The sequence below is a fragment of the Pseudomonas sp. H1_G08 genome, assembly GCF_054681355.1.
Genome location: NZ_CP162822.1, coordinates 567,640 through 682,704 on the forward strand (window position 1 = coordinate 567,640; position 115,065 = coordinate 682,704).

The following is a 115,065-nucleotide window of genomic DNA, read 5'->3' on the forward strand; positions in this document are numbered from 1 at the left end:
TCCTCGACATCCCCGTGGCGGAAATCACCCGCCAGTACATGGGCTACGTCGAGTTGATGCAATCGGTGCGTCTGGAGCTGGCCGCCGAATACCTGGTGATGGCGGCGATGCTCGCCGAGATCAAATCGCGCATGCTTCTGCCGCGCGCCGAAACCGTCGAAGATGAAGAAGACGATCCACGCGCCGAACTGATCCGCCGCTTGCAGGAATACGAGCGTTTCAAGGCTGCTGCCGAAGGTATCGATGGGCTGAGTCGGGTCGGCCGCGATGTGATCGTGCCCAAGCTCGACGCCCCGGAAGCGCGGGCGCGCAAGCTGTTGCCCGACGTCGCGCTGGAAGAGATTCTGATGTGCATGGCCGAAGTGCTGCGCCGTGGCGACATGTTCGAAAGCCACCAGGTCAGCCGTGAAGCGCTGTCCACCCGCGAACGCATGAGCGATGTGCTGGAACGGCTCAAGGGCGGCGGCTTCGTGCCGTTTGTCGAGCTGTTCACCGCTGAAGAAGGCCGCCTGGGTGTGGTGGTGACCTTCATGGCGATCCTTGAACTGGTCAAGGAATCCTTGGTCGAGCTGGTGCAGAATGAGCCGTTCGCCGCGATCCACGTGCGAGCCCGAGCCGAATAACGAGTCCCTGTATGAACCTGACTGAACCCCGCGAGCTGGCGTCCCTGCTTGAAGCCTTTCTGTTGGCCTCGGGAAAGCCGCAATCCCTTGAGCGCCTGTATGAACTGTTTGAAGAAGGCGAGCGGCCCGAGCCGGCGGTCTTCAAGAAAGCCCTGACCCTGCTCGGCAAGTCCTGCGAGGGTCGCGCCTTTGAACTAAAGGAAGTCTCGTCGGGCTATCGTTTGCAGATCCGCGAGAAGTTTTCACCGTGGGTCGGCCGTCTCTGGGAAGAACGCCCGCAGCGCTATTCCCGTGCGTTGCTGGAGACCATCGCGCTGATCGCCTATCGCCAGCCGATCACCCGGGGCGAAATCGAAGACGTGCGTGGCGTGGCGGTCAACAGCAACATCGTCAAGACCTTGCTCGAGCGTGAGTGGATCCGCGTCGTCGGCTATCGGGACGTGCCGGGCAAACCGGCTATGTTCGCCACGACCAAGGCGTTTCTCGACCACTTCAACCTGAAAAACCTTGAAGATCTGCCGCCGCTGGCCGAGCTGCGCGAGATGGAAGCCGAACCGGTGCTCGACTTCGACGACGCGCCGGTGCCGCAGAGTCTGCAGGAACTGGCCGACGCCAGCGCCGAGCCGGAGGAGGAGAAGGAAGAAACCAGTTTCCATTCCCTGCTGCTGGAGCTGGACAGCATGGAAGAAGGCATCAAAACCGACTTTGACGACTTGCTGCGTGATGCGGTGGATGGCGAAGCGCCGGTGTCTGAGCCTGAGATCATCGAGCCGGTTGTTGAAGCTGAAGTTGAACTTGAAGCGGCGCCTGACGCCGAACCGGAAGAAGACATTCTCGGTGTCGCCGAGGCCCGCGAGAAGCTCCTGGCCGCCGTTGCCGCCCTCGAACAGCCTGAACCGGAACTCAGCGAAGAAGAAGCCGAAGCCCGCGCACTGGCCGAAGCGATCGAAGCCGAACGGCGCGAGTTCGACGATTGATCCGGATCCTTGTGGGAGCGGGCTTGATGTGTTTCTGGAGAGGATGATGAGCTCAACCAAAGACCCCTGCATCAGCCTCTGCAAATTCTCCGACGACATCTGCCTGGGTTGCGGTCGCAGCAAGCGCGAGATCAAGGCCTGGAAGAAACTCGACAAGGACGACAAGCGCACCGTGCTGGCCGAAGCCGCGCTGCGCCTGATCAAACTCGGTGGTGCCGGTCGGCGGAAAAAGAAATAACCGGCAATCGATCAGCTAGTCTCTGATGCGCGACGGCGCACATCCGCGTATGATTCGCGACCCTTCGCCGATCCCTTCGGCCTGGACCCAGTTTTCAATACTTCAGGCGCCGCCTGAACAGACCACACCGGGAGGTGCCCAGATGAGTGACATCAATCAGAAAGACGACCAGGAAATCGGCCCAGCAGGCGAAAAGCTGCAGAAAGTCCTCGCCCGTATCGGCGTCGGCTCGCGCCGTGACGTGGAATCCTGGATCAGCCAGGGCCGGATCAAGGTCAATGGCAAAGACGCCACCCTCGGCCTGCGCGTCGACATGCACGACGCCATCACCATCGATGGCAAAGTGATCAAACGCGAAGAGGCCGCCGAGTCGGTGCGCCGCGTGATCATGTACAACAAGCCCGACGGCGAAATCTGCACCCGTGACGACCCGGAAGGCCGTCCGACCGTGTTCGACAAGCTGCCGCGCCCCAAAGAAGGCCGCTGGATCAACATCGGCCGTCTCGACATCAACACCACCGGTCTGCTGATGTTCACCACTGACGGTGAGCTGGCCAACCGTCTGATGCACCCGTCCTACGAGATGGACCGCGAGTACGCCGTGCGTGTACGCGGTGAAGTCGACGATGAGATGATCGAACGCCTGAAGGCCGGCGTGGTGCTGGAAGACGGTCCGGCGCGTTTCACCGACATTCAACAGGCGCCGGGCGGTGAAGGCTTCAACCATTGGTACCACTGCGTGGTCATGGAAGGGCGCAACCGTGAAGTGCGTCGTCTGTGGGAATCGCAGGGTCTGGTGGTCAGCCGTCTGAAGCGCGTGCGTTTCGGTCCGGTGTTCCTCAACTCCGACCTGCCGATGGGCCGCTGGCGCGAAATGAGCCAGTACGAAGTCGACGTGCTCAGCGCCGAAGTCGGCCTGACGCCGGTGGCAATGCCGCAGCTGAACGCCAAGAGCAAGGACAAGCTCGAACGCATGCAGCGCAAATCGTCGCGGCCGATGGCCAAGACCGAGCGTGTACGCACCCTGCGTCCAGCCGCCGGCGCACCGACCGCGCCGCGCCCGAGCCGTGAGCCGCAGATCGAAGGCGAGCGTCCAGGTCGCAAGCCGGTTGCCCGTGACGGCGAGCGCGCACCGCGTCCGGCCAGCGGTCGTACTGAGCGTGGCGAACGCGGCGCTCCTGCCGGTCGCGGTACGCCAGTGGCGGATCGTCCAGCCGACACCACCAACAAGCGCCCGGCCAAACCGGCGCCGAAGCGTCCGGGGATCAAACTGGTCGACGGCGACAAGCCCGCGGGCAAACGTCGCGGCGCACCGGCTGGTTCCGGTCAGCGTCCGGGTTTCGGTCGCAAAAAGCCGGAATAAGGCAGCTGTGAGTTACTAGCTGCAAGCTGCAAGTTGAAGCAAAAACGCCAACCTTAGGGTTGGCGTTTTTTTTCGTCTGGCGAAACTCATGTAGCGTCTGATTGGGCCTCTTCGCGAGCAGGCTCGCTCCCACATTGGAGTTGCGTCGAACATAAATCCCTGTGGGAGCGAGCCTGCTCGCGAAGGCGTCAGTCGCCTAAAACACAAATCGGCCATCGAAAACCGGCTTGTCATCCAGCGCCAACACCCCGCCAGAAAAGATCAGGTCCAGGTGATGACTGCCCTTGGCGCCACCGCCTAATCCGAGATGCAACCCACAATGCCGCTCCTCAAACCCGGCATTGCGCGCATACAGATCCTTCACGCCTTCGTTGGTGCCAATCCCCAACTCCTCAATCCGCCGGTTCGACGGGTTGGCATCCAGGTACTTGTTGAAGTCATGTTCCAGCCCCGGCACGTCGGTGGCGATGCGGCTGATGGTCGAATTCTCGATCCACAGCTCGAGCGGCGATTCCAGCACGCCGTACTTGCGCGCGAACGGGATGGTGCTGAGGAAGGTGCCCTTGAACTTCACATGGCCGTTGATAGCTTCGCTGTGGGTGGCGATTTCGCCGGGGGCGAGGTCGAAGTTGCCGACGCCGTTGATGTCGGTCCACTTCTTGATGCTGCTCATCGGCGTTTCGAACCATGAGCCTTGGTCATCCTTGAAACTCAGCGTGGTCGCTTGGGACATGCGCTGGATCAGGTGACTGTTGAGCCCGGCGATGCGTTGCGGGGTGATGCTGAAGGTGTCGTAGAAATAGTCGCCGTAATCCTTGAACAGCAGCGACTTCTTCCAGTTTTCCGCCATCACCGCTTGCAGTGCGCGGACGAACTCCGGGCCGTCTGGGCGCGGGTTGGGCAGGGTGGAAGAGTCGTAGAAGAAAATGTACAGATCGCTGTCGGCAATTGCCTCGGACAGCGCTGTGGTGCTTTCCAGGTCCAGACGCCGGGCGCTGAACTCAAAGCGCGGATGCTCGCCGGCCTGTTCGGCAATGGCGCCGGTCAGGGCTTCGTAATCGGCGGTGTGGCCCAGCATGACCTTCGCCGAGTCGAGGCCGGCGAGGGCAGGGTGATGTTCGAGGTAGTAAAGGAAATGCGAGATGGCGCGGGGCTTGTCCATGAATCCTCCCTGACTGACCGGGGAATGAAGCGGCAGGCACGACCGGCCGGACCGTGCCTGCCCGGGATGTCTTACAGAGGCCACATCGCCGTGCCGAACGGAACCACCGCGTCGGCTTGCATCATTTCCACAGCGGCCTCATGGGTTGGCGCTTCAAACCATTCGTCCAGTTGCAGTTCGGTATCCAAGTCTTTTTCCAGTGCTTGCATGGTCGATCTCCTAGAGAATTTCACGGTTTATGACTGACCGGTCGAGGTGGCCGGTGAGACGTGAAAAACCTAGTTGAGGCTTTTTCGTAATGCAAAATTTTATCCATTTAATTTTTAAATAGACTTTTTGTTCTGTTTTTCAGGATCGGTTTTCTTATTTGAAAACAAAAAACTAGGCAGGCGAAATTGATAGCAAGCTAGCTACCGTCAATATGCAGACGTCCTTCGGAAATTTCTGATTCGGAAAATATTCGTTACGCGTTGTAAACAAAACGTGACGAAAAGACCCCGCCGGAGCGGTGATTTCCCGCCTCCGCATCGGTTGTAAGGAAAAGCTTCCGTAAGCCGGGAGAACAGCTGCCGCGCAAGGCTCTGGCGCGCTTGTTTCCAGCCTTCAGGCAGGGTGTGATGCGCCCCATGCCTGTCGTGCAGGCGAATAACAAGAAGGAGGCGCAATGAACGCCGCGACTGATTTCCACTTCTCCCCGTGGGACGGTTTTTTCCTCGTCCCCGTCGATGGCCTGCAAAGGCCTGACTCATATTTTGCAGCCGCTCGGCACTGTCGAGGCGGACACGTGCAATCCCGGCAACCGACACGCTGATCAGGCGGGTCTGGCAGCAGGGGGTTAGCGGTGTACAATGCGCCGCGTTTTAACTGTGACCCTCTGCGTAATCGCAAAAATCTCGAGGCTATCCGCCTTGTTCACTCCGCCGCGCCACAAGCGTGCCGGGTTCGATTTCGTCACAGATAAAAACAAACAGGTGACGCATGACCGTTGTAAATGAGCTGAACTCCTGGTGCCTGCGCTGGGGTTTGATCGGGGCTGCCTGAAATCGCAACCTTGCAGCAACGTCTACTGAACATCATCAAACCTTGCGTGAGACCTTTTTCATGAGTGGACAACCCTCGCAATCAGGCGAGCTAAAGCGCGGCCTGAAAAATCGCCATATTCAACTGATCGCCCTCGGTGGCGCGATCGGTACCGGATTGTTCCTCGGCTCTGCCGGGGTACTGAAATCCGCCGGCCCGTCGATGATCCTCGGCTACGCCATTTGCGGCTTCATCGCCTTCATGATCATGCGCCAGCTCGGCGAAATGATCGTCGAAGAGCCGGTGGCCGGTTCCTTCAGCCACTTCGCCCACAAATACTGGGGCGGTTTCGCCGGTTTCCTCTCGGGCTGGAACTGCTGGATTCTGTACATTCTGGTGGGCATGTCCGAGCTGACAGCGGTCGGCAAGTACATCCATTACTGGGCGCCGGACATCCCGACCTGGGTCTCCGCTGCTGCATTCTTCGTGCTGATCAACGCGATCAACCTGGCCAACGTCAAAGTCTTCGGTGAAGCCGAATTCTGGTTTGCGATCATCAAGGTCGTGGCCATCGTCGGCATGATCGCCCTGGGCAGCTACTTGCTGGTCAGCGGCCACGGCGGCCCGCAAGCCTCGGTGAGCAACCTGTGGTCCCACGGCGGTTTCTTTCCCAACGGGTTGAGCGGTCTGGTGATGGCCATGGCGATCATCATGTTCTCCTTCGGCGGTCTGGAAATGCTCGGCTTCACCGCTGCTGAAGCCGATAAACCGAAAACCGTGATCCCGAAAGCGATCAACCAGGTGATCTACCGCATCCTGATTTTCTACATCGGCGCGCTGGTGATCCTGCTGTCGCTGACTCCTTGGGACAGCCTGCTGGAAACGCTCAACGCCTCGGGCGATTCCTACAGCGGCAGCCCGTTCGTACAAGTGTTCTCGATGCTCGGCAGCAACACCGCCGCGCACATCCTCAACTTCGTCGTGCTGACCGCCGCGCTGTCGGTATACAACAGCGGCACCTACTGCAACAGCCGTATGCTGCTGGGCATGGCCGAGCAGGGTGATGCGCCGAAAGGTCTGGCGAAGATCGATAAACGCGGTGTGCCGGTGCGTTCGATTCTGGCTTCGGCGGCAGTGACACTGGTTGCCGTGTTGCTCAACTACCTGATCCCGCAGCACGCGCTGGAACTGCTGATGTCGCTGGTGGTTGCGACGCTGGTGATCAACTGGGCGATGATCAGCTACTCGCACTTCAAGTTCCGCCAGCACATGAACCAGACCAAGCAGACGCCGCTGTTCAAGGCGCTGTGGTACCCGTACGGCAACTTCGTCTGCCTGGCGTTCGTGGTGTTCATCCTCGGCGTGATGCTGCTGATCCCGGGGATTCAGATATCGGTATACGCGATTCCGGTGTGGGTGGTGTTCATGTGGGTCTGCTACCTGATCAAGAACAAGCGCAGTGCCCAGCAGGCGCTGCCAGTGATCGCCAAGTAACCGCTCAAGCAGAAACAGCAAACCCGGCCAGAGTGCCGGGTTTGTTGTTTTGAAATGGAAAAATCTGACATCACACCGAACCCTGTGGGAGCGAGCCTGCTCGCGAAAGCGGTCCATCAGAAACATCTGCATCGACTGACACACCGCCTTCGCGAGCAGGCTCGCTCCCACAGAGGTTGAGTGAATCGGGTTATCCTGCACGCTCTGATTACGGACGCTTTTCCATGCTGGTGATTTCCAACAATGTGCATCTGCCGGATGCCGAGATCGAATTGACCGCCATCCGCGCGCAAGGCGCCGGTGGGCAGAATGTCAACAAGGTCTCCAGCGCCATGCACTTGCGCTTCGACATTCCCAACTCGTCATTGCCGGAGTTCTACAAGGAACGCCTGCTGGCACTGCGTGACAGCCGTATCACCAGCGATGGCGTGCTGATCATCAAGGCGCAGCAATACCGAACCCAGGAAGCCAACCGCGCCGATGCGCTGGAGCGGCTGGTCGAGCTGATTCTCAGCGCCACCAAAGTGGAAAAGAAACGCCGCCCGACCAAGCCGACCCTTGGCTCGAAGAAGCGTCGGCTGGAGTCGAAAACCAAGCGCGGCAGTATCAAGGCCGGGCGCGGCAAGGTGGACTTCTAAACCTCGCGATACTTCGCCGTGTGCTTGTACAGATAGACACTCAAGCCAAGGCCGCTCAACGCTGCAAATGCGGCGAACAGGAAGATCGAAGCAAAACCGAATCCTGCTGCGATCGCCCCGGCCAGCGGCCCGGTGATCCCCAGCGACAAATCAATGAACAGTGAATAGGCACCGACCGCCGCGCCACGGCTCGAGGCCGGCACCAGATTCACCGCCTCCACGCCCAGCGCCGGGAACACCAGCGAGAAGCCGAAACCGCTCAGCGCCGCACCGGCCAGTGCCCAATGCGCATCCGGAGCAATCCACAGCAACAACAGCCCCAACGTTTCCACCGACAGGCAGGCAATCGCCACGCGAAATCCGCCGAGGCGGTTGATCAGGTTGCCGAACAGCAGCCGCGCGCCGATGAAGCTGGCGCCGAACAGGCTCAGGCACAGCACGGCGTTGTCCCAGTGCTGGGTCGCGTAATACAGGGTGATGAAAGTGGCGATGGTGCCAAAACCGATCGAACCCAGCGCGAGCCCGCAGCCGTGGGGGAAGACTTTGCCCAGCACATGCATGAACGGCAGGCGTTCGCCGGCGACGATCGGCGCGGCGGTCTTCGGCCATGCCAGCGCCAGACCGAGCAGGGCGAGGAGGATGATGCTCACGCCCATGCTCCACAGCCCCAACCTGCTTACCAGCCACACACCGAACGGCGCGCCGATCGCCAGGGCGCCGTAACTGGCGATGCCGTTCCAGGAAATCACTTTCGCCGTATTCGCCGCGCCGACCCGGCCGATGCCCCAGCCAATCGAACCGGAACCGACCAGGCTTTCCGCGCTGCCCAGCACCAGACGGCCAATTAAGAGGCTGATCAGACTGAGCAGCGGCAGGTTCGGCGTCCACGCGGAAATCAGCATGAACACACCGCTCAAGCCGCAACCAGCGAGGCCAATCATCACTGCGCGTTTACTGCCCTGGTTGTCGATGATCTTGCCGGCATATGGACGGCTGAGCAGGGTGGCGAGGTATTGCACGCTGATCACCAGCCCGGCGATCACGGCGCCGAAACCAAGGTCACTGTGGACATAGCCCGGCAACACGGCGAGCGGGATGCCGATGTTCAGGTAACCGATGAAGGTGAAGAGGACGATGGAGACTACTTGCAGCGTAACCGCCAGCGGACGCTGGGGCTCGGATATAGACGACATGGGTAACGATCCACGGGAGCAGCAGATTAGATAGGCTGCTCATGATACCGGCGTGAACCGTTCAAGGGCGGGGAAAAGTAAAACTATTTGCCGGGCGGCGCTTTCAGGATTTCGCCGGGGCGACCAGTTGCGTGGTGACGAGGGCGGCGAGGGCGTTTTCTTCGCTGCCGAAACGTTCGAGCAGGGCAGCTTGCTTCTCGGGCGAGAGGCGATTCCAGATCTCGATCATCTTCTCGGTGGCGCCGATCAGCACGGCAGCTTGGCTTTCGGAGAATTCGTCGGTCATGGCGGGCTCGGGTTTCAGGCAGTGTGGAAAGCGCATGTTAGCGCTTTCCACACGGTCTGTACGGCGGGTCTTACTCTTCGCTGTCGGCTTTGCGGCTGTCAGCGGCTTCTTGCGGCTCGGGCTTTTCAGCGCCGGCGTGTTGCGGGGTCGTCTGCTCAGGTACGTGCAGGCTTGGGAAGGGGAGATTGGGAATCTCGTGCATGGGTGCGCTCCTCGCTAAGTCTGTTGATAGATCAGGTGCTCCGCGCTTTACAAAGCCTGCGCAGGATACAGCAGGAAAAATGACAATCAGACTTTTAATTCAAATTAATGCGACAGATGGCCGCAGGGGAGGAAGCCAGAAGGTCACCGCAGAAACAAATGTAGGAGCTGCCGAAGGCTGCGATCTTTTGATCTTCGATCGTTCCCACGCTCCGCGTGGGAATGCAGCCGGGGACGCTCTGCGTCCCAAAGCGGACGCAGAGCGTCCGAAGAGGCATTCCCACGCAGAGCGTGGGAACGATCAGTCGGGCGGGGGGGCTATTTGCAGGCGTCGGCGATGGCGTCGGCGAGCGATGCGAGGCGGGTGGCGTCGATGCCGGCGACGTTCGCGCGGCCGGAGCGGACCATGTACACGCTGTGCCGCTCGCGCAGGGTTTTCACCTGTTCCGGCGACAGGCCGGTGTAGGAGAACATCCCGCGTTGCACACCGATGTGTGCGAAACGCTCGCGCAAACCGTGGGGTTCCAGCGCTTCGACCAGACCGCTGCGCAGCTGGGCGATCCGCAGACGCATCGCTTCCACTTCATCGGCCCAGCGCGCTTTCAGCTCTGGATCGGCGAGGATGGTCGCGACCACCGCCGCGCCGTGATCCGGCGGCGTCGACCACAGATTGCGGGCGATGTTGGCCAGTTGGCTGCGGATGTCGATGAGCTTGTCGGCGCTGGTCGCGCAGACGATCAGTGCCCCGGTGCGGTCGCGATACAGGCCGAAGTTCTTCGAGCAGGAACTGGTGATCAGCAGCTCCGGCACTTGCGCCGCGAACAACCGGGTCGACCACGCGTCCTGCTCCAGGCCATCGCCAAAACCCTGATAAGCAAAGTCGATCAGCGGCAGCAGATCGCGGCTGCGCACCACTTCAAGCACGCGCTTCCAGTCGTCATGGCTCAGGTCGAAACCGGTCGGGTTGTGGCAGCACGCATGCAGCAGCACCACGTCGCCCTTCGGCACTTCCTTGAGCACGGCGAGCATCGCTTCGACGTCGAGGCGGTTGTCACTACCCACGTACGGGTAGTGGCTGACCTTGACCTTGGCGGCGGCGAAAATGGTTTCGTGGATCGGCCAGGTCGGGTTGCTCAACCACACGCCTTTGCCCGGCAGGCATTGCGCGATGAAGTCGGCCGCCAGACGCAGGGCACCGGTGCCTCCCGGGGTCTGGGTGGCGCCGGCGCGTTGTTCGGCGATCAATGCCGAGTCGCTACCGAGCACAAGCTCATTGATGACCTTGCCGAACAGCGGATTGCCGTGGCCACCGATGTAGGTCTTGGTGTCCTGGCTTTCGACCAGTCGCGCCTCGGCGATTTTCACCGCTTCCGGGATCGGCGTCAGGCCCTGGGCATCCTTGTAGACGCCAACGCCGAGGTCGAACTTGCGCGGATTGGCATCCTGCGCATAGGCCTCCATCAAACCGAGAATCGGGTCGCCGGGGACCCGGCCGATGGCGTCGAAGTGCATTACTTGCGTCCTTCTGCGGTCTTGGCCACTTCGTCAGTGCGCGCAGCCATGATGAAGTCGTTGCGGTGCAGGCCTTTGATCGAATGGCTCCACCAGGTCACGGTGACTTTGCCCCACTCGGTCAGCAGGCCCGGGTGGTGACCTTCGGCCTCGGAGATCTCGCCCACGGCGTTGGTGAAGGCCAGCGCATGCTTGAAGTTCTTGAACAGGAAAACTTTCTCCAGCTGCATGATGCCGTCGCGTACTTCGATGTTCCAGTCAGGGATCTGCTTGATCAGGATCGGCAGTTCTTCGTCGCTGACTTGTGGCGCATCGGCGCGGCAGGCTTCGCAGTGGGCTTGGTTCAAAGTCGACATGGTGTATTCCTGAAAACGAGTGTGTTTTTTATTAAAGCGCGTGTGCCGCCAATGCCGTCACGCTAAAGCAAAGTGGCGGCGACGGACAGACGCAATTGTCAGCAAAAGTCGCGGTTCAGGCGGCTTTGGGTTTCGGCGGAAATTTCGGCGCGTGCAAGCCCAACTGCATGCCCTGACGAACCATGGCCATGATGTCTTCATGGGCCACGTCGAACAGGCGCTTGAGATTGGGCAGGACGAAGTACAGCGGCTGCAGGATGTCGATGCGATACGGCGTGCGCATGGCTTCCAGGGGATCGAAAACCTGATGCTCGGGCTCGTCCGACAGGCAGTAAACGGTTTCTTTGGGCGAGGACAGAATCCCGCCACCGTAGATGCGCTTGCCTTGCGGGGTGTCGACCAGACCGAATTCGATGGTCATCCAGTACAGCCGCGCCAGATACACGCGCTCTTCCTTGGTCGCTTGCAGGCCGAGCTTGCCGTAGGTGTGGGTGAATTCAGCGAAGTACGGGTTGGTCAGCAACGGGCAATGACCAAAGATCTCGTGAAAGATGTCCGGCTCTTGCAGGTAGTCGAGTTCTTCGCGGGTACGTATGAAGGTGGCGACGGGGAATTGCTTGCTGGCAAGCAACTCGAAAAACGTCTGGAAAGGAATCAGCGCCGGCACCCGGGCAACTTGCCAGCCGGTGGTCTCGCCGAGGACTTTATTGATCTCGGCCAGTTGCGGGATGCGGTCGTGGGGCAGACCGAGTTTTTCGATACCGTCCAGGTATTCCTGGCACGCGCGACCTTCAATCACCTTCAACTGGCGAGTGATCAGCGTGTTCCACACCGCATGTTCTTCGGCGGGGTAGTCGATAAAACCTTGCGCATCGGGCTCGCGAGCCACGTATTGCGTCTGCTTCATGCTGCTCTCCTGCTAGGAAATTCGTTTTTGTTATGTCCAGCGATGGCTAAAGGAATACCCGAGAGTGACAGGGCGTGCAGCATGTTGACCGGTGTGTGCGTAGGAAAATTCTGCGTATTTCGTAAAGTTATCGTTACGCTTTGTCGGGTAATGCGCATTTACGGTGATTGGCGGGTTTGAAAAAGGTCGGGGCTGTCACATAATCTTGACAACTATCTGCGTGCCTCGACAGAAACATCTGCCCCGGGCGCGCCAGAGAACCCTGTGGGAGCGAGCCTGCTCGCGAAAGCGGTCTGTCTGACACATCGATACTGAATGTGCTGGCGCCTTCGCGAGCAGGCTCGCTCCCACAAGGACATGTGTTTATCTTTCAAACCTGTCGGGCCTTTTTCTATGCGCATCAAAGTCCACTGCCAGAACCGCATCGGCATCCTGCGCGACATTCTCAATCTGCTGGTGGCGTACGGGATCAACGTCGCACGCGGCGAGGTGGGTGGTGAGCATGGCAATGCGATCTACCTGCACTGCCCGAACCTGATCAACATCCAGTTCCAGGCGTTGCGCCCCAAGTTCGAGGCGATCGGCGGGGTGTTTGGGGTCAAGCGCGTCGGGCTGATGCCCAGCGAACGCCGACACATGGAATTGAACGCACTGCTCGGCGCACTGGAGTTTCCGGTGCTGTCGATCGACATGGGCGGCTCAATCGTTGCGGCCAACCGCGCGGCGGCGCAGTTGCTCGGGGTGCGCGTCGATGAAGTGCCGGGGATTCCGCTGTCGCGCTACGCCGAGGATTTCGACCTGCCGGAACTGGTGCGCGCCAACAAGTCGCGGATCAACGGCATGCGGGTCAAGGTCAAGGGCGACATCTTTCTCGCCGACATCGCGCCGCTGCAATCGGAGCACGATGACAGCGAGGCCATGGCCGGCGCCGTATTGACTCTGCACCGCGCCGATCGGGTCGGCGAGCGCATCTACAACGTGCGCAAACAGGAGCTGCGCGGCTTCGACAGTATCTTCCAGAGCTCGAAAGTCATGGCCGCTGTGGTCCGCGAAGCGCGACGCATGGCGCCGCTGGATGCACCGCTATTAATAGAAGGCGAAACCGGCACCGGCAAGGAACTGCTCGCGCGCGCCTGTCACCTCGCCAGCCCGCGTGGACAGTCACCGTTGATGGCGCTCAACTGCGCCGGGTTGCCGGAGTCGATGGCCGAGACCGAACTGTTCGGCTACGGCCCCGGCGCTTTCGAAGGCGCTCGCGCTGAGGGCAAGCTTGGCCTGCTGGAGTTGACCGCTGGCGGCACGCTGTTTCTCGATGGCGTCGGCGAGATGAGCCCGCGCTTGCAGGTCAAATTGCTGCGCTTTCTTCAGGACGGTTGCTTCCGTCGCGTCGGCAGTGATGAAGAGGTGTATCTGGACGTGCGGGTGATCTGCGCGACCCAGGTGGACTTGTCCGAATTGTGCGCGCGCGGCGAGTTTCGCCAGGATCTCTATCACCGCTTGAACGTGCTGTCGCTGCACATCCCGCCGCTGCGCGAGTGCCTCGACGGTCTGACGCCGCTGGTTGAACACTTTCTCGACCAGGCCAGTCGGCAGATCGGCTGTCCGCTGCCGAAACTGGCCCCGGCGGCGATGGATCGCCTCAGCCATTACCACTGGCCGGGCAATGTGCGGCAACTGGAGAACGTGCTGTTCCAGGCGGTTTCCCTGTGCGACGGCGGCACGGTCAAGGCCGAACATATTCGCCTGCCGGATTACGGCGTGCGTCAGCCGCTTGGCGATTTTTCCCTCGACGGCAGTCTGGACGAGATCGTCGGGCGCTTCGAGAAAGCGGTGCTGGAACGGCTGTATTCCGAGCATCCAAGCAGTCGGCAGTTGGGCAAGCGACTCGGTGTTTCGCACACCACCATTGCCAACAAGCTGCGTGAGTATGAGGTTGGCAAAACCTCCGAAAGCTAAATAGAGCCTTTGTGGCGAGGGGATTTATCCCCGATGGGCGGCGAAGCCGCCCCGCTTTTTCTTCCCAGCGACCTCATTTGCAGGCTTGGCGACTGCTGCGCAGCCGAACGGGGATAAATCCCCTCGCCACAGGATCTCCATCCCCCGCCGAACTCAGGATTGCCACTAACCGGCATGACACCGCCGGTTTTTCGTCTTCAAACCATTTCAGATTCTCCCTCCAATCCCCTCAAGTCCCCTGTTTACCGGGCCTTCGCCCGCCAATAAAAAGTTGGTCTGCAAATTGCTTATGGCTGAGCAGTACAGCGGTGGGCGGCAAACGTCCGGCATGCAGAGGAAACACTGTGGACAAGTACCTTTATGTGGCAATGACCGGCGCCAGCCAGAACGCACTGGCGCAACGGGCGCATGCCAACAACCTGGCGAACATTTCCACCAACGGCTTTCAGCGCGACCTCGAGCAGGCGCGTTCGATGCCGGTATTCGGTGACAGCTTTCCGGCGCGCGCGTTTGCCATGAGCGAACGTCCTGCCACCGACTTCACGCCGGGCTCGCTGGTGCAGACCGGTCGTGAACTCGACGTCGCGGTATCCGGCAACGGTTTCATCGCCGTGCAAAACCCCAGCGGTGGTGAAAGCTACGTGCGTACCGGCAGCCTCAACATCGATGCCCTCGGAGTACTGCGCGCCGGCAACGGCATGCCGGTGATCGGTAATGGCGGCCCGATCGCTGTGCCGCCCGAGCAGCAGGTCGAAGTCGGTGAAGACGGCACCATCAGCATTCGCGCAATGGGCGAAGGTCCGCGCGTCATGGCCGAAGTCGACCGGATCAAGCTGGTCAACCCGGACATCAAGAACATGAACAAAGGCCTCGACGGTTCGATTTACACCAAGGACGGCCAGCCGGCGCAAGCCGACGCCAACGTCAAACTGGTCTCGGGTTTCCTTGAGTCGAGCAACGTCAATGCCGTGGAAGAAATGACTTCGGTGCTGGCCCTGGCCAAGCAATTCGAGTTGCACGTCAAGATGATGAACACCGCCAAAGACGACGACCAGGCCATGGCTCGGGTCTTGCAGATCAGCTAATTATCAGAACGTCGCGCCGTAAAACAGGCGCACGAGGAGAATCGAATGCTTCCGGCTCTATGGGTTGCCAAAACCGGTCTGTCCGCCCAGGACACCAACCTGACCACCATTTCCAACAACCTGGCGAACGTTTCGACCACGGGTTTCAAACGTGACCGTGCCGAGTTCCAGGACTTGCTCTATCAGATCAAGCGTCAGCCAGGCGCCCAGTCGACCCAGGACAGCGAACTGCCGTCGGGTCTGCAAGTGGGTACCGGTGTGCGCATTGTCGGTACCCAGAAAAACTTCACCGCCGGCAGCCTGCAAACCACCGAGCAGCCGCTGGACATGGCCATCGACGGTCGCGGTTTCTTCCAGATCCTGCAGCCGGACGGCACCACGTCCTACACCCGTGACGGTACTTTCCACCTCGACTCCAATGGCCAGATCGTCAACGCCAGCGGTTTCGCGCTGGAACCGGCGATCATCATCCCGAACGATGCGCAGACCTTCACTGTCGGCCGTGACGGCACCGTGTCGATCACCATCGCCGGCAACCCGGCCTCGCAAGTGATCGGCAACCTGCAGACCGCCGACTTCATCAACCCGGCCGGTCTGCAAGCAGTGGGCAACAACCTGTTCCTGGAAACCGCTGCTTCCGGCGCGCCGCAGATCGGCACCCCGGGCCTGAACGGTTTCGGTACCACGCTGCAGAACACCCTGGAAACCTCGAACGTCAGCACCGTTGAAGAGATGGTCAACATGATCACCACTCAACGCGCCTACGAGATGAACTCCAAGGTGATCTCCACCGCCGACCAGATGCTCTCGTTCGTAACGCAGAATCTGTAATCCAGTCTTTGGGGCGGCCTGAGGTCGCCAGCAACACCGTGAGGTAGGGTCATGAAGCGCTTTGTATCTGTTCTGGCATTGAGTGGGGTCGTCTCGCTCGCGGGCTGCGTCGCCCCGACGCCCAAGCCCAATGACCCTTACTACGCCCCGGTGTTGCCGCGCACACCGTTGCCGGCGGCTGCCAATAACGGCTCGATCTATCAGGCCGGCTTCGAGCAGAACCTGTACAGCGACCGCAAGGCGTTCCGGGTCGGTGACATCATCACCATCACCCTGAACGAGCGCACCCAGGCGAGCAAGAACGCCAACTCGCAGATGGACAAGAACAGCGATAACTCGATCGGTCTGACCTCGTTGTTCGGCTCCAGCCTGACCACCAACAACCCGATTGGTGGCGGTGACCTGAGCCTCAACGCCGGCTACAGCGCCGACCGTTCGACCAAGGGCGACGCCAAGTCCGGGCAGAGCAACAGCCTGACCGGTTCGATCACCGTGACCGTGGCCGACGTGCTGCCCAACGGCATCATCGCCGTGCGTGGCGAGAAGTGGCTGACGCTCAACACCGGTGACGAACTTGTGCGCATCGCCGGTATGGTCCGCGCCGATGACATCGCGACCGACAACACCGTGTCGTCGACCCGTGTCGCCGATGCGCGCATCACCTACTCGGGTACCGGCGCGTTTGCCGATACGAGTCAGCCAGGCTGGTTCGACCGTTTCTTCCTCAGCCCGCTGTTCCCTTTCTAGGTGGCGACTTTGAATTTCAAGAGCCTTATGGTGGCCGCGTTGTTGATGTCTGCGGCGTTCACCGCACACGCCGAGCGGCTGAAAGACATCGCCAGCATTTCCGGCGTGCGCTCCAACCAGTTGATCGGTTACGGCCTGGTGGTCGGGCTTAACGGCACCGGTGACCAGACGACGCAGACTCCGTTCACCCTGCAGACCTTCAACAACATGCTCTCGCAGTTCGGCATCAAGGTGCCGCCGGGATCGGGCAACGTGCAGTTGAAGAACGTTGCGGCGGTGTCGGTGAGTGCCGATCTGCCAGCGTTTGCCAAGCCAGGTCAGCAGGTCGACATCACCGTGTCCTCGATCGGTAACTCCAAGAGCCTGCGCGGCGGCACCTTGCTGCTGACGCCGCTCAAGGGTATCGACGGCAACGTCTATGCGATCGCTCAGGGCAACCTCGTGGTTGGCGGTTTCGACGCTGAAGGCCGCGATGGTTCGAAGATCACCGTCAACGTTCCGTCGGCCGGTCGCATCCCTGGCGGTGCCTCGGTGGAACGTGCGGTGCCGAGCGGTTTCAACCAGGGCAACAGCCTGACGCTGAACCTCAACCGTTCCGACTTCACCACCGCCAAGCGCATCGTCGACAAGGTCAACGACATGCTCGGCCCTGGCGTCGCCCAAGCCATCGACGGCGGATCGGTGCGCGTCACTGCGCCACTGGATCCGAGCCAGCGCGTCGACTACCTGTCGATTCTGGAAAACCTCGAAATCGATCCGGGTCAGGCGGTGGCGAAAGTCATCATCAACTCGCGCACCGGCACCATCGTCATCGGCCAGAACGTGAAAGTGTCGCCAGCCGCCGTGACCCACGGCAGCCTGACCGTGACCATCACCGAAGACCCGATCGTCAGCCAGCCGGGCCCGCTGTCCAACGGCCAGACCGCCGTCGTACCGCGCTCGCGGGTGAATGCCGAACAGGAAGCCAAACCGATGTTCAAGTTCGGCCCGGGCACCACCCTCGACGAGATCGTCCGTGCGGTAAACCAGGTCGGCGCAGCACCGGGTGACTTGATGGCGATTCTTGAAGCTTTGAAGCAGGCCGGCGCATTGCAAGCCGACCTGATCGTGATCTGAGGCCGGCCACCATGGATATGCGCAAAAGCGGTCTGGTCAGCAGCAGCGATTCGGGTTCCTACTCCGACCTCAATCGTCTGAACCAGCTCAAGGTCGGCGACAAGAACAGCGACGAAAACATGCGCAAGGTTGCGCAGGAGTTCGAGTCGCTGTTCCTCGGCGAAATGCTCAAGTCGATGCGCTCGGCCACCGAAGCGCTTGGTCAGGACAACCCGCTGAACACGCCGGCGGCCAAGCAGTATCAGGAAATGTACGACCAGCAGTTGGCGGTTTCGATGTCCCGCGAGGGCGGTGGTATCGGCCTGGCCGACGTGCTGATCCGCCAGATGTCGAAGAACAAGCCGATGGCGCCGGGCGAGGCTGCCGCCGCGTCCGCCGCCAAGCAGCAGGAAGCGCTGGCCAAGGCCGCCGCCGTGCCGACGCCGATTGCCGCTGGCACCGTCGCCACCGGTCCGCTGTCCCGCGTCAACGGCGAGCGTCCGTTGTGGGCATCGCGCTCGGTGCATGCGCCGAACAACACCGATATTTCCCATCGCAACGACATGGCGCTGATCAACCAGCGGCGTCTGGCATTGCCGCCGAAACTGGCCGATCGCTTGCTCGCAGGCTTGGTGCCGTCGGCGCCGAGCGTGGCCACTGCCAGCACTGCGGCCGCAGCGACCAACGCCTTGCCGCAACGGGCCACGACTACCGCCGTCACAGGCTCCGGCGCGTTGTACAACGGTGACTGGCTGGCCCGTGCTGAAGAGCAGAAAGCCGCTGGCGGGCAGATGCAGGTCTACGGCCGCGCCATGGCGCAGATTCCGCTGGCACCGGCGACGAAGGCCTTCAGTTCCGCCGACGAATTCGTCAACACCATGTTGCCGATGGCCAAGGAAGCCGCTGACCGCATCGGCGTCGATCCGCGTTATCTGGTGGCGCAAGCGGCACTGGAAACCGGCTGGGGCAAATCGGTCATGCGCGCCCAGGATGGCAGCAGCAGCCACAACCTGTTCGGCATCAAGGCGAGCAGCAACTGGAAGGGCGATTCGGCCCGCGCGATCACCAGCGAGTTCCGCAATGGCGCGATGGTCAAGGAGACGGCCGAGTTCCGTTCCTATGCCTCGTACAAGGACAGCTTCCACGATCTGGTGACGTTGCTGCAGAGCAACAATCGCTATCAAGAAGTGCTGAAGTCGGCCGATAACCCAGAACAGTTTGTACGCGAGTTGCAGAAGGCCGGTTACGCCACCGACCCGAACTACGCGACGAAGATTTCGCAAATTGCCAAGCAGATGAACAGTTTTGAAAACTACGCTGCGGCGGGTGTCTCCACCACGCCTTTATAAGGCACCAGGTAATAAGGTCTGAACCATGAGTTTGCTCAATATCGGGATGTCGGGACTGTCGGCCAGCCAGTCCTCTCTGGCTACGACAGGCAACAACATTGCCAACGTCGACACCGCCGGTTATTCACGTCAGCAAACCGTGCAGGGCACCAAGTCCTCGCAGCAGTACGGCAGCGTTTTCATCGGCACGGGCACGACCCTGGCCGACGTGCGCCGGGTGTACAACTCGTATCTGGAATCGCAGCTGCACACCGCGACGTCGCTGGACAGCGAATCGGCTGCCTTCCTCAAGCAGGCGACGCCGCTGGACGCGATGCTGTCGGACACCAACACTGGCCTGACCGGTGTACTGCAGAAATTCTTCACCTCGATGCAGGGCGTATCGACGTCGGCCACCGATGACACTTCGCGTCAGTCGGTGCTGACCGGCGCGCAGGCGCTGACCAGCCGTTTCAATACCCTGGCCAAGCAGCTCAACGATCAGAACACCACGATCAACGGCAGCCTCGGCGACATGACTGCCCAGGTGAACAAGCTCGCCACGGCGATTGCCAATCTCAATCAGAAGATCGGCGAAATCTCCACCAGCGGCGGGGCGCCGAACGACCTGCTCGACAGCCGTAACGAAGCCGTGCGTCAACTCTCCGAGCTTACCGGTGCGCAAGTCGTCGAGCGCGGCACCAGCTTCGACATTTATGTCGGCAGCGGCCAGCCGCTGGTCATCGGCAACACCACCAACAGCCTGAGCATGGTCGCGAGCAAGACCGACCCGTCGCGCATGTCGATCCAGATGGATCGCGGTTCGAGCACCATCGACATCACTTCGGTGATCAGCGGCGGCGAAATCGGCGGTCTGCTGACCTATCGCAAGGAAGTCCTCGACCCATCGCTCAACGAGCTCGGTCGCGTGGCCCTGGTGATTGCCGATCAGATCAACAGCCAGCAAGCCCAGGGCATCGACAAGAACGGTGACTTCGGCGCGGCGATTTTCAACAACATCAACAGTGCCGCCCTGATCAGTCAGCGCAGCATTGCGAAGGATGGCAACAGCGCCGGTTCGGGCAACCTCGATGTGACCATCAAGGACACCGGCAAGCTGACCACCAGCGATTATCAGGTGACCTTCACCAGCGCTACCGATTACACCGTCAAACGTTCCGACGGTACTGATCTGGGCGCATTCAGCACCACGACCAATCCGCCGCCAGTGATCGACGGTTTCACCCTGGCCTTGAATGGCGGCGCGCTGAGCGCGGGTGACTCGTTCAAGATCACGCCGACCCGCAACGCGGCGGCGAGCATTCAGACGGTCCTGACCGATCCGAAGAAAATCGCTGCGGCAGGTCCGCTGACCGGCGTCGCCAGCGCCAACGGTCTGGGCACGTACACCCAGCCGACGCTCAGCGACAAGATCGATATCTACAACCCGACCGCCCAGGCTGACATGCAGGCGGCGCTGAAGAATTCAACGCCGGTCAAACTGGTATTCGGTGCAGCCAGCGGTGGCAGCCAGTCGTACAACCTGGTCGACGCCAAGGGCGCGACCATCGGCACCGGCACCATCGTGCCTGGCCAGTCGAACACGCTGAACCTGAAAGTCGGCATCGTCGATGCCAGCGGCAACCCGGTGATGGACACTACCGTCACGCCGAACGTACAGAAGACCTTCACCGTGCAGACCACCGTGGGCGGCACGCCGAAAACCGGCGAGACCTTCACCATGAACCTGACCGGCGCGGCGTCTTCGGACAACCGCAACGCCCAGGCACTGGTCGCATTGCAAACCAAACAGACCGTGGACACCGGTTCGGCGAGCAAGGGCATCAGCCTGACTGACGCCTATAACACCCTGGTGACCAACGTCGGTACCAAGACCGCCCAAGGCAAGTCCGACAGCGCCGCAACCACGGCGATTCTGGAGAACGCCAAGGGTGCCCGCGATTCGTTGTCCGGGGTCAACCTGGACGAAGAAACCGGCAACCTGGTCAAGTACCAGCAGTACTACACAGCGTCTTCGCAGATCATCAAAGCTGCGCAGGAAACTTTCGCCACGCTGATCAACAGCCTTTAAGGAGTCGTAATTCATGCGCATTTCCACCGCCCAGTATTACGGAACGCAAGCCTCGGATTATCAGCGTAACTTCAACAAGGCTGTCGCTACCGCGAGCGAGGCGAGCAGCCTGCAGCGTATCAACACCGCCGCCGATGATCCGATCGGTGCCGGGCGCTTGCTGCAATTGGGCCAGCAGGCGGCGATGCTCGATCAGTACAAGACCAACGTCAACACCACCAAAAGCGCCTTGACCGTGCAGGAGTCCACTCTGGATTCGATTACCACGGCGCTTGCGCGAGCCAAAGAGCTGGCGCTGGCCGCGAACAACGGCACCATCACCGACAAGGACCGCCAGGCATATGCCTCGGAACTGGGTGAGATCCAACAGCAAGTGCTGGGCCTGATGAACGCCAAGGATGCCAACGGCAACTACCTGTTCTCCGGTTCGAAAACCGATACCGCGCCGTATTCGAAGAATTCTGACGGCACGTTCAGCTACAACGGCGACCAGACCACCATCGATCTGGGCATCGGCGACGGCATGACCGTGGGTACCAACACCACCGGTTGGGACGCGTTCCAGCAGACCATCAACACCGGCCGCACCAACACCAAAATGACTGCGCCAGCTGTGGATGACGGCCGTGTCGTGCTGTCCAACGGCACCGTCGGCACTGCCGCCACCTACGACGCCAAGTTCACCGCCGGGCAGCCGTATACCATCGATTTCGTCAGCAGCACCCAGCTGAAAATCACCGATGCCTTGGGTAACGATGTGACTGCCGAGGCCAGCCAGAATGGCCTGATCAGCAACAGCACCGGCGCCAACCAGACTGTCAGCTTCCGTGGTGTCGACCTCAAGCTGAACGTCAACCTGAAGGCTGGCGATACCAATCCGGACGCCGTTATCGCAGGGCACAGTTTTCAGCTGTCGGCCTCGCCGGACTCGTTCACCACCACGCGTAATCCGGGTAACCCGTCGACCAGCGTGATCACCGGTTCGACCATCACCGATCAGGCAGCCTACACCGCAGCGTTCCCGCAGGGCGGCGCGGTGCTCAAGTTCACCAGCGCCACCGATTTCGATCTGTATGCCGCGCCAGTGACCGCCGACAGCAAGCCGGTTTCCTCGGGCACGGTCGCCGGCGGTAACGCCACCGCTGCCGGTGTGACTTTCGCCCTGGGCAGCGCGCCGGCCGCTGGTGATCAGTTCTCGATCCAGCCGAACAATCATCAGACCCAGAACGTGCTCGACACTCTGGGCCAGATGATCACCGCGCTGAATACGCCAGTCGACGGTGACCCGGTTGCCAAGCAGAAATTGCAGGGCGCGATGGAGGCAGGCCTCGGCAACATCGATGCAGCTTCCAACCAGATCGGCACCGCAGTCACCACCATTGGTGCGCGCGGCCAGGCGCTGGACATGCAGACCATTACCAACGACAGCCTGACCACGGCGAACAGCACGACCCAGGGTTCGATTCGTGATTCCGATCCGGCTGAAGTCATGACCCGTCTGACCCTGCAACAGACCATGCTGCAAGCCGCGCAACTGGCGTTCAGCAAGATCAGTCAGTTGGGGCTGTTCAACAAGATCTGATGATTGGCGGGCGCGTGCGCGCCCGCCAACGTTGTCCCTCTGTTAATGATTTTTTGCGGTATCAAGGGCTCGTTTTTGCGAGCGGGCTCGTACCGCCTGTGAGCCCGCCGTGAATTCACTCCCCCTCGTCAGCATTGCCATCCCTGCGTTCAATCCGCGCTTTTTCGAGCGGGCATTGAACAGCGCCGTCAGCCAGACATACGCGCCTCTTGAGATCATTGTCTGCGACGACAGTCGTGGTCATGAGATCGAAGGGATTGTCAGCGCTGTGGCCGAGCGCTCGGGTGTTGCCGTGCGCTATGTGCGCAACCCGCGCACATTGGGCATGGTCGGCAATCTCAAGGCGTGCCTTGATCAGGCGCAGGGTGAATTCGTCAAGTTCATGTGTGACGACGATCATCTCTATGCCGCCTGCATCGAGCAGCAGGCGCACGAGATGTTGCGTGAGGAAGTCAGCCTGGTGCTGGCTCAGCGGTTATTCTGGGACGCCGACGACATCATTCTGCCGGCGCGCCTGGAAAACACTTCGTTGTCACCGGCCAGCGGTCTGTTCAAGGGTGACGACCTGCTGGGCATTTTTGAAAAATTTCCGGTCAATGTGCTGGGCGGTTTCTCCAGCGCCTTGTTCCGTCGTTCGGACCTCGTCGACTTGTTGCCGGCGCTGACTCAGGACGGCCACTGCTTTGTCGCCACCCTGGATTTCGCCTTGTACGTATGCCTGCTGCGGCGCGGCAATCTGGCGATGTCGAACACCGTGCTCAGTGCCGAGCGGCTGTATCCGGAGCGCTTGAGTGCTCAGCAGCCGATGAAAGACGCGGTCGAGGTCGAGCGCGAGTGGATTCTGCAAATGCTCAAGGCGCGCAGCGGCGAGTCGGCGCCAGCGCCGGGTTGGGTGCGCTATGTCCCGCTGACCAAGGCTGACGCAATGCCGCGTGTCTGGGAAGAGCTGCCCCTGAGTCGTACGCTGGGTACCAAGCAGAGTCGCCAGGAGTGGTGCGTCGGCATCGATAGCTGGAGCTTCGCCGAACTCTACGCGCACTGGCTGCAATGCCGCAGTCTCACTGAAGGGCAGCGCAAGTTACTGCCGGAAACTCTGGCCGCCTGGCCACAACAGCCGCGAATAGTGCCGATCGTCATTGATGCCCAGGGCAGTCGCGATGGAGTCGAGCGCACGCTTGAGGCGCTTGCTCGGCAGGACTATGCCCCTGAACTGATTCTGGTGCTGTCCGCTTCCTGTAACGAGGCGACGCTGGATGGCCGCGTGTTCCACATGCCACTGGAAGGTGACGGGCTGGGTCAGATCAACGCGTTGTTGCCCCAACTGGAGGGCGCCGACTGGTTTTACCTGTTGCAGGCCGGTGACCGGCTGATGGCGCCGGCCTTGCTGGTCATGGCTGACCGGATCGCGCACTCGCCGTCGCTCGGTTGCGTGTACAGCGATGAAGGCGGTCTGCGCGATGGTGAGTCCGTGGAACCCGCCTTCAAACCCGATTTCAACCTTGATCTGATGCGCAGCTACCCGTATGTCGGGCGCGCCTTGGCGTTCAAGCGCGAACGCTTTCTGGCGCTGGGTGGTTTTGACACGACGTTCACCGAACTGGCTCCTCACGACATGCTGTGGCGCATGGTCGAAAGCGACGGCACCCAAGTGATCGGGCATGTCGCCGAAGTTCTGCTGGAGTCGCCATTCGATCTGTCGCGGTGGTTGGCCGAGCCAGGCGTCATCGAACAGAACCCTCGTGTGCTCGAAGCGCATCTGCAACGCATTGGCGTTGCCCATGAAATCCGCCGTGGCAGTTGCCAATTGCTCAATCGTGTCGATTATCGGCACGCGCGCCGTCCGCTTGTGTCGATCATCATCGTGACCCGGGATCAGACCGCTGCCTTGCAGCGGTGTGTCGAGACCGTGCTGGAAAAAAGCGCCTACGCCGAATACGAACTGCTGCTGGTCGACAACGGCAGCGAAACCGCTGAGGCCAGAGCATGGCTGGACGGCATCGCGCAATTGGGTGGTGACCGAATCCGCGTGCTGACGTACCCGCAGCCGGACAACATGGCTGCCCTGCACAATTTTGCCGTGACCAAGGCTCGTGGCGAATATGTGCTGCTGCTCAATACCTTTGCGGTGATTACCCACGCCGACTGGCTGGACGAGCTACTCAATCATGCGCAGCGCCCGGAAGTCGGCGTGGTCGGCGCCAAGTTGTTCAACCCGGATGGTTATGTGCTGCATGCCGGCATGATTCTGGGGATGCAGGGCGCGGTCGGGTTGCCATTTTATGGACAGTCGCTGCAGTCGGACGGTTATATGTTCCGGCTCCAGGCCGCCCACGATCTGAGTGCGGTCGGCGGTGATTGCCTGATGGTGCGCAAGGCGGTTTTCGAGGCGGTGGCAGGGCTTGATGAAGAGGATCTGAAGCAGGCGCTGAACGTGGTGGATCTGTGCCTGCGCATCGGCCAGGAAGGCTACCTGGTAGTGTGGACGCCTTATGCCTTGCTGGCTCAGGGCGTGCGCCCGACTGTCGAGTCGACAGCTGAGCAAGGCGAGCAACATTTGCACGAGCAGGAAATCTTCTACAAGCGCTGGCTGCCGCGCATTGCCCGCGATCCGGCCTTCAATGTCAACCTGTCCTTGCAGGGCGTCGGCGCGACGAGTTTCAGCCTTGAGCCGGGCCTGCGTACGGGGTGGACTGCTTTTTCCAGGCCGCAATTGCCCAACGTACTCGCCGTGCCGATCAATGCCTCAGCGATTGGCCATTACCGCATGAGTCAGCCGCTGATAGAGCTGGAAGCGGCGAACCGGGCCGAAGGGTGTATTCGTTACGGTTTGCCGTCGATCATTGAAATCGAGCGTCAGTCGCCGGATGTCATCGTCCTGCAAGGGCGCTATTCCCAGGGCGCGATCGATGAAATCCCGCCGCTGAAAAAGTTCTGCCATGCCCGGCGCATCTTCGAGCTGGATGACTATGTGATTGATGTTCCGCATCGCAATGCGCATATCCGCAACATGCCCAGCAAGCAGGAAATGGAACGGATGGTGCGCCAGGCGATCAGCCTGTGCGACCGCGTGGTGGTGTCGACTCAACCACTGGCCAATGCGCTGTCGGACATGCACCACGACATTCGCGTAGTCCCCAACATGCTCGCGCAAAACCTCTGGACCGGTTTGCGGGGTCAGCGCCGCACCTCGAAAAAACCTCGCGTGGGTTGGGGCGGAGGCACCAGCCACCATGGCGATCTGGCGGTGATTGCCGATGTCGTGCGTGAGCTGGCCAACGAAGTCGACTGGGTATTCTTTGGCATGTGCCCGGATGACCTGCGTCCGTACATGCACGAGTTCCACGGTGTGATTCCTCTGGACGTCTATCCGGCCAAGCTGGCCAGTCTGAACCTCGACCTGGCCCTGGCACCGCTGGAGTTTCACATTTTCAATGACTGCAAGAGCAATCTGCGTTTGCTGGAATACGGCGCCTGCGGTTACCCGGTCATCTGCACTGATACCGAAGCCTATCAGGGCTATCTGCCGTGCACGCGGGTGAAGACCAACAGCACTGATGAGTGGCTGCAGGCGATTCGCATGCATCTGGCCGACCCTGACGCCAGTTATCGCATGGGTGACGAGCTGCACGAGGTGGTCATGCGCGATTATGTGTTGCGTGGTGACAATCTGCGGTATTGGGAGAATGGCTGGCTGGCGGATTGATCGTTTATACAGGCGGCTTTTTGGGGTTGCCTTTTTTTTGGGGCCTTGGCGGCCTTTGGGCCGACCAGGCTGTTGGGGGTTTTGGGTGTAGATCCGTTTCTGCGGGTGTTGCTGATTACGGTTCCGCCCTTACGGCGGGTCACCTTTTTCAAACGCCAAAAAGGTAACCCAAAAGGCTTGCTCCTACGTTCGGCCCTCGCAGGCTCGGGTTCCTTCGCTGCGGGACTGATCCGGGCGCAGCGGCTCCGGTTTGCTTCGCTGCACCTCCTTCCGCTGTGTTCGACTTCGTCGAACGGTCGCTACGCTCCCACGCCCGGATCAATCCCTCCACTCAGCCTTCCGACGTCGCCGGTGGATCAAGATCAAAAGCGGTACTCGAGCTTGCGCTCATTGTTGAGTGGGGCGGCTTTGCCGCGGGCAGCTGCGCTGCTTTGATTTGCTTTGCTTTGCTTTGCTTTGCTTTGCTTTTGCTTTTGTGGGAGCGAGCCTGCTCGCGAAGGCGGCCTGCCGAGCAACCCGTTTCTCCCAAATGCCCACGATCCAACTGTAGGAGCTGCCGAAGGCTGCGATCTTTTGCTCTTGCTCTTGCTCTTGCTCTTGCTCTTGCTCTTGCTCTTGCTGTTCTGTGGGAGCGAGCCTGCTCGCGAAGGCGGCCTGACCGCCGACCCATTTCTTGCTGGATGCCCACGATCCAACTGTAGGAGCTGCCGAAGGCTGCGATCTTTTGCTCTTGCTCTTGCTCTTGCTGTTCTGTGGGAGCGAGCCTGCTCGCGAAGGCGGCCTGACAGCCGACCCATTTCTTGCTGGATGCACGCGATCCAACTGGAGCTGCCGAAGGCTCGGGCCGCGATCGGACGATCTTTGCTCTGGCTTTTGATCTCTTGCCCCTCCACGCCCTCAGCCCGTCCGTCATTCTGTTGCCACTTCCACCGACGCCTCTATCAGCCATCTCCGAAAACCCGAGTCTGAGCTGGCGCGTTTCCTGCAAGTGCCCCGCAAATCGCCATAAAACGAGCGCTCGCGGTGTTTCCTCCTGCGCCCGTAGCGGCAGAAGGTTTGGCCAGAAGGCCTGCGACGCTCAAAAAAGCAGTGCGCAGCCCGGTGACGTACGAGAGGGGAGACGATGAAGGCAGTAATTTTGGCGGGTGGCCTCGGCACGCGCATCAGTGAAGAGTCGCACCTCAAGCCCAAGCCGATGATCGAGATCGGCGGCAAGCCAATTCTCTGGCACATCATGAAGCAGTATTCCGCCCACGGGATCCACGACTTCGTCATCTGCCTGGGCTACAAGGGCTACGCGATCAAGGACTTCTTCGCCAACTACTTCCTGCATACATCCGACGTCACTTTCGACATGCGCAACAACCGCATGGACGTCCATCAGAACTACAGCGAGCCGTGGAGTGTGACCCTCATCGACACCGGCGAGGAAACCATGACCGGTGGCCGCCTGTTGCGTGCCGCGCGTTATCTCAAGGATGAAGAGGCGTTCTGCTTCACCTATGGCGATGGCGTTTCCGACATCAATATTGCTGAGCTGGTCGACTATCACAAGGCTCACGGCCGCTTGGCGACCGTCACTGCGGTGCAGCCGCCAGGTCGTTACGGCGCGCTTGAACGCCAAGGTGACCAGGTGCTGGGTTTCACTGAAAAACCCCGTGGTGACGGTGGCTGGATCAATGGCGGTTTCTTCGTGCTGTCGCCAAAAGTGCTGCCCTACATCAGCGATGACAGCACCACCTGGGAAGCCGAGCCGTTGGCCCGTCTGGCTCAGGACGAACAACTGAAAGCCTTCGAGCACGAAGGTTTCTGGCATCCGATGGACACCCTGCGCGACAAGAACCATCTCGAAGCGCTGTGGCAGAGCGGGGAGGCCCCATGGAAGCAATGGGCTTGAGTGCGGAGTTCTGGCGTGGCAAGCGCGTTCTCGTCACCGGACACACTGGTTTCAAAGGCAGTTGGCTGACCCTTTGGCTGCAAAGCCTCGGCGCGCAGGTCAGCGGTTTTTCGCTGGATCCGTCGACTGAGCCAAGCCTGTTCGCACTGGCGCGCGTACACGAAGGCATCAACGACCAGCGCGGCGATTTGCGTGACCTCGGCGCCTTGCTGGAAATCATCGCCGAGACCGAACCGGAGATCGTCCTGCATCTGGCGGCGCAGCCCTTGGTGCGCGAGGGCTATCGCGATCCGCTCGGCACCTATTCAAGCAATGTCATGGGCACGCTGAACCTGCTCGAAGCGATTCGTCAGGTCGGCGGCGTGCGCGCCTGCGTGCTGGTCACTACCGACAAGGTCTACGCCAACAAGGAATGGCTGTGGCCGTACCGCGAAGACGAAGCCCTCGGTGGCCACGATCCTTACAGCAGCAGCAAGGCCTGCTGCGAGTTGCTCGCGCAGTCGTATGCCGCGTCGTTCTTCCCGGCGGACAAACATGCCGAGCATGGTTTGGCCCTGGCGACCGCACGCGCCGGCAATGTGCTGGGCGGCGGTGACTTTGCCCCGGAGCGACTGATTCCCGACGTATTGAAAGCATGGACCGCCGACGAGCCGGTGACCCTGCGTTACCCGCAAGCCGTGCGCCCATGGCAGCACGCCCTTGAACCGCTGGCGGGTTACCTGCAATTGGCCGCAGGCCTTTATGCGCGAGGTCCGGAGTATGCCGGCGCGTGGAACTTCGGCCCCGGTGAGGCGGACATGTGCAGCGTCGGCGAAGTCGTCGAATTGCTCGCCAGCCGCTGGCCGCAGGCACCTGGTTTGCGTATCGAAAAAAGCGAACTGCATGAAGCCGGCCTGCTGCGCCTGGACAGCAGCCGTGCGCGGCAGTTGCTGGGTTGGCAAGCGCGCTGGACCTTGCAGCAATGCCTGGCGCAGACCCTCGATTGGCACTTGGCGTGGCAGAACGGCGATGACATGCGCGCCGTAACTCTGGGCCAGTTGAATCTGTACCGAGGCGCGCTGTGAGCGAGTTTTCCCTGAAAGCGTTGCCATTGGCCGGTCTGTTCAGCATTCAGCACAAACGTTTCGAAGATCAGCGCGGGCACTTCGCCCGGTTGTTCTGCGAGGGCAGCCTGATTGCGTTCGGCAATGAATTTCATATCCGCCAGATCAACCACTCCTGCACCCGCGAGAAGGGGAGTGTGCGTGGCCTGCATTATCAGAATGCCAACGCCCCGGAAGCCAAACTGATCACGTGCCTGCGCGGTGAAGTCTGGGATGTCGCGGTGGATCTGCGTCCTGACTCGGAAACCTTTTTGCACTGGCATGCCGAGCACTTGAAGGCGGGCGATGGCCGCAGCCTGTTGATTCCGGCCGGTTTCGCTCATGGCTTTCAGACGCTCACCGACGACGCCGAATTGCTCTATCTGCACAGCGCCGATTACGCGCCGGAGCACGAGGGCGGCTTGTCGGTGACTGATCCGCGGCTGGCGATTGCCTGGCCGTTGCCTGTCAATAATTTGTCAGCGCGTGACTCCAGCCATCCCGCGCTTGATCAACACTTTGCTGGAGTGCGTCTATGAATTGCCGTGGGTGCGCCGCACCGCTGAGCCTGCCGCTGATCGACCTCGGCACTTCGCCGCCGTCCAACGCCTACGTGCATGCCGATCGCCTGGAGCAGGCCGAGCAATGGGTCCCGCTCAAAGTCGCGGTGTGCGAGCAATGCTGGCTGGTGCAGACCGAGGATTACACCAGTGCCGACAGCCTGTTTGATGCCGAGTACGCCTACTTCAGTTCGTTCTCCAGTACTTGGCTGAATCACGCCGAGCGCTATGTCGCCGAGATGAGCGAGCGCTTCGGGCTGAACGCCGACAGCCGTGTCGTCGAGGTCGCCGCCAACGACGGTTACCTGCTGCAATACGTCGCCGCGCGCGGGATCCCATGCCTGGGCGTCGAGCCGACTCGCAGCACCGCACAGGCTGCACGCGAGAAAGGCCTGGAAATTCGCGAGCTGTTCTTCGGCTGCGACACCGCCACGCAATTGCGCAACGAAGGCTGGAGCGCCGACCTGATGGCGGCCAACAACGTGCTCGCGCACGTGCCGGACATCAACGATTTCCTCGCCGGCTTCGCGACGTTGCTCAAGCCGACCGGCGTCGCCACTTTCGAGTTTCCGCAACTGCTGACGCTGATGGCTGGCGCGCAGTTCGACACGCTGTATCACGAACATTATTCCTACCTGTCGCTGACCGCCGTGCAGACCCTGTGCGAGCGCAATGGCCTGGAAGTGTTCGACGTCAGCCAGTTGAGCACTCACGGCGGCTCGCTGCGCGTATTCGTGCAGCGCAAGGACGGCCAGCGCCGCGCTGTTCTCCCGGCAGTTCAGCAACAATTGCAGGCCGAACTCGCTGCCGGGGTAAAAACCCCTGAGTACTACGCGACCCTCGCGCCTGCTGCCGAACGCATCAAACATGACCTGCTGCGCTTCCTGTTGCAGGCCAAAGCCGACGGCAAACGTGTGGTCGGTTACGGCGCGGCGGCCAAGGGCAATACCTTGCTCAACTACGCCGGAGTCAAAGCGGATCTGCTGTCCTGGGTGGCCGATGCCAACCCGCACAAACAGGGCAAGTTCTTGCCGGGCAGTCGCATCCCGATTGTTGCGCCAGCGCAGATCGACATTGAGCAACCGGACTACGTGCTGGTGCTGCCCTGGAACCTGCTGCACGAAGTCAGTCAGCAACTGGCGCAGGTGCGTCAGTGGGACGGGCGCTTCGTCATCGCCGTGCCTGAGTTGAAAGTGCTGTGAAAGTTCTGGTCACTGGCGCCACGGGCTTTGTCGGTCGGCATCTGGTTGCTGCATTGCTTGAGCGCGGCTGTGAAGTCCGCGCGGTGGCGCGCAACGCAGAAACGGCGCAGGGCATGCCATGGATCAACCACGTCGAATTCGTCGCGGCAGACATTCACGCTGCCGACCTGAATGTCGTCGCGCTGACCGAAGGCATCGACGCGCTGGCGCATCTGGCCTGGCCGGGGTTGCCGAACTATCGGGCGCTGTTTCATTTCGAGCACAACCTGATGGCCGATTACCGCTTTATCAAGAGCGTGGTCGCGGCAGGCGTGCCGCAGGTGCTGGTGACCGGCACCTGCTTCGAATACGGCATGCAGAGCGGCCCGCTCAGCGAGTCAACCGAGCCACGGCCGAGCAATCCCTACGGTCTGGCCAAACATACGCTCCACCTGTTTCTGCAGAATCTGCAGCAGGAGCAACCGTTCACATTGCAGTGGGCGCGGTTGTTCTATTTGCACGGCGAAGGGCAGAACCCCAACAGCCTGTTGGCCGCGCTGGACCGGGCAATCGATAGCGGCGAGGCGTCGTTCAACATGTCGGCCGGTGAGCAGTTGCGCGATTTCCTCGCGATTGAAACCGCCGCGAGTCATCTCGCCGCGATCCTCCATCAGCGCGACTTTGGTGGCGTGATCAACTGCGCCAGCGGCCATCCGGTGTCGGTGCGTGCGCTGGTCGAACAGCGCTTGCGTGAGCGTGGCGCAACCCTGGCTCTGAACCTCGGCCATTACCCGTATCCGACCCACGAACCGCTGGCGTTCTGGGCCGTCACCGAGCGCTTGCAACAGTTATTGGGAGAGTCGCCATGAGGCACGAGTTGTACCGGGCCACCGGCCTGCCGGTATTGCAGAACCGCACTTTCGCCGATGCCGAATCGGCGCGGGCCTCGGCCAGCGCCGACATGCTGCTGGTTCAGGACGAGCGCAGCGGTCTGGTCTTCAACGCCGCGTTCGATGCCGACAAGCTCAGTTATGACGCCGACTATCAGAACGAGCAGGCGCACTCCGGCCAGTTCCAGCAACACCTGCGCGATGTCGAAGGCATCATCGGCAAGCACTTCAAGGGCCGCGAGCTGATCGAGGTCGGCTGCGGCAAGGGCTACTTTCTCGAGCTGCTCAAAGGCCTCGGCTATTCGATCACCGGCATCGACCCGGCTTATGAAGGCGAAAACCCCGAGGTGATCAAGGCGCCGTTTACGCGCGGCCTCGGCCTGGCGGCAGATGCCATTGTGCTGCGTCATGTGCTGGAGCACATCGAAGACCCGGTGAGCTTTCTGGCCGTGATCGCCGAGGCCAATCAGGGCGGGCAGATCTATATCGAAGTGCCGTGCCTGGACTGGATCCTCGAGCACAAGGCCTGGTTCGACCTGTTCTACGAACACGTCAATTATTTCCGCCTCGATGACCTGCGCCGGATGTTCGGCACGGTGCACGAGGCCGGGCATCTGTTCGGCGGTCAATATCTGTACATCGTCGCTGATCTGTCGACGTTGCGCCTGATACCCGAACAACCGGTGCCGCGCCTGACTCTGCCGGAAGATTTCAGCGCCAGTCTCGACCGTGCCGTGCAGATCATCCGCTCGGCGCCTGCGCAGGGTTCAGCGATCTGGGGCGCTTCGTCCAAAGGCGTGATCTATTCGCTGTACCTGCAACGCGCCGGCGTTGCGGTCGATCGCGTAGTCGATATCAACCCGGCCAAGCAGGGGCGTTATCTGCCGCTGAGCGGCGCGCGCGTGTCCTCGCCGCAAGAGGCCATGGATGCGCTGCCGGAAGGCGCGCACCTGTTTGTGATGAATTCCAATTACCTCGAAGAGATCAAGCGGATGACCGGTGGACGCTACGTCTATCACGCCGTCGACAGCGCTTCGTTTCAGTGACCCTTGAGATGACCAACATGACCGACAACAGCATCAACCAAGCCTTCGAAGCCGAGTGCCGCGAGCAGATCGCCCAGCAAGGTGACGACCCGAAACTGACCGGCCTGGCCCGGGATTTCTTCAACGAATCGGCCAAGCACAAATACAGCTACCACTTCTCGTGGATGGGCCGCCCGATCATCCAGCTGCCGCAAGACATGATGGCCATGCAGGAGATCATCTGGCAGGTCAAGCCGGACCTGGTTATCGAGTGCGGCATTGCCCACGGCGGTTCGATCATCTACTACGCCTCGCTGCTCGAGCTGCAAGGCCACGGCGAAGTGCTCGGCATCGACCTCGACATTCGTCCGCACAACCGTGAAGCCATCGAAAGCCATCCGATGGCCAAGCGCATCAAAATGATCGAAGGTTCGAGCATCGACCCGGCCATTGCCGCTCAGGTGCAGGCCGCCGCCAAAGGCAAGAAAGTCATTCTGGTCCTCGACTCCAACCACACCCACGATCACGTGCTCGAAGAGCTGCGTCTCTACGCGCCGCTGGTATCGGTCGACAGCTATTGCGTGGTCATGGACACCGTGGTTGAAGACATGCCGGCCGATTTCTTCCCGGATCGTCCATGGGGCCCGGGCGACAACCCGAAAACCGCCGTGTGGAAGTACCTGGAAGAGAACCAGGACTTCGAAATCGACCAGCAATTGCAGAACAAACTGCTGATCACCGTGGCGCCGGACGGCTACCTGCGTCGCGTTCGTTAATTCGCAACATTTACCCAGAGTTGTTTCGGCGAGTCGCCGGTTGTGGAGAGAAGTTATGCAAGGCAAGTACAGTTCTGAACTGACGCTACCGCTCGATGAGCTGTTGACGGTGGTGCTCATTACCCACAACCGACCGGCGTTCCTGCGTCGGGCTGTGAAGTATTACAGCGACTTGCCCTGCAAGATCATGGTGCTCGACTCCTCGCCGGAACGTCCGGAAGGCGATTTTTCCGCCGTCGATTACCATCATGTGCCGCAATTCGCGTACTGGGGGATGCAGGCCAAACTGGCCTATGGTGTCGAGCAACTGACCACGCCGTACATGGTGCTGGCGGCCGATGACGACTTCATCCTGCATGATTCATTGGCCGAATCCGTGGGTTTCCTGCGGGCCAATCCGGATTACGGCATGTGCCACGGCTACTGCCTGATGTACCTGACGCTGGCCGGTGGCGTCAGCTACTACCGCCGCGACAAAAAGGTCCAGGAAGACTACTGCTCTGAACAGGCTCAGGAGCGGGTCATCGATTACATGAGCCAGTACATCCCGCCGTTCTATGCGGTGACCCGTACTGATCTGATGAAGACCTGGCACTCGGCATTGCCACCCGGCACCAGCTTCCAGTGGCAGGAAATCGGCCATGTCTATTTCCTGCTGGCCAGTGCCAAAGCACGAATTCTGCCGATCCCTTATGTGGTTCGGGAGATCAACTACGGTGCCTCCGAGCACAGCACCGAGGTGTATCACTCGCTGACCTACGTCGATGCCAAATCGGTCGCCGAGCGTGAAGCCTTTGCCGAGTTCCTTGCCGCGCTGCCAACCCAGATCAAAGGGCTGAACGCCGAGCAGGGCAAAGCGCTTGCCCTGCAAAGCTTCGAGGCAATGGTCGACAGCCTGCAATCGAATCGAGCGCTGACTGCGGAGCTGATCATCCAGTCCACCTGGAATCAGGAGCTCAAGTACCCGGATCGTCGTTTCGGGCCTTTGCAGTACGTGGAAATGCCGTTCTACAACGAGGCATTTTTCGACCGCCTGGCGCAGTTCGAATTCATGCTGCACGCCATGCCGGCGGGGCGCATCCAGCTTGAAGGCCTGGAGGGCGTCTGGACCCGTCAGGCGCACTTGCTGCAAGCACGCAACAACGACACGCCGGAAAGCGTTCTCGACCGTTTGTGGCAGGCTCACGATCTCAATGCGTTCAATCGCACCGTGGTCAAGCGGCTGGCGGCTCAACTGACATCGATGGGCCAAGCCGAAGAGGCGCAAGCGATGCAGGCCTGGATCGAGCGTCTCGAAGCGTTGACCGTCGATGACCATCATGCGGTCATGGACAAGATGCAGTCCGGTCGCCTGCTCAACTGGCTGGCCGCACGTGCGCCCGGCGCTCACCTCGAGGCAATCGGCCAACATCTGGCGGTGAATGGCGGCGGGCCGCAGTTCGGCATTTTTCTGCTGGATCTGGACGACGACATCGACAAGCTTCAGGTGTCTCTCGACAGCTTGCTGGAAGGGCAGTGCAAGGCCTTCCGCATTGTCGTGTTCACCACCGGCGAAGCGCCCGCCGCGACCACGGCGCAGAACACCCTGCATTTTGTCCGAGTGACCGCGGGCAATCTGATCGACAAGCTCAATCAAAGCGCTCGTCAATCGCCGTGTGACTGGCTGCTGTTGGCTGAAGCCGGTGATGAGTTCACTGCCAGCGGATTGTTGCGCGCCAGCCTGGAGTTGATGAACGCCGGCGATTGCCGCGCGGTATCCACCGACGAAATCCAGCGTCAGGAAAACGGTGCACTGACCGACGTGTTCCGGCCGGGCTTCAACCTTGATCTGCTGCTGAGCCTGCCAACGCTGATGGCGCGGCACTGGCTGGTACGGCGCGATGCGCTGGTCGAAATCGGCGGCTATCGCGCTGATTTCAGTCAGGCACTGGAGCTCGATGTGCTGCTGCGTCTTATCGAAGAACACGGCCTCAACAGCCTGGCTCACCTCGACGAGCCGCTATTGATCAGCCAGGCACCAGAGCTGGTCGAGAATGCTGACGAGCGCCTGGCGCTGCTGCGCCATTTGGGCAATCGCGGTTACAAGGGCAAAGTGACGTCAGCGGTCCCGGGGGTTTACCAGATCGACTACCACCACAGTGATCGTCCGCTGGTGTCGATCATTATTCCGGCGGGCAGCGATTTGGCGGTGCTGCAACGTTGCCTTGAAGGTGTGTTGCTGCGTACCCGTTACCATCACTATGAAGTGCTGATCGCCGCGACTGCGGATCAGACGGCTGAGATCAATGACTGGCTCGGCACTTACAAGCACTCCAGAGTGCAGGTGCTGCGTACTGATCGGACGTTGAGCGCAGCAGGATTATTCAACGCGGGCAGTCGTCAGGCGCGTGGCGAGTACCTGGTGCTGCTCGCCGCCGATGCGGAAGTGGTCAATCCGAACTGGCTCGACTCTTTGCTCAACCATGCTCTGCGTCCGGAGGTCGGCGTGGTCGGGCCAAAACTGATCGACCGTGATCGCAAGATCAGCCAGGCGGGATTGATCCTGGGCATGAATGGCGGGGTCGATTCGCCCTTCGTCGGTGAAGATCACGATGCCGACGGTTACCTGCACCGCTTGGCGGTGGAACAGAACTACTCGGCGGTATCGAGCGTGTGCCTGATGGTCCGCAAAGAGTTGTACGAGGCGCTCGGCGGTCTGGACGAAAGCACATTTGCCGAAGGCTTCAGCGATGTCGATCTGTGCCTGAGCGCCGGGCAAGCCGGTTATCTGACGGTATGGACTCCGGCGGTGCAAGTCATCCATCAGGGCGGTATGCCTGACGCCCCGCAAGCGCTGCTGGCCCTGCGCGAAAAATGGCCGGCGGCATTCGTTCAGGATCAGGCCTACAACGCGAACCTGAGCCTGAAGGGCAAAGGCTTCGTGCTCGATGACAATGCTTCACTGGACTGGGCACAGTTGCTCGCTTAAGCCTGGCGACAGGGACGGAATTGAAAAAATGTTCAACGGTAAATCGATCTTCATCTCCGGCGGCACCGGCTCGTTCGGGCGCAACTTCATCCGTCGCTTGCTGGAGCAATACCAGCCCAAGCGTGTGGTGGTGTTCTCCCGCGACGAGCTGAAACAGTACGAGATGCAGCAGACCTTCAATGCGCCGTGCATGCGTTATTTCATCGGTGACGTGCGTGACGCCGACCGCTTGCGTCAGGCCATGCGCGGCATCGATTACGTGGTGCATGCCGCCGCGCTAAAGCAGGTGCCGGCGGCGGAATACAACCCGACCGAATGCATCCGCACCAACGTCAACGGCGCGGAAAACATCATCGCCGCTGCGATCGATAACGGCGTAAAGAAAGTCGTCGCGCTGTCCACCGACAAGGCGGCCAGCCCGATCAATCTGTACGGCGCGACCAAGTTGCTTTCGGACAAATTGTTCGTCGCCGCCAACAACATTGCCGGCGAGCAGCAGACCCGATTCGCGGTAGTGCGCTACGGCAATGTCGCCGGTTCGCGCGGCTCGGTAGTGCCGTTTTTCAGCAAGCTGATCGCTGACGGCGCGCAGGAGTTGCCGATCACCGACGAGCGCATGACGCGGTTCTGGATCACCCTCGACCACGGCGTGCAGTTCGTGCTCGACAGTTTTGCGCGGATGCACGGCGGCGAAGTGTTCGTGCCGAAGATCCCGTCGATCCGCATCGTCGATCTGGCGCGCGGCATGGCTGAACATCTGCCGCACAAGAACGTCGGCATCCGTCCCGGCGAGAAGCTGCATGAGTTGATGGTGCCGCTGGACGATGCGCGCATGACCCTGGAGTTCGAGGATCACTACACGATTCAGCCGTCGATTCGTTTTACCAGCGTCGACGTCGATTTTGCCGTCGATAAACTTGGCGAACGTGGGCGTGCGGTGGGCGAGGATTTCGAGTATCGCTCGGACACCAACCCGCATTTCCTTTCAGTGGGGCAGATCGCCGATCTGCACGCGAAGCTGTCGGTATGATTCCTTACGGTCGGCAGAGCCTTGATCAGGCGGACATCGATGCGGTGGTCGAGGTGCTGCAATCGGACTGGCTGACCCAGGGGCCGACTATCGAGCGCTTCGAGCAGGCCATGGCCGCGCGCTGTCAGGCGGATTTCGCCGTGGCGGTGTGCAATGCCACGGCGGCGCTGCACATCGCCTGTCTGGCCGCTGACCTGGGGCCGGGCGATCGCTTGTGGACCTCGCCGAATACGTTTCTGGCTTCGGCCAATTGCGGGCGCTATTGCGGCGCCGAGGTTGATTTCGTCGACATCGATCCGCTGACCTGGAACCTCGATGCCTTTGCCCTTGAAGCGAAGCTGGAACAGGCCGAGCGCGACGGCACGTTGCCGAAAGTCCTCGTCGCCGTCGCGTTCTCCGGGCAGAGCTGCGATATGCGCAAGATTGCCGACCTGGCGGTGCGCTACAACTTCACCGTGATCGAAGACGCCTCGCACGCGGTGGGCGCCAGCTACGCCGGGCGTCCAGTCGGTTGTGGCGACTTCGCGGCGATGACGGTGTTCAGTTTTCACCCGGTGAAAATCATTACCAGCGCCGAAGGCGGCATGGTCCTGACCAATCGCCCGGTGCTGGCCGAACGTCTGCGACGCCTGCGCAGCCACGGCATGACCCGCGATCCCGAGCACATGACCGAGCCGAGCCACGGGGCGTGGTATTACCAGCAAGTCGAGCTGGGCTTCAATTACCGGATCACCGATCTGCAAGCGGCGCTGGGACTGTCGCAACTACGCAAACTTGATGAGTTTGTCGCACGTCGCCGGGAACTGGCCGCGCGTTACGATCAGTTGCTCGCCTACCTGCCGCTGACCTTGCCGAGCGCGCAGCCAGAAGCCGATTCGGCGTGGCACCTGTATGTGGTGCGCTTGCAGACCGAGCGCTGCAACCTCAGTCATCGCCAAGTGTTCGAAGGTTTGCGCAACGCTGGCATCGGCGTCAATCTGCACTACATTCCCGTGCACTTGCAGCCTTACTATCGAGAGCTGGGCTTTGCCGAGGGCGATTTTCCCGAGGCCGAGCGCTATTACGCCGAGGCGCTCAGCTTGCCGCTGTTCCCTTTGCTCAGTGAGGCACAACAGGATCAGGTGGTCGAGCAACTGCGTCGGCTGCTGCTTGAGGAGTAAGGCACCGTGAGCTGCGTCGCGATCATCCCCGCCCGTGGTGGCAGCAAGCGCATTCCGCGCAAGAATCTCAAACCGTTCGACGGCGTACCGATGATCGTCCGCTCGATTCGCACGGCGCTGGAGTCAGGGCTGTTCGAGAGCGTTGTGGTCAGCACCGACGATGACGAAATCGCCGACGTCGCACGAGCACATGACGCTGAAGTGCCGTTCATGCGACCGGCCGATCTGGCCGATGATTTCACCGGTACCGCTGCGGTGATCGTGCATGCCTTGCAGCAATTGCCGACGTTCGATTACGCCTGCTGCGTGTACGCGACCGCGCCGTTGTTGCAGGCGCGTTATCTGCGTCAGGGTCTGGATTTGCTCAAGCAGCATCCGCACAAGTCATTTGCCTTTTCGGTGTGCGGTTTCGGTTTCCCGGTGCAGCGCGCACTGACCCTCGACGAGGAGGGCGCTTTGATGTCCATGTACCCCGAATTTCGTACCACCCGTTCGCAGGATCTGCCCGAAGCGTTTCAGGATGCCGGGCAATTTTACTGGGGGCGCAGCGAAGCGTGGCTGCGTGGCGAGACGCTGTTCTCGCCAGCGAGCCTGCCGGTGATCCTGCCGCGTCATTTGGTCCAGGACATCGACACGCCCGAAGACTGGCAACGCGCCGAATATCTGTACGCCGCACTCAGAGCCGGCGGAGAACTGCAATGAGAGTGCTGATCCGCGCCGACGCCTCGCCAACCATCGGCAGCGGCCACATTGCCCGCTGCCTGACCCTGGCGCGGATGCTGCGCGGGCAGGGCAGTCATGTTGCGTTTGCCTGTCGGCGTTTGCCGGGGCATCGACTCGAAGCCTTGAATGCCGAAGGCTTCGAGACCTTTGCACTGCCCGAGCGCTATCGCGACGAAGACCCGCTGCAGGCCATCGAATCGATGTTGCCGTGGCAGTTCGATATTGATGCACTGGGCCTGCTGCTGGATGGGCAGGCACCGTTCGACTGGATCATCGTCGACCATTACGGCCTCGATCATCACTGGCAAACCGCGGCCCGGCGCTGGGCGCATCGAATCGCTGCCGTGGATGATCTGGCCACGCGGCGTTACAGCGTCGATCTGCTGCTCAATCAGAACCTCTCGGGCTTGAGTGAAAACTATGCGGCGCTGCTGCCGCCAGGCTGTCGCACCTTGCTCGGCCCGCGCTACGCCATGCTGCGCGAAGAATTCAACTGCGATGCCATCGAGATCAAACCGAAGGCCCGGCGTGTGCTGGTGAATTTCGGCGGTTTCGACGCGGCGAGGCAGACTCATCATGCGATGCTGGCGCTGGCTGATTTCACTGAGTTGCAGGTGGACTTCGTCGCTGGCGCCGACAACCCGGCGTGGACGCAGATGCAAGCGTTGGCCGAGACGCGGCCGAACTGGCGCCTGCACAGTTTCGTCAGCGATTTCCATCAGCGCATGACTGAAGCGGATCTGTTTATCGGCGCTGGCGGTGGCACCAGTTGGGAGCGCGCGGCGTTGGGTTTGCCGACCATCTGCATCGCCGTGGCGAACAATCAGCAGGCCAACGGCGAAGTCATGGCCGCTGCCGGTGCGCATGTGTTCATGGGCGCCCGCGAGCAGGTCAGCGTCGAGCAGTTGCGTGATGCGGTCGGCTTCGTCGTAAACAATCATTTTCTACGCCGCAGCCTCGCCGAGCGTTCGCGGCAACTGGTCGACGGACGCGGTGCCGAACGCGTGGTGGCGGCGCTGGCCGGGGCGGTGCTGAAACTGCGCCCGGCAACCCAGGACGATGCGCAGTTGCTGTTCGATGGACGCAATGCCGAAGCAGTGCGGCGCTGGTCGCTGGAAACCGGCGTCATCGATTGGGCGCAACACCTGAACTGGCTGACGGCGAGTCTGCGCAATCCGCAGCGGCTGCTGCTGATTGCCGAGGCGGACGACGGCCCGGTCGGGGTGCTGCGTTACGACTTGCGCGGGTTTGAAGCCGAAGTCTCGATTTATCTGCTGGAGGGGCGCTTCGGCCTCGGTTGGGGCAGGGCAGTGCTCAGCCGTGGCGAAGTGTTTGTCGCTGCGCACTGGCCGCAATTGACGCGCATTACTGCGCGAGTCATGCCCGCCAATCAGTCCTCATTGAAAGTCTTCCGCGACGCCGGGTTCATCCAGGAAACCTGTGCGTTCAGCCGTGTTTTGAAGGATCACCCGCATGTCTAGTTTCAAGATTGGCCACCACACCATCGGTGCCGATGCGCCGCCGTTCATCATTGCCGAGATGAGCGGCAACCATAACCAGTCTCTCGACGTCGCTCTGCAAATCGTCGAGGCGGCGGCCAAGGCGGGAGCGCATGCCTTGAAGCTGCAAACCTACACCGCCGAAACCATGACCCTGGATTTGGCTGAAGGTGAATTCTTCATCAAGGATCCGGGCAGTCTGTGGGCCGGCACGTCGCTCTACGATCTCTACGAAAAAGCTCACACACCGTGGGAGTGGCACGCGCCGATTTTTGCTCGGGCCAAGGAGTTGGGGATGCTCGCGTTCTCGACGCCGTTCGATGACAGCGCGGTGGATTTTCTCGAAGGCCTCGAGGTGCCGGCGTACAAGATCGCCAGTTTTGAAAACACCGATCTGCCGTTAATCCGTCGAGTGGCAGCGACCGGCAAACCACTGATCATCTCCACCGGCATGGCGAGTATTGCTGAGCTGGATGAAACCGTGCGTGCCGCACGCGAGGCCGGGTGCAAGAATCTGGTGTTGCTCAAGTGCACCAGCACTTATCCGGCCACGCCACTCAACAGCAATGTGCGCACGATCCCGCATCTGCGTGAGTTGTTTGGATGCGAGGTCGGACTGTCGGACCACTCGATGGGCGTTGGCGTGTCGGTGGCGGCGGTGGCGCTGGGAGCGACGGTGGTGGAGAAACACTTCACCCTTGATCGTTCCGCCGGTGGCGTGGACGCGAGTTTTTCCCTGGAGCCTGCGGAGCTGGCCAGTCTGGTGGTCGAGACCGAGCGCGCCTGGCAAGCCATGGGCCAGGTGCATTACGGCGTGACCGAGGCCGAGCGCAAGTCGCTGGTCTATCGCCGCTCGCTGTATGTCACCGCTGACATGGCCGCCGGTGAAGCTTTTACCGGCGACAATCTGCGTGCCATTCGTCCCGGTCTCGGTCTGCCGCCCAAGCACACCGATGCCGTCCTCGGACGCCGCGCGCGCACCGCGATCAAGCGCGGTACGCCGCTGGACTGGTCGCTGGTCGAATAGGCCAATCTGCCATCGATTCGGCAAAATAGCGTGACCTGCGAGTCATAACGCGCATCTTCACTGTATTGTATTGACCGGGGAGATGGCGCCTGGCCCGTTTTGCGGTTCCAGTGATAGCCCTTTGCGCTTCCCGTGGCTGCCCGTCGTGGCGGCCGTTTTCTGTTTGTCGGCGCCCCTCGAATCCTTGCGAGCGGTGGTTTTGGGCTGTTTTTTATTGGGAAGCCGTAATGATTGGCATAAAAAGCATTGCGAGCTACGTTCCTGTAGCCGGCGTGGACAATTACGCACAAGGTGCAAAATTCGAAAAGGATGAAGAGTTCATCCTTGGCAAGATCGGTTCGGCGTTCCTGCCGCGCAAAGACGCTGAACAGGAAACTTCCGATCTGTGCGTGGAAGCGGCCAATGCGCTGTTTGCCAGCAACCCTGAACTGAAGCGTGAATCGATCGACGCGTTGATTGTCGTCACCCAGAACGGTGATGAAGAAGGCCTGCCGCACACAGCAGCAATCGTCCAGGACAAGCTCGGCCTGCCGACCAATGTCGCAGCGTTCGATATTTCCTTGGGCTGCTCCGGTTACGTCTACGGCATCTACGCGATCAAGGGCTTCATGGAAGCCGCCGGCCTGAAGAATGGCCTGCTGATCACCGCTGACCCGTACTCGAAAATCGTTGACCCGGAAGACCGCAACACCACCATGCTGTTTGGCGATGCCGCCACCGCCACCTGGATGGGCGAAAACCCGACCTGGGCGCTGGGCAAGGCCAAGTTCGGCACCGACGGTTCCGGCGCACCGCATTTGAAAGTCAGCAACGGCGTGTTCTTCATGAATGGTCGTCAGGTCTTCAACTTCGCTCTGCTGAAAGTGCCGGCGCACTTGCACGAGTTGCTCGACGATTCCAATCTCAAGGCCGATGACATCGACGCATTCTGCATTCACCAGGGCAGCGCGGCGATTGTCGACGCCGTGGCGCGACGCTTTGAAGGCGAACCGGAGAAGTTCATCAAGGACATGGTCGAAACCGGCAACACCGTGTCGTCGAGCATTCCGCTACTGCTGGAAAAACACGTGCTCGATTCCGACTGGCAGCGCGTTGCGCTGAGCGGTTTTGGTGTCGGTCTGTCGTGGGGCTCGGCGATCATCTATCGTCCGTAAACTGCAGAAAAACCACTGATACAAAAATAGCGTTCAAGGGTAACCTTGAACGCTATTTTTTTGCCCGAGAAGGAGCGCGAGGCGCCATGAGCGAGTTTTTCCAAGCCAATGCCGAGGTGTTGCAACGGCGCTGGCCGGCGCTGTTTGAGCGATTGATGGCTGAAGACAGCGCGTCCGTGCAGGCCGAACTCGTGCAAGGACTGGGCTCGACGCTGAGCGTCGATGGCATTCAGCTCACCAGTCGCCATGATCGTCTGCATGAGGCGCAAATCCAGGCGGCGAGCCTGCCGGAAAAACCGCATGTTCACGTCTATGGCACTGGCCTCGGCGATTTGCCCGGTGTGCTGCTTGAGCGCGCAGGGCTGGAGCGTCTGTACGTGCACATTCTCAACGGCGCGCTGTTCGCGCTGGTACTGCAACTGCTCGATCAGCGCCAGTGGCTGCAGGATCCCCGGGTCGAACTGTTTTACGCGGGTGATCACCCGGACTTTTTCACCCCGTTCTTTGCCCTGCCGGCCGAGATGTTATTGGCCGATGACTTCAACGCGAAGATCCGCGACCGGCTGATCAATGAAGTACACCTGACATTCAACAATCGCGATTTCGATCCGCAGTCGCCAGAAATCCAGCAGCGCTTGCAGGAATGTCTGCCGGTGTTGCTTGGCGATGACGATGTCGCGCAGTTATTCGGTAGCTGCGCCGGGCGCGAAGTCTACGTGATCGCCACCGGGCCGACACTGGAGCAGCATTTCGAACGTCTGGCGGCCATCCGTCAGCTTGCTGAGCGGCCGTTGTTCATCTGCGTTGATACGGCCTATCGGCCATTGCGTGAGCACGGCATCGAGCCTGATCTGGTGGTGAGCATCGATCAGCGCATCGGCTTTCGGCATCTGCCGTGCGAGGCGTCCGAGAACATTGCGCTGGTGTACTTGCCGATGAGCGATCCGCAGGTATTGAAGGCATGGAAGGGCAAGCATTATGGCGGCTATTCGGCCAGCCCGATCTACAGCGACCTGCGAGAACAGTATCCACGCGGTGAGCTGCATGTCGGCGGTAGCGTGATCCATCCGGCGGTGGATCTCGCGGTAAAAATGGGCGCGAGTCGAATCACTCTGTTCGGCGCCGACTTCGCCTTCCCGATGAACAAGACCCACGCCGGTTGGGACGACGGCGATTTAGGCCCGCCGCTGGCCCAGGCGCGGCACTGGGTGCGCGATGGTCATGGTCAGCGCGTCAGCACTCAGCTGAATTTTCGCGGCTATCTATGTGTGCTTGAGCGTTATATCGCTGCGCATCCGCAGGTCGAGTTTCTCAACAGCAGCCGCGCCGGTGCATCGATTGCCGGGACCGCTTTCAATCCGGAGTTCGTGCAATGAGTGCGCTGAACCAGAGTCAGCATCAGTGCCGCCAGTGCGCGGCTTTGTTTCGCTTGGGGCGTGATGTCGAGGCGGCGTTGACCATGGTCGATGTGTTCGAACAGGCCCATCAATCTCTGTCGTCTGCCTCAGTGGATATCCAGCAGGCGTGGGCACAGGTGCTCATGCAAATGCTCGATTGCCAGGAGCGCCAGGACTGGTTGGGACTGGCCGACTATATGGAATACGAACTGGTTGAATTGCTGGAAAGTGCCAGGCGCTGAACTGCTGCGCAGCACTGGCCCGCGGCTTTGCGTGACAGGCAGTTTTATGGCGTCATTTTTATGCGGTTGAAGTACAGCTAAGTCATTGTTTTATCGGGGGTGGCGTGGTGATGGCAAAATTTTTTCAAAAAGCCCTCAAGCAACCTGCAAACCCGACGATAACTATTACGAAGGTTCTCTAGGCCATACCCGGCGGTTGCCAGGGCCGGAAGCCGCAGTACCCAACCAACGAGGAATTCGTCATGGCTTTAACAGTAAACACCAACACCACATCGTTGAACGTTCAGAAAAACCTGAACCGCGCTTCCGACGCTCTGTCCACCTCGATGCAGCGCCTGTCTTCCGGCCTGAAAATCAACAGCGCCAAAGACGACGCCGCTGGCCTGCAGATCTCCAACCGTATGTCCTCGCAGATCCGCGGTAACACCCAGGCCATCCAGAACGCCAACGACGGTATCTCCGTTGCCCAGACCGCTGAAGGCGCTCTGCAAGCTTCGACCGACATCCTGCAGCGTATGCGTGAACTGGCTGTTAAAGCTCGTAACGGTACCAACGGCACCGCTGACCAGACCGCTACCAACGCTGAATTCGCTCAGATGTCTGACGAAATCACCCGTATCTCGGCTGCTACCAACCTGAACGGCAAAAACCTGCTGGACGGTTCGGCTGGTACTGTGACCCTGCAAGTTGGCGCAAACACCGGTTCGGCTAACCACATCGACCTGGTACTGAGCTCCAAGTTCGACGCCGTCAGCCTGTCGGTAGGTAGCGGTACTGTAGTTCTGACCGGTACTTCGGGTACTGGTGCTGGTTCTGCTTCGCAGAACATCGACAACGCGATCACTGCAATCGACGCCGCTATCGCTGCAATCGGTGCAACCCGTGCCAGCCTGGGTGCTTCGCAAAACCGTCTGACCAGCACCATCTCCAACCTGCAGAACATCACTGAAAACACCACCGCTGCTCAGGGTCGTGTACAGGACACCGACTTCGCCGCAGAAACTGCTAACCTGACCAAGCAGCAGACTCTGCAGCAAGCTTCGACCTCCGTACTGGCTCAAGCCAACCAACTGCCTTCCGCTGTACTGAAGCTGCTTCAGTAATCCGGAACAAGTTTAGGCGGGGGAGTGCGCTTGTCGTGCTCTCTCGCTTTTTTACGTTAAGAGGTGATGGGCATGGACATGAGCGTAAAGCTTAACGTGTCTTATCCGGCTCCCAAGCCAGTGACACCGGTTGCTGACAAACCGTCAGAGCTGCCTAAAGTCCAAAAGACTGAAGCACCGGTCGCTGCCAAGGATCAGGATTCGGACGGCGCCAAGTTGAAGCTGGCGGTGCAAGAGATCGAAAAGTTCGTCCAGTCGATCAAGCGTAATCTGGAGTTCTCGATTGACGAGCATTCCGGCAAGGTCATCGTCAAGGTGATCGCGAGCGAGACGGGTGAAGTCGTTCGACAGATTCCTTCCGCCGAAGCCCTCAAACTGGCCGACAGCCTCGCCAATGCAAGTCATGTATTGTTCGACGCCAAGGTCTGATAAATGGCATGAATAGTGTTTGTTCGTTCTCAGGACGCGTGTAACGGTCAAAAGAATGGCAGCAATCTGAAGGGAGATGCACATGGCAAGTCCAATTTTACCGGGTTCCGGACTGGGTTCCGGCCTGGACATCGGCGCGATCGTGACCGCGCTGGTCAACGCCGACAAGTCTGCCAAGCAGACGCAGATCGATACTGCTACCAAGACCAACAGTCTGAAGATTTCCGGTGTCGGTTCGTTGAAGAGTGCGCTGACCGCATTCCAGACGGCGATGACCAACCTGAGCAGCAAGACCAACCCTGCGTTTGCCGGCTTTGCGGCGACGTCGGGCAATACCGATATTCTCAGTGCCACCTCCGATAGCACCGCCGTTGCGGGCAAATACAATGTGGTGGTGAACAAGCTGGCCACGGGCTCGAAAATCGCCAGTGCTTCCTTTGCCGGCGGCGCCGCCAGTGCCATTCCGAGTGGTACCCTGAAAATCAGTCAGAATGGCACTGATTACAACGTCGACATCCCCGCCAATGCCACCTTGCAAACTACCCGTGACGCCATCAACAAGGCTCAGGGCGCCAACGGCATTTCCGCCAACATCGTCACCGACAGCTCCGGTTCCTCGCGCCTCGTTATCAGCTCAAGCAAGACCGGCGCAGGTTCCGATCTGACCGTTAGCGGTATTGCCGGTCTGGAAATCGATGGTACCCAGCTGATGGGTACCAGCCCGGCCGCTGGTGCTTCGGGCGCGGTCAACGGCGTTGCGCAAAATGCCGAGCTGACCATCGACGGTCTGACGGTAACCAGCAAGAGCAACACGGTAAGCGGCGCGATCAGTGGCCTGACCTTGAATCTGACCACGGCAACCCCGCTCAATGGCACGCCGACCGTCATCAGCGTCGATGCCAATACCAAGGGGCTGCAGACTTCGATTCAGACGTTTGTCGACGCTTACAATGCGCTGAAGAATACCGTTGACACGCTGTCCAAGGCGACGCCGGACGCAGACGGCAAACTGACTGTGCAGGCAGCCTTCACCGGCGACTCGCTGCCACGTTCGTTGATTGCCGATATCCGTGAGCAGTTGACGGCAGTCGGCGCTGGCGGACCGCTGGCGGTGTTGTCGCAGTTGGGTGTGATGACCGACCGCAACACCGGTAACCTGACGTTTGATACCGCTGCGTTCAACAAGACCATGGATCAGCCGGGCATGACTGGCCAGGTTCAGCAGCTGTTCACCGGGACCGACGATACCAACGGTCTGTTGGCGCGCATGAAGGCGGCAGTTGATCCGTACCTCAAAGCTCCAGCGGGTAGCAAGGTTACCAGCGGTTTGCTCGATCAGCGTCTGACCATTCTGAACAACAACACGCGCAACCTCACCAACCAGCAACTGGCGCTGGACCTGAGGGTCGCCAACCTGACCAAGACGTTGACCGCCAAGTACAACGCCATGGACTTGCTGGTAGGGCAGATGAAGGCAACGGCGAGCAACATCACGTCGTTCTTCAGCTCGCTGAACGCTCAGCAGTCAGCGAAGTAACAGTCAGTAACGACAAAAACCCGGCTACGCTTTATCGGCGTGCGCCGGGTTTTTGTCTTTTGATCTAAAGTTTTCGGGCCGGTTGGCGATACACTGGTTATACGAGTCAACGTGGCAATGAGGTAGAACATGAACCCGATGTTAGCCCTTCGGCAGTACCAGAAAGTCGGCGCCCATGCGCAGACGTCCGAAGCGAGCCCGCACCGCCTGGTGCAAATGTTGATGGAAGGTGGCCTGGCCCGGATTGCGCAGGCCAAGGGCGCCATTGAGCGCAAGGATATTCCCGGCAAGTGCACGGCGATCAGCAAGGCCATCGGCATTGTCAGTGGCCTGCGTGAAGGTCTCGACCTTGAAAACAATGCAGAGGCACTGGCCGATCTGGATGGCCTGTACATCTACATGATGAAGCGCCTCGCCGAGGCGAACATCAGCAGCGATCCCCGTGTACTCGACGAAGTCGCCGGCCTGCTGACCACGGTCAAAGAAGGTTGGGACGCCATCGCGCCCGTGCCGGCTCCGCAGTTCTGAAGGAGATCACCATGAGTCTTGTATTGCAGCGAATTGCCGATACCCGTGAAGCGTTGGTCGGAGCATTGGCCGAACGAAACTGGGAAGCCATCGGCGAGCTGGATCTGGCTTGCCGTTCCTGCATGGAAGACGTCATGGCGGAAGCTTCGCTGGACGAAGTTGCGTTACGCGATAACCTTGAAGAGCTGCTATTCGTCTACAAAGAGCTTCTCGAGGTGGCAATGGGCGAGCGGCAGGCGATAGCCAACGAGATGTCGCAGATCACCCAAGCGCAAAAGGCTGCAAAGGTTTACCATCTGTTTGGTTGATTAACCGTCAGTTGAACCATAGATGTGCGCCATAAATTTGACTGTGCACGGTTTTTTGACTTAACTAGTGGCTATTATCAGGTTTAGGGCGTCTACAGGCACATGGTGTCCTGCAAGCGTCTCGCTTGCCTTATTTTTCGGGCATTGAGTTGACTAGGGAAGTTGCTATTGCATGTGGCGTGAAACCAAAATTCTGCTGATCGATGACGATAGCGTCCGCCGCCGCGACCTGGCGGTGATTCTAAATTTTCTTGGCGAAGAAAATTTACCCTGCGGCAGCCATGACTGGCAGCAGGCAGTCGGCTCTTTGTCGTCTAGTCGTGAAGTCATTTGCGTACTGATCGGGACCGTTAATGCTCCTGGCGCGCTTTTGGGCTTGCTAAAGACACTCGCAACCTGGGATGAGTTCCTTCCGGTTTTGTTAATGGGCGATAATTCTTCCGTTGACCTGCCTGAAGACCAGCGTCGCCGCGTGCTGTCGACCCTGGAAATGCCGCCCAGCTACAGCAAATTGCTCGATTCGCTGCATCGCGCCCAGGTCTATCGCGAAATGTACGACCAGGCCCGCGAACGCGGCCGTCATCGCGAACCCAATCTTTTCCGCAGTCTTGTCGGCACCAGCCGTGCGATTCAGCACGTCCGGCAGATGATGCAGCAAGTGGCCGACACCGACGCCAGCGTGCTGATCCTCGGCGAGTCCGGCACCGGCAAGGAAGTGGTCGCGCGCAACCTGCACTATCACTCCAAACGCCGCGACGCGCCATTCGTGCCGGTCAACTGCGGGGCGATCCCGGCAGAGCTGCTCGAAAGCGAACTGTTCGGCCACGAGAAGGGCGCCTTCACTGGCGCGATCACCAGCCGTGCCGGGCGCTTTGAGCTGGCCAATGGCGGCACGCTGTTTCTCGACGAAATCGGCGACATGCCGCTGCCGATGCAGGTCAAGCTGCTGCGCGTGTTGCAAGAGCGCACCTTCGAACGCGTGGGCAGCAACAAGACCCAAAGCGTCGACGTGCGCATCATTGCCGCAACGCACAAGAATCTCGAAAGCATGATCGAGATCGGCTCGTTCCGCGAAGACCTCTACTATCGCCTGAACGTGTTCCCGATCGAGATGGCGCCACTGCGTGAGCGCGTCGAAGACATCCCGTTGTTGATGAACGAACTGATCTCGCGCATGGAGCACGAGAAGCGCGGTTCGATCCGTTTCAACTCGGCGGCGATCATGTCGCTGTGCCGTCACGGCTGGCCGGGCAACGTCCGCGAACTCGCCAACCTGGTCGAGCGCATGGCGATCATGCACCCGTACGGGGTGATCGGCGTGGTCGAGTTGCCGAAGAAATTCCGCTACGTCGACGACGAAGACGAGCAGATGGTCGACAGCCTGCGCAGCGATCTGGAAGAACGCGTGGCCATCAACGGCCATACGCCGGACTTCAGCGCCAACGCGTTGCTGCCGCCGGAAGGTCTCGACCTCAAAGACTACCTCGGTGGCCTGGAGCAGGGCCTGATTCAGCAAGCGCTGGACGATGCCAATGGCATTGTTGCCCGCGCCGCTGAGCGTCTGCGCATCCGTCGCACCACCCTGGTCGAGAAGATGCGCAAGTACGGCATGAGCCGGGCCGGAGGAGATGAACAGGCGGATGATTGACGCCTGTTTTTCAAGCGCTTCATTTATAAGCGGTTTTTTTTAGGCACGGGTATTGCTACAGCCCTCGCAACGTTCCGTTTCACTGACGGTCAGCCAAGCGAGAGAGCCCAATGCCCCAAGCCGCCCAGATCTCTTCTGCCTCCAATATCGTGGGGCAACCCTCGTCCGTAGAGCAGGCAAGTCGTCAGGGACTTGAGCAGGCCTTCCAGCTGTTCAACCAGATGTCGAGCCAGCTGACCGACTCCTACAGCCTGCTCGAAGCGCGGGTCACCGAACTCAAGGGTGAGCTGGCCGTGGTCAGCGCCCAGCGCATGCAGGAGCTGGCGGAAAAAGAACGCCTGGCCAATCGCCTGCAAAACCTCCTCGACCTGTTGCCCGGCGGTGTGATCGTCATTGACGGCCACGGTCTGGTGCGCGAAGCCAATCCTGCCGCCATCGATCTGCTCGGCTCGCCACTCGAGGGCGAACTCTGGCGCCATGTGATCGCGCGCTGCTTCGCTCCCCGTGAAGACGACGGTCATGAAATCTCCTTGAAAAACGGTCGACGCCTGTCGATTTCCACCCGCTCGCTGGATGCCGAGCCGGGGCAGTTGGTGCTGCTCAACGACTTGACGGAAACACGTCATCTGCAAGACCAGTTGGCGCGCCACGAACGTTTGTCATCGCTGGGGCGCATGGTCGCCTCGCTGGCCCACCAGATTCGCACGCCGCTGTCCGCCGCTTTGCTCTACGCCAGTCATTTGACTGAACAGCAACTGCCAGTGGAAACCCAACAACGCTTTGCCGGCCGCCTGAAAGAGCGTCTGCACGAGCTCGAACATCAAGTGCGCGACATGCTGGTGTTCGCTCGCGGTGAATTGCCGCTGACCGACCGCCTCACGCCCGGTGCCTTGATGCAGTCGCTGCAGGCTGCGGCGCTGACCCATGTGCAGGACCTGCCGATCCGCTGGCAGTGCGACAGCCATGCCGGTGAGTTGCTGTGCAACCGCGACACACTGGTCGGCGCATTACTGAATCTGATTGAAAACGCCATTCAGGCCAGCGCTGGCGAAGCGCGCCTGAAAGTGCATTGCTACACCAGAGGCAACACCCTGCGTCTGTGTGTCAGCGACAGCGGCAGCGGCATTGAGCCGACAGTTTTGGCGCGCCTCGGCGAGCCTTTTTTACTACCAAGGTCACCGGCACCGGCCTCGGCCTGACCGTGGTCAAAGCGGTGGCCCGTGCGCATCAGGGAGAATTGACCCTGCGTTCGCGAGTCGGGCGCGGCACTTGCGCGCAGGTCAGTCTGCCGCTGTTTTCCGCTGCACAAGGAGTTGAATAAACGTCATGGGCATCAAGGTGTTGCTGGTCGAGGATGACCGTTCGTTGCGCGAGGCGCTGGCCGATACGCTGCTGCTCGCCGGCCACGACTATCACGCCGTCGGCAGCGCCGAAGAAGCGCTGACGGCCGTCGCGCAGCAAGCTTTCAGCCTGGTGGTCAGCGACGTCAACATGCCGGGCATGGACGGTCATCAATTGCTTGCGTTGCTGCGCGCACGCCAGCCGCAATTGCCGGTGCTATTGATGACCGCCCACGGCGCCGTCGAGCGTGCGGTCGATGCGATGCGCCAAGGCGCGGCGGATTATCTGGTCAAGCCGTTTGAGCCCAAGGCATTGCTCGATCTGGTGGCGCGACATGCGCTGGGCTGCATTGATGCTGGCGAAGCGGAAGGCCCCGTCGCCGTTGAACCGGCCAGTGCGCAGTTGCTTGAGTTGGCGGCGCGGGTTGCGCGCAGTGATTCGACTGTGTTGATCTCCGGCGAGTCCGGCACCGGTAAAGAAGTGCTGGCGCGCTATATCCACCAGCAATCGCGGCGGGCCAGCCAGCCGTTTATCGCAATCAACTGCGCGGCGATCCCCGACAACATGCTCGAAGCAACACTGTTCGGCCATGAGAAGGGCTCGTTCACCGGCGCTATCGCCTCGCAGGCCGGCAAGTTCGAGCAGGCGGACGGCGGCACCATTCTGCTCGATGAAATTTCCGAAATGCCCCTGGGCCTGCAAGCCAAGTTGCTGCGCGTCCTGCAAGAGCGGGAAGTGGAGCGAGTGGGCGCGCGCAAGCCAATCAGTCTGGACATTCGCGTGGTCGCCACGACCAACCGTGATCTGGCCGGCGAAGTGGCGGCGGGGCGTTTTCGCGAAGACCTGTTTTACCGCTTGTCGGTTTTTCCCTTGGCCTGGCGTCCACTTCGCGAACGCACTGCCGATATCCTGCCGCTGGCGGAAAAGTTGCTGGCCAAACACGTCAATAAAATGAAGCACGCAGCAGCGAAGCTGTCCCCCGAAGCTCAAGCTTGCCTGACCGCGTACCCGTGGCCGGGCAACGTGCGGGAGCTGGACAACGCCATTCAGCGCGCGTTGATTCTGCAGCAGGGCGGTTTGATTCAGCCGCAGGATTTCTGCCTGAGCGGTGCGGTGACATTTGCGCCGTTGCCGATCACGGCACCGGTGATCCGCGAGGTGGAAATCGAGGCGGATTCTTCCGGCGCGCTGGGCGATGACCTGCGCCGCCGGGAGTTTCAGATGATCATCGACACCCTGCGCGCCGAGCGTGGCCGGCGCAAGGAAGCTGCCGAAAAGCTCGGCATCAGCCCGCGCACCCTGCGCTACAAACTGGCGCAAATGCGTGATGCCGGGATGGATGTCGAAGGTTATCTGTTCGCCACCTGATCGATGCTGCAAAACATTCCAGATGCTTTTCTCAGAAGGGTGCCCACTAGCTGGCACCCTTGTTGCTAATACCTGTGTACCCGCCGAGTGAGTGTCAAAAAATTGCGGGCCGCCCAAGAGAGTAGACCATGAGCCAAGGTATTGAATTTAATCGGTTGATGATGGACATGCAGGCCATGAAAGTGGATGCCATGTCTGCGCGTAAATCGACTGCCGCTGTCCCTGAAATCGCGGGCAGCAGCTTTTCCGACATGCTCGGTCAGGCGATCAATAAAGTCAGCGATACCCAGCAGGCGTCGACTCAACTGGCCAACGCGTTCGAGATCGGCAAGAGCGGTGTCGACCTGACTGACGTCATGATTGCGTCGCAAAAAGCCAGCGTGTCGTTCCAGGCTCTGACCCAGGTGCGCAACAAGCTGGTCCAGGCTTACCAAGACATCATGCAGATGCCGGTTTAAGGGCGAAATAAGTCATGGCAGAAGCAGTCGCTGATAACGTTCCGGCCAAGGCCACCCCGATCGACGGCAAACCGCCGCTGTTCGGCCTGTCCTTTCTGGAAAACCTTTCCCAGATGACCGTGCTGCGTCAGGTCGGCCTGTTGGTCGGTCTGGCGGCGAGCGTGGCGATTGGCTTTGCCGTGGTGCTGTGGTCGCAGCAGCCGGATTACCGTCCACTGTACGGCAGCCTTGCCGGCATGGACGCCAAGCAGGTCATGGAAACCCTGGCCGCCGCTGACATTCCCTATAACGTAGAACCCAATTCCGGCGCCTTGCTGGTCAAGGCCGACGACCTGTCCCGTGCGCGGATGAAACTCGCTGCCGCTGGTGTCACTCCCAGCGACGGCAATATCGGTTTCGAAATCCTCGACAAGGAACAGGGTCTGGGCACCAGCCAGTTCATGGAAGCGACCCGTTATCGTCGCGGCCTCGAAGGCGAACTGGCGCGGACCATCTCCAGCCTGAACAACGTCAAGGGTGCCCGCGTGCATCTGGCCATTCCGAAGAGTTCGGTGTTCGTCCGTGACGAGCGCAAGCCTAGCGCTTCGGTACTGGTCGAGCTGTACAGCGGGCGTTCGCTTGAGCCGGGTCAGGTGGTGGCGATCATCAATCTGGTCGCGACTTCCGTGCCCGAGTTGAGCAAATCGCAGATCACCGTCGTCGATCAGAAGGGCAACCTGCTCTCCGATCAGGCGGAGAACTCGGAAATGACCATGGCCGGCAAGCAGTTCGATTACAGCCGCCGCATGGAAAGCATGCTCACCCAGCGCGTGCACAACATTCTGCAACCGGTACTGGGCAACGATCGCTACAAGGCTGAAGTCTCCGCCGACGTCGATTTCAGTGCCGTCGAATCGACCGCCGAGCAGTTCAACCCGGACCAACCGGCGTTGCGCAGCGAGCAGTCGGTCAACGAACAACGCACCGCCAGCAATGGCCCGCAAGGTGTGCCGGGTGCCCTGAGCAACCAGCCGCCGTCGCCAGCCTCGGCGCCGCAGACCACCGGTGGCACCGCCGCACCGGCCGGAATGATTCAGCCAGGTCAGCCTTTGGTTGATGCCAACGGTCAGCAGATCATGGACCCGGCCACCGGCCAGCCGATGCTCGCACCGTACCCGGCGGACAAGCGTCAACAATCCACCAAGAACTTCGAGCTCGACCGTTCGATCAGCCACACCAAGCAGCAGCAGGGCCGTCTCAATCGCCTGTCGGTGTCGGTCGTGGTCGACGATCAGGTCAAGGTCAACCCGGCCAACGGTGAAACCAGCCGTGCGCCGTGGAGCGCCGACGAATTGGCGCGCTTTACCCGCCTGGTGCAGGACGCGGTCGGTTTCGACGCCAGCCGTGGCGACAGCGTCAGCGTGATCAACATGCCGTTCTCCGCCGAGCGCGGCGAAGTGATTGCCGATATTCCGTTCTACTCCCAGCCATGGTTCTGGGACATCGTCAAACAAGTGCTGGGTGTGCTGTTCATCCTCGTACTGGTGTTTGGTGTGCTGCGTCCGGTGCTCAACAACATCACCGGCGGTGGCAAAGGCAAGGAGCTGGCCGGTCTGGGCAGCGACGTGGAACTTGGTGGCATGGGCGGCCTGGACGGCGAACTGGCCAACGACCGCGTGAGCCTCGGTGGTCCGCAGAGCATTCTGTTGCCGAGCCCGAGCGAGGGTTATGACGCGCAGCTGAATGCAATCAAGAGTCTGGTAGCTGAAGACCCGGGTCGCGTGGCTCAGGTCGTGAAAGAGTGGATTAACGCAGATGAGTGATAACCGAGCCGCCACCGTCAAACTGACCAAGGTCGACAAAGCCGCGATTCTGCTGCTGTCCCTGGGTTCGACCGATGCTGCGCAAGTGCTGCGCCACATGGGCCCCAAAGAGGTCCAGCGCGTCGGCGTGGCCATGGCGCAGATGGGCAACGTCCATCGCGAGCAGGTCGAGCAGGTGATGAGCGAATTCGTCGACATCGTCGGCGATCAGACCAGCCTCGGCGTCGGTTCCGACGACTACGTGCGCAAGATGCTCACCCAGGCCCTGGGCGAAGACAAGGCCAACGGCCTGATCGACCGCATCCTGCTCGGTGGCAACACCAGCGGCCTCGACAGCCTGAAATGGATGGAGCCGCGCGCAGTCGCTGACGTGATCCGTTACGAACATCCGCAGATCCAGGCAATCGTGGTCGCGTACCTCGACCCGGATCAGGCCGGTGAAGTGCTCGGCAACTTCGACCATAAAGTGCGTCTGGACATCATCCTGCGCGTCTCGTCGTTGAACACCGTGCAACCGGCCGCCTTGAAAGAACTCAACCAGATTCTCGAGAAACAGTTCTCCGGCAACTCGAACGCCTCGCGCACCACCCTGGGTGGCATCAAGCGTGCGGCCGACATCATGAACTTCCTCGACAGCTCGATCGAAGGCCAGCTCATGGACTCGATCCGCGAAGTCGACGAAGACCTGTCCGGTCAGATCGAAGACCTCATGTTCGTCTTCAACAACCTTGCCGACGTCGACGACCGTGGCATTCAGGCGCTGTTGCGCGAAGTCTCTTCCGATGTGCTGGTGCTGGCCCTCAAGGGCTCGGACGAGGGCGTCAAGGAAAAGATCTTCAAGAACATGTCCAAGCGTGCCGCCGAACTGTTGCGCGACGACCTCGAGGCGAAAGGCCCGGTGCGCGTCAGCGATGTCGAAACCGCGCAGAAGGAAATTCTCACCATTGCCCGTCGCATGGCCGAAGCCGGCGAGATCGTGCTCGGTGGCAAGGGCGGCGAGGAAATGATCTAAGCCCATGGATAAGCCTGACGAGTCTGTGACGGATCTGATCCGCGCCCGCGATGTTCGTGGTTTCGAATCCTGGGCGCTGCCCAGCTTCGACCCGCCGAAACCGGAACCCGAGCCGGAGCCGGAGCCCGAACCGCCGGAAATGGAAGAAGTGCCGCTGGAAGAAGTCCAGCCACTGACCCTGGAAGAACTCGAAAGCATCCGTCAGGAGGCTTACAACGAGGGCTTCGCCATTGGTGAAAAGGAAGGTTTTCACAGCACCACGCTGAAGGTGCGTCAGGAGGCTGAAACAGCGCTGGCGGCGAAAATCGCCAGCCTTGAGCTGCTGATGGCCAATCTGTTCGAACCGATCGCCGAGCAAGACACCCAGATTGAAAAGTCGCTGGTCGACCTCGTGCAGCACATCACCAAACAAGTGATCAAGCGCGAACTGGCCATCGACTCGACACAGATCGAACACGTCATGCGCGATGCCCTCAAGCTGTTGCCGCTGGGCGTGGAAAACGTGCGCCTGTACGTTAATCCGCAGGATTTCGCCCAGGTCAAAGCCCTGCGCGAACGCCACGAAGAAACCTGGCGCATCGTCGAGGACGAGTCGCTGTTGCCGGGCGGTTGCCGGGTTGAAACCGAGCACAGCCGCATCGACGCCAGCGTCGAATCGCGGGTGACCCAGGTTATGGCCAAGCTGTTCGACCAATTGCATGAGCAGGCTCTGCATCCGGCAGCGCCTGACTTGAGTCTGGACATTCCCGAAGACACCCCAGTGGCTGTCGACTCTGACGAGCCGCGCGCGGACGCCAGCGATGCGCCTTGAACGCACCAGTTTCGCCAAGCGCCTGAGCACCTACGCCGAGGCCACCGAGATTGCCGGCGCGCCGATCCTTGAAGGTCGGCTGCTGCGCATGGTTGGCCTGACTCTCGAAGCCGAAGGCCTGCGCGCCGCCATGGGCACCCGCTGCATGGTGATCAATGACGACAGCTACCATCCGTCTCAGGTGGAAGCGGAAGTCATGGGTTTTTCCGGCAGCAAAGTCTTTCTGATGCCGGTCGGCAGCGTCGCCGGGATTGCCCCGGGCGCGCGCGTGGTGCCGCTGGCCGATACCGGTCGTTTGCCGATGGGCATGAGCATGCTTGGCCGTGTTCTTGACGGTGCTGGCCGCGCGCTGGACGGCAAGGGCGGCATGAAGGCCGAAGACTGGGTGCCGATGGACGGCCCGACCATCAACCCGCTCAACCGTGACCCGATCAGCGTACCGCTGGATGTCGGCATCCGTTGCATCAACGGTTTGCTGACGGTCGGCCGTGGCCAGCGTCTGGGTCTGTTCGCCGGTACCGGTGTCGGTAAATCGGTGCTGTTGGGCATGATGACCCGCTTCACCGAAGCCGACATCATCGTCGTCGGCCTGATCGGTGAGCGTGGTCGCGAAGTTAAGGAATTCATCGAGCACATCCTCGGTGAAGAAGGCCTCAAACGCTCGGTAGTGGTTGCCTCGCCAGCGGACGATGCACCGCTGATGCGTATGCGCGCGGCGATGTATTGCACGCGCATCGCCGAGTATTTCCGCGACAAGGGCAAGAACGTTCTGCTGCTGATGGACTCGCTGACCCGTTTCGCCCAGGCCCAGCGTGAAATCGCGCTGGCCATCGGCGAACCGCCAGCAACCAAGGGCTATCCGCCCTCGGTGTTCGCCAAACTGCCGAAACTGGTGGAGCGCGCCGGTAATGCGGAGAAGGGCGGCGGTTCGATCACGGCGTTCTACACCGTACTGTCCGAAGGCGATGACCAGCAGGACCCGATTGCCGACTCGGCGCGGGGCGTGCTCGACGGCCACATCGTCCTGTCGCGGCGCCTCGCCGAGGAAGGCCACTATCCGGCGATCGACATCGAAGCGTCGATCAGCCGGGTGATGCCGGCGGTGGTTTCGCCGGATCACATGCAGCGCGCGCAGTATTTCAAACAGCTCTGGTCACGCTATCAGCAGAGCCGCGATCTGATCAGCGTCGGTGCCTATGTGGCCGGTGGCGATCGCGAGACCGATCTGGCGATTTCCCTGCAACCGCAGTTGGTCAGGTATCAGCGCCAGGGCCTCAACGACAAAATCAATCTGGGTGAAAGCCAGGCCTATCTGGAAACCCTGTTCGCCCCTGCGGCGGGCGGGTAACCGGCCATGGCCGTCAGCCGCGCTGCGCGCCTGGCACCGGTGGTGGACATGGCCGAGAAGGCCGAGAAAGCCGCCGTGCAGCGCCTCGCCTACTTTCAGGGCCAGGTCAAAGTTGCCGAAAGCAAACTGGCCGACCTCAATGCCTTTCGTCTGGATTACTCGCAGCAGTGGATCGTCCGTGGCAGCACCGGCGTCACCGGGCAATGGCTGCTGGGTTTTCAGGGTTTCCTGGCGCAACTCGATACTGCCGTCGACCAGCAACGGCAGAGCCTGGTCTGGCACCAGAACAAGCTCGACAAGGCGCGTGAGGAATGGCAACAGGCGTTTGCCCGCGTCGAGGGTTTGCGCAAACTGGTGCAGCGCTATCGTGATGAAGCGCAACGCCTGGAAGACAAGCGGGAGCAGAAGCTGCTCGATGAACTGTCGCAGCGGTTGCCAAGGCGTGATGCCTTCTAAACCTCACCGCCAAACCCTGTGGGAGCGAGCCTGCTCGCGAAAGCGCCGTGTCAGTCAATCCTGTAGTCAACTGACAGAATGCCTTCGCGAGCAGGCTCGCTCCCACACTTGTTCCACTGTTGCGCCTTGCCCCAAGCCTATCCAGGTGCTAAACCTTGTACAGGTTCGTCAATGACAAGGAAGCCAGTCAATGTCAGTCGTTACAGAAGTCTCTCCAGACCAGAAAAAGCTTACGATCGCCGTCAAAGGCCGGTTCGATTTCGGTCGCCATCAGGAATTTCGCGAGTCGTATGAACGGCTCCCACACAAACCCGAATCCATCGTGGTCGATCTCAAAGAGGCCACTTACCTCGACAGCTCAGCGCTGGGCATGCTGCTTCTGCTGCGTGATCACGCCGGTGGCGACAATTCGGATATCCGCGTCGTCAACAGCAGCTCCGATGTGAAGAAAATCCTCGCGATTTCCAACTTCGACAAACTCTTCGACATCAGTTGACGCCCATGCAGGCGCAAGAGCCGCTGACTATTCTTATCGCCGAAGACAGTGCCGCCGACCGGCTGCTGCTGTCCACCATTGTCCGCCGTCAAGGTCATCAAGTGCTGACGGCGGCCAATGGTGCGGAGGCGGTCGAATGCTTCCAGCAGCAAGAACCCGATCTGGTGTTGATGGACGCGCTGATGCCGGTAATGGACGGCTTCGAAGCGGCGCGGCAGATCAAGGCGCTGGCGGGTGAAGCGTTGGTGCCGATCATCTTCCTCACCTCGCTGACCGAGAGTGAAGCGCTGGCCCGTTGTCTGGAGGCTGGCGGTGACGATTTTCTGGCGAAGCCGTACAACCAGGTGATCCTTGCCGCCAAAATCAAGGCGATGGATCGCTTGCGTCGCCTTCAGGCCACGGTCCTGCAGCAGCGCGATCTGATCGCGAAACATCATGGCTATCTGCTCAACGAACAACGCGTGGCCAAAGCGGTGTTCGACAAGGTCGCGCATTCAGGGTGCCTGAGTGCGCCGAACATTCGGTACCTGCAATCGCCTTACGCCCTGTTCAATGGCGATCTGTTGCTCGCTGCGTATACGCCGGCCGGTGACATGCACGTGATGCTCGGCGATTTCACCGGGCATGGCTTGCCGGCAGCGGTGGGGGCGATGCCGCTGGCCGAAGTGTTTTATGGGATGACCGCCAAGGGCTATGGCCTGGCCGAAACCCTGCGCGAGATGAACGCCAAGCTCAAGCGCATCCTGCCGGTGGACATGTTCTGCTGTGCCACCTTGCTCAGTCTGAGTTTCCAGAGCCGTTCGGTGGAGGTGTGGAACGGCGGCATGCCCGACGGTTACTTGCATCGCATGGCCAGTGGCGAGCGCGTGCCTTTGCCGGCGCGGCATTTGCCCCTGGGGATTCTCAGCGCGCAAGCCTTCGATGACCGTACGGATGTGTATCCGATGGCCGTCGATGATCGAGTGTTTCTGTTATCGGACGGGGTGATCGATACCTGCGATGCCAATGACCAGTTGTTCGGCGTCGAACGCTTGCAGCAGGTGTTTGCGGCGAACCGTGAGCCGGATCGGTTATTCGAGGATATCGAACAGGCGTTGCGCGATTTTCGCGGACAGGCCCGTGATGACGTAAGCATGGTCGAGGTCAGTCTGCTCGAGTCGGCGCAGGCCCACGGCGCCGCGCCGGTGTATTCCGACAGCGGCCAGTCGTGCCCGCTGGACTGGTCGGCCAGTTTCGAGTTTCGCGGCGCCACGCTCAGGCGCTTCAATCCATTGCCGTTCCTCTTGCAGTTGCTGCTTGAGGTGCATGGCCTGCGCGCGCAAAGCGGGGCGCTGTACAGCGTGCTCGCCGAGTTGTATTCCAATGGGCTGGAGCATGGCGTGCTCGGGCTGGACTCGAGCCTCAAACGCGATGCGGCAGGTTTCGCCCGCTACTATGAAATGCGCGCGGCGCGGTTGGAGGCGCTGCAAGACGGTTTCGTGCGAGTGCATTTGCAGGTCCAGCCGCAAGGCGAGGGTGGGCGGCTGGTCATCCGCGTCGAGGATAGCGGCAAGGGGTTTGATGTGGCGCGGGTCATGGAAAGGCCCGTGGATAACGTCCGCTTGTCGGGACGCGGCATCGGTCTGGTCCGGCAGCTGGGGCGCAACGCCAGTTGGTCGGACCAAGGTCGTAGTGCCAGCGTGGAGTTTTTCTGGGAGATTGAGGCATAATCCGCCCATTCTTGATCAAGGAGTGAGCAAGTGACAGACCCACATGTAAATCGCGAAGTCCTCGATACTTTGCGCGAGGTGATGGAGGACGGCTATACGGAATTGCTGGAGACTTTTCTGGCAGATTCGCAAAGCCGCCTGCACGAGTTGCAGGACAGCACCAGCGCCAAAGCGCTTTCCGATGTAGCGCATAGCTTCAAGGGCAGCGCCAGCAACATGGGCGCGGTTCGACTGGCCGAGTTGTGCCAGGACCTGGAGTCGAATGCGAAGGACAAAAGCCCGGAAGCGCTCGCTCAGCTAGTCGCCGATATCCATTCTGAATTCGCCGAAGTACGTCCGGTGTACGAAAGCGAAAAGCACCACGCCCACATCCACTGAAGCTGCCGTCCGGCGCTTTTCGCAAGTGTCTGGCCAAACTGGCCCGGCACTTGCAGTCAACTTGCTCAACTGTACCTACGATCCCAGTGCAGCGGAGACCGTGTCATGCCTGCGACCCCCAACATTCTTCTTCAGACCGCCGCCCAGGCCAAGGCGCAAGCCGCCTCTGCCAAATCGTCGGCAATGGCCGCAGACGCCGGGGACAAGGCTTCCAGCTTCGCCAGAGTGTTTGCCGATCAGGCGCCGGCCAAGCCTGCCGTGAGCGCCGACAACTCAGTCAAGCCGGCACGCGATAAGGTCGCAGACAGCAGCGGCAAAAAGGATATCGGCAAAGATCAGTCTGCCGCGCCCGAGCCAGCTGTTGCCGATAGCGGCAAAGCGTTGCCTGCCGACAAAGCGGCGACGAGCGACGACGCGACTGCCACTGCCGATGACACCGCTGAAACGGTACAAATCCCTGTGGCCGATGCCGCGCCAGTAGACCCGACGCTGGATCCGGCCCTGGCGCAAGTCGTTCAGCCATTGGCGGCGCCTGTCGTGCCGACTCCAACAGTCGCAACGCCAGCCCAGCCGGAAACCGAAGCGCCTGCATTGGCGGTCGTGTCGGGCATGGTCAAAGATCCGGCGGCCACCGATAGCGATTTCGATCCATCGGCCGACCCGCTCGACTCGATGCCGGCCGTACGCATGGCGATGGAGCAGGGTGGGCATATTTCCGCCGCCAGTCAGGCGCAACCGAAAGCCACGCCTGCTCAAGCTCAGGCTGACGGCGAATTGACCGCCGCGCAGAACTTTGCCGCCGGCATGGCCAGCATGCTCGACGTGCAGGCCGACAAGGACAGCACCAGTCAGGGCGGCGAACAAGCTTTCAGCGGGCTGATCGACGATGGTCTGAAGGATCTGAAATCGGCTACCAGCGACACCCGCGTCGATGACTTCGCCAACCGTCTGGCGGCACTGACCCAGGCCGCTACGCCGAAAACCGCCAATGCGCTGCCGGTGAATCAGCCGATCGCCATGCACCAGAGCGGCTGGACCGAAGAAGTGGTCAACCGCGTCATGTACCTGTCCAGCGTCAATCTGAAGGCCGCCGACATTCAGTTGCAACCGGCGGAGCTGGGGCGTCTGGATATCCGCGTGAACATGGTTCCCGATCAGCAGACCCAGGTCACCTTCATGAGCGCGCACCCGAGCGTGCGTGAAGCGCTCGACAGCCAGATGCACCGCCTGCGCGACATGTTCAACCAGCAGGGTATGGGCCAGGTGGATGTCAATGTCGCCGACCAGAACCGTGGCTGGCAGGGGCAGCAAGGTCAGGAACAGGCGCAGCATGGGCAGAGTGGCCGGACCAGTGCTGCGGGTGGGCGTCTTGACTCGGTGGATGAGGAATTGCCACCGGCTACTGTCGCTGAAGTGGCGGCGCAGACTACCAGCGTAATTGGCAGCAGCGCGGTCGACTATTACGCCTGAGCAAATCAAGAGCCCCCTCACCCTAGCCCTCTCCCAGAGGGAGAGGGGACCGATTGGGGAATCTTGAAGAACTACGCCGACCTGAACGAGCATCGCTGAATCCGTTCGACATTAGGCGACCTGTTGATTCCCGCCCTGAACTTGCAATCACCTCGGTTGTGCAGGTCGATGTCCAGCCCCATTACATCTCGGTCGGCCCCCTCTCCCTCCGGGAGAGGGCTGGGGTGAGGGTGCTTTTGACTTTAGCGTCGTTCTCGACCTCCGACACTTCTGGCATAACACTTGCTCTTGCCTTGCCGTGCGACTGTGAAACCCCCGATTAGTGACGGATTATTGGCATGGCGAAGAGCGAAGCTGCAGCAGTAAAAGACCCCGCAACCAAAGGCAAACTCAAGCTGATCATCGTGATCGTGCTGGCGTTGCTGGTGGCCATTGGTGCATCCGTCGGGGCGACCTGGTTCTTCATGCACGGCGCGCAGAGCAAGCCTGCCGAGGCCGCTGAAGCAGCGCCGGTCGGCAAGCAGGCGGCGATTTTCGAGCCGATGGCGCCGGCCTTCGTTGCCAACTACAACCAGAACGGCCGTCAGCGCTACATGCAGGTGAGCATCACCATGCTGGCGCGTAATCAGGCCGATCTGGACGCGCTCAAAGTGCACATGCCGGTTATCCGCAACAACCTGGTAATGCTCTTCTCCGGTCAGGATTTCGCCACACTGGCGACCCCGGTCGGCCAGGAGATGTTGCGCCAGAAGGCCACCGCCAGCGTCCAGGAAGTGGCGCAGAAAGAACTGGGCAAAGTGGTCATCGAACAGTTGCTTTTCACTAATTTCGTACTTCAGTAGGAACACGACATGGCCGTGCAGGATCTGCTGTCCCAGGATGAAATCGATGCGCTGCTGCATGGCGTCGATGATGGTCTGGTACAGACCGATAATGCTGCCGAACCCGGCAGTGTCAAAAGCTACGACCTGACCAGCCAGGATCGCATCGTCCGTGGACGCATGCCAACGCTGGAAATGATCAACGAGCGCTTTGCCCGCTACACCCGCATCAGCATGTTCAACATGCTGCGCCGCTCGGCGGACGTGGCTGTCGGTGGCGTGCAGGTGATGAAGTTCGGCGAATACGTGCACTCGCTGTACGTGCCGACCAGCCTCAACCTGGTCAAGATCAAACCGCTGCGCGGCACCGCGCTGTTCATCCTCGACGCCAAACTGGTGTTCAAGCTGGTGGACAACTTCTTCGGTGGTGACGGCCGTCACGCCAAGATCGAAGGGCGGGAATTCACTCCGACCGAACTGCGCGTAGTGCGCATGGTGCTCGAGCAGGCTTTCGTCGATCTGAAGGAAGCCTGGCAGGCGATCATGGAAGTCAATTTCGAGTACATCAACTCGGAAGTGAACCCGGCCATGGCCAACATCGTCGGCCCGAGCGAAGCGATTGTGGTCTCCACCTTCCACATCGAACTCGATGGCGGTGGCGGCGATCTGCACGTGACCATGCCGTACTCGATGATCGAGCCGGTGCGCGAGATGCTCGACGCCGGTTTCCAGTCCGACCTCGACGATCAGGACGAGCGCTGGGTCAACGCCCTGCGCCAGGACGTACTCGATGTCGACGTGCCGATCGGTGCCACCGTAGCCCGCCGCCAGTTGAAGCTGCGCGACATCCTGCACATGCAACCGGGAGATGTGATCCCGGTCGAGATGCCGGAAGACATGATCATGCGCGCCAACGGCGTGCCGGCCTTCAAGGTCAAGATGGGCTCGCACAAAGGCAACCTCGCGTTGCAGGTGATCGAGCCGATCGAGCGTCGCTGAGGCGGCGCTTTTCACCCCCGTATTTAACCGAATTGTTGCCCGCCGAGGACACATGATGAACGACGATATGAACGCGCAGGACGACCAGGCACTGGCCGATGAATGGGCTGCGGCCCTGGAAGAAACCGGTGATGCCGGCCAGGCTGACATCGATGCACTGCTGGCCGCCGACGCCGGCACTTCCAGCTCCAACCGTCTGCCGATGGAAGAGTTCGGCAGCGTGCCGAAGAACAACGATCCGGTGACCCTCGACGGTCCGAACCTGGACGTGATCCTCGACATTCCGGTGTCGATCTCGATGGAAGTCGGCAGTACCGACATCAACATCCGCAACCTGCTGCAACTCAACCAGGGTTCGGTGATCGAGCTTGATCGTCTGGCCGGTGAGCCGCTCGACGTGCTGGTCAACGGCACCTTGATCGCCCACGGCGAAGTAGTGGTGGTCAACGAGAAGTTCGGCATCCGCCTGACCGACGTGATCAGCCCAAGCGAACGCATCAAGAAGCTGCGCTGAGTGAAAAGGTTTCTCTGGGTGCTGCTGGCATGGCCGTTGGGCGTGCTGGCTGCCGAACCGGGCGCAACCACTGCCGGGCCTGCCGCCACCGCGCCAATGGTCAATAGCGGCGTGGCCGGTCAGTTGACGCAACTGGTGTTCGGTTTGCTGCTGGTGCTGGGTTTGATCTTCTTCCTCGCCTGGCTGTTGCGCCGCGTGCAGCAGGCGGGGCCAGCGGGCAAGGGCCAGGTAATCGAGCTGATCGGCTCACGCGCGCTCGGTCCGCGTGACCGCTTGATGCTGGTGCAGGTCGGCAACGAGCAGATTCTGCTCGGCCTCAGCCCCGGCACCATCACCGCGCTGCACGTGCTCAAAGAGCCGGTCGAAGTCCCCACCGCCAGTGAAAAAGCGACGCCGGAATTTGCTCAGCATCTGCTGAAGATTCTTGGCAAGGACCAAAAGGATACGAAGTAATGGGTGCGCTCCGCATCGTCTTGACGCTGGTCCTGTTGCTGGCCGCGCCGCTGGCGTTCGCCGCCGATCCGTTGTCGATCCCGGCGATCACGCTGGGCACCAATGCCGACGGCGCGCAGGAATATTCGGTCAGTCTGCAGATCCTGCTGATCATGACCGCGCTGAGCTTTATTCCGGCGGCGGTCATCCTGATGACCAGCTTCACGCGGATCATCATCGTCTTCTCGATCCTGCGTCAGGCCCTCGGCCTGCAACAGACGCCGTCGAACCAGATCCTCACCGGCATGGCGCTGTTCCTGACGCTGTTCATCATGGCGCCGGTGTTCGACCGGGTGAACAACGACGCGCTGCAACCGTATCTGGCGGAAACCCTCACCGCCCAGCAAGCGGTGGAAAAGGCTCAGGTGCCGATCAAGGACTTCATGCTCGCGCAGACCCGCACCAGCGATCTGGAGCTGTTCATGCGCCTGTCCAAGCGCACCGACATTGCCAGCCCGGATCAGGCGCCGTTGACCATTCTGGTGCCGGCGTTCGTGACTTCCGAGCTTAAAACCGCCTTCCAGATCGGCTTCATGATCTTCATTCCGTTCCTGATCATCGACCTCGTCGTGGCGAGCGTGCTGATGGCCATGGGTATGATGATGCTCTCGCCGCTGATCATCTCGCTGCCGTTCAAGATCATGCTGTTCGTGCTGGTCGATGGCTGGGCGCTGATCATCGGTACTCTGGCCAGCAGTTTTGGAGGTGTTTCGCCATGACGCCGGAAGTCGCGGTCGATATCTTTCGTGAAGCCCTGTGGCTGACCACCATGATGGTCGCCATCCTGGTGGTGCCGAGCCTTCTGGTCGGCCTGCTGGTGTCGATGTTCCAGGCCGCCACGCAGATCAACGAACAGACCCTGAGCTTCCTGCCGCGTCTTCTGGTGATGCTGGTGACCCTGATCATCGGCGGTCCGTGGATCGTGCAGACATTCATGGAATACATCATCCAGCTGTACAAAAACATTCCGATGGTCATCGGCTAAGCCATGCAATCGCTGCTTCAGCTGACCGACACCCAGATCAGCACCTGGGTGGCGTCGTTCATGTTGCCGCTGTTTCGCGTGGCGTCGATGCTGATGGTCATGCCGGTGTTCGGCACCACCCTGATCCCGCGTCGCGTGCGCCTGTATTTCGCCGTGGCGATCACCGTGGTCATCACCCCGGCGCTGCCGCCGATGCCCGCCGTCAGCCCACTCGATCTCAGCGGCCTGTTGCTGATCGGCGAGCAGATTCTGGTGGGCGCCGTACTCGGCTTTTCCCTGCAACTGTTCTTCCAGGCTTTCGCCGTCGCCGGGCAGATTGTTGCGATCCAGATGGGCATGGGCTTCGCCTCGATGATCGACCCTACCAACGGCGTTTCGGTGGCGGTGATCGGGCAGTTCTTCACCATGCTGGTGACGTTGCTGTTCCTGTCGATGAACGGCCATCTGGTGGTGTTCGAAGTCCTCACTGAAAGTTTCACCACGCTGCCGGTCGGCGGCGGTTTGATGGTTGCGCATTACTGGGAACTGGCCGGCAAACTCGGCTGGGTCCTCGGCGCCGCATTGCTGCTGGTGTTGCCGGCCGTCACCGCACTGTTGGTGGTCAACATCGCCTTCGGCGTGATGACCCGCGCCGCGCCGCAACTGAACATCTTCTCGATCGGTTTTCCGCTGACCCTGGTGCTCGGCCTGTTCATCGTCTGGGTCGGCCTTGCGGATATTCTCAACCAGTATCAACCGCTGGCCAGCGAGGCCTTGCAGTTGCTACGCGAACTGGCACGGGCGCGCTGAGTCATGGCAGAGAGCGAAAGCGGTCAGGACAAAACGGAAGACCCCACGGAGAAGCGCAAAAAGGACTCCCGTGAGAAGGGTGAAATCGCCCGTTCCAAAGAGCTCAACACCCTGGCCGTGATGATGGCCGGCGCCTCTGCGCTGCTGATTTTCGGCGGCATGCTTGCGCAAGAAATGATGGACGTGATGCGCCTGAACTTCACCCTGTCCCGCGAAGTGGTCATGGATCAGGGCGCCATGGGCCGATTTTTGCTGGAGTCGGGCCTGATCGCGTTGCTGGCGATTCAGCCGGTGATGATCACCCTGTTGCTCGCCGCCATCATCGGGCCAATCTCCCTGGGTGGCTGGCTGTTCGCGGCAAGTTCGCTGGCACCCAAATTCAGCCGGATGAACCCGGCCGCCGGCCTCAAACGGATGTTCTCGTTCAAGGCTGTGGTTGAACTGCTCAAGGCATTGGCGAAGTTTCTGATTACCTTGGGCGTGGCGCTGTTGGTATTGTCCGCCGACGTCGACGACTTGCTGCGCATCGCCCACGAACCACTGGACATGGCGATCATCCACAGCGTCTTGCTGGTGGGCTGGAGCACGCTGTGGCTGGCCTGCGGTCTGATCATCATCGCCGCCGTCGACGTGCCGGTGCAGATCTGGGAGAGCATGAAGAAGCTCAAGATGACCAAGCAGGAAGTGCGCGACGAACACAAGGACCAGGAAGGCCGCCCCGAGGTCAAACAACGCATTCGCCAGACCCAGCGCGAAATGTCCCAGCGACGGATGATGGCGGCGATTCCCGAAGCCGACGTGGTCATCACCAACCCGACCCACTACGCGGTCGCGCTCAAGTACGACTCGGAGAAGGGCGGCGCACCGGTGCTGCTGGCCAAGGGCAGCGACTTCATCGCCCTGAAAATCCGCGAAATCGCAGTGGCCAACAACGTCATGCTGCTCGAGTCGCCTGCGCTGGCGCGCTCGATCTATTACTCAACTGAGCTTGAGCAGGAAATTCCCGGTGGACTGTATCTGGCGGTGGCGCAGGTATTAGCCTACGTCTATCAGATTCGCCAACACCAGGCGGGCAAGGGCAAGCGGCCGGACCCGCTCAAGGATGATCTGCCGATTCCGCCGGACTTGCGTCGGGATTCCTGACGTTGCTGCGCAGCCTTTTGTCTGAGATTCCCCTTTACTGTCAACTCTGACAGGTGCAGTCGCCGTGATTTTGCAGTTTGATGCAAGATGCAGCTGCGTACTGGCGCGGTCAGGCGAGCGAGTGCAAGGGAGCACGACGATGAAAGGTATTTTCAGCAGCTACGATGAAAAAACCGGCAAAGGCACCATCACGCCGAAGCCGACGGGACGATGCCTTTCCTTTGCCGAAGCCACGAATTTTTTCTGACTGCCAAAGAGTACCGATTCAGCGTTCCATTGGCTGAGGCCTTGCAGGCGAAGATCAAAGTGGGCGGCGAAGTCGAGTTCGAATTGCCCAGGACCAAAAATGGGAAAGTGAAAATCCTTCGGTATTGACCGGCAGTTTGCCCTCATCGCCAAACACCTGAAAAAGAAAACCGCCGTCCCGATGATGCGCAACGGCGGTTTTTTTGGGCGATTATTGCCTGTCAGTAGCCTTCGCGAGCAAACTTGATTCCACTTGTAATGCGATCAACCGTCGAAAGTGAGCCTGCTCGCTAAGGGGTCATCCCGGTCAGGAAAACAACCAAGTTCAAGCCCCGCTGTTCTAGATCACTGGTTAAATAAATCCGTTCCCTTTACTCCTGTCCCCTTTTCTCTCAATTCTGATGAGGCGAAGCGTCGACTCACTACCGCAAACACAAGACAGTGTGTCCAGGGCTAGAATGATAAGCATGCTCTCTCCACCCGTGTCCTTCGTTGTACAACCCCCAATACAAACTAACGTCTGAGCGAATTCCATAGGCAGCGGGCTGAGTCACAAAAAATTTAGTTCGGAACAAAACCAGGTCTGACGTTTTTACAGCACGGCCATTCGCATTGACCCACTGATCAATCTTTGAATCAGCTATAAGTGATGGTGAGACAATGCATTGTTCGACGTTGCTTACAGAAACAGAAATTGAGGCATGTTGGCCTGAGCTATCTCTTACATTGATGGTGGTGCTGCCATTACCTTCACTCCAGATTAACCCGACGTCATTGACGTTTGCGATTTTTGGATTATCCGATTGATAAGTAATTTGACCCACTCCTCCTGACGCTTGACGATTTGCTGAGGCTCCAGACGGATGAACACCCGTAAGGCGCCATCTATCGATGTACTGACCACTGGTATTCACGATTGACACTGTCCTGCCTGACAACTCTAAAGGTGAATCATCTATGATGAGTTTTGCACGTACCTTGAGGCCTACATTTAGACTAGGGAACAGAGTAGCGTCGTTTTTGTCCCCGTTGGTGCTGAATCCAACACTAATGTCCACGCGAAGAGATCCATCAACAAGGCGGTCTAGTTCCGAACGCAAAAGCGTTCTGCTCAATTTACCTGGCATTTCAATTTCAATTCCATTAGCCAACGAAATTTCGTAGTCCGATCCATCATCTTTTTTTCCTACGCAAAGCAGCCAGAACTTTTGTCCCTTTGCCATGGCTGTCCAGGTATCGACTGTCACAGTCGCATCGCCATCAAAAGTCGATAAATCAAGTACTTTTCCTTCGTCCGGCCCAATTGCTTGGAGAATTACGGGTGTCGGCAAACGCGGGTCTCCATCAGCGATTGTCATGACATCAAACCTGACTGTTGGTGATTCTCCAGCCGGAACTCCGGTACGAATCAAATCCCACCGCAACTCAATCGCCTTGCCATGCCAAGCCGCCAGAAACGCAGCGCTCAATGAAATCTCTGCAATCCCACCAACAAAATCCACCACCGGAAACGGCGGCGCACCGGCCGGCGCGTTCACCTGGACGAATTGAGCTTTATCGTCTTTCTCTGCTGCGAAGCCTGTTATCTGAAGCTTCACTCCATCCGGATTAGCCAAAACGTCAATCGGCACTGTGGGCGGGTTCAAGGTCGGGGGTGGCAGGTCAAGTTGCAGGCCAATGACGGTATACACCTGATCCGGAAACCGCGTGGCGCTAGCGAAGTCATTGCTCTTGTCCTCCGATACCCAGAATTCCAGTTTCAACAGCGATCCTTCTTTCAATTCTTTCAGAAAAGCTATGAGCAGCGGTTTATCCCAGAACCCCTGACTGACCCAGGTCGCATTCACCTTGTGGGTGTCACCATTCCAGAATTGCAGGACGTGCGCCGAGCCGTCGGGTTTCTGGCCGGTGAGCTTCAGCCACACCTGCTGACCGACCTGGATCCCCGTCCAGTTGCGTGCTCGTAGCGTGGCGTCCTGGCCCCTCAGTGCGGCCACGTCGAGCATGCCGTCCACGGCCTCAGCGATTATCGGCGAGTTGTACACCTTCTGATTGGCGGTGATAGTGATCGGGGTCGTCGCCGACTCATTGTTGTTGGTCAATTGATCGCGCACCCTGGCGAAGACCGAATGGGTGCCGTCGCCTATCAACTGCAATTCTGCAGCCGTCAGGGTGTGGTTGATCGGGCTTGTGGGGTTGGGAAATGTGATGCTCCAGGTGCCTATGGTGAGCGTCACCGTGTCGTGAGGCCGTGGGTAACCGACGGTGATCGTGATGACCGCCGTCTGCCCCGGTACGACGCTGGGTGGATGGCTGACGGTGACGGTAGGCGCCGGGTTGTTGTAGAGCAGCTTGAGTGTGGGTGAGTCGGCGTCGTTACCGCTGGCTCGGGTCACTCTGTAGTGGACATCGTTGACACCGTTTGTGAACCAACTCGCCGGCACGCGCAAAAGAATGCGTTCCTGCTCCTCACCGGGATAGATGGTTTTGCTGATGCCGGTGCTGACTTCGTTGACAAAAATAGTCACGACGTCATAAGCCGCCATGACCCAGTTCCGCAAGCCGGTTATGGGGTCGATGACAAGTTCTACGCCAGAAGGAGTGAATGCCGAGAGAGGAAGGCCGCCATCGGCAGTACCTGGAGGCAGCACCGGTGTTATCCATTGCGGGGGGTACACGGGATACAAGGCCAGGGCAGCGTTGGCTTCGGTTGAATGGACTTGAACGCTCATTCTGTTCTCCTCGAACACTGGTGATGAACAATGGCAGGCAAGGTTCATCACAACGCAGAACGAGGCGTCCGTCACCTGTCAGATCTGACAGGTGGGGACGGTTTTCCGACCAATGGTATCGCTGAAGGGGTGGGCGCTCCTGCGCCGCCGAGAGGCCTAGCTCGCGCAAGCTGCACTCGACAGGATCTTCAGCCGCTGCAAGATTTGCATCCAAGAAGATCAAAATGTGGGAGCGAGCTTGCTCGCCAAAAGGCCGGCTCTCTCACTCGAATCACTCAGCCGAACCGCATCATCCAGGCAACTCCAGATTATCCAGCACCCGATTTACCGCCAGTTCCCCGAGCATGATCAGTTGCGCAATCCCCATCAGCGTTCGGCGCTGCGATGGTTTGACCAGCCCGGCGAATTCCTGGGCGATGGTTTTGGCCGAGGCGAGGGTTTCGCAGGCGTTGGCCAGGAGGTCTTCGTTTTTGGTGTCGGCGGTGACGGCGTACATGGCGCGGGGGCTGAAGGGTGGTGGGGTCGAGCCGGGTGGGCAGAGGTAGTGGTCGAGGGCGCGATCGGCGGCTTCGTGGAGTTTTTTTGAATCGAGGGATTCGTAGGGGGAGGTGGGGGCGGATTCGGGCGGGTTGGGTGTTGGTTTGATCATGGTGAAGCTCCTTTGAAATGGAGCCGCGACAACCTGTCGCTAAACAGGGAGGGTGGCGGCTGTACGCGGGTTAGCGAACCGGTCAAAGGCACCCGGCAGACCCGAAGGTCTCCCGCATACAGCCACCATGACGAAATCGCGAAAATACAGATCCGCAACGAAGCCTGGAACGCTGATGCACCTTTGACTTGAGTTCGAGTCGCTAAACCCGATCGCTGATTCGTCAGCGACCGGACCACAATAGAATCCGACCCCAAAGCGCACAAGCCGGCGGATTCTGGCTTGGCTGTAGGCAATGGCGCAAGGATTTGTAGCCTTGAGACCGTGTCTGCTGGTGTCTTGTAAACAGCTTCGTTTAAATCGAAAAAAATGCGCCGCATTCGAAGGCCTCTTCGCGAGCAGGCTCGCTCCCACAGGGGCCGTATTCCAAATGTCCGATTGGGAATGCATGTCAAACTGTGGGAGCGAGCCTGCTCGCGAAGGGGCCAGCCCAATCAGCCGATAAATCCCAAGTAAAACCGCTCTATTTCATTCCCCGGCAAAAGTTGGAAAGCTTCTTGCAGTAGCCGCCCTGCGCCCGTTCGGGGCGTCAAAAGTTTGCTTTAAAGGAACGGGGAAAACCGGTGGATCGCACTCAGTTATTCAATACAGCACGCACCAACGTTGCCGACCTCAGTCGAGGCAATCTGGGCGTGCCGTTGTTGCTGCTGGTCATGCTGGCGATGATGATGTTGCCGGTGCCGCCGTTCCTGCTCGACGTCTTCTTTACCTTCAACATTGCCCTGTCCATCGTCGTCCTGCTGGTCTGCGTGTATGCGCTGCGGCCGCTGGATTTTGCCGTGTTCCCGACGATTCTGCTGGTGGCGACGTTGCTGCGACTGGCGCTGAACGTGGCCTCGACGCGGGTGGTAATGCTCCACGGTCAGGACGGCCACGCCGCCGCCGGTAAGGTGATTCAGGCCTTCGGTGAGGTGGTGATCGGCGGTAACTACGTGGTCGGTATCGTGGTCTTCGCGATCCTCATGATCATCAACTTCGTCGTGGTGACCAAGGGTGCCGGGCGGATTTCCGAGGTGAGCGCGCGCTTCACCCTCGATGCGATGCCCGGCAAACAAATGGCGATCGACGCCGACCTCAACGCCGGCCTGATCGACCAGAATCAAGCCAAGTCGCGCCGTCAGGAAGTCGCCCAGGAGGCGGAGTTCTACGGTTCGATGGACGGTGCCAGCAAGTTTGTCCGTGGTGACGCCATCGCCGGCCTGCTGATTCTGTTCATCAACCTCATCGGCGGCATGGCCGTGGGTATCTTCCAGCATGGCATGAGCTTCGGCGACGCGGGCAAGGTTTACGCCTTGCTGACCATCGGTGACGGTTTAGTGGCGCAATTGCCATCACTGTTGTTATCTACAGCAGCGGCGATCATGGTGACCCGTGCTTCCGGCTCGGAAGACATGGGCAAGCAGATCAATCGCCAGATGTTCGCCTCGCCGAAAGCACTGGCCGTGGCCGCTGGTTTGATGGCGGTGATGGGCCTTGTGCCGGGCATGCCGCACTTCTCCTTCCTGAGTATGGCGGCGCTGGCTGCGGGCGGCGCTTACCTGTTCTGGAAGAAGCAGAACGTTGCCAAGGTTGTGGCGCTGGAAGAGGTCAAGCGTCAGCAGGAACTGCTGCCGTCACCGGCCCGCGCCATGGAAACCAAAGAGCTGGGCTGGGACGACGTGACGCCGATCGACATGATCGGCCTGGAAGTCGGCTATCGCCTGATTCCGCTGGTGGACCGCAATCAGGGTGGGCAATTGCTCGCGCGGATCAAGGGTGTGCGCAAGAAACTCTCGCAGGATCTGGGCTTTCTGATGCCGACCGTGCATATCCGCGACAACCTCGATCTGGCGCCGAGCGCGTATCGGCTGACGCTGATGGGCGTGATTCTCGCCGAGGCCGAGATCTACCCGGATCGCGAACTGGCGATCAACCCGGGTCAGGTCTACGGCTCGCTCAACGGTATCAACGCCAAAGATCCGGCTTTCGGCCTGGAGGCGGTGTGGATCGAAATCAGCCAGCGCGCCCAGGCGCAATCGCTCGGCTACACCGTGGTCGATGCGAGCACCGTGGTCGCCACGCACTTGAACCAGATTCTGTACAAGCACTCCAGTGAGCTGATTGGCCACGAGGAAGTGCAGCAACTCATGCAATTGCTGGCCAAGAGCTCGCCGAAACTGGCGGAAGAGCTGGTGCCGGGCGTGGTTTCGCTGTCGCAGTTGCTCAAGGTCCTGCAAGCGCTGCTCGCCGAGCACGTGCCGGTGCGCGACATTCGCAGCATCGCCGAAGCGATCGCGAACAACGCTGCCAAGAGTCAAGATACCGCCGCGCTGGTCGCCGCTGTGCGGGTCGGCGTATCCCGTGCAATCGTCCAAAGCATTGTAGGCACTGAGTCCGAGCTGCCTGTAATCACATTGGAACCAAGGTTGGAACAGATATTGCTCAATAGTCTGCAGAAGGCAGGACAAGGCTCGGAAGAGGGCGTTCTGCTGGAGCCGAGCATGGCCGAGAAGCTGCAGCGTTCGTTGATCGAAGCGGCCCAGCGTCAGGAAATGCAAGGCCAACCGGTGATCCTGCTGGTAGCCGGCCCGATTCGCGCGATGCTCTCGCGCTTCGGCCGCCTCGCAGTGCCAGGCCTGCATGTGCTGGCCTACCAGGAAGTACCGGACAACAAGCAAGTGACCATCGTTGCGACAGTAGGGCCCAACGGCTGAGGTAGTGGTTTATGCAAGTTAAGCGTTTTTTTGCCGCCGATATGCGTCAGGCCATGAAGCTGGTTCGCGATGAGCTGGGCGCTGATGCCGCCATCATCGGCAACCGCCGCATTGCCGGCGGCGTCGAGTTGACGGCGGCTCTGGATTACAAACTGTCGGCGCTGGCGCCACGGGTTCCGAACATGGAACTCGAAGACGAGCTGCGCAAGACCCAGTCGCGCATCGTCACCGCCCAGGCCGAGCTGAGCCTGCGTGGCGAAGCCGACGGCAACACCAATCAGCAGTTGTTCGCCGGGCTGCCGTTGACCGCAGGCCTGCCGCTGACCGCCGCCGAGCCGCTGAGCGAGCCGACCTACGCCGCACCGACGCGCCCGGCCGCAGCGCCTGCGCAGGCCTCGGCGGGCGTCGATCCGCGTGCGCTGGATTCGATGCGTTTTGAATTGAACAGCCTGCGCGAGCTGATGGAAGTGCAACTCGGCACCCTGGCCTGGAATCAGCTGCAAGGCAGCCGTCCGGCCCAGGCCAATCTGTATCGCCGTCTGCAGCGCATCGGCCTGTCCGGCCCGCTGTCGCGCGATCTGTTGGCGATGATCACCGATATCGAAGAACCCCGTCAGGCCTGGCGCATGCTGCTGGCGCACCTGGCGCGGATGATTGCCGTACCGGAAGTCGAGCCGCTGGAAGAGGGCGGTGTGATTGCCATGGTCGGCCCGGCCGGCATGGGCAAGACCACCACGCTGGCCAAGCTTGCCGCGCGTTATGTGCTCAAGTACGGCGCGCAGAACGTTGCGCTGGTGAGCATGGACAGCTTCCGCATCGGCGCGCAGGAACAATTGAAAACCCTCGGGCGCATCCTCAACGTGCCGGTAACGCACGTCGATCCGGGTCAGTCGCTGGTGCAGGCATTGGATCCACTGCTACGCAAACGCGTGGTTTTGATCGATACTGCCGGCCTGCAAGCCAGTGATCCGGCGTTGCGCATGCAGCTTGAGAGCCTGGCCGGGCGTGGCATTCGCTCAAAAAATTATCTGGTCCTGGCAACCACCAGCCAGAAACAGGTTCTAACCGCCGCTTATCACAGTTACAAGCGTTGCGGGCTGGCCGGCTGCATCCTGACTAAACTGGATGAAACGGCCAGTCTCGGCGAAGTGTTGAGCCTGGCGATCAGTCATGAATTGCCGGTCGCGTACCTGACCGATGGCCCACGGATTCCGGATGATCTGCATCTGCCGCGTCGTCATCAATTGGTCAGCCGCGCCGTCAGCGTGCAAATGCAGGAAGAACCCAGCGAAGAAGCCATGGCTGACATGTTCGCTGATATCTATCACAGCCCGACCAAGCAGGTTGGCTGAGGTAATCATGAACAGTTTTTGTACCTACATCGATGGTCTGCCACGCATTGTTCCGATCAGGAACGCGCAGCCAGTAATGTGGCCTCCGTCTATGCAAGACAAGGTAAAGAAATAACATGGGCAGCATGCATCCCGTACAGGTGATCGCGGTGACCGGCGGCAAAGGTGGCGTCGGCAAGACTAACGTGTCAGTGAACTTGTCGCTGGCGCTGGCAGAGCTTGGCCGTCGGGTCATGCTGCTGGACGCCGACCTGGGCCTGGCGAACGTCGACGTTCTGCTGGGGCTGACACCCAAGCGCACACTGGCCGACGTTATCGAAGGCCGTTGCGAACTGCGCGACGTGCTGTTGCAAGGCCCGGGCGGGATTCGCATCGTGCCGGCGGCCTCCGGCACGCAGAGCATGGTGCACTTGAGCCCGGCGCAACACGCCGGCCTGATCCAGGCGTTCAGCGACATCGGCGACAATCTCGACGTGCTGGTGATCGACACCGCTGCGGGTATTGGTGACTCGGTAGTCAGTTTCGTTCGTGCCGCGCAAGAGGTGTTGCTGGTGGTCTGCGACGAGCCGACTTCGATCACCGACGCTTACGCGCTGATCAAGTTGCTCAACCGCGACTACGGCATGAACCGCTTCCGCGTGCTGGCCAACATGGCGCAGAGCCCGCAAGAAGGGCGCAACCTGTTCGCCAAGTTGACCAAGGTCACGGATCGCTTCCTCGACGTCGCCCTACAATATGTCGGCGCCGTGCCATACGACGAAAGCGTGCGCAAGGCAGTGCAGAAGCAGCGCGCCGTCTACGAAGCCTTTCCCCGTTCCAAGTGCGCACTGGCCTTCAAGGCCATCGCCCAGAAGGTCGATACCTGGCCGCTGCCCGCCAACCCGCGCGGGCATCTGGAATTTTTCGTCGAGCGTCTCGTGCAGCAAACCGCAGGGCCTGTGATATGACCGCCAGTGGCATGAATCTTTACAAAAAGTCGGCGCGTGACGCGCAATACGAATTGATCGAGCGCTACGCGCCACTGGTCAAGCGCATTGCCTATCACTTGCTGGCGCGCCTGCCGGCCAGCGTGCAGGTCGAAGACCTGATCCAGGCCGGGATGATCGGTTTGCTGGAAGTCTCGACCAAATACGACGCCAGCAAAGGCGCCAGTTTCGAAACGTACGCGGGCATTCGAATCCGCGGCGCGATGCTCGATGAAGTGCGCAAAGGGGATTGGGCACCACGCTCGGTTCACCGTAATACCAGGATGGTCAGCGACGCGATTCGCTCGATTGAAGCTAAAACCGGCCGTGACGCTAAAGATCACGAGGTTGCGGCCGAACTCCAATTGAGTCTCGACGATTACTACGGGATTCTGAATGACACCTTGGGCAGTCGCCTGTTCAGTTTCGACGACCTGTTGCAGGACGGCGAACACGAAGGGCTGCACGAGGATGGCGCCAGTGCTCATATGGAGCCGTCACGCGATCTGGAAGATGAACGCTTTCAGGCGGCGCTGGCGGACGCGATTGCCAATTTGCCGGAGCGTGAGCGACTGGTGTTGGCGCTGTACTACGACGAAGAGCTGAACCTCAAGGAGATCGGTGAAGTCCTTGGCGTCAGTGAATCGCGGGTCAGCCAGTTACACAGCCAGTGCGCGGCCCGTCTGCGGGGGCGTTTGGGGGAGTGGCGAGCGCGCTGAAGGCAGTGTGGGGACACTGCGAAACGAGGCTGGTGCGGTGATGAACGGCGCCGGTCTCGATCCGTTGTGCTCCAGACAAACTTTAAGTGCTGCGCCGATTGATTGAAGTGGCGCGTCCAGGTGCTGGGCGCGTTTAAGACTGCTTGGAGGTCGAATTGAACAAAGACATGAAAATCCTCATCGTTGATGACTTCTCAACGATGCGGCGGATCATCAAGAACCTGCTGCGCGATCTTGGGTTCACCAACACCGTCGAGGCCGACGATGGCACCACTGCCATTCCGGTGCTCAACAGCGGCAGCATCGACTTTCTGGTAACGGACTGGAACATGCCGGGCATGACCGGTATCGACCTGCTGCGTCACGTGCGCGCCGATGAGAAACTCAAGCACCTCCCGGTGTTGATGGTGACTGCTGAAGCCAAGCGCGAGCAGATCATCGAGGCCGCTCAGGCCGGTGTGAACGGTTACGTAGTCAAACCTTTCACGGCTCAGGCGTTGAAAGACAAAATCGAGAAGATTTTCGAACGCATCGGCTGATGAATGCGCGGGGGAGCTATGGAGCATAACGAATCATCACAGGGCGATTTCGAATCGACCCTGAAAAAACACGCGGTCGAACTGGTCGAGAGCCTTGAAAAAGGCAAGTTCGGCGACGCGGTGCAACTGATCCATGAGCTCAATCAGACCCGTGACCGCGGCCTGTATCAGGAAGTGGGCAAGCTCACACGTGAACTGCACAGTGCGATCGTCAATTTCCAGATAGATCCGCACATGCCGCAGGCCGAGGAAGTGTCGCAAATCACCGACGCCACCGAACGCCTGGGCTATGTGGTCAAGCTGACGGAAGCCGCGGCCAACCGCACCATGGATCTGGTGGAAAGCGCCACGCCGGTGGTCAACAGTCTCGCTGATGAAGCGCAGACGTTGAGCGCCGATTGGGGCCGCTTCATGCGTCGCGAGGTCGGGGCTGAAGAGTTCCGTGAACTGGCGCGCCGGGTCGACGGTTTTCTGTCACGCAGCAGCACGGACAACCGTGCGGTGTCGAGCAACCTCAACGACATCCTGCTGGCTCAGGATTACCAGGACCTCACAGGTCAAGTGATCAAGCGTGTGACCCAACTGGTCACCGAAGTCGAAAGCAATCTGCTCAAACTCGTGCTCATGGCCAGTCAGGTCGACCGCTTTGCGGGCATCGAACATGACCGCGCCGCAATGCTTGCTGAAAAAGATCCACAAAAACATCTCTCGCAGGGTGAAGGTCCGCAGATTCATGCCGATAAACGAGAAGACGTTGTGTCCGGTCAGGACGATGTGGACGATTTGTTATCCAGCCTTGGATTCTAGAGTTTCGGAATTCGGGTTTTTTGGGTTTTTAGACCTGTAGGAGCACCCCATTAATGAGCTTCGGCGCCGATGAAGAGATCCTTCAGGATTTCCTGGTTGAGGCCGGCGAGATTCTTGAGCAACTGTCCGAACAACTGGTCGAGCTGGAAAGCCGTCCGGATGATGCAGATCTGCTCAATGCAATTTTTCGCGGTTTCCACACTGTAAAAGGGGGCGCCGGCTTCCTTCAGCTCAATGAGCTGGTGGAGTGCTGTCACATCGCCGAAAACGTGTTCGACATCCTGCGCAAGGGTGAGCGTCGCGTTGATGCAGAACTGATGGACGTTGTGCTCGAAGCACTGGACGCGGTGAACAGCATGTTCAGCGAAGTCCGTGAGCGTGCACCGATCACCGCTGCCACGCCGGAACTGTTGGCCGCGCTGGCGCGTCTGGCCGAACCGCAATCGGCGGATGAAGCCCCGGCTTCGCCGGTTGCCGAGATGATCGAAGAACTGGTCGTTGAAAGCGACTCCTCGGACGACATCACCGATAACGAATTCGAACAACTGCTGGACTCGCTGAACGCCGTCAAGGCCCAGGCCGAGGCTCCGGCCGCTGTTGCTGCTCCCGCGCCGGTTGCCGACACGGCGGCCAGCGATGAAATCACCGACGCCGAATTTGAATCGCTGCTCGATCAACTGCATGGCAAAGGCCAGTTTGCTGTCGATGCGGTCGCTCCGGCGGCACCAGCAGCGCCGGCTGCTCCGGCCGCGCCTGCTACGGGCGACAGCTCGGACATCACCGACGACGAATTCGAAGCCTTGCTCGATCAGTTGCACGGCAAGGGCAACTTCGCCGTTGACGCGCTGGAATCGGCCATCGCTTCGGCCCCGTCAGCACCTGCTGCACCGGCAGCCGCTGCGGCCGGCAGTGACCTGATCAGCGATCACGAATTCGAATCGCTGCTCGACGAACTGCACGGCAAAGGCAAGTTTGACGCCAGCGCTGCGACTGCCGGCTCCGTGTCGAGCGTCGCCACGCCAGCGGCGAAAGCTCCGGCTGCCGCTGCTGCGCCGAAGCCTGCCGCCAAGCCTGAACCGAAAGCCGAGGCGCCGAAACCGGCCGCCGCTGCTGCACCGGCTCCGGCCCGCGCGCCAGCTGCTGCCCCGGCAGAAAAGCCGGCCAGCGAAGCGGAAACCACCGTGCGCGTCGACACCGCGCGGCTCGACGAGATCATGAACATGGTCGGCGAGCTGGTGCTGGTGCGTAACCGTCTGGTGCGTCTGGGCCTCAACAGCGGCGACGAAGCCATGTCCAAGGCTGTGTCGAACCTCGACGTGGTCACCGCTGACCTGCAGACCGCCGTGATGAAAACGCGGATGCAGCCGATCAAGAAGGTCTTCGGGCGCTTCCCGCGTCTGGTTCGCGACCTCGCACGTCAGCTCAAGAAAGAGATCAACCTGGAACTGGTGGGCGAAGAAACCGACCTCGACAAAAACCTTGTCGAGGCTCTGGCCGACCCGCTGGTCCACTTGGTGCGCAACGCTGTCGACCACGGCATCGAGTCGCCGGAAGAACGCGAAGCATCGGGCAAGGCCCGTGGCGGTCGCGTGGTGCTGGCGGCCGAGCAGGAAGGCGACCATATCCTGCTGTCGATCTCCGACGACGGCAAAGGCATGGACCCGAACGTTCTGCGTTCGATCGCGGTAAAACGCGGTGTGATGGACAAGGACGCCGCCGATCGCCTGAGCGATACCGAGTGCTACAACCTGATTTTCGCCCCGGGTTTCTCGACCAAGACCGAGATCTCCGACGTGTCCGGCCGTGGTGTCGGCATGGACGTGGTGAAGACCAAGATTTCCCAGCTCAACGGTTCGATCAACATCTACTCGACCAAGGGCCAGGGTTCGAAGATCGTCATCAAGGTGCCGCTGACCCTGGCGATCATGCCGACGCTGATGGTCATGCTCGGCAATCAGGCGTTCGCGTTCCCGCTGGTCAACGTCAACGAAATCTTCCACCTCGACCTGTCGACCACCAACGTCGTCGACGGTCAGGAAGTGGTGATCGTGCGCGACAAGGCGCTGCCATTGTTCTACCTCAAGCGCTGGCTGGTGAGCTCCGCCGCTCACGAAGAGCAGCGCGAAGGCCATGTGGTGATTCTTTCGGTGGGCACTCAGCGGATCGGCTTCGTCGTCGATCAACTGGTCGGCCAGGAAGAAGTGGTCATCAAGCCACTGGGCAAAATGCTCCAGGGAACTCCGGGCATGTCCGGCGCCACCATCACCGGTGACGGCCGCATTGCGCTGATTCTCGATGTTCCAAGCATGCTCAAGCGTTACGCCACAAAGCGTATTTGAATCCGGGGCGGCGGCGCGATGACGCGCCGCTGCACCTAATGGAGTGTTTATGGCAGTCAAAGTCCTGGTGGTGGACGATTCGGGTTTTTTCCGCCGCCGCGTCTCGGAAATTCTTTCGGCGGATCCGAGCATCCAGGTGGTCGGCACGGCCACCAACGGTAAAGAGGCGATCGATCAGGCCATGGCCCTCAAGCCTGACGTGATCACCATGGACTACGAGATGCCGATGATGGACGGCATCACGGCAGTGCGGCACATCATGCAGCGCTGCCCGACCCCGGTGTTGATGTTCTCCTCGCTTACGCATGAAGGCGCGCGGGTAACCCTCGATGCGCTGGACGCCGGCGCGGTGGATTTCCTGCCGAAGAATTTCGAAGACATCTCGCGCAACCCCGAAAAGGTCAAGCAGTTGCTGTGTGAGAAAGTCCACAGCATCTCGCGCAGTAACCGTCGTTTCAGTGCCTACAGCGCGCCGGCTCCCGCCGCTGCGCCAGCGCCGACGCCTGCTCCGGCAGCGTCGAGCTACGGCAGCCACACGAGCCACAGCAGCCCTGTCCCGGCACGTCCGGCACCTGCGCCTGCGCCTGCCCGTGCATCCGCTGCCAGTGCTTCGTCGCCGGCACCGAAACGCAAAGCCTACAAACTGGTTGCCATCGGCACCTCGACGGGTGGCCCGGTCGCGCTGCAACGCGTACTGACGCAGTTGCCGGCGAACTTCCCGGCGCCGATCGTGCTGATCCAGCACATGCCGGCGGCGTTCACCAAGGCGTTTGCCGAGCGTCTCGACAAGCTCTGCCGCATCAGCGTCAAGGAAGCCGAGGATGGCGACATCCTGCGTCCGGGCCTGGCGCTGCTGGCGCCGGGTGGCAAGCAGATGATGATCGACGGCCGTGGCGCGGTGAAGATTTTGCCGGGTGACGAACGTCTGAATTACAAGCCGTGCGTGGATATCACTTTCGGTTCTGCAGCCAAGTCCTACGGCGACAAAGTTCTGGCAGTCGTACTGACCGGCATGGGCGCCGACGGCCGCGAAGGCGCGCGTCTGCTCAAGCAGGGCGGCAGTTCGGTGTGGGCGCAGGATGAGGCAAGCTGCGTGATCTACGGCATGCCGATGGCCATCGTCAAAGCCGATCTTGCTGACGCGGTGTATGGTCTGGACGACATCGGCAAGCACATCGTCGAGGCGTGTATCTGATGGATGTTCTCAGCCTTATCGGCCTCATCATGGCGTTCGTCGCCATCATCGGCGGCAACTACCTTGAAGGCGGTCACCTCGGCGCGCTGGCCAACGGCCCGGCGGCGCTGATCGTGCTGGGCGGCACGGTCGGTGCTGCGCTGCTGCAATCGCCGATGAGTGCGTTCAAGCGCGCCATGCAGATTCTCGGCTGGATCTTCTTTCCGCCGCGTGTCGATCTGGCCGGCGGCATCGACCGCGTGGTCAATTGGAGCCTTACGGCGCGCAAGGAAGGCTTGCTCGGCCTCGAAGGCGTGGCCGACGCCGAACCTGACAGCTACTCGCGCAAAGGTCTGCAACTGCTGGTCGACGGCGCCGAGCCGGAGGCGATTCGCAGCATTCTCGAAGTGGATTTCTACACTCAGGAATCCCGCGACATCGAAGCGGCCAAGGTCTTTGAGAGCATGGGCGGCTACGCGCCGACCATCGGCATCATCGGTGCGGTGATGGGCCTGATTCACGTGATGGGCAACCTCGCTGATCCGTCGCAATTGGGTAACGGTATCGCCGTGGCGTTTGTCGCGACCATCTATGGCGTGGCCAGTGCCAACCTGATCCTCTTGCCGGTCGCGGCCAAGCTCAAGTCCATCGCGTTGCGGCAGTCGCGTTATCGCGAAATGTTGCTGGAAGGAATTCTGTCGATCGCCGAAGGTGAAAACCCTCGTTCCATTGAGTTGAAGCTGCAAGGCTTCATGGACTAAGGGAATAACCTCATGGCTCGTCGTCGCCACCAGGAAGAACACGTGAATCACGAGCGCTGGCTCGTGTCCTACGCGGATTTCATCACTTTGCTGTTCGCGTTTTTCGTGGTGATGTACTCGATCTCGTCGATCAACGAAGGCAAGTACAAAGTCATTTCCGAAGCGCTGATCGGCGTGTTTACCGACTCCGACCGCTCGCTCAAACCGATCCCGATCGGCGACGAACGACCGAAAACCGTGACCCCGGCCAAGCCGCTGGTCAAGGATGCCGAACAGGTCGACGCCGGTATTTCTGGGGCCAGCGATCCACTGAAAAGCATCGCCGATGACATCAGTGCCGCCTTCGGTGACTTGATCAGCTCCAACCAGATGACCGTGCGCGGCAACGAGTTGTGGGTCGAGATAGAGCTCAATTCCAGCCTGTTGTTTGGCAGCGGCGACGCCATGCCGAGCGACATCGCGTTCAACATCATCGACAAGGTCGCGGCGATCCTCAAACCGTTCGATAACCCGATCCACGTCGAAGGCTTCACCGACGATCAACCGATCCGCACCGCGCAGTACCCGACCAACTGGGAACTGTCCTCGGCGCGCTCGGCGAGCATCGTGCGCATGCTCGCCATGCAGGGCGTAAACCCTGGGCGACTGGCGTCGGTGGGCTACGGCGAATTCCAGCCGGTGGCCAATAACGCCACGGTCGAAGGCCGGGCGAAGAACCGCCGCGTGGTGCTGGTGGTGTCGCGCAATCTCGATGTGCGCCGCAGCCTGACGGGCACCGGAACCGCCAATGCGCAACCGGACGCGGCGTTGAAGCGCGCTGGCACACAAACTGCACCGACCCCGGTCAAGACGCCGGGACGCGAGAGTGCCGTCAATTCTCCGTCGCCCGCATTAACACGCTGAAGCATGTCTCGGCCAATCAACCTGGCCGGGAGGAACGAACTGAATGAGAGTCTGGGCAGTCGCCAATCAAAAGGGTGGTGTTGGTAAAACCACATCCTCCATCGCTTTAGCCGGGTTGCTGGCCGAGGCGGGCAAGCGCGTGGTTGTGGTCGATCTCGACCCGCACGGCTCGATGACCAGCTATTTCGGTTACGACCCCGACAGCCTGGAGCACAGCAACTACGACCTGTTTCTGCACAAGGGCAGCGTGCCGCAAGGCCTGCCGGGGCAGTTGCTGTTGTCGACCAGCGACGAACGCATTTCCCTGCTGCCGTCGAGCACCGCACTGGCGACCCTTGAGCGGCAGTCGCCGGGGCAGAGTGGCCTGGGTCTGGTGATCGCCAAGAGTCTGGCGCAATTGTGGCAGGACTTCGATTACGCGATCATCGACAGCCCGCCGTTGCTCGGTGTGCTGATGGTCAACGCTCTCGCGGCGAGCCAGCAACTGGTGATCCCGGTGCAGACCGAGCACTTGGCCGTGAAAGGTCTGGAGCGCATGGTCAACACCCTGGCGATGATCAATCGCTCGCGCAAACAACCGCTGCCGTTCAGCATCGTGCCGACCCTGTTCGACCGCCGCACGCAGGCGTCGATGGGCACCTTGCGCGTGCTGCGTGACAAATTCCCCGACGACATCTGGCACGGCTACATCCCGGTCGATACCCGTCTGCGCGACGCCAGCCGGGCGGGCGTCACGCCTTCGCAATTCGACGGCAAGAGCCGTGGCGTCCTGGCCTACCGCGCACTGCTCAAGCACCTGCTCGCGCAGCAACTTGTTCCGCAGGTGGCCTGAGCATGATCCTTATTCGTGTAGGAGCTGCCGAAGGCTTCGATCTTTTGATCTGGCCTGTCAGTGCTCCTGAAAAGATCAAAAGATCGCAGCCTTCTGCAGCTCCTACAGGGAGTCGCGCATGAACCGGCCGGTGAAGCTGACTTCTCGTCCGCAACAGGCCTTGCAGTCCTATCTGGAAGACCTGTTGCTCGACCTGCCCGAGGACTTGCCTGCGCCGGTCGAAGCGCCGCCGCCAGTCGCCGAACAGGCGCAGCCTGAAGTGGTGGAAAGCACCGAGGCCATGGACGAGTTCCAGGCCGCGGTGCTGGAAGAACAGGCCCGCGACGCGCAGAAATCCGTCGCTCCGATTACCGCGCCCGCTGCTGCCCCCGTGGGCAAGGCGCCAGTCGCGCTGATCGACGAACCGCGCGCGCCGCTGTCGACCTTGGCGCCGCTGCTGCAAACGCAATTATTGACCGTGCCGGAACCCGAGCCGGAGCCTGAAGCCGCGCCGCCAGTGGCGGAACCGCAGGTGCTGGTCCCGCCGCTGGTCGAAGTGCATCTGCCACCGAACAACCCGCCGCCACCGGTCGAACCCGATGGCCGTCCGGCCTGGGCTGCCGATGCTTTCGAATGCTTGCTGTTCGACGTTGCCGGGCTGACCCTGGCGGTGCCGCTGGTGTGCCTCGGCTCGATCTATTCGCTGGCCGGCCACGAGCTGACGCCGCTGTTTGGTCAGCCGGAGTGGTTCCTCGGCATTCTGCCGAGCCAGGCTGGCAACCTGAAAGTTCTGGACACCGCGCGCTGGGTCATGCCGGATCGTTACCGCGATGACTTCCGGCAGGGCCTGCAATACGTGATTTCGGTACAAGGTTACGAGTGGGGGCTGGCAGTGCATCAGGTCAGCCGCTCGTTGCGCCTGGACCCGAATGAAATCAAATGGAGAAGTCACCGGGGTCAGCGGCCATGGCTCGCCGGCACCGTGATCGAGCACATGTGTGCATTGCTTGACGTATCCGCACTGGCCGAGTTGATCGCCAGCGGCGGGGCAAAGCACTTGAGTGGCAACAAGCCGCTACATAAACCGACATAGCAGCCGACATAACAATCAGGCGATGGCATTTTCCAATGCCACCACACAGAACACACACCGCCCGGGGCGGTTTTTTCGAGGGGTCAGGGTATGAGTAGTCAGGCGTCGAATGCAAAAGGTTCTGAAGATCCGATCCTGCAATGGGTGACCTTCAAACTGGATAACGAAACCTACGGCATCAACGTGATGCGCGTGCAGGAAGTGCTGCGCTACACCGAGATCGCGCCGGTGCCGGGTGCACCGAGCTACGTGCTGGGCATCATCAACCTGCGCGGTAACGTGGTCACCGTGATCGACACCCGTCAGCGCTTCGGCCTGCACAGCGGCGAGATCAGCGACAACACCCGTATCGTGATCATCGAAGCCGACAAGCAAGTCGTTGGCATCATGGTCGACAGCGTGGCCGAAGTGGTTTACCTGCGTCAGTCGGAAATCGAAACCGCGCCGAACGTCGGTAACGAAGAATCGGCCAAGTTCATTCAGGGCGTGTGCAACAAGAACAACGAACTGCTGATTCTGGTCGAGCTGGACAAGATGATGAGCGAAGAAGAATGGTCGGAACTGGAGAGCATCTGATTTGATTCTCGAGGTTGCGGTAATTGTTCTGTTCCTGTTCTGGGCCGGCACGCTGGCGATGTTCGTCTCGTACATCAAGGCGCAGCGAGTGATCGCTGCACAGCAGGCCCAGGGTGATGCGCTGCGTGATCAGCGCATCAAGGAACTGGCCAAACGCGTCGACGATTACCAGAACGGCAACGTGCGCATGGGCGAGGCCCTGCACGAGTTGCGCGCGGTGGTAAGCCCGTTGCCGGACAAGATCGTTGCACTGGAACAACGCGACCCGTCGAGCCTGTCATTCGCCCAAGCGGCGAAACTGGTGGGCATGGGCGCCAGCGTCGATGAACTGACTCAGTCGTGCGGGTTGACCCAGGCTGAGGCGGAGTTGATGCGCAAGTTGCACAAGGGCAGCTAGGGGCTTCAAGCTTCAAGCGGCAAGCAAGATCAAAAGATCGCATCGGAGGCAGCGCCTGCATAAATCTCGTGTAAGCGGTGTCGAAGGCTGCGATCTTTTTTCTCGATTGCATCGCAGGCATAGCGATCCGCAGTTGTCCGCATCAGCTCGCCGGAGTTTTTGTGTAACTGATCAGTTGATACAGGGCTTTCTGCTCACCGTTACCGCCGAAGTCGGCGTTGCCCCAGGCCACTACCCGACGATCTGCCCTGAGTGCCACGAAGGTATCGCCTCCTCCGTACACAGCACGCACGTCAGTGAGCAAATGGGCAACTGCGCTGGTATCGCCGCCGCCGTTCTCTCTTCCCCACGCAACTGCCACGCCGTTGCTGCGCAATGCTACGACCGCGTCTTGGTTGGCATTAATGGCGACAATGTCTCTCAACTGGCGAATGTCTGGCGGAATGTCAACGATATCGCTGGGGAGGGTAGCCCAAGCGTGCACTGAGCCATCCCCGCACAGCACGACAAATCCGGATCCGGAGCCTATGACGTGGACGATGTCGTTGCGACTGGCAATCTCTTCTGGCATGGCCGGCATATGTCCCCATACGACCAGTGCGCCATTGCTTCTGCGTGCTGCAAAGGCTGAGCTGTTACTGGCCAGGTCGACGATATCTCTAAGCGCTGCGATGTCCGACGGCACTTGGCCTCCAAGCGATTCATGCCCCCATGCGCGCACTTGGCCATTGCCGCTCAGTACTGCGAAAGCATGAGTCGAGCAAGCCAGTCTGGTTATGTCGGTGAGCAACGCGATATCGTCCGGCAACTGCGCTGAATGGTCATGATAGCCCCAACAGACGACGTTGCCAGTGCTGCGCAGCGCGGCGAAACCATACTGGCCACCCGACGCTTGCATGATATCGGTCAAATCGGCGATTTCGGGCGGAAGTGCGCCTCCCATCTCGGGCATGCCCCATGCGACAAGCTTGCGCGATTCAAGAAGGGCTACGAAAACATAAGTGCTTCCCGACACCGCGACAACCGTATTCAGCTGTGCGATATCTTCGGGGACGGTCCCGCTGGGCTGAAGTCCCCAAGCGAGGACATTGCCTTGCGCGCGCCGAATCGCAAAGGCTCTCATCCCCGCCGACAACTCTACGACGTCGTGCGCTTCTCTTACCGGTTCCGGCAAAGTGCCGCCGCCATCGACGTGACCCCATGCATGGACTGCCCGGCTGTCCAAAACAGCGCACAGGGCGAATGATGTACCGATAATGTTTGACGGGTTCAGGGTTATCCGTTTCTTGCCCGACCAGACGACCAGTTCCTCATAAGGCCGGACATCGAAAAATTCGCTACCAGTGGCTGGCTGCTTGTCTCCAACATACTGCCACGTGACGTTCAACGGTTTGAGCGTTGAGGCGTCCAGCGCTACAAGTCGCCAGCTGCGCGTGTAGAAGTTGCCAAGACCACCCCGATTGCCGCGTGCGCCCATGACCAGCAGTCCGCCTTCAGCGTTTATCTTCAGGGGCAATTCATCTTTCTCGTTTGGCATGGAATCAATCCCTCAAGATTGTGGACCTGCGGGCAACCTGGTCAGGTCTGGTCCGTAATCAAGCGCTGCGGGATCGGGCATGCGCTACTGTCAGACCTGACAGTAGCGACAAACGGTATATGGCAGGGCGCAGAAGAGACTGCGACTGCGGCTCAGTAGTCATCCCCGCGCGCGGTGATGTCCTTCTCGACCATCGGCGCGTTCGGGTCTTGTCCTTCGGGGAATTTGCCCTTCAGATTCCAGGCAAACGCGATGATCTCGGCGATGGTGCGATAGAGCTCTTCGGGAATGCTGTCGCCCAGTTCCATCCGCGCCAGCAGGCGCACCAGTTCGGCGTTCTCGTAGATCGGCACTTCGTAATCGCGAGCGATACGCAGGATTTCTTCGGCCAGTTCTTCGTCGCCCTTGGCGGTGAGGGTCGGGGCGTGGTTGCCGTCGTATTTGAGGGCGATGGCCTGGCGTGGGGCGGTGGAATCGTTCATGCGGTTTCGTCGACCCAGCGGTGTTCGAGGCGGGTTTGGTTGCCTTGCGGCGGGGTGCCGTGGTGGCAGTCGAGGTCGCCGACGTTGAGCCCGGAATCGAGCAAGCGCTGGCGCAGGGCGAACAGGTTGTTCTCGATCAGGTCGGCGGTGTACGGCCGCTCGGCCCACAGCTGACTGGACAGGCTGCCGGCGATCAGTTGCGCCTGAATCTGCATCGGCCCGAGCGGTTCCAGATCGAAGGCCAGATCGACGCGCCACAGTTGCTGTTTGGCTTCGCGTTCATCGCGGCGTTCATGCGGCTGCGGCTCTCGCTCCGGCGCTTCTTCACGCTGGAATTTGACCTGCAACGGCACGATGTCTTGCAAATTGCGCATGGGGATTTCCAGTTGCCAGGTGCTGAGCAGGCGGCCATCGTCGGTGACGCCGGTCTGTTCCAGGCTCGACAGCTGATGGCTCTGCAGACGCGACACCGCAGCGGCGGCGAGGCGCAGCAGTTGTTCGAGATCACCTTCGCCTTCGAGTTTCGCCAGCAGTCGTTCGGGCAACGGGAAGCTGCTCGGCACCGGTTTGGCGCTGACCTGGCCGAGGGTGCCGAGGGCGTTCCGGACGAAACTCGGCAGTGCCTGGGCCAGGGTATTGGCGGCGATGATCGCATTGAAATTGGTGTTGCTCGGCAGGCCCGGGGTCAGTTGCGCGATCAGTTTTAGCAGGTCGGCTTTCATGTCCGGGGCGAGAGTCGGGTTTTGTCCGCCGAGCAATTTCGCTTCGAGGAACGCGCCGCTGTTGGCCAAGGCCAGCGCCACGCCTTTGGCGGTGCTCATTTGCGGCAGGTCCGGCAGGCTGGCAAGCAGCTTGTCGACCACCGTGCGCAGATCGGCCGAAGTCTGATCGCTGGATGGCGGCAGGTTCTGCAACATCTTCAGCAGACCATCGAGCGAGCCCTGACGACTTTGCTGACCGAGCAATTGCTGACTCACCGCCAGTTGTTCCTGGCGGCTGCTCAGCGGCACGAATTTGAGGGTTTGCGCATCCTGCACCTGCGCCGACAACAAGGTGCCGATGCGCAGCGGTTGCGGGCTGTCGACGGTCAAAGTGCTGCCGCTCAATGCGGTGTTGAGCAGAGTGACCATCGAGCGAAATACCGCCGCTTGCCCCGGCGTCTGCGGCAGGGCCTGCGAGGTCACGACTTTGCCTTGCAGCAGGGTGCCGGCGGGCAATTGCGCGGTATCGATGCGGGTCAGGGTGGCGACGCTGCTGGCAATCGCTTGTTGTACGGTGATCGCCAGATTGCCGGCCGAGGGCTGAGTGATCGCCAGGTTGGTGCCCTGTGGCAACGGCAGGTTGCTGCTGGCCTGCACGGTGGTCTGGCGACCGCTGTCGAGGGTCACTTTGAGCAGCAATTCAAAGGTCTGATCAGCCTGCTTGAGCGACAACACCTCGGCCTTGGCGCTTTGCCCCGCGCCGATCAAGCCCTCGACCGGCGTCAGCAGCTTGAGCAGTTCACCCGTCTGCGGGCGAGCGCTCGCCGGCACGGTGGGCGGCAGCGGGAGGATGTTCATTTCGCCTGTCATACGCGGACACAACCTGAGGAAATTGCGCTCTTGAGAGTAAGGCACGGCATGTATAATGCCGCGCGTCGTGCGCTTCGTTCAAAAAACCTGGCAATTGTTTGATCCAGCTCGCCAGATCGAGCGATCAAAGCATCTATGCTGCATCTCTTTAACGGCCGCTCTAGAGCCGACTTGAACCGTATAAGGCCCGTGATCCCTTGACCAGTCCTGTCCTGCAAACCGTTGCCCTGGCGTGTGAACGCGATCTGCGGCTGCTTTTCGAAAACCTCGAATTGCGCCTGGCCAGTGGTGACATGGTGCAGATCAGCGGCCCCAACGGCAGCGGCAAGACCAGTCTTTTACGTCTGCTCGCCGGTTTGATGCAACCCACCGACGGCCAGGTGCTGCTCAACGGTCAGCCGCTGACCGAGCAACGCAGCGAACTGGCGCGAAACCTGTTGTGGATCGGCCACGCTGCCGGGATCAAGGATCTGCTCACTCCCGAAGAAAACCTGTCGTGGCTGTGCGCCCTGCATCATCCCGCCGAACGCGAGGCGATCTGGCAGGCGCTGGCAGCGGTAGGATTGCGCGGTTTCGAAGACGTTCCCTGCCACAGCCTTTCCGCCGGTCAACAGCGCCGTGTGGCGCTGGCGCGGTTGTATCTGGACAGCCCGCCGTTGTGGATTCTCGATGAACCTTTCACCGCGCTGGACAAGCAGGGTGTCGCTCAGTTGGAAGAGCATCTGGCCGGCCACTGCGAACGCGGCGGTCTGGTGGTGCTGACCACCCACCACACCCTGAGCCGCATGCCGGCCGGTTATCGCGACATCGATCTGGGGAAATGGGCGGTATGAGTGTCTTCGGCCTGCTGCTTGCCCGCGAATCGCGCCTGCTGTTCCGCCGCCCGGCGGAGCTGGCCAATCCGCTGATTTTCTTTGCCATCGTCATTGCCCTTTTCCCGCTGGCCGTCGGCCCGGAAACTCAAGTCTTGCAAAACCTGTCCCCGGGGTTAGTCTGGGTGGCGGCGTTGTTGTCGGTCCTGCTTTCGCTGGACGGATTGTTTCGCAGTGACTTCGAAGACGGCTCGCTGGAACAGTGGGTCCTTTCGTCGCACCCGCTGCCGCTTCTGGTCCTGGCCAAGGTGCTGGCACACTGGCTGTTCTCCGGTCTGGCACTGGTGCTGCTGTCGCCGGTGCTGGCGTTGATGCTCGGTTTGCCGGCCGCGTGCCTGCCGGTGCTGCTGTTGTCGCTGCTGTTGGGCACGCCAGTGTTGAGCCTGCTCGGTGCAGTCGGTGCTGCGCTGACGGTCGGCCTGAAGCGCGGCGGGCTGTTGCTGGCGCTGCTGATTCTGCCGTTGTACATCCCGGTGTTGATCCTTGGCAGTGGCGCGTTGCAAGCGGCGTTGCAAGGCATGCCGGCGACCGGATACTTGTTGTGGATGGCCAGCCTCACAGCGCTGGCGATCACCCTGACACCCTTTGCAATAGCCGCTGGCCTGAAGATCAGCGTCGGCGAATAATAATGAGGCCTGGTCAAAAATTGACCACTTCTTCCAGAAGAAAGGCATGACCCTCTGCCAGCTCGCGATGATGAGCGGCAACCGTGACGGAAACAGTATGAACTGGACCTGGTTTCACAAGCTCGGCTCGCCCAAGTGGTTCTACGGCATCAGCGGCAAGTTCCTGCCGTGGTTGAGCATTGCAGCGTTGCTGCTGATCGGCGTTGGCGTGGTCTGGGGCCTGGCGTTCGCGCCGCCGGATTACCAGCAAGGCAACAGCTTTCGCATCATCTATATCCACGTGCCAGCGGCGATGCTCGCCCAGTCGATCTACGTGATGCTCGCGGTGTGCGGCGTAGTCGGGCTGGTGTGGAAGATGAAACTGGCCGACGTCGCTTTGCAATGCGCCGCACCGATCGGTGCGTGGATGACCGCCGTGGCGCTGGTCACCGGGGCCATCTGGGGCAAACCAACCTGGGGCTCGTGGTGGGTGTGGGATGCGCGCCTGACCTCAATGCTGATTCTGCTGTTTCTGTATTTCGGCGTGATCGCGCTGGGCAATGCCATCAGCAACCGCGACAGCGCCGCCAAGGCCTGCGCGGTGCTGGCGATCGTTGGCGTGATCAACATTCCGATCATCAAATACTCGGTGGAGTGGTGGAACACCCTGCACCAGGGCGCGACGTTCACCCTCACGGAAAAACCGGCGATGCCAGCGGAAATGTGGCTGCCGCTGCTGCTGACGGTGCTGGGTTTCTACTGCTTCTTCGGCGCCGTGCTGTTGCTGCGCATGCGGCTGGAAGTGCTCAAGCGCGAGGCCCGCGCCAGTTGGGTGAAGACCGAAGTGCAGCAGAGTCTGGAGGCGGCGCGATGAGTTTTGCTTCATTCGGCGATTTTCTCGCCATGGGCCATCACGGCCTGTATGTCTGGTCGGCCTACGGCATCTGCCTGACGGTGCTGGCCCTCAACGTGGTGGCGCCGATTGCGGCGCGTAAGCGTTATCTGCAACAAGAGGCGCGTCGGCTGCGCCGGGAGAACGGCAAGTGAATGCGCTGCGCAAAAAACGTCTGATCATCATTCTGGCGATTCTGGTCGGAGTGGGCGCTGCTGTCGGCCTGGCCCTGAGCGCGTTGCAGGAAAACATCAATCTGTTTTACACGCCGACGCAAATCGCCAACGGCGAAGCGCCGCAGGACACGCGCATCCGCGCCGGCGGCATGGTCGAGGCCGGTTCGCTGCAACGCTCCAAGGATTCGCTGGACGTCAAATTCGTCGTCACCGATTTCAACAAATCCGTGACCATCGCCTATCGCGGCATCCTCCCGGATCTGTTCCGCGAAGGGCAGGGCATCGTTGCCCTCGGAAAGCTCAACGCTGATGGCGTAGTGGTCGCCGATGAAGTGCTGGCCAAGCACGACGAGAAGTACATGCCGCCGGAAGTGACCAAAGCGCTGAAGGACAGCGGTCAATCCGCACCGACGCCTGTGAAGGAGGGTTGATCGATGGCTGCTGCACTGTTTATTCCCGAGCTGGGCCATTTGGCGATGATCCTCGCCCTGTGTTTTGCACTGGTCCAAGCGCTGGTGCCGATGCTCGGCGCGTGGCGCGGTGACCGCTTGTGGATGAGCCTGGCGCAACCGGCGGCGTGGGGCCAGTTTGCCTTTCTGCTGTTTGCCTTTGGCTGCCTGACCTACGCGTTCATGACCGACGATTTCTCGGTCGGCTACGTTGCGATGAACTCCAACAGCGCGCTGCCGTGGTACTACAAATTCAGCGCAGTGTGGGGTGCCCACGAAGGTTCGCTGCTGCTGTGGGCGTTGATCCTCGGCGGCTGGACCTTCGCCGTGTCGGTGTTCTCCCGGCAGTTGCCACAAGTCATGCTCGCCCGGGTACTGGCGGTGATGGGCATGATCAGCACCGGTTTCCTGCTGTTCCTGATTCTTACCTCGAACCCGTTTTCGCGGATCCTGCCGCAGATTCCCGCCGACGGTCGCGACCTCAATCCTTTGCTGCAGGACATTGGCCTGATCGTGCATCCGCCGATGCTGTACATGGGTTACGTCGGTTTCTCGGTGGCCTTCGCATTTGCCATCGCCGCGCTGCTCGGCGGGCGTCTCGATGCGGCATGGGCGCGCTGGTCGCGGCCATGGACCATCGTCGCCTGGGCCTTCCTCGGGATCGGCATCACCCTCGGTTCGTGGTGGGCGTATTACGAACTCGGCTGGGGCGGCTGGTGGTTCTGGGACCCGGTGGAAAATGCCTCGTTCATGCCATGGCTGGTCGGCACCGCGTTGATTCACTCGTTGGCGGTCACCGAGAAACGCGGCGTGTTCAAGAGCTGGACGGTGTTGCTGGCGATTGCCGCTTTTTCGTTGAGCCTGCTCGGCACCTTCCTCGTCCGCTCGGGCGTGCTGACTTCGGTGCATGCCTTCGCTTCGGATCCCGAGCGCGGTGTGTTCATCCTGATTTTCCTGCTGTTCGTGGTGGGCGGTTCGCTGACCCTTTTCGCCCTGCGCGCGCCAGTGGTGAAAAGTCAGGTCGGGTTCAATCTTTGGTCACGGGAAACCTTGCTGCTGGGCAACAACCTGGTGCTGGTCGTCGCTGCATCGATGATCCTGCTTGGGACCTTGTATCCGCTGATTCTTGATGCCATCAGCGGCGCCAAGCTGTCGGTCGGCCCACCATACTTCAATGCGTTGTTCATTCCGTTGATGGCGTTGCTGATGCTGGTCATGGCGATCGGCGTGATCGTGCGCTGGAAGGACACACCAGTGAAATGGCTGGCGAGCATGCTCACTCCGGTGCTGCTCGGCAGCGTCGCATTGGCCGTGGTGGCCGGCGTGGCTTATGGCGATTTCAACTGGGCAGTGATCGCGACGTTCCTGCTGGCGGCGTGGGTGTTGCTTGCCGGTGTGCGCGATTTGTTCGACAAGACGCGGCACAAAGGTCTGATCAAAGGTTTGCCGACGCTGACCCGCAGTTATTGGGGCATGCAGATCGCCCACCTCGGCATCGCCGTGTGCGCGCTGGGCGTGGTGTTGTCGAGCCAGAACAGTGCCGAACGCGACCTGCGTCTGGCGCCGGGCGAGTCGATGGATCTGGCCGGCTATCAATTCGTCTTCGAGGGCGCCAAGCATTTCGAAGGGCCGAATTTCACCTCGGACAAAGGCACCATCCGCGTCATTCGCGACGGCGAGGAAATCAGCGTACTGCACCCGGAAAAACGTCTGTACACCGTGCAGAACTCGGTGATGACCGAAGCCGGGATCGATGCCGGTTTCACTCGCGATCTCTACGTCGCCCTCGGCGAGCCGCTGGATAACGGCGCCTGGGCCGTGCGCGTTCACGTCAAACCGTTCGTGCGCTGGATCTGGTTCGGCGGCTTGCTCACCGGATTGGGTGGTGTGCTGGCGGCGCTGGATCGGCGTTATCGGGTCAAGGTGAAAAGCAAAGTGCGCGAAGCGCTGGGCATGACGGGAGCGGCGGCATGAGGCGTTGGTTGATGTTGTTGCCGTTGGCGATTTTTCTGCTGGTGGCGGTGTTTCTCTATCGCGGCTTGTACCTGGATCCGGCGGAGCTGCCGTCGGCGATGATCGACAAGCCGTTCCCGGAGTTTTCCCTGCCGAGTGTGCAGGGTGACAAGACGCTGACCAAGGCCGACATCCTCGGCAAACCGGCGCTGGTCAATGTCTGGGGCACCTGGTGCATTTCCTGCCGGGTCGAGCATCCGGTGCTGAACAAACTTGCCGAGCGCGGCGTGGTGATCTACGGCATCAACTACAAGGACACCAATGCCGACGCCTTGAAATGGCTGGCCGAGTTCCACAATCCGTATGCGCTGGATATTCGTGACGACGAGGGTTCGCTGGGCCTCAACCTCGGTGTCTACGGCGCGCCGGAAACCTTCTTTATCGACGCCAAAGGCATCATCCGCGACAAGTTCGTCGGGGTGATCGACGAGCAGGTCTGGCGCGAAAAACTCGCGGCCAAGTATCAGGCGCTGGTCGATGAGGCCAAGCCATGAAGCGTTTTCTCGCTGCGGTCGTGTTGGGTTTGAGCCTGGCCGGTGTCGCCCATGCGGCCATCGACACCTACGAATTTGCCAAAGAGGGCGACCGCGAGCGTTTCCGCGAGCTGACCAAGGAACTGCGCTGCCCCAAATGCCAGAACCAGGACATCGCCGACTCCAACGCACCGATTGCCGCCGACCTGCGCAAAGAGATTTTCCGCATGCTCGGCGAGGGCAAGGACAATCAGCAGATCATCGACTTCATGGTCGATCGCTACGGTGATTTCGTCCGCTACAAACCGGCGCTCAATGCCAAGACTGCGCTGCTGTGGTTCGGCCCGGCCGCTCTGCTGCTCGGTGGTTTCGTGGTGATCGCGCTGATCGTGCGCAGGCGTCGCGGGCAACGCGCCGAAACGCCGTCATCGCTGTCTGCCGAAGAACGTCAGCGCCTCGACCAACTGTTGGATAAAAACCAAGAATGATTGATTTCTGGCTTGCCGCAGGGCTGTTGCTTCTGGTCGCCCTGAGTTTTCTGCTGATCCCGGTACTGCGCGAACGCCGCGCTCAGCGGGAAGAAGATCGCACCGCGTTGAACGTCGCGCTGTACCAGGAACGGGTTGCCGAGCTGCAAGCGCAGCAGGCCGAAGGCGTGCTCGACGCCGCGCAACTGGACAGCGGCCGCGCAGAAGCCGCGCGTGAATTGCTCGCGGACACCGAAGGCGTCACCGCACCGCGTGTCTCCCGCCTGGGCAAGCCGTTGCCGCTGCTGGCCGCCGTGTTGGTACCGGTGCTGGGTCTCGGTCTGTACCTGCATTTCGGCGCCGCCGACAAGGTCGAACTGACCCGCGAATTCGCTCAGGCACCACAGTCGATGGAAGAGATGACCCAGCGTCTGGAGCGTGCGGTCGCCGCACAACCGGATTCCGCCGAAGGTCTGTATTTCCTCGGCCGTACCTACATGGCTCAAGACCGTCCGGCAGACGCGGCGAAGATGTTCGAACGCGCCGCCAACCTCGCCGGTCGCCAGCCGGAACTGCTCGGCCAGTGGGCGCAGGCGCAGTATTTTGCTGACGGTAAAAAGTGGTCGGAGCAGATTCAGAAACTGACCGACGAAGCGCTGAAGGCCGATCCGAAGGAAGTTACCAGCCTCGGCCTGCTCGGCATCGCCGCGTTCGAAGGCGAGCGTTATCAGGAGGCCATCGACTACTGGAATCGCCTGCTCGCGCAACTGCCGCCGGATGACAACTCTCGCGCTGCGCTGCAAGGCGGCATCGAGCGTGCCGCCGAACGCTTGAAAGCCAGCGGCGGCAAAGTTGCCCAGGCACCGGCGCCGAAAGCGGCATTGCTGACAGTCAGCGTTGATCTGGCCAGCGAACTCAGGAGCAAGGTGCAACCGGGCGACAGCGTGTTCATCTTCGCCCGCGCCACTTCTGGCCCACCGGCGCCGCTGGCGGCCAAACGCCTGACCGTCGCCGACCTGCCGGTAACCGTCGAACTGGGCGATGCCGACGCGATGATGCCGCAGTTGAAACTGTCCAACTTCCCTGAAGTCCAACTGGTTGCGCGCATCTCACGGGCCGGTCAACCGACTGCCGGTGAGTGGATCGGTCGCAGCGGCCCAGTGGCCAGCAGCACCACCGCGCCACAAAAACTGACTATCGACAGCCCGGACAAGTAACCGGACCCAACAGGAAAGCACCGCCATGCACACCATCCCCCGCATCACAGTCCTCACACTGGCCCTGGGCTTGAGTGCATGTGCGGTACAACGCCCGGAACCGACCACCAGCCTGCCGCCGATCCCGCCCTCGCAACCGAGCCCGACCCCGTCGACCTCGCCGACCCCCGGCAAAAGCATCCCGGCCAAACCCGCCAAGCCCGTGCCACGTACCTCGGCCAGCTTTGCCCCGCCACCGGGCGGCAACAGCCACTGGGACCAGAAGCTCGGCGTCTACGTGCTCGACGACCAGACCAACACCTTCTACCGCCAGCGCACCTACTACCGCTGGAACAACGGCTGGAGCCGCTCGGTCAGCCCCAACGGCCCGTGGGAAGACACCAACATCCACGGCGTCCCGCCGGGGTTGGGCAAGAAGTTCGGGCAGTAAGAGAAACGGCGATCCTGGGATCGCCGTTTTTTTTGCGTCTGATTTTCAGAGAATCGCACGATAGTGACCTAACGCCTTTACCGACTCGACCAATCCTTGCCGTTGGAGAAAGCCAAGATATTTGTCCACCTCCACATTGGGCGTTTTCAATTGCCGTCGCTGGCTTTGAGCCGCAGCGACGACGGCAGCCGAATCAAGATGGAAAAGGTTTTCCACAAACTCATCCGGGTGCTGAGCTTCAATGCCGTATGGCGCGAGGTGACGGGTGGGGAAATCTTTCAGGTTGAACGTCACTATTACATCGGCACCGCATCGGATTGCGGCCGCTAGAACATGACGATCGTTCTCATCAGGCAGTGTCAGGCCTGACACCAAGTCTTCATAGCCATCGATACACGCGTCTGGAATGGCCAGGTCCATCAATTGCGATGTGCGATCGAGTTGTTCGAGGGTCAGGTCGGACCTGTTCTTCAATAAGTTACGCTTCCATTCGTGGTGTATTTCCTGAGTCCAGCGAGCCCGATACACCCTGACAGTGCGAGCCACATCAGGAAATCTCTTAGAGGGGCCGGATATAAAACGCATGCATCGTATACAGCAGTGAAAGAGGAATGCCTCACTCGTATCCTGTCCTTAGCGCCTGTGCCTGCTCCGCGAGAAGCATCATTGCCTGCTCGCTGGCGGTGTCTCGCCGGGTTTTATATTCCATCAGATCAGCAAAACGCACACGTCGGTGCTTGCCTGTTTTGTGGTAGGAAATCTCACCGCTCTCCAGCAGTTTGATCATGTGCGGACGTGAGACGTTGAGCAGATCGGCAGCTTCCTGCGTGGTCAGCTCCGCGTGGATCGGTACCACCTTCACAGCGTTGCCCTGCGCCAGCGCCGCGAGGATATCGCTCAGCAAGCGCAACGCCGATGTTGGCAGCTCGACGCTGTGGGCTTCGTTCTGTTCATCAAAAATCTGGATTCGCTGAGTTTCAAAAGCGGTTGTGAGGAAGGCGCTCAGGGCGCGCTGGCCTGCAATCGCGGCTTTGACCTCTCGTTCGACAGGCAGATTGATGGCAGATGGAGTAGCGGTGGTCATAAGACTGTTCCAGCATTCTATGGAAGGATGTGTCGACGTTATTCGAATTAAACGAAATTCGCAATAAACGAAACTGGTGCAGGAATACTTTGTAAAACTACCAACCATCACCCCGTCCCATTCTGTGCTTGAGTAAAGATAACTCTAGAGTTACTTTTAATGGGCCAGGCCAAGGAGGCGGTTGGTGCAGAGCAGGCTATTGATGAAGGAGCTGGAGGAGGCGGGCTGGACGCTGGATCGGGTTGCGGGCAGTCATTACATCTTCACTCATCGTTACAACCCGAACACGATTGCCGTCCCGCATCCGAAAAAGGATTTACCGCTGGGGACAGTCAAAAGCATTCGGCGGCGCGCGGGGTTATTCAGCCCGCCAACCCGTCATGAAGGAGATCCGTAATGCAATATCCCATCTGCATCGAGTGGGGTGACGAGAACACTGCCATCGGCATTCAGATCCCCGATATTCCCGGCGCAGTCACGGCCGGGGACAGCTTTGAGGAGGCCTACAACGCGGCCGTGGAAGTGGCTCACCTCATGCTGCAGGAGATCGCGGCGGCCGGTCAGGCGATTCCGATGCCGACCTCGGCAGCGGCGCATCGCAATCATCCGGATTTTGCCGAGATGGGCTGGGGCATGCTGGAGCTGGATATCTCGCCGTACCTGGGCAAGACCGAAAAGGTCAACGTTACGCTGCCCGGCTATGTGATTCAGCGTATTGATCGCTATGTACGCGAGCATAACGTCAAAAGCCGCTCCTCGTTTCTGGCGGATGCGGCGATGGAGAAACTGGTCCGGTATTGACGGTCTGCGCAATTGTGGGAGCGAGCCTGCTCGCGAAGGCGTCAGGTCAGGCACTGATCTATGGCTGACACACCGCCTTCGCGAGCAGGCTCGCTCCCACTATGACATCGCGTCAGGACGCGACTTTTCGCTGCGCCAGCGCAGCGTTTTGCGATGCACTCAAAAACCGCAACAACGCCAGCAACGGAAAGACGCTGCCGACAATCACGATCCACAACCAGCCGCCATGTTCGTACACCGCGCTGGCCACCGACGAGCCGAACGCGCCGCCGATGAAGATGCTGGTCATGTACAGAGCGTTCAAACGGCCACGACTTTTCGCGTCCAGCGAGTACACCGCGCGTTGGCCGAGGACCATGTTCATCTGCACGCAGAAGTCCAGCACCACGCCGGTCACGGCCAGGCCGATGACGCTATAGGCCGGGTGAATGAAGGCGGGCAGGAAGCTCAGGCTGGCGAAGAGCATGGCCAGTAGCGAGGCGATGCGTGTGTGACCGGCATCAGCGAGGCGGCCGCTGATTGGCGCGGCGATGGCACCGATGGCGCCGACCAGGGCGAAGATGGCGATTTCGCTTTGCGACAGGCCATGGTTGCGTGCAAGTTCCAGTGGCACGGCGGTCCAGAACAGGCTGAACGTGGCAAACATGCAGCCCTGATAAAACGCCCGCTGACGCAGCACCGGTTGCTGGCGCAGCAGCGTCCACAGCGAGCCGATCAATTGGCCATAAGTAGCGCTGTGATCTGGCTGGCGCTTGGGCACGGTCAGCGCCAGCACCACGCTGATAGCCGCCATCAACGCTGCGGCGATCATGAACATGGCGCGCCAGCCGAGGTGATCGGCGACCACACTCGACACCGGTCGCGCCAACAGAATACCCAGCAGCAAACCGCCCATGATCCCGCCCACCACGCGACCACGGGACTCTTCCGGCGCCAGATGCGCGGCCAGCGGAATAAGGATCTGCACCGACACCGAGCTGAAACCGACCAGCAGCGAGATCAGCAGAAATATGTTCGGCTGTTCAGTGAACGCGGCGCCAAGCAGACTGGCGATCGCCACGACCGTGGTGATGATCATCAGCCGCCGGTTCTCCAACAGATCCCCCAACGGCACCAGAAAGAACAGGCCCAACGCGTAACCGATCTGGGTCAGCGAGACGATGAAACTGGCCATGGTGTCGGAGAGGCCGATGTCCGGCGCGATCAGGCCGATGATCGGCTGTGCGTAGTAGATGTTGGCAACGATGGCGCCGCAGCAGAACGCGAACAGCAGGACCATGCCTCGGGTCATTGCGTGAGGAGTGGTGGTCATAGGGGATCTCGGGTCGGGCACAGGAAGGGCTGAGGCTAATGGACAACGTGGACTGGCAGAAGACGTTTTCGGATGATAACTGTTATTACGCAGTGTAATGAGCGGTATTGCCGCGCAACAAAAAGGCGACCCGGTGGGTCGCCTTTTGATTTTTTCAGATCAAGCCTTACTGCCCGCTATAAATCTGATCAAACACGCCACCATCATTGAAGTGGGTTTTCTGCACCGTGCGCCAGTCACCAAAGGTCTTCTCCACCGAAAGGAAGTCGACTTTCGGGAAACGGTCGGTGTACTTCGCCAGCACCGCCGGGTCACGCGGGCGCAGGTAGTTGGCCGCCGCAATTTCCTGACCTTCCGGCGACCACAGGTACTTCAGATACTCATCAGCCGCAGCGCGCGAGCCTTTCTTGTCGACCACTTTGTCGACCACCGAAACCGGTGGCTCGGCTTCCGCTGAGACGGTCGGGTAGATGACTTCGAACTGATCGCGACCGAACTCGCGGGCGATCATTTCCGCTTCGTTTTCGAAGGTCACCAGTACGTCGCCGATCTGGTTGGTCATGAACGTGGTGGTGGCGGCGCGGCCACCGGTGTCGAGCACCGGCGCCTGCTTGAACAGCTTGCCGACGAAGTCCTTGGCCTTGTTCTCGTCGCCACCGTTTTTCAGCACATAGCCCCAGGCTGACAGGTAGGTGTAGCGGCCATTACCCGAAGTTTTCGGGTTGGGCACGATCACCTGAACGCCATCCTTGAGCAGGTCAGGCCAGTCTTTCAAAGCTTTCGGGTTGCCCTTGCGAACGATGAATACCGTCGCCGAGGTGAACGGTGCGCTGTTGTTCGGCAGGCGCGTGACCCAGTTGTCCGGGACCAGTTTGCCGTTGTCGGCGAGGGCATTGATGTCGGTGGCCATGTTCATGGTGATGACGTCAGCCGGCAGGCCGTCGATCACCGAACGCGCCTGCTTGCTCGAGCCGCCGAAGGACATCTGCACGGTGATGTTTTCGTTGTGCTCGGCTTGCCAGTGCTTCTGGAACGCAGTGTTGTAGTCCTTGTAGAAATCGCGCATCACGTCGTAGGAAACGTTAAGCAGCGTCGGTGCTGCCTGGGCGATGTTGGCCAAGGCCAGACCGGCGGCGAGAAGTGAGGCGCCAAAGAGTTTTTTCACTGCGCATTCCTTGTTCTGTGGGGGTGTTGTGTAAAAAGTGAGGCCATTTGCCAGCGACTATAGCGGGCCTCGCATAGTCGCTTAAAGATTAAAAAGCTCTGTGCTTATTCCACTTTCTTGAACAGCTGACTGCCGCAGCGCGAACAGAACGCTGCGCTCTGTTCATGGCTCTTTTTCTGGCAGCCCGGGCAGTCATGTTGCAGCTGTTCGCCGCGCATGGCGTTGGCCAGCTCAGCGGTGAAAATCCCTGTGGGCACGGCGATGATCGAGTAACCGGTGATCATCACCAGCGAGGAAATCACCTGGCCCAGCGGCGTCTTCGGCACGATGTCGCCGAAGCCCACAGTGGTCAAGGTCACGATCGCCCAATAGATGCCTTTGGGAATGCTGGTGAAGCCATGTTCCGGGCCTTCGATCACGTACATCAGCGTGCCGAACACTGTCACCAGCGTGCACACGCTGACCAGAAACACGACGATTTTCTGCTTGCTGCCGCGCAGCGCCGACATCAGATAGTTGGCTTGCTTGAGATACGGGCTGAGCTTGAGCACGCGGAAAATCCGCAGCATCCGAATGATGCGGATGATCAGCAGATACTGCGCATCGCTGTAATACAGCGCGAGGATGCCCGGCACGATCGCCAGCAGATCCACCAGGCCGTAAAAGCTGAAGGCATAGCGCAGCGGCTTGGGCGAGCAGTACAGACGCAGGATGTACTCGCCGAGGAAAATCGCCGTGAAGCCCCACTCGATATAGGCCAGAACATCGGCGTAATTACGGTGAATGCTGTCGATACTGTCGAGCATCACGATCACCAGACTGGCGAGGATGATCAACAGCAGAATGCCGTCGAAGCGACGCCCGGCCGGGGTGTCGCTCTGGAAAATCATGACGTAAAGCCGTTCGCGCCAATTGTTGCTGCTGTCCATGGATAACGCCTGAATCGAAGATCAGCGCAGCCTAGGGTGATTCTCCTCATGAGCGCAAGACTCATGCGCGAGCGACGCTTTGCCAAGCATTTGAATGCCGGCACGAATCAACCAGCAGGCGAGGATGAACGGCGCGGTCAGCGTGGCCAGCCCGAGGGCGGCAAACAGCGGCGTCACCAGCAAGGCCAGGACAATGGCGAGCAGCGGCAGCCACGGATTTTGTCGCTGAGCGCTGAAGGCGAGGGCGGCGAGTACAGCGTTGTAGCCACCGAGCCCGAGCAGTGCGGCGGACGTGTCGTGGTGCAGCAGACTCGAGCCGAGGCCGATCGCCGACGCCAGCAGCGCCCAGCAGAACGCGCGGCGATCGGCGAGCAGCAAGCCGCTGGCGATCAAGGCCCCGGCCAATGGATGGTCGAGAAACATCACCTGGCCGAATCCGCGCAGTTCAGCGGCCAGCAGATTTGTCGTGTTCAGGTCGACCGATGCCGCCGGCGCGGACGGCTCGGCGAACATCAGCAGCACCCAGCTGAGCGCCACGAACGGCGAGGTATACGCCGGTATGGCGCGACTGCGGTACACGTGTTTGAGCCATTGCTGAGTAAGCATCGCGCTCAAGCCACCGGCTGCAAGAATCAACGGCGGCAGCAGTGGCGACCAAGGGAAATACAGGCTCAGCAGCAGGCCGAGCAGCACGCCGTTGTAGCTGAACAACCCGGCCTGGCGATCGGCCTTGGCGTAGTTGCGCCGCTGCGCGGTGAGCAGACCGGCAACGCCACCGAGCAGCGCCCCGGCGAACAGCACCGGCGCCGTCAGCAGAATCGCCAGCAGACACAGCAGCCCGCACAGCGGATGGCGCTGGAAGAAAATCTGACTGAAACCGTTGAGCAAAGCCTCGGCCCAGTCGGGGCAGTGGGTGTTGAAGTGATTGGCAGGCATGTTGAGAAAATCTGGGCAGTTGGAACATCAAAAGGTCTTGCAAGTCACTGTGGCGAGGGGATTTAGCGAAACGTCGCACCGCCCCGTTCGGCTGCGCAGCAGTCGTCGCTTTTGAGGGTGTGACGGTTTCCACAGAGAAACCGCATTCTCCGATTGGGGGCCGCTTCGCAGCCCAACGGGGATAAATCCCCTCGCCACAAGTTTATGCACCCACTTTTATGGGGGGTTAAATCAACGTCTCGATGCGCAGCGAATTGGTCGATCCCGGCTGCCCGAACGGCACGCCGGCGGTGATCAGCAGCGTGTCGCCACGCTCGGCCATGCCTTGCGCCTGAGCAATCTCCAGTGCGGTCGAGCAGACTTCGTCGACCTGACGCAGGCGATCGTTGACCACCGAATGAATGCCCCACGCTACGCTCAAGCGCCGCGCCGTTTGCAGGTTCGGCGTCAGATTGAGGATCGGTGCTTTCGGCCGTTCCCGGGATGCGCGCAACGTCGAGGCGCCGGACTCGCTGTAATTGACCAGCACCGCCACCGGCAGCACGTTGCTGATCCGGCGGATCGCACAGCTGATCGCATCGGAAACCGTCGCCTCGGCTATCGGTCGGCTGACGTCAAGCTGGGTCTGATAATCCGGGCCGTTCTCAACTTGACGGATGATCTTGCTCATCATCTGCACGGCTTCCAGCGGGTATTCGCCGGACGCGGTCTCCGCCGAGAGCATCACCGCATCGGCGCCTTCGGCTACGGCGTTGGCGACGTCAGTCACCTCGGCACGGGTTGGGGCAGGGGAGAAGCGCATTGACTCGAGCATCTGCGTCGCCACCACCACCGGTTTGCCCAGCGCGCGGCAGGTGGTGATGATGTTTTTCTGAATCTGCGGCACGCTCTCCGCCGGCACTTCCACACCAAGATCGCCGCGCGCGACCATGATCGCGTCGCTCAACTCAGCAATCTCACGTAGTTGCTCGACCGCTGAAGGCTTCTCGATTTTCGCCATCAGAAACGCCTTGTCGCCGATCAATGCGCGGGCTTCGACAATGTCCTGCGGGCGCTGTACGAACGACAGCGCGACCCAGTCCACACCCAATTCCAGGCCGAAGCTCAAATCGCGGCGATCCTTGGCGGTCAGCGGGCTGAGGTCGAGCACCGCTTGCGGCACATTCACGCCTTTGCGATCGGACAGTTCGCCGCCGTTGAGCACGCTGGTGTCGATCGCATCGGCGTACTTGGTGACCACGCGCAGGCGCAGCTTGCCGTCGTCGAGCAGCAGGTCCATGCCCGCTTCCAGCGCGGCAATGATTTCCGGATGCGGCAGGTTGACCCGGCGCTCATCGCCCGGTGTCGCATCGAGATCCAAGCGGAACGCCTGACCGCGATGCAACTGCACCTTGCCGTCAGCGAACTTGCCCACACGCAGTTTCGGCCCTTGCAGGTCCATCAGAATGCCCAGCGGATAGTTGAGCTGGCGCTCGACTTCGCGGATCCATTGATAGCGCTTGGCGTGGTCGGCGTGATCGCCATGGCTGAAATTCAGCCGGAAGATGTTGACCCCGGCCTCGACCAGCTCGCGGATGTCGTCGATACCGTCGACCGCAGGGCCGAGGGTGGCGAGGATTTTGACCTTTTTATCAGGCGTCATGATTTGCAGTTCTCAAGGATCAGAATGGCGCGGAAGTCGTTGACGTTAGTGCGGGTCGGCTCGGTGACGATCAGCGCATCGAGCGCCTGGAAGTAGCCATAGCCGTTGTTGTTATCCAGCTCGTCGCTGGCGCTCAGACCCAGTGCGGCGGCGCGGGCGTAGCTGTCCGGAGTCATGATTGCGCCGGCGTTGTCTTCCGAGCCGTCGATGCCATCGGTGTCGCCGGCCAGCGCGTAGACGCCGGGCTGGCCCTTGAGGCTGTCGGTCAGGCTGAGGAGGAATTCGGCATTGCGTCCGCCACGGCCATTGCCGCGCACGGTCACCGTGGTTTCACCGCCGGAGAGAATCACGCACGGCGCTGCCAAGGGCTGGCCGTGGTGGATGATCTGCCGGGCGATGCCGGCGTGGACTTTCGCCACTTCACGGGATTCGCCTTCGAGGTCGCCGAGAATCAAGGTGCTGAAACCGGCCTGACGGCATTTCACCGCCGCCGCGTCCAGCGACTGCTGCGGGCGGGCGATCAACTGGAAGTGGCTGCGCGCCAGGGACGGGTCGCCGGGTTTGACGGTTTCCGATTCAGGGCTGTGCAGCCAGGTGCGCACGGAAGCGGGAATCTCGATGCCATAGCGTTTGATGATCGCCAGTGCTTCGGCCGAAGTGCTTGGATCGGCCACGGTCGGCCCGGAGGCGATGACGGTGGCGAGGTCGCCGGGCACATCGGAAATCGCGTAGGTGTAAACCGTCGCCGGCCAGCAGGCCTTGCCGAGGCGGCCACCCTTGATCGCCGAGAGGTGCTTGCGCACGCAGTTCATCTCGCCGATGGTCGCGCCGGATTTGAGCAGGGCTTTGTTGATCGCCTGCTTGTCGGCAAGGGTGATGCCTTCGGCTGGCAGGGCGAGCAGGGCAGAGCCGCCGCCGGAGAGCAGAAAGATCACGCGGTCGTCTTCAGTCAGGTTGCTGACCAGCTCCAGCACGCGTTTGGCCACGGCCAGCCCGGCCGCATCCGGCACCGGGTGCGCGGCTTCGACCACTTCGATTTTTTCGCATGGAGCGCCGTGGCCGTAGCGGGTCACCACCAGGCCGGTGACTTCACCCTCCCAGCAGCGCTCGACCACTTGCGCCATGGCGGCAGCGGCTTTGCCGGCGCCGATGACGATCAACCGACCGGTGCGATCGGCAGGCAAATGGGCTTCGAGGACTTGGTTCGGATGGGCCGCGTCGATGGCTGTGGCAAACAGCTCGCGCAGCAGTTGTTGCGGATCGACCGACATGGCGGGCTCCCGGAATTCTTGTTATTCGAAAGGGCAACTCGGAACCCTTGTGGGAGCGAGCCTGCTCGCGAACGCGGCATGTCAGCCAACATGGATGTTGGATGTGAAGCCGCTTTCGCGAGCAGGCTCGCTCCCACAGGGTTTTGTGCAGGGTTTATTTTTTGTCGCGAATCGAGAAATTGGCCATGTGCTCCAGGCCCTTGATCAGCGCCGAGTGGTCCCAGTTGCTGCCGCCGATGGCCGCGCAGGTGCTGAATACCTGCTGGGCATTGGCGGTGTTCGGCAGGTTGATGTTCAGCTCCTTGGCGCCTTGCAGGGCCAGGTTCAGGTCCTTCTGGTGCAGGCTGATGCGGAAGCCCGGGTCGAAGGTGCCTTTGATCATGCGCTCGCCGTGCACTTCGAGAATCTTCGAAGAAGCGAAACCGCCCATCAGCGCTTCACGCACCTTGGCTGGATCGGCACCGTTTTTCGAGGCGAACAGCAGGGCTTCGGCAACGGCCTGGATGTTCAGCGCAACGATGATCTGGTTCGCGACTTTGGCGGTCTGACCATCGCCATTGCCACCAACCAGGGTGATGTTCTTGCCCATGGCCTGGAACAGCGGCAGGGCGCGTTCGAAGGCATCGGCGTCGCCACCGACCATGATGCTCAGGGTCGCGGCCTTGGCGCCGACTTCACCGCCGGACACTGGCGCGTCAAGGTATTGCGCGCCTTTTTCGTTGATCTTCGCCGCGAAGGCTTTGGTGGCGGTCGGTGAAATCGAGCTCATGTCGATGACCACTTTGCCTTTGCCGATACCGGCGGCAACACCGTCGGCGCGGAACAGCACGTCATCGACCTGCGGGGTATCCGGAACCATGACGATGATGAATTCGGCTTCCTGCGCCACTTCACGCGGGTTGGCCAGGGCGACGGCGCCAGCGGCGACCAGATCGGCCGGGGCCGCGTCGTGGTGTTGCGACAGGAACAGGCTGTGACCGGCTTTCTGCAGGTTCGCCGCCATTGGGTGGCCCATGATGCCGGTGCCGATGAATCCGATTTTAGCCATGAGAAAATCCTCTTGTTTTTGTCGTGCTCAAGCAAATAGGGGAGCTGCTTTTCATGTGGGAGCGAGCCTGCTCGCGAATGCGGTGGAACATTCAATATCCGTGTTGACTGAACCACCGCATTCGCGAGCAGGCTCGCTCCCACAGGGGATTTGCTGTGTTTCTTAGATTGCGTTGTGTGATTTCAACCAACCCAGGCCCGCTTCGGTGGTGGTCAGCGGTTTGTATTCGCAACCAACCCAACCCTGATAACCGATGCGATCAAGGTGTTCGAACAGGAAGCGGTAGTTGATCTCACCAGTACCCGGCTCGTTGCGCCCCGGGTTGTCCGCGAGCTGAACGTGGTTGATCTCGCCCAGGTGCGATTGCAGGGTGCGGGCCAGATCGCCTTCCATGATTTGCATGTGATAGATGTCGTATTGCAGGAACAGATTGGCGCTGCCGACCTGCTCGCGAATCGACAGGGCCTGCGCCGTGTTGTTCAGGTAGAAACCGGGAATGTCACGGGTGTTGATCGCTTCCATCACCAGTTTGATGCCCGCCGCTTGCAGCTTGTCGGCGGCGTATTTGAGGTTGGCAACGAAGGTCTTTTCCACAGTGGCATCGTCAACGCCTTGCGGGCGGATGCCGGCCAGGCAGTTGACCTGGGTGTTGCCCAGCACTTGTGCGTAAGCGATCGCCAGATCGACCCCGGCGCGGAACTCTTCGACCCGATCCGGCAGGCAAGCGATGCCACGCTCGCCCTTGGCCCAGTCACCGGCCGGCAGGTTGAACAACACTTGGGTCAGACCGTTGGCCTCGAGTTTTGCCTTGATTTCAGCCGAGCTGAAGTCGTACGGGAACAGGTATTCCACGCCACTGAAACCGGCCTTGGCGGCGGCGTCGAAACGGGCAAGGAAATCCTGTTCGGTGAACAGCATGGACAGGTTGGCTGCGAAACGCGGCATGGTGGTCTCCTAAAAACTGATGAGGCACGGTAGGTCAGACTGAGCGCGGTCAAGTCCCCTCTCCTGGGGGAGAGGGTTAGGGTGAGGGGGAATCCTGAGTCTGATCCCGATTGTGCGAACACCGCAAAACCTTTCCCTCACCCCAGCCCTCTCCCAGAGAGAGAGGGGGCTAAAAGCAATCAATCGAGCAACGAAATCGCCGTCGGCGCATCGTTGCCGACCAGTGCCAGGTCTTCGAACTCGTTGACCGCGTTGATCTCGGTACCCATGGAGATGTTGGTCACACGCTCCAGAATGATCTCGACGATCACCGGCACCTTGAACTCTTCGATCATCTGTTCGGCCTTGCGCAGGGCAGGGGCGATTTCCGACGGTTCGAACACACGCAGTGCCTTGCAGCCGAGGCCTTCGGCGACTGCGATGTGGTCAACCCCGTAACCGTTGAGTTCCGGCGCATTCAGGTTATCGAAGGACAGCTGCACGCAGTAGTCCATTTCGAACCCGCGCTGGGCCTGACGGATCAGGCCCAGGTACGAGTTGTTCACCACGACGTGGATGTACGGCAGTTTGAACTGAGCGCCGACCGCCAGTTCTTCGATCATGAACTGGAAATCATAGTCCCCCGACAGGGCCACGACTTTCCGGCTCGGATCGGCCTTGACCACGCCCAGCGCCGCCGGAATGGTCCAGCCCAACGGGCCGGCCTGGCCACAGTTGATCCAGTGACGCGGCTTGTAGACGTGCAGGAACTGCGCGCCGGCAATCTGCGACAGACCAATGGTGCTGACGTAGCAGGTGTCCTTGCCGAACACCTGGTTCATTTCTTCGTAAACGCGCTGCGGCTTGACCGGCACGTTGTCGAAGTGGGTCTTGCGATGCAGGCTGGCCTTGCGCTGCTGGCAATCCTGCAGCCAGGCACTGCGGTTTTTCAGCTTGCCGGCGGCTTGCCATTCACGGGCCACTTCGATGAACACGGTCAGCGCGGCAGCGGCGTCGGAAACGATGCCCAGATCCGGGGTGAACACGCGGCCGATCTGCGTGCCTTCGATGTCGACGTGAATGAACTTGCGGCCTTCGGTGTAGACATCCACCGAACCGGTGTGACGGTTGGCCCAACGGTTACCAATGCCCAGCACCACGTCGGATTTGAGCATGGTGGCGTTGCCGTAACGGTGCGACGTCTGCAGACCGACCATGCCGACCATCAGCGGGTGATCGTCAGGGATGGTGCCCCAGCCCATCAGGGTAGGGATGACCGGAATGCCGGTCAGCTCGGCGAACTCGACCAGCAGGTCGCTGGCGTCGGCATTGATGATGCCGCCGCCGGCGACCAGCAATGGACGCTCGGCCTGATCCAGCAGCGCCAGAGCCTTCTCGACCTGTACGCGGGTCGCGGTCGGTTTGGCCAGTGGCAGCGGTTGGTAAGCGTCGATGTCGAATTCGATCTCGGCCATCTGCACGTCGAACGGCAGGTCGATCAGTACAGGGCCTGGACGGCCGGAGCGCATTTCATAAAAGGCTTTCTGGAACGCGTAAGGCACCTGGCCCGGTTCGAGAACGGTGGTTGCCCACTTGGTGACTGGCTTGACGATGCTGGTGATGTCGACAGCCTGGAAATCTTCCTTGTGCATCCGGGCGCGGGGTGCCTGGCCGGTAATGCAGAGGATTGGAATCGAGTCAGCTGAGGCGCTGTAGAGCCCGGTGACCATATCGGTGCCGGCCGGGCCGGACGTGCCGATGCACACGCCGATATTGCCGGCCTTGGTGCGGGTGTAGCCCTCGGCCATGTGCGAGGCGCCTTCAACGTGGCGAGCAAGGACGTGATCGATGCCACCGACTTTCTGCAAGGCGGAGTACAGCGGGTTGATCGCTGCGCCCGGGATGCCAAAAGCGGTATCAACCCCTTCACGGCGCATCACCAGAACGGCGGCTTCGATTGCTCTCATTTTGCTCATGGTTTTGTGCCTCTTTACGTTTTGTAATTGTATACAAGTGGCTTTGCGCAGAGTGTATTCACGGCGGACGGCGCAGGTCAATCCATTTTCTCAAGCGCCTGTTTCATTCGTCGGAAGCCCGCTGTGCTGTGGCTTTTCGTCGCATGTGGCGCTTTTCGAGAATTATTGTATACAAAAAAATAACTCATTGTGTTCTATTTGTGGCATCGGACTGCGGCACAAACGCGCAGTCCCACGACTTTCCCTATAACAAAATGAGGACGGCACCATGAGCGCTTTAACCTTGAAAGTCGCAGTCAACCTGGTCAGCGAAGCCATCAACGCAGGACGCGGCATCAACGCCGCACCGCTGACCATCGCGGTACTCGATAACGGCGGCCACCTGATCGCCCTGCAACGCGAAGACGGCGCCAGCCTGCTGCGCCCGGACATCGCCATCGGCAAAGCCTGGGGCGCCATCGCCCTGGGCAAAGGCTCACGCCTGCTCGCCCAGGACGCCCAGCAACGCCCGGCGTTTTTTTCTTCGTTGAACAGCATGGGGCAGGGCAGCGTTGTGCCGGCCCCGGGTGGCGTGTTGATTCGAAATCAGGCGGGTGAAGTGCTGGGCGCGATCGGGATCAGTGGGGATTTGTCGGATGTGGATGAGCAGGTGGCGATCAGAGCGGTGGAAGCGCTGGATTTGAGGGCGGATGGCGGGGTGGTTTCCTGATCTCTGGTGCTTGATCGATAGTCATCGCCGCCAAGCCAGCTCCCAGAAGTTTTTGCATTGAACAATTAAATGCACGACACAAATCCCTGTGGGAGCTGGCTTGCCAGCGATGGCGGTCTGGCTGACACATCAAGAAAACAGACTGTCGCGTTTTAGTTGGCTTTGAGGTCTAGCCTTCCATCTGAACTCATCATGAAAGGGGCAATGGAATGCCTGATTTTCCTGCTTCACATCGCTTGCGTATCGGTCGCTATGCCGAGTCGAATCGAATTTATCTTCTTACCACCAACACACTTGATCGCGAGCCGGTATTTGCTGATTTCGCTTTGGGCAGACTGGTCGTTGCGCAATTTCGTCGTGCACATGACTTGGGGTTGGCGAAATCATTGGCATGGGTCGTCATGCCCGACCATTTTCATTGGCTCGTTGAGCTTGAAAATTGCTCACTCAGCAAGTTGATGCGAGAAACCAAATCACTGAGTACGCGGGAGGTTAACCTTTCGACAGGTCGAACCGGGCCGCTCTGGCAGCACGGTTTTCATGATCGGGCACTGAGGAGGGAAGAGAATCTGGAGAAAATGGCGCGTTATGTTGTGGCCAACCCATTGCGTGCGGGCCTGGTAGATACGATTGCCGACTATCCGTTGTGGGACACCATTTGGATTAGAAATGAAATCGAGTTGCCGCCATCGCTGGCAAGCCAGCTCCCACAGGATTCCATGGTGTTTATTGATTCTGAATCCAACCCATAAATCTGTGGGAGCTGACTTGCCAGCGATAGCCGCGCCTCGGTGTATCAGTCCGGCTCACACCCCTTCAACACCAACCGGATAATCGTCTGCGCAGCCGCTTCATAATCGGCTTCATCCAGCTTGTCTTTTCCGGTCACCGCGGAAATCTGCCAGTCGAAGTCGGCGTAGGTCTGGGTCGCGGCCCAGATGCTGAACATCAGGTGGTTGGGATCGATCGGGGCGATCTGGCCGCGGTCGATCCAGCTCTGGATGCAGGCGATGTTGTGTTTGGCCTGGGCGTTGAGCTGCTCTACCAGGTCAGCGCTCAGGTGCGGGGCGCCGTGCATGATTTCGCTGGCGAACACCTTGGAGGCGTAGGGCAGGTCGCGGGAGATGCGGATCTTCGAGCGGATGTAGCCGCTCAGCACCTCGCTCGGCACACCGTCCGGGTTGAACGGGGTCGAGGCCTGCAGAATCGGCTCGATGATGCTTTCCAGCACCTCGCGATAGAGGTTTTCCTTGGATTTGAAGTAGTAGTAGACGTTGGGCTTGGGCAATCCCGCCTTGGCGGCGATGTCGCTGGTTTTGGTCGCCGCGAAGCCCTTGTCGGCAAACTCTTCGCTGGCGGCGCGCAGGATCAGTTCTTTGTTACGCTCGCGGATTGTGCTCATAAACCCGGTGGTTCCTTGCCTGTTCTGGCGGTGGCGCATGGTAGCACCGGCCTTGAGCGGCGCTCAACAATGCAGCCTGTGGCCGGCGGTCGCGTTATGCTTGGCAACATTCATACACAGAAGGAAACAGGATTCATGGCAGGAAGCAGTTTGCTGGTGCTGATCGATGACATCGCCACCGTTCTGGATGACGTTGCGTTGATGACCAAGATGGCCGCGAAGAAGACCGCCGGGGTGCTCGGTGATGATCTGGCGCTCAATGCCCAGCAGGTTTCGGGCGTGCGCGCCGAGCGGGAAATTCCCGTGGTGTGGGCGGTGGCCAAGGGCTCGTTCGTCAACAAACTGATCCTCGTGCCGTCGGCGCTGGCAATCAGCGCCTTTGTGCCTTGGCTGGTGACGCCGCTGTTGATGGTCGGCGGCGCGTACCTGTGTTTCGAGGGTTTTGAAAAGCTCGCGCACAAGTTTCTGCACAGCAAAGAGGAAGACGAGGCAGAACACGCACAGTTGACCGAAGCAGTGGCCGATCCGGCGACCGATCTGGTGGCGTACGAAAAGGACAAGATCAAAGGCGCGATCCGCACTGACTTCATTCTCTCGGCAGAAATCATTGCGATCACCCTCGGCACCGTGGCAGATGCCTCGCTGACCCAGCAAGTGGTCGTCATGTCCGGCATCGCCATTGTCATGACCGTGGGCGTTTACGGTTTGGTGGCGGGCATCGTCAAGCTCGACGACCTGGGGCTGTGGCTGACGCAGAAGCCCGGGCAGATGGCGAAAAAGATCGGCGGCGGCATTCTCAGCGCCGCGCCGTACATGATGAAAACCCTGTCGGTGGTTGGCACGGCAGCGATGTTCCTGGTCGGCGGCGGCATCCTGACCCATGGCGTGCCGGTGCTGCATCACTGGATCGAAGGTGTCGGC

The 115,065-nt window shown here is 60.5% G+C and carries 108 protein-coding genes and 3 pseudogenes (2 of these 111 cut by a window edge); 86 read left to right on the forward strand and 25 right to left on the reverse strand.

Features of this window, described 5'->3' with window-relative positions; all coding sequences use genetic code 11:
* The 4 genes from AB4N85_RS02615 to rluB form a co-directional block, all read left to right on the forward strand.
* Positions 1–623 carry the 3' portion of a segregation and condensation protein A gene (locus AB4N85_RS02615; RefSeq protein ID WP_172828192.1) on the forward strand. 76 nt of this gene lie to the left of the window's left edge, so 623 of the gene's 699 nt are visible here — the last part of the coding sequence; the start codon falls outside the window, past its left edge; it ends in the stop codon at positions 621–623.
* A gap of 11 nt (positions 624–634) precedes the next feature.
* Positions 635–1,600, forward strand: coding sequence for an SMC-Scp complex subunit ScpB (gene scpB / locus AB4N85_RS02620; protein ID WP_252868990.1), 966 nt, complete (start codon positions 635–637; stop codon positions 1,598–1,600).
* Between the two features lie 46 nt (positions 1,601–1,646).
* Positions 1,647–1,838 (forward strand): DUF1289 domain-containing protein, encoded by a 192-nt coding sequence (locus AB4N85_RS02625; RefSeq protein WP_016771121.1) that lies wholly within the window; start codon positions 1,647–1,649, stop codon positions 1,836–1,838.
* Positions 1,839–1,980: 142 nt separating this feature from the next.
* Positions 1,981–3,201 (forward strand): 23S rRNA pseudouridine(2605) synthase RluB, encoded by a 1,221-nt coding sequence (gene rluB / locus AB4N85_RS02630; RefSeq protein ID WP_460066900.1) that lies wholly within the window; start codon positions 1,981–1,983, stop codon positions 3,199–3,201.
* A gap of 196 nt (positions 3,202–3,397) precedes the next feature.
* On the opposite strand, the gene AB4N85_RS02635 is transcribed toward rluB, so the two are convergent.
* Positions 3,398–4,363: a leucyl aminopeptidase gene (locus tag AB4N85_RS02635; RefSeq protein ID WP_460066902.1), complete on the reverse strand. Its 966-nt coding sequence runs from the start codon at positions 4,361–4,363 to the stop codon at positions 3,398–3,400.
* A gap of 71 nt (positions 4,364–4,434) precedes the next feature.
* Positions 4,435–4,572 carry a hypothetical protein gene (locus tag AB4N85_RS02640; RefSeq protein WP_003222780.1) on the reverse strand — a complete coding sequence of 46 codons (138 nt, stop codon included), beginning with the start codon at positions 4,570–4,572 and terminating at the stop codon, positions 4,435–4,437.
* Positions 4,573–5,464: 892 nt separating this feature from the next.
* On the opposite strand from AB4N85_RS02640, the gene AB4N85_RS02645 reads away from it, so the two are divergent.
* Both AB4N85_RS02645 and arfB read left to right on the forward strand, forming a co-directional pair.
* On the forward strand, positions 5,465–6,877 hold the full coding sequence (locus tag AB4N85_RS02645; RefSeq protein ID WP_460066905.1) for an amino acid permease: 1,413 nt from the start codon (positions 5,465–5,467) through the stop codon (positions 6,875–6,877).
* Between the two features lie 224 nt (positions 6,878–7,101).
* Positions 7,102–7,515: an alternative ribosome rescue aminoacyl-tRNA hydrolase ArfB gene (arfB, locus tag AB4N85_RS02650; protein ID WP_016771119.1), complete on the forward strand. Its 414-nt coding sequence runs from the start codon at positions 7,102–7,104 to the stop codon at positions 7,513–7,515.
* Here arfB and AB4N85_RS02655 read toward each other — a convergent pair.
* The 6 genes from AB4N85_RS02655 to phhA all read right to left on the reverse strand — a co-directional run bounded on the left by AB4N85_RS02655 (position 7,512) and on the right by phhA (position 11,970).
* Entirely contained in the window at positions 7,512–8,699 is a 1,188-nt protein-coding gene (locus AB4N85_RS02655) for an MFS transporter (protein ID WP_041479047.1), read from the reverse strand. The genes arfB and AB4N85_RS02655 overlap by 4 nt on opposite strands.
* A 112-nt stretch (positions 8,700–8,811) precedes the next feature.
* On the reverse strand, positions 8,812–8,994 hold the full coding sequence (locus AB4N85_RS02660) for a hypothetical protein (RefSeq protein ID WP_039761215.1): 183 nt from the start codon (positions 8,992–8,994) through the stop codon (positions 8,812–8,814).
* Positions 8,995–9,064: 70 nt separating this feature from the next.
* A complete protein-coding gene (locus AB4N85_RS02665; RefSeq protein ID WP_016771117.1) occupies positions 9,065–9,196 on the reverse strand; it encodes a hypothetical protein in 132 nt (43 codons plus the stop codon).
* 317 nt (positions 9,197–9,513) lie between these two features.
* Positions 9,514–10,707 (reverse strand): amino acid aminotransferase, encoded by a 1,194-nt coding sequence (locus AB4N85_RS02670; RefSeq protein WP_310214923.1) that lies wholly within the window; start codon positions 10,705–10,707, stop codon positions 9,514–9,516.
* Entirely contained in the window at positions 10,707–11,063 is a 357-nt protein-coding gene (locus tag AB4N85_RS02675) for a 4a-hydroxytetrahydrobiopterin dehydratase (protein WP_016771115.1), read from the reverse strand. Before AB4N85_RS02675 ends, AB4N85_RS02670 begins: the two co-directional genes overlap by 1 nt.
* 115 nt (positions 11,064–11,178) lie before the next feature.
* Positions 11,179–11,970 carry a phenylalanine 4-monooxygenase gene (gene phhA, locus AB4N85_RS02680; protein ID WP_056783748.1) on the reverse strand — a complete coding sequence of 264 codons (792 nt, stop codon included), beginning with the start codon at positions 11,968–11,970 and terminating at the stop codon, positions 11,179–11,181.
* Positions 11,971–12,363: 393 nt separating this feature from the next.
* Between phhA and AB4N85_RS02685 the strand changes: the two genes are divergently transcribed.
* The 51 genes and pseudogenes from AB4N85_RS02685 to flhB all read left to right on the forward strand — a co-directional run bounded on the left by AB4N85_RS02685 (position 12,364) and on the right by flhB (position 68,945).
* Positions 12,364–13,926 carry a sigma-54-dependent phenylalanine hydroxylase transcriptional regulator PhhR gene (locus tag AB4N85_RS02685; RefSeq protein ID WP_016771113.1) on the forward strand — a complete coding sequence of 521 codons (1,563 nt, stop codon included), beginning with the start codon at positions 12,364–12,366 and terminating at the stop codon, positions 13,924–13,926.
* A 344-nt stretch (positions 13,927–14,270) separates the two neighbouring features.
* Positions 14,271–15,011 (forward strand): flagellar basal body rod protein FlgF, encoded by a 741-nt coding sequence (locus AB4N85_RS02690; protein WP_016771112.1) that lies wholly within the window; start codon positions 14,271–14,273, stop codon positions 15,009–15,011.
* A 45-nt stretch (positions 15,012–15,056) separates the two neighbouring features.
* A complete protein-coding gene (gene flgG / locus AB4N85_RS02695) occupies positions 15,057–15,842 on the forward strand; it encodes a flagellar basal-body rod protein FlgG (RefSeq protein ID WP_016771111.1) in 786 nt (261 codons plus the stop codon).
* Between the two features lie 51 nt (positions 15,843–15,893).
* Entirely contained in the window at positions 15,894–16,589 is a 696-nt protein-coding gene (flgH, locus tag AB4N85_RS02700) for a flagellar basal body L-ring protein FlgH (RefSeq protein ID WP_016771110.1), read from the forward strand.
* Positions 16,590–16,616: 27 nt separating this feature from the next.
* On the forward strand, positions 16,617–17,705 hold the full coding sequence (locus tag AB4N85_RS02705; protein ID WP_024012083.1) for a flagellar basal body P-ring protein FlgI: 1,089 nt from the start codon (positions 16,617–16,619) through the stop codon (positions 17,703–17,705).
* 11 nt (positions 17,706–17,716) lie between these two features.
* Positions 17,717–19,033 carry a flagellar assembly peptidoglycan hydrolase FlgJ gene (gene flgJ, locus AB4N85_RS02710; RefSeq protein WP_460066912.1) on the forward strand — a complete coding sequence of 439 codons (1,317 nt, stop codon included), beginning with the start codon at positions 17,717–17,719 and terminating at the stop codon, positions 19,031–19,033.
* 25 nt (positions 19,034–19,058) lie between these two features.
* On the forward strand, positions 19,059–21,104 hold the full coding sequence (flgK, locus tag AB4N85_RS02715; protein ID WP_071171415.1) for a flagellar hook-associated protein FlgK: 2,046 nt from the start codon (positions 19,059–19,061) through the stop codon (positions 21,102–21,104).
* A 13-nt stretch (positions 21,105–21,117) separates the two neighbouring features.
* Positions 21,118–22,686: a flagellar hook-associated protein 3 gene (locus AB4N85_RS02720; RefSeq protein ID WP_150636629.1), complete on the forward strand. Its 1,569-nt coding sequence runs from the start codon at positions 21,118–21,120 to the stop codon at positions 22,684–22,686.
* A gap of 109 nt (positions 22,687–22,795) precedes the next feature.
* Positions 22,796–26,389 carry a glycosyltransferase gene (locus AB4N85_RS02725; RefSeq protein ID WP_252868995.1) on the forward strand — a complete coding sequence of 1,198 codons (3,594 nt, stop codon included), beginning with the start codon at positions 22,796–22,798 and terminating at the stop codon, positions 26,387–26,389.
* A 1,123-nt stretch (positions 26,390–27,512) separates the two neighbouring features.
* Positions 27,513–28,286 carry a glucose-1-phosphate cytidylyltransferase gene (gene rfbF, locus AB4N85_RS02730; protein WP_041478997.1) on the forward strand — a complete coding sequence of 258 codons (774 nt, stop codon included), beginning with the start codon at positions 27,513–27,515 and terminating at the stop codon, positions 28,284–28,286.
* A complete protein-coding gene (rfbG, locus tag AB4N85_RS02735; RefSeq protein ID WP_252868996.1) occupies positions 28,268–29,350 on the forward strand; it encodes a CDP-glucose 4,6-dehydratase in 1,083 nt (360 codons plus the stop codon). Before rfbF ends, rfbG begins: the two co-directional genes overlap by 19 nt.
* Positions 29,347–29,907 carry a dTDP-4-dehydrorhamnose 3,5-epimerase family protein gene (locus AB4N85_RS02740; protein WP_252868997.1) on the forward strand — a complete coding sequence of 187 codons (561 nt, stop codon included), beginning with the start codon at positions 29,347–29,349 and terminating at the stop codon, positions 29,905–29,907. The genes rfbG and AB4N85_RS02740 overlap by 4 nt, the downstream gene beginning before the upstream one ends.
* Positions 29,904–31,130 carry a class I SAM-dependent methyltransferase gene (locus AB4N85_RS02745; protein WP_252868998.1) on the forward strand — a complete coding sequence of 409 codons (1,227 nt, stop codon included), beginning with the start codon at positions 29,904–29,906 and terminating at the stop codon, positions 31,128–31,130. Before AB4N85_RS02740 ends, AB4N85_RS02745 begins: the two co-directional genes overlap by 4 nt.
* Positions 31,127–31,978, forward strand: a complete 852-nt coding sequence (locus AB4N85_RS02750; protein WP_252868999.1) for an NAD-dependent epimerase/dehydratase family protein — start codon at positions 31,127–31,129, stop codon at positions 31,976–31,978. Before AB4N85_RS02745 ends, AB4N85_RS02750 begins: the two co-directional genes overlap by 4 nt.
* Entirely contained in the window at positions 31,975–33,045 is a 1,071-nt protein-coding gene (locus tag AB4N85_RS02755; protein WP_252869000.1) for a class I SAM-dependent methyltransferase, read from the forward strand. The genes AB4N85_RS02750 and AB4N85_RS02755 overlap by 4 nt, the downstream gene beginning before the upstream one ends.
* Positions 33,046–33,062: 17 nt before the next feature.
* Positions 33,063–33,800 carry a cephalosporin hydroxylase family protein gene (locus tag AB4N85_RS02760; RefSeq protein WP_038860482.1) on the forward strand — a complete coding sequence of 246 codons (738 nt, stop codon included), beginning with the start codon at positions 33,063–33,065 and terminating at the stop codon, positions 33,798–33,800.
* Positions 33,801–33,855: 55 nt separating this feature from the next.
* Positions 33,856–36,768 (forward strand): glycosyltransferase family 2 protein, encoded by a 2,913-nt coding sequence (locus AB4N85_RS02765; RefSeq protein WP_252869001.1) that lies wholly within the window; start codon positions 33,856–33,858, stop codon positions 36,766–36,768.
* 28 nt (positions 36,769–36,796) lie between these two features.
* Complete coding sequence (gene pseB, locus AB4N85_RS02770; protein ID WP_041479004.1) at positions 36,797–37,798, forward strand: UDP-N-acetylglucosamine 4,6-dehydratase (inverting); 1,002 nt, start codon at positions 36,797–36,799, stop codon at positions 37,796–37,798.
* Entirely contained in the window at positions 37,795–38,958 is a 1,164-nt protein-coding gene (gene pseC, locus AB4N85_RS02775; RefSeq protein WP_252869002.1) for a UDP-4-amino-4,6-dideoxy-N-acetyl-beta-L-altrosamine transaminase, read from the forward strand. The genes pseB and pseC overlap by 4 nt, the downstream gene beginning before the upstream one ends.
* A gap of 6 nt (positions 38,959–38,964) precedes the next feature.
* Positions 38,965–39,660, forward strand: a complete 696-nt coding sequence (gene pseF / locus AB4N85_RS02780) for a pseudaminic acid cytidylyltransferase (RefSeq protein ID WP_095180711.1) — start codon at positions 38,965–38,967, stop codon at positions 39,658–39,660.
* Positions 39,657–41,162, forward strand: coding sequence for a UDP-2,4-diacetamido-2,4,6-trideoxy-beta-L-altropyranose hydrolase (gene pseG / locus AB4N85_RS02785; protein ID WP_252869003.1), 1,506 nt, complete (start codon positions 39,657–39,659; stop codon positions 41,160–41,162). Before pseF ends, pseG begins: the two co-directional genes overlap by 4 nt.
* Positions 41,155–42,207, forward strand: coding sequence for a pseudaminic acid synthase (gene pseI, locus AB4N85_RS02790; protein ID WP_252869004.1), 1,053 nt, complete (start codon positions 41,155–41,157; stop codon positions 42,205–42,207). Before pseG ends, pseI begins: the two co-directional genes overlap by 8 nt.
* A gap of 227 nt (positions 42,208–42,434) precedes the next feature.
* Positions 42,435–43,361: a ketoacyl-ACP synthase III gene (locus AB4N85_RS02795; RefSeq protein WP_016771093.1), complete on the forward strand. Its 927-nt coding sequence runs from the start codon at positions 42,435–42,437 to the stop codon at positions 43,359–43,361.
* A gap of 86 nt (positions 43,362–43,447) precedes the next feature.
* Positions 43,448–44,737: a motility associated factor glycosyltransferase family protein gene (locus AB4N85_RS02800; protein WP_252869005.1), complete on the forward strand. Its 1,290-nt coding sequence runs from the start codon at positions 43,448–43,450 to the stop codon at positions 44,735–44,737.
* A complete protein-coding gene (locus AB4N85_RS02805; protein ID WP_056783793.1) occupies positions 44,734–45,000 on the forward strand; it encodes a hypothetical protein in 267 nt (88 codons plus the stop codon). The genes AB4N85_RS02800 and AB4N85_RS02805 overlap by 4 nt, the downstream gene beginning before the upstream one ends.
* Before the next feature lie 242 nt (positions 45,001–45,242).
* Positions 45,243–46,103, forward strand: coding sequence for a flagellin domain-containing protein (locus AB4N85_RS02810; protein WP_016771090.1), 861 nt, complete (start codon positions 45,243–45,245; stop codon positions 46,101–46,103).
* 72 nt (positions 46,104–46,175) lie between these two features.
* Positions 46,176–46,532: a flagellar protein FlaG gene (locus tag AB4N85_RS02815; RefSeq protein WP_041479011.1), complete on the forward strand. Its 357-nt coding sequence runs from the start codon at positions 46,176–46,178 to the stop codon at positions 46,530–46,532.
* A gap of 82 nt (positions 46,533–46,614) precedes the next feature.
* On the forward strand, positions 46,615–48,069 hold the full coding sequence (gene fliD / locus AB4N85_RS02820; RefSeq protein WP_024012100.1) for a flagellar filament capping protein FliD: 1,455 nt from the start codon (positions 46,615–46,617) through the stop codon (positions 48,067–48,069).
* Positions 48,070–48,198: 129 nt separating this feature from the next.
* Positions 48,199–48,597 (forward strand): flagellar export chaperone FliS, encoded by a 399-nt coding sequence (fliS, locus tag AB4N85_RS02825; RefSeq protein ID WP_041479013.1) that lies wholly within the window; start codon positions 48,199–48,201, stop codon positions 48,595–48,597.
* 11 nt (positions 48,598–48,608) lie between these two features.
* Positions 48,609–48,905, forward strand: a complete 297-nt coding sequence (locus tag AB4N85_RS02830; RefSeq protein ID WP_016771085.1) for a hypothetical protein — start codon at positions 48,609–48,611, stop codon at positions 48,903–48,905.
* Positions 48,906–49,077: 172 nt separating this feature from the next.
* The gene (locus tag AB4N85_RS02835) at positions 49,078–50,553 is read left to right on the forward strand and encodes a sigma-54 dependent transcriptional regulator (protein ID WP_041479014.1); all 1,476 of its coding nucleotides are present in this window, start codon (positions 49,078–49,080) and stop codon (positions 50,551–50,553) included.
* A gap of 110 nt (positions 50,554–50,663) precedes the next feature.
* Positions 50,664–51,874, forward strand: a pseudogene (locus AB4N85_RS02840) (sensor histidine kinase).
* Between the two features lie 5 nt (positions 51,875–51,879).
* A complete protein-coding gene (locus AB4N85_RS02845) occupies positions 51,880–53,262 on the forward strand; it encodes a sigma-54-dependent transcriptional regulator (RefSeq protein WP_252869006.1) in 1,383 nt (460 codons plus the stop codon).
* Positions 53,263–53,390: 128 nt separating this feature from the next.
* The gene (gene fliE, locus AB4N85_RS02850; RefSeq protein ID WP_016771081.1) at positions 53,391–53,720 is read left to right on the forward strand and encodes a flagellar hook-basal body complex protein FliE; all 330 of its coding nucleotides are present in this window, start codon (positions 53,391–53,393) and stop codon (positions 53,718–53,720) included.
* Positions 53,721–53,734: 14 nt separating this feature from the next.
* The gene (fliF, locus tag AB4N85_RS02855; RefSeq protein ID WP_217850623.1) at positions 53,735–55,522 is read left to right on the forward strand and encodes a flagellar basal-body MS-ring/collar protein FliF; all 1,788 of its coding nucleotides are present in this window, start codon (positions 53,735–53,737) and stop codon (positions 55,520–55,522) included.
* Positions 55,515–56,534 carry a flagellar motor switch protein FliG gene (fliG, locus tag AB4N85_RS02860; protein ID WP_016771079.1) on the forward strand — a complete coding sequence of 340 codons (1,020 nt, stop codon included), beginning with the start codon at positions 55,515–55,517 and terminating at the stop codon, positions 56,532–56,534. Before fliF ends, fliG begins: the two co-directional genes overlap by 8 nt.
* 4 nt (positions 56,535–56,538) lie before the next feature.
* Positions 56,539–57,345 carry a flagellar assembly protein FliH gene (gene fliH / locus AB4N85_RS02865; RefSeq protein ID WP_236167926.1) on the forward strand — a complete coding sequence of 269 codons (807 nt, stop codon included), beginning with the start codon at positions 56,539–56,541 and terminating at the stop codon, positions 57,343–57,345.
* Positions 57,335–58,693 carry a flagellar protein export ATPase FliI gene (gene fliI / locus AB4N85_RS02870; protein WP_016771077.1) on the forward strand — a complete coding sequence of 453 codons (1,359 nt, stop codon included), beginning with the start codon at positions 57,335–57,337 and terminating at the stop codon, positions 58,691–58,693. Before fliH ends, fliI begins: the two co-directional genes overlap by 11 nt.
* Before the next feature lie 6 nt (positions 58,694–58,699).
* The gene (fliJ, locus tag AB4N85_RS02875) at positions 58,700–59,149 is read left to right on the forward strand and encodes a flagellar export protein FliJ (RefSeq protein ID WP_016771076.1); all 450 of its coding nucleotides are present in this window, start codon (positions 58,700–58,702) and stop codon (positions 59,147–59,149) included.
* A 190-nt stretch (positions 59,150–59,339) separates the two neighbouring features.
* Entirely contained in the window at positions 59,340–59,645 is a 306-nt protein-coding gene (locus tag AB4N85_RS02880; protein ID WP_056783805.1) for an STAS domain-containing protein, read from the forward strand.
* A 5-nt stretch (positions 59,646–59,650) separates the two neighbouring features.
* Positions 59,651–61,354, forward strand: coding sequence for an ATP-binding SpoIIE family protein phosphatase (locus AB4N85_RS02885; protein ID WP_460066934.1), 1,704 nt, complete (start codon positions 59,651–59,653; stop codon positions 61,352–61,354).
* Between the two features lie 30 nt (positions 61,355–61,384).
* Positions 61,385–61,732 (forward strand): Hpt domain-containing protein, encoded by a 348-nt coding sequence (locus AB4N85_RS02890; RefSeq protein ID WP_041479021.1) that lies wholly within the window; start codon positions 61,385–61,387, stop codon positions 61,730–61,732.
* 105 nt (positions 61,733–61,837) lie between these two features.
* Complete coding sequence (locus AB4N85_RS02895) at positions 61,838–63,202, forward strand: flagellar hook-length control protein FliK (RefSeq protein WP_252869008.1); 1,365 nt, start codon at positions 61,838–61,840, stop codon at positions 63,200–63,202.
* 338 nt (positions 63,203–63,540) lie between these two features.
* Positions 63,541–64,044 carry a flagellar basal body-associated protein FliL gene (fliL, locus tag AB4N85_RS02900; RefSeq protein ID WP_016771071.1) on the forward strand — a complete coding sequence of 168 codons (504 nt, stop codon included), beginning with the start codon at positions 63,541–63,543 and terminating at the stop codon, positions 64,042–64,044.
* A gap of 9 nt (positions 64,045–64,053) precedes the next feature.
* A complete protein-coding gene (gene fliM, locus AB4N85_RS02905) occupies positions 64,054–65,022 on the forward strand; it encodes a flagellar motor switch protein FliM (RefSeq protein ID WP_003222890.1) in 969 nt (322 codons plus the stop codon).
* 55 nt (positions 65,023–65,077) lie between these two features.
* Positions 65,078–65,536 carry a flagellar motor switch protein FliN gene (gene fliN, locus AB4N85_RS02910; protein ID WP_016771070.1) on the forward strand — a complete coding sequence of 153 codons (459 nt, stop codon included), beginning with the start codon at positions 65,078–65,080 and terminating at the stop codon, positions 65,534–65,536.
* Complete coding sequence (fliO, locus tag AB4N85_RS02915; protein WP_056783817.1) at positions 65,537–65,989, forward strand: flagellar biosynthetic protein FliO; 453 nt, start codon at positions 65,537–65,539, stop codon at positions 65,987–65,989. It begins immediately after the preceding gene.
* Positions 65,989–66,747: a flagellar type III secretion system pore protein FliP gene (gene fliP, locus AB4N85_RS02920; protein WP_016771068.1), complete on the forward strand. Its 759-nt coding sequence runs from the start codon at positions 65,989–65,991 to the stop codon at positions 66,745–66,747. Before fliO ends, fliP begins: the two co-directional genes overlap by 1 nt.
* On the forward strand, positions 66,744–67,013 hold the full coding sequence (gene fliQ, locus AB4N85_RS02925) for a flagellar biosynthesis protein FliQ (RefSeq protein WP_016771067.1): 270 nt from the start codon (positions 66,744–66,746) through the stop codon (positions 67,011–67,013). Before fliP ends, fliQ begins: the two co-directional genes overlap by 4 nt.
* A 3-nt stretch (positions 67,014–67,016) precedes the next feature.
* Entirely contained in the window at positions 67,017–67,802 is a 786-nt protein-coding gene (gene fliR / locus AB4N85_RS02930) for a flagellar biosynthetic protein FliR (RefSeq protein ID WP_016771066.1), read from the forward strand.
* Positions 67,803–67,805: 3 nt separating this feature from the next.
* On the forward strand, positions 67,806–68,945 hold the full coding sequence (gene flhB, locus AB4N85_RS02935) for a flagellar biosynthesis protein FlhB (RefSeq protein ID WP_016771065.1): 1,140 nt from the start codon (positions 67,806–67,808) through the stop codon (positions 68,943–68,945).
* A gap of 668 nt (positions 68,946–69,613) precedes the next feature.
* Here the strand turns inward: flhB and AB4N85_RS02940 are convergent.
* On the reverse strand, positions 69,614–71,923 hold the full coding sequence (locus AB4N85_RS02940; RefSeq protein ID WP_252869009.1) for an Ig-like domain-containing protein: 2,310 nt from the start codon (positions 71,921–71,923) through the stop codon (positions 69,614–69,616).
* A 289-nt stretch (positions 71,924–72,212) separates the two neighbouring features.
* Positions 72,213–72,572, reverse strand: coding sequence for a DUF6124 family protein (locus tag AB4N85_RS02945; protein WP_252869010.1), 360 nt, complete (start codon positions 72,570–72,572; stop codon positions 72,213–72,215).
* 623 nt (positions 72,573–73,195) lie between these two features.
* On the opposite strand from AB4N85_RS02945, the gene flhA reads away from it, so the two are divergent.
* The 14 genes from flhA to AB4N85_RS03015 all read left to right on the forward strand — a co-directional run bounded on the left by flhA (position 73,196) and on the right by AB4N85_RS03015 (position 87,761).
* The gene (flhA, locus tag AB4N85_RS02950) at positions 73,196–75,325 is read left to right on the forward strand and encodes a flagellar biosynthesis protein FlhA (protein WP_016771062.1); all 2,130 of its coding nucleotides are present in this window, start codon (positions 73,196–73,198) and stop codon (positions 75,323–75,325) included.
* A gap of 11 nt (positions 75,326–75,336) precedes the next feature.
* The gene (flhF, locus tag AB4N85_RS02955; protein ID WP_024012117.1) at positions 75,337–76,677 is read left to right on the forward strand and encodes a flagellar biosynthesis protein FlhF; all 1,341 of its coding nucleotides are present in this window, start codon (positions 75,337–75,339) and stop codon (positions 76,675–76,677) included.
* A 116-nt stretch (positions 76,678–76,793) separates the two neighbouring features.
* Positions 76,794–77,624, forward strand: a complete 831-nt coding sequence (gene fleN, locus AB4N85_RS02960) for a flagellar synthesis regulator FleN (RefSeq protein WP_016771060.1) — start codon at positions 76,794–76,796, stop codon at positions 77,622–77,624.
* Positions 77,621–78,361 carry an RNA polymerase sigma factor FliA gene (gene fliA / locus AB4N85_RS02965; protein WP_016771059.1) on the forward strand — a complete coding sequence of 247 codons (741 nt, stop codon included), beginning with the start codon at positions 77,621–77,623 and terminating at the stop codon, positions 78,359–78,361. Before fleN ends, fliA begins: the two co-directional genes overlap by 4 nt.
* A gap of 167 nt (positions 78,362–78,528) precedes the next feature.
* Entirely contained in the window at positions 78,529–78,900 is a 372-nt protein-coding gene (locus tag AB4N85_RS02970) for a chemotaxis response regulator CheY (protein WP_024012118.1), read from the forward strand.
* 18 nt (positions 78,901–78,918) lie between these two features.
* Positions 78,919–79,707 carry a protein phosphatase CheZ gene (locus AB4N85_RS02975; RefSeq protein WP_016771058.1) on the forward strand — a complete coding sequence of 263 codons (789 nt, stop codon included), beginning with the start codon at positions 78,919–78,921 and terminating at the stop codon, positions 79,705–79,707.
* Positions 79,708–79,760: 53 nt separating this feature from the next.
* On the forward strand, positions 79,761–82,046 hold the full coding sequence (locus AB4N85_RS02980; protein ID WP_150741290.1) for a chemotaxis protein CheA: 2,286 nt from the start codon (positions 79,761–79,763) through the stop codon (positions 82,044–82,046).
* Between the two features lie 49 nt (positions 82,047–82,095).
* Entirely contained in the window at positions 82,096–83,241 is a 1,146-nt protein-coding gene (locus AB4N85_RS02985) for a protein-glutamate methylesterase/protein-glutamine glutaminase (RefSeq protein ID WP_056783833.1), read from the forward strand.
* Positions 83,241–83,981, forward strand: coding sequence for a flagellar motor protein (locus tag AB4N85_RS02990; protein ID WP_016771055.1), 741 nt, complete (start codon positions 83,241–83,243; stop codon positions 83,979–83,981). The genes AB4N85_RS02985 and AB4N85_RS02990 overlap by 1 nt, the downstream gene beginning before the upstream one ends.
* Before the next feature lie 12 nt (positions 83,982–83,993).
* Positions 83,994–84,884 carry a flagellar motor protein MotD gene (motD, locus tag AB4N85_RS02995; protein ID WP_016771054.1) on the forward strand — a complete coding sequence of 297 codons (891 nt, stop codon included), beginning with the start codon at positions 83,994–83,996 and terminating at the stop codon, positions 84,882–84,884.
* A gap of 43 nt (positions 84,885–84,927) precedes the next feature.
* Positions 84,928–85,716: a ParA family protein gene (locus AB4N85_RS03000; protein ID WP_024012121.1), complete on the forward strand. Its 789-nt coding sequence runs from the start codon at positions 84,928–84,930 to the stop codon at positions 85,714–85,716.
* Positions 85,717–85,834: 118 nt separating this feature from the next.
* Positions 85,835–86,788 carry a CheW domain-containing protein gene (locus AB4N85_RS03005; protein ID WP_252869012.1) on the forward strand — a complete coding sequence of 318 codons (954 nt, stop codon included), beginning with the start codon at positions 85,835–85,837 and terminating at the stop codon, positions 86,786–86,788.
* A gap of 90 nt (positions 86,789–86,878) precedes the next feature.
* The gene (locus AB4N85_RS03010; protein WP_016771050.1) at positions 86,879–87,364 is read left to right on the forward strand and encodes a chemotaxis protein CheW; all 486 of its coding nucleotides are present in this window, start codon (positions 86,879–86,881) and stop codon (positions 87,362–87,364) included.
* Position 87,365: 1 nt separating this feature from the next.
* Positions 87,366–87,761 (forward strand): DUF2802 domain-containing protein, encoded by a 396-nt coding sequence (locus tag AB4N85_RS03015; RefSeq protein ID WP_016771049.1) that lies wholly within the window; start codon positions 87,366–87,368, stop codon positions 87,759–87,761.
* Between the two features lie 142 nt (positions 87,762–87,903).
* Here AB4N85_RS03015 and AB4N85_RS03020 read toward each other — a convergent pair whose 3' ends face one another.
* The 3 genes from AB4N85_RS03020 to fliK all read right to left on the reverse strand — a co-directional run bounded on the left by AB4N85_RS03020 (position 87,904) and on the right by fliK (position 91,351).
* A complete protein-coding gene (locus AB4N85_RS03020; RefSeq protein ID WP_252869013.1) occupies positions 87,904–89,298 on the reverse strand; it encodes an RCC1 domain-containing protein in 1,395 nt (464 codons plus the stop codon).
* A gap of 152 nt (positions 89,299–89,450) precedes the next feature.
* Positions 89,451–89,780, reverse strand: a complete 330-nt coding sequence (locus tag AB4N85_RS03025) for an EscU/YscU/HrcU family type III secretion system export apparatus switch protein (RefSeq protein ID WP_041479625.1) — start codon at positions 89,778–89,780, stop codon at positions 89,451–89,453.
* On the reverse strand, positions 89,777–91,351 hold the full coding sequence (gene fliK, locus AB4N85_RS03030; protein WP_252869014.1) for a flagellar hook-length control protein FliK: 1,575 nt from the start codon (positions 91,349–91,351) through the stop codon (positions 89,777–89,779). The genes AB4N85_RS03025 and fliK overlap by 4 nt, the downstream gene beginning before the upstream one ends.
* 197 nt (positions 91,352–91,548) lie before the next feature.
* Here fliK and ccmA point away from each other — a divergent pair, with 197 nt between their 5' ends.
* The 10 genes from ccmA to AB4N85_RS03080 all read left to right on the forward strand — a co-directional run bounded on the left by ccmA (position 91,549) and on the right by AB4N85_RS03080 (position 98,945).
* Positions 91,549–92,184 carry a cytochrome c biogenesis heme-transporting ATPase CcmA gene (ccmA, locus tag AB4N85_RS03035; RefSeq protein WP_073472746.1) on the forward strand — a complete coding sequence of 212 codons (636 nt, stop codon included), beginning with the start codon at positions 91,549–91,551 and terminating at the stop codon, positions 92,182–92,184.
* Complete coding sequence (gene ccmB, locus AB4N85_RS03040; protein ID WP_252869015.1) at positions 92,181–92,849, forward strand: heme exporter protein CcmB; 669 nt, start codon at positions 92,181–92,183, stop codon at positions 92,847–92,849. The genes ccmA and ccmB overlap by 4 nt, the downstream gene beginning before the upstream one ends.
* A gap of 97 nt (positions 92,850–92,946) precedes the next feature.
* A complete protein-coding gene (locus AB4N85_RS03045) occupies positions 92,947–93,702 on the forward strand; it encodes a heme ABC transporter permease (protein WP_038860475.1) in 756 nt (251 codons plus the stop codon).
* Positions 93,699–93,875: a heme exporter protein CcmD gene (gene ccmD / locus AB4N85_RS03050; protein ID WP_071171457.1), complete on the forward strand. Its 177-nt coding sequence runs from the start codon at positions 93,699–93,701 to the stop codon at positions 93,873–93,875. The genes AB4N85_RS03045 and ccmD overlap by 4 nt, the downstream gene beginning before the upstream one ends.
* A complete protein-coding gene (gene ccmE / locus AB4N85_RS03055) occupies positions 93,872–94,327 on the forward strand; it encodes a cytochrome c maturation protein CcmE (protein ID WP_016771044.1) in 456 nt (151 codons plus the stop codon). Before ccmD ends, ccmE begins: the two co-directional genes overlap by 4 nt.
* A gap of 3 nt (positions 94,328–94,330) precedes the next feature.
* Positions 94,331–96,319, forward strand: a complete 1,989-nt coding sequence (locus tag AB4N85_RS03060) for a heme lyase CcmF/NrfE family subunit (RefSeq protein ID WP_095180732.1) — start codon at positions 94,331–94,333, stop codon at positions 96,317–96,319.
* Positions 96,316–96,852, forward strand: a complete 537-nt coding sequence (locus AB4N85_RS03065; protein ID WP_024012128.1) for a DsbE family thiol:disulfide interchange protein — start codon at positions 96,316–96,318, stop codon at positions 96,850–96,852. The genes AB4N85_RS03060 and AB4N85_RS03065 overlap by 4 nt, the downstream gene beginning before the upstream one ends.
* Positions 96,849–97,319 carry a cytochrome c-type biogenesis protein gene (locus AB4N85_RS03070; protein WP_252869016.1) on the forward strand — a complete coding sequence of 157 codons (471 nt, stop codon included), beginning with the start codon at positions 96,849–96,851 and terminating at the stop codon, positions 97,317–97,319. Before AB4N85_RS03065 ends, AB4N85_RS03070 begins: the two co-directional genes overlap by 4 nt.
* The gene (ccmI, locus tag AB4N85_RS03075; RefSeq protein ID WP_056783853.1) at positions 97,316–98,515 is read left to right on the forward strand and encodes a c-type cytochrome biogenesis protein CcmI; all 1,200 of its coding nucleotides are present in this window, start codon (positions 97,316–97,318) and stop codon (positions 98,513–98,515) included. The genes AB4N85_RS03070 and ccmI overlap by 4 nt, the downstream gene beginning before the upstream one ends.
* A gap of 25 nt (positions 98,516–98,540) precedes the next feature.
* Positions 98,541–98,945 carry a hypothetical protein gene (locus AB4N85_RS03080; RefSeq protein WP_252869017.1) on the forward strand — a complete coding sequence of 135 codons (405 nt, stop codon included), beginning with the start codon at positions 98,541–98,543 and terminating at the stop codon, positions 98,943–98,945.
* A gap of 45 nt (positions 98,946–98,990) precedes the next feature.
* Here AB4N85_RS03080 and AB4N85_RS03085 read toward each other — a convergent pair.
* Positions 98,991–99,565, reverse strand: a pseudogene (locus tag AB4N85_RS03085) (PIN domain-containing protein).
* Complete coding sequence (locus tag AB4N85_RS03090; RefSeq protein WP_056783858.1) at positions 99,562–100,029, reverse strand: helix-turn-helix domain-containing protein; 468 nt, start codon at positions 100,027–100,029, stop codon at positions 99,562–99,564. Before AB4N85_RS03090 ends, AB4N85_RS03085 begins: the two are co-directional and overlap by 4 nt.
* A gap of 184 nt (positions 100,030–100,213) precedes the next feature.
* Here AB4N85_RS03090 and AB4N85_RS03095 point away from each other — a divergent pair, with 184 nt between their 5' ends.
* Together AB4N85_RS03095 and AB4N85_RS03100 are read left to right on the forward strand one after the other, a co-directional pair.
* Positions 100,214–100,426: a type II toxin-antitoxin system HicA family toxin gene (locus AB4N85_RS03095; RefSeq protein ID WP_041479616.1), complete on the forward strand. Its 213-nt coding sequence runs from the start codon at positions 100,214–100,216 to the stop codon at positions 100,424–100,426.
* Positions 100,426–100,830, forward strand: coding sequence for a type II toxin-antitoxin system HicB family antitoxin (locus AB4N85_RS03100; RefSeq protein ID WP_016771035.1), 405 nt, complete (start codon positions 100,426–100,428; stop codon positions 100,828–100,830). The genes AB4N85_RS03095 and AB4N85_RS03100 overlap by 1 nt, the downstream gene beginning before the upstream one ends.
* 112 nt (positions 100,831–100,942) lie before the next feature.
* On the opposite strand, the gene AB4N85_RS03105 is transcribed toward AB4N85_RS03100, so the two are convergent.
* The 9 genes from AB4N85_RS03105 to gcl all read right to left on the reverse strand — a co-directional run bounded on the left by AB4N85_RS03105 (position 100,943) and on the right by gcl (position 112,033).
* Positions 100,943–102,142: an MFS transporter gene (locus AB4N85_RS03105; protein ID WP_252869019.1), complete on the reverse strand. Its 1,200-nt coding sequence runs from the start codon at positions 102,140–102,142 to the stop codon at positions 100,943–100,945.
* Positions 102,143–102,308: 166 nt separating this feature from the next.
* On the reverse strand, positions 102,309–103,307 hold the full coding sequence (locus AB4N85_RS03110; protein WP_056783861.1) for a sulfate ABC transporter substrate-binding protein: 999 nt from the start codon (positions 103,305–103,307) through the stop codon (positions 102,309–102,311).
* A 104-nt stretch (positions 103,308–103,411) separates the two neighbouring features.
* On the reverse strand, positions 103,412–104,236 hold the full coding sequence (locus AB4N85_RS03115; RefSeq protein ID WP_041479613.1) for an ion transporter: 825 nt from the start codon (positions 104,234–104,236) through the stop codon (positions 103,412–103,414).
* Between the two features lie 21 nt (positions 104,237–104,257).
* Positions 104,258–105,172 (reverse strand): urea transporter, encoded by a 915-nt coding sequence (locus AB4N85_RS03120; protein WP_252869021.1) that lies wholly within the window; start codon positions 105,170–105,172, stop codon positions 104,258–104,260.
* 226 nt (positions 105,173–105,398) lie between these two features.
* Positions 105,399–106,814, reverse strand: coding sequence for a pyruvate kinase (pyk, locus tag AB4N85_RS03125; protein WP_460066960.1), 1,416 nt, complete (start codon positions 106,812–106,814; stop codon positions 105,399–105,401).
* On the reverse strand, positions 106,811–108,085 hold the full coding sequence (locus tag AB4N85_RS03130) for a glycerate kinase type-2 family protein (protein WP_460066963.1): 1,275 nt from the start codon (positions 108,083–108,085) through the stop codon (positions 106,811–106,813). The genes pyk and AB4N85_RS03130 overlap by 4 nt, the downstream gene beginning before the upstream one ends.
* A 154-nt stretch (positions 108,086–108,239) precedes the next feature.
* The gene (locus AB4N85_RS03135) at positions 108,240–109,133 is read right to left on the reverse strand and encodes a 2-hydroxy-3-oxopropionate reductase (protein ID WP_056783869.1); all 894 of its coding nucleotides are present in this window, start codon (positions 109,131–109,133) and stop codon (positions 108,240–108,242) included.
* Positions 109,134–109,295: 162 nt separating this feature from the next.
* Positions 109,296–110,078: a hydroxypyruvate isomerase gene (hyi, locus tag AB4N85_RS03140; protein WP_095180741.1), complete on the reverse strand. Its 783-nt coding sequence runs from the start codon at positions 110,076–110,078 to the stop codon at positions 109,296–109,298.
* 179 nt (positions 110,079–110,257) lie between these two features.
* Positions 110,258–112,033, reverse strand: a complete 1,776-nt coding sequence (gcl, locus tag AB4N85_RS03145) for a glyoxylate carboligase (protein WP_041479607.1) — start codon at positions 112,031–112,033, stop codon at positions 110,258–110,260.
* A gap of 268 nt (positions 112,034–112,301) precedes the next feature.
* Here gcl and AB4N85_RS03150 point away from each other — a divergent pair, with 268 nt between their 5' ends.
* Together AB4N85_RS03150 and AB4N85_RS03155 are read left to right on the forward strand one after the other, a co-directional pair.
* Complete coding sequence (locus AB4N85_RS03150; RefSeq protein WP_122611610.1) at positions 112,302–112,742, forward strand: GlcG/HbpS family heme-binding protein; 441 nt, start codon at positions 112,302–112,304, stop codon at positions 112,740–112,742.
* Between the two features lie 209 nt (positions 112,743–112,951).
* A pseudogene (locus AB4N85_RS03155) lies at positions 112,952–113,407 on the forward strand (REP-associated tyrosine transposase); the annotation flags it as partial.
* A 131-nt stretch (positions 113,408–113,538) separates the two neighbouring features.
* Here AB4N85_RS03155 and AB4N85_RS03160 read toward each other — a convergent pair.
* Entirely contained in the window at positions 113,539–114,144 is a 606-nt protein-coding gene (locus AB4N85_RS03160; protein ID WP_042607576.1) for a TetR/AcrR family transcriptional regulator, read from the reverse strand.
* Positions 114,145–114,279: 135 nt separating this feature from the next.
* Between AB4N85_RS03160 and AB4N85_RS03165 the strand changes: the two genes are divergently transcribed.
* Positions 114,280–115,065: the 5' portion of a DUF808 domain-containing protein gene (locus tag AB4N85_RS03165; RefSeq protein ID WP_236169682.1), read on the forward strand. 129 nt of this gene lie beyond the right edge of the window; the window shows 786 of its 915 coding nt (coding positions 1–786); its start codon is at positions 114,280–114,282; its stop codon lies beyond the right edge, outside the window.

Coding starts and splice junctions, on each gene's coding strand:
- AB4N85_RS03150 (WP_122611610.1), top strand. CDS start 112,302: ATGAGCGCTTTAACCTTGAAAGTCGCAGTCAACCTGGTCAGCGAAGCC.
- phhA (WP_056783748.1), bottom strand. CDS start 11,970: ATGAAGCAGACGCAATACGTGGCTCGCGAGCCCGATGCGCAAGGTTTT.
- arfB (WP_016771119.1), top strand. CDS start 7,102: ATGCTGGTGATTTCCAACAATGTGCATCTGCCGGATGCCGAGATCGAA.
- fliR (WP_016771066.1), top strand. CDS start 67,017: ATGCAATCGCTGCTTCAGCTGACCGACACCCAGATCAGCACCTGGGTG.
- fliQ (WP_016771067.1), top strand. CDS start 66,744: ATGACGCCGGAAGTCGCGGTCGATATCTTTCGTGAAGCCCTGTGGCTG.
- AB4N85_RS02640 (WP_003222780.1), bottom strand. CDS start 4,572: ATGCAAGCACTGGAAAAAGACTTGGATACCGAACTGCAACTGGACGAA.
- fliF (WP_217850623.1), top strand. CDS start 53,735: ATGGCAGAAGCAGTCGCTGATAACGTTCCGGCCAAGGCCACCCCGATC.
- AB4N85_RS02670 (WP_310214923.1), bottom strand. CDS start 10,707: ATGCACTTCGACGCCATCGGCCGGGTCCCCGGCGACCCGATTCTCGGT.
- AB4N85_RS02940 (WP_252869009.1), bottom strand. CDS start 71,923: ATGAGCGTTCAAGTCCATTCAACCGAAGCCAACGCTGCCCTGGCCTTG.
- pseC (WP_252869002.1), top strand. CDS start 37,795: ATGATTCCTTACGGTCGGCAGAGCCTTGATCAGGCGGACATCGATGCG.
- fliI (WP_016771077.1), top strand. CDS start 57,335: ATGCGCCTTGAACGCACCAGTTTCGCCAAGCGCCTGAGCACCTACGCC.
- ccmI (WP_056783853.1), top strand. CDS start 97,316: ATGATTGATTTCTGGCTTGCCGCAGGGCTGTTGCTTCTGGTCGCCCTG.
- pseI (WP_252869004.1), top strand. CDS start 41,155: ATGTCTAGTTTCAAGATTGGCCACCACACCATCGGTGCCGATGCGCCG.
- AB4N85_RS03005 (WP_252869012.1), top strand. CDS start 85,835: ATGAACCGGCCGGTGAAGCTGACTTCTCGTCCGCAACAGGCCTTGCAG.
- flgK (WP_071171415.1), top strand. CDS start 19,059: ATGAGTTTGCTCAATATCGGGATGTCGGGACTGTCGGCCAGCCAGTCC.
- AB4N85_RS03130 (WP_460066963.1), bottom strand. CDS start 108,085: ATGTCGGTCGATCCGCAACAACTGCTGCGCGAGCTGTTTGCCACAGCC.
- AB4N85_RS03080 (WP_252869017.1), top strand. CDS start 98,541: ATGCACACCATCCCCCGCATCACAGTCCTCACACTGGCCCTGGGCTTG.
- ccmD (WP_071171457.1), top strand. CDS start 93,699: ATGAGTTTTGCTTCATTCGGCGATTTTCTCGCCATGGGCCATCACGGC.
- AB4N85_RS03120 (WP_252869021.1), bottom strand. CDS start 105,172: ATGCCTGCCAATCACTTCAACACCCACTGCCCCGACTGGGCCGAGGCT.
- AB4N85_RS02980 (WP_150741290.1), top strand. CDS start 79,761: ATGAGCTTCGGCGCCGATGAAGAGATCCTTCAGGATTTCCTGGTTGAG.
- fliN (WP_016771070.1), top strand. CDS start 65,078: ATGAACGACGATATGAACGCGCAGGACGACCAGGCACTGGCCGATGAA.
- flhF (WP_024012117.1), top strand. CDS start 75,337: ATGCAAGTTAAGCGTTTTTTTGCCGCCGATATGCGTCAGGCCATGAAG.
- AB4N85_RS02990 (WP_016771055.1), top strand. CDS start 83,241: ATGGATGTTCTCAGCCTTATCGGCCTCATCATGGCGTTCGTCGCCATC.
- fliP (WP_016771068.1), top strand. CDS start 65,989: ATGGGTGCGCTCCGCATCGTCTTGACGCTGGTCCTGTTGCTGGCCGCG.
- fliA (WP_016771059.1), top strand. CDS start 77,621: ATGACCGCCAGTGGCATGAATCTTTACAAAAAGTCGGCGCGTGACGCG.
- AB4N85_RS03105 (WP_252869019.1), bottom strand. CDS start 102,142: ATGACCACCACTCCTCACGCAATGACCCGAGGCATGGTCCTGCTGTTC.
- AB4N85_RS02895 (WP_252869008.1), top strand. CDS start 61,838: ATGCCTGCGACCCCCAACATTCTTCTTCAGACCGCCGCCCAGGCCAAG.
- AB4N85_RS02970 (WP_024012118.1), top strand. CDS start 78,529: ATGAAAATCCTCATCGTTGATGACTTCTCAACGATGCGGCGGATCATC.
- scpB (WP_252868990.1), top strand. CDS start 635: ATGAACCTGACTGAACCCCGCGAGCTGGCGTCCCTGCTTGAAGCCTTT.
- ccmB (WP_252869015.1), top strand. CDS start 92,181: ATGAGTGTCTTCGGCCTGCTGCTTGCCCGCGAATCGCGCCTGCTGTTC.
- AB4N85_RS03010 (WP_016771050.1), top strand. CDS start 86,879: ATGAGTAGTCAGGCGTCGAATGCAAAAGGTTCTGAAGATCCGATCCTG.
- AB4N85_RS03070 (WP_252869016.1), top strand. CDS start 96,849: ATGAAGCGTTTTCTCGCTGCGGTCGTGTTGGGTTTGAGCCTGGCCGGT.
- AB4N85_RS02685 (WP_016771113.1), top strand. CDS start 12,364: ATGCGCATCAAAGTCCACTGCCAGAACCGCATCGGCATCCTGCGCGAC.
- AB4N85_RS02880 (WP_056783805.1), top strand. CDS start 59,340: ATGTCAGTCGTTACAGAAGTCTCTCCAGACCAGAAAAAGCTTACGATC.
- flhB (WP_016771065.1), top strand. CDS start 67,806: ATGGCAGAGAGCGAAAGCGGTCAGGACAAAACGGAAGACCCCACGGAG.
- pyk (WP_460066960.1), bottom strand. CDS start 106,814: ATGACGCCTGATAAAAAGGTCAAAATCCTCGCCACCCTCGGCCCTGCG.
- fliL (WP_016771071.1), top strand. CDS start 63,541: ATGGCGAAGAGCGAAGCTGCAGCAGTAAAAGACCCCGCAACCAAAGGC.
- AB4N85_RS03065 (WP_024012128.1), top strand. CDS start 96,316: ATGAGGCGTTGGTTGATGTTGTTGCCGTTGGCGATTTTTCTGCTGGTG.
- AB4N85_RS03160 (WP_042607576.1), bottom strand. CDS start 114,144: ATGAGCACAATCCGCGAGCGTAACAAAGAACTGATCCTGCGCGCCGCC.
- AB4N85_RS03135 (WP_056783869.1), bottom strand. CDS start 109,133: ATGGCTAAAATCGGATTCATCGGCACCGGCATCATGGGCCACCCAATG.
- AB4N85_RS03020 (WP_252869013.1), bottom strand. CDS start 89,298: ATGCCAAACGAGAAAGATGAATTGCCCCTGAAGATAAACGCTGAAGGC.
- fliJ (WP_016771076.1), top strand. CDS start 58,700: ATGGCCGTCAGCCGCGCTGCGCGCCTGGCACCGGTGGTGGACATGGCC.
- AB4N85_RS03100 (WP_016771035.1), top strand. CDS start 100,426: ATGCAATATCCCATCTGCATCGAGTGGGGTGACGAGAACACTGCCATC.
- AB4N85_RS02675 (WP_016771115.1), bottom strand. CDS start 11,063: ATGTCGACTTTGAACCAAGCCCACTGCGAAGCCTGCCGCGCCGATGCG.
- AB4N85_RS02810 (WP_016771090.1), top strand. CDS start 45,243: ATGGCTTTAACAGTAAACACCAACACCACATCGTTGAACGTTCAGAAA.
- AB4N85_RS02660 (WP_039761215.1), bottom strand. CDS start 8,994: ATGACCGACGAATTCTCCGAAAGCCAAGCTGCCGTGCTGATCGGCGCC.
- fliH (WP_236167926.1), top strand. CDS start 56,539: ATGGATAAGCCTGACGAGTCTGTGACGGATCTGATCCGCGCCCGCGAT.
- AB4N85_RS02705 (WP_024012083.1), top strand. CDS start 16,617: ATGGTGGCCGCGTTGTTGATGTCTGCGGCGTTCACCGCACACGCCGAG.
- fliE (WP_016771081.1), top strand. CDS start 53,391: ATGAGCCAAGGTATTGAATTTAATCGGTTGATGATGGACATGCAGGCC.
- AB4N85_RS02635 (WP_460066902.1), bottom strand. CDS start 4,363: ATGGACAAGCCCCGCGCCATCTCGCATTTCCTTTACTACCTCGAACAT.
- AB4N85_RS02945 (WP_252869010.1), bottom strand. CDS start 72,572: ATGATCAAACCAACACCCAACCCGCCCGAATCCGCCCCCACCTCCCCC.
- pseB (WP_041479004.1), top strand. CDS start 36,797: ATGTTCAACGGTAAATCGATCTTCATCTCCGGCGGCACCGGCTCGTTC.
- fliS (WP_041479013.1), top strand. CDS start 48,199: ATGAACCCGATGTTAGCCCTTCGGCAGTACCAGAAAGTCGGCGCCCAT.
- AB4N85_RS02830 (WP_016771085.1), top strand. CDS start 48,609: ATGAGTCTTGTATTGCAGCGAATTGCCGATACCCGTGAAGCGTTGGTC.
- AB4N85_RS03060 (WP_095180732.1), top strand. CDS start 94,331: ATGGCTGCTGCACTGTTTATTCCCGAGCTGGGCCATTTGGCGATGATC.
- motD (WP_016771054.1), top strand. CDS start 83,994: ATGGCTCGTCGTCGCCACCAGGAAGAACACGTGAATCACGAGCGCTGG.
- AB4N85_RS03045 (WP_038860475.1), top strand. CDS start 92,947: ATGAACTGGACCTGGTTTCACAAGCTCGGCTCGCCCAAGTGGTTCTAC.
- AB4N85_RS02720 (WP_150636629.1), top strand. CDS start 21,118: ATGCGCATTTCCACCGCCCAGTATTACGGAACGCAAGCCTCGGATTAT.
- AB4N85_RS02765 (WP_252869001.1), top strand. CDS start 33,856: ATGCAAGGCAAGTACAGTTCTGAACTGACGCTACCGCTCGATGAGCTG.
- rfbG (WP_252868996.1), top strand. CDS start 28,268: ATGGAAGCAATGGGCTTGAGTGCGGAGTTCTGGCGTGGCAAGCGCGTT.
- fliG (WP_016771079.1), top strand. CDS start 55,515: ATGAGTGATAACCGAGCCGCCACCGTCAAACTGACCAAGGTCGACAAA.
- flgG (WP_016771111.1), top strand. CDS start 15,057: ATGCTTCCGGCTCTATGGGTTGCCAAAACCGGTCTGTCCGCCCAGGAC.
- AB4N85_RS02815 (WP_041479011.1), top strand. CDS start 46,176: ATGGACATGAGCGTAAAGCTTAACGTGTCTTATCCGGCTCCCAAGCCA.
- AB4N85_RS03090 (WP_056783858.1), bottom strand. CDS start 100,029: ATGACCACCGCTACTCCATCTGCCATCAATCTGCCTGTCGAACGAGAG.
- gcl (WP_041479607.1), bottom strand. CDS start 112,033: ATGAGCAAAATGAGAGCAATCGAAGCCGCCGTTCTGGTGATGCGCCGT.
- flgJ (WP_460066912.1), top strand. CDS start 17,717: ATGGATATGCGCAAAAGCGGTCTGGTCAGCAGCAGCGATTCGGGTTCC.
- flgH (WP_016771110.1), top strand. CDS start 15,894: ATGAAGCGCTTTGTATCTGTTCTGGCATTGAGTGGGGTCGTCTCGCTC.
- AB4N85_RS02745 (WP_252868998.1), top strand. CDS start 29,904: ATGAATTGCCGTGGGTGCGCCGCACCGCTGAGCCTGCCGCTGATCGAC.
- AB4N85_RS02760 (WP_038860482.1), top strand. CDS start 33,063: ATGACCGACAACAGCATCAACCAAGCCTTCGAAGCCGAGTGCCGCGAG.
- AB4N85_RS02625 (WP_016771121.1), top strand. CDS start 1,647: ATGAGCTCAACCAAAGACCCCTGCATCAGCCTCTGCAAATTCTCCGAC.
- AB4N85_RS02975 (WP_016771058.1), top strand. CDS start 78,919: ATGGAGCATAACGAATCATCACAGGGCGATTTCGAATCGACCCTGAAA.
- AB4N85_RS02795 (WP_016771093.1), top strand. CDS start 42,435: ATGATTGGCATAAAAAGCATTGCGAGCTACGTTCCTGTAGCCGGCGTG.
- hyi (WP_095180741.1), bottom strand. CDS start 110,078: ATGCCGCGTTTCGCAGCCAACCTGTCCATGCTGTTCACCGAACAGGAT.
- AB4N85_RS02800 (WP_252869005.1), top strand. CDS start 43,448: ATGAGCGAGTTTTTCCAAGCCAATGCCGAGGTGTTGCAACGGCGCTGG.
- rfbF (WP_041478997.1), top strand. CDS start 27,513: ATGAAGGCAGTAATTTTGGCGGGTGGCCTCGGCACGCGCATCAGTGAA.
- AB4N85_RS03025 (WP_041479625.1), bottom strand. CDS start 89,780: ATGAACGATTCCACCGCCCCACGCCAGGCCATCGCCCTCAAATACGAC.
- AB4N85_RS03000 (WP_024012121.1), top strand. CDS start 84,928: ATGAGAGTCTGGGCAGTCGCCAATCAAAAGGGTGGTGTTGGTAAAACC.
- AB4N85_RS03115 (WP_041479613.1), bottom strand. CDS start 104,236: ATGGACAGCAGCAACAATTGGCGCGAACGGCTTTACGTCATGATTTTC.
- AB4N85_RS02665 (WP_016771117.1), bottom strand. CDS start 9,196: ATGCACGAGATTCCCAATCTCCCCTTCCCAAGCCTGCACGTACCTGAG.
- AB4N85_RS02985 (WP_056783833.1), top strand. CDS start 82,096: ATGGCAGTCAAAGTCCTGGTGGTGGACGATTCGGGTTTTTTCCGCCGC.
- pseG (WP_252869003.1), top strand. CDS start 39,657: ATGAGAGTGCTGATCCGCGCCGACGCCTCGCCAACCATCGGCAGCGGC.
- AB4N85_RS02805 (WP_056783793.1), top strand. CDS start 44,734: ATGAGTGCGCTGAACCAGAGTCAGCATCAGTGCCGCCAGTGCGCGGCT.
- fliK (WP_252869014.1), bottom strand. CDS start 91,351: ATGACAGGCGAAATGAACATCCTCCCGCTGCCGCCCACCGTGCCGGCG.
- AB4N85_RS02845 (WP_252869006.1), top strand. CDS start 51,880: ATGGGCATCAAGGTGTTGCTGGTCGAGGATGACCGTTCGTTGCGCGAG.
- fleN (WP_016771060.1), top strand. CDS start 76,794: ATGGGCAGCATGCATCCCGTACAGGTGATCGCGGTGACCGGCGGCAAA.
- AB4N85_RS02835 (WP_041479014.1), top strand. CDS start 49,078: ATGTGGCGTGAAACCAAAATTCTGCTGATCGATGACGATAGCGTCCGC.
- AB4N85_RS02645 (WP_460066905.1), top strand. CDS start 5,465: ATGAGTGGACAACCCTCGCAATCAGGCGAGCTAAAGCGCGGCCTGAAA.
- AB4N85_RS02885 (WP_460066934.1), top strand. CDS start 59,651: ATGCAGGCGCAAGAGCCGCTGACTATTCTTATCGCCGAAGACAGTGCC.
- fliD (WP_024012100.1), top strand. CDS start 46,615: ATGGCAAGTCCAATTTTACCGGGTTCCGGACTGGGTTCCGGCCTGGAC.
- fliM (WP_003222890.1), top strand. CDS start 64,054: ATGGCCGTGCAGGATCTGCTGTCCCAGGATGAAATCGATGCGCTGCTG.
- rluB (WP_460066900.1), top strand. CDS start 1,981: ATGAGTGACATCAATCAGAAAGACGACCAGGAAATCGGCCCAGCAGGC.
- AB4N85_RS02755 (WP_252869000.1), top strand. CDS start 31,975: ATGAGGCACGAGTTGTACCGGGCCACCGGCCTGCCGGTATTGCAGAAC.